This is a genomic window from Micromonospora taraxaci (assembly GCF_007830095.1).
GTDB classification, from domain to species: Bacteria; Actinomycetota; Actinomycetes; order Mycobacteriales; family Micromonosporaceae; genus Micromonospora; species Micromonospora taraxaci.
In genome coordinates this window covers 5,820,038-5,935,380 of the sequence record NZ_VIWZ01000001.1, presented here as the reverse complement: position 1 = coordinate 5,935,380, position 115,343 = coordinate 5,820,038, and the positions used below count along the sequence as shown (strand labels likewise).

Here is a 115,343-nt window from a genome sequence, read left to right as displayed (position 1 = left end):
TCGGTCTACTCCTACGCGAGCCAGTACGCCGACACCGGCCTGTTCGCCGTCTACGCCGGCTGCGCGCCGGGCAAGGTGGACGAGGTGCTGGCTCTGACCCGCGCCGAGCTGGCCCGGGTCGCCGCCGAAGGGTTGACCGAGGCCGAGGTGGCCCGAGGCAAGGGGATGAGCAAGGGCTCGTTCGTCCTCGGCCTGGAGGACACCGGTTCCCGCATGAGTCGGCTGGCCAAGGGTGAGCTGCTCTACGGCGACCTGATGCCGGTCGACGAGTTGCTCCGTCGGGTCGACGAGGTGACCGTGGAGGACGTGAACACCCTCGCCGCCGAGCTGCTCAGCCGACCGATGTCGCTTGCCGTCGTGGGCCCCTTCGGCGAGGGCGACTTCGCAGTCTGAGATCGCGGCGCGGCCTGGTCGTCCCGCCGCGGGCTTCGACACAGGCGCGCGCGGAGCCCTTTCGGCCTGGTCGTCCCGGGCGGTGGAGCGGACCCGATCCGGCCCGAGGGGCACGTCCCGATTGGGATAGGTTGTGCCCCGTGACTGACGAGCAGGAGAAGACCCCCGCCGGGCTGGTGCGGGTCGGCGTGTTTGGTGCCCGTGGCCGGATGGGCGTCGAGGTCTGCAAGGCGGTCGACGCCGCCGACGACCTGACCCTGGTGGCGTCGATCGACCAGGGCGACGACCGTTCCGCCGTCGCCACCGCCGAGGTGGTCGTCGACTTCACCACGCCGGACGTCGTCATGGGCAACCTGAAGTGGTGCATCGACCAGGGCATCAGCGCGGTGGTCGGCACCACCGGCTTCACCGAGCAGCGGCTGGAGCAGGTGCGCGGCTGGCTCGCCGACAAGCCCGAGCTGGGCGTGGTGATCGCCCCGAACTTCGGCATCGGCGCGGTGCTGATGATGCAGTTCGCCGCGCGGGCCGCCCGGCACTTCGAGTCCGTCGAGATCATCGAGCAGCACCACCCGCGCAAGTTGGACGCCCCGAGTGGCACCGCCACGCACACCGCCCGGCAGATCGCCCGGGCCCGCGCCGAGGCCGGCCTCGGACCGGTGCCGGACGCCACCAAGGACGAGGTTCCGGGTGCGCGCGGCGCCGACATCGACGGGGTACGCGTCCACGCCGTACGCGCCACCGGGCTCGTCGCCCATCAGGAGGTGCTGTTCGGCGGTACCGGCGAGACGCTGACCATCCGGCACGACTCGTACGACCGGGTGTCGTTCATGCCCGGTGTGCTGCTGGCCGTCCGCGCGGTGCGCAACCGTCCCGGCCTCACCGTCGGCCTGGACGCCCTGCTCGACTGAGCCCGCGCAGATCGTGGACAGCTTCCGTTCGCGCTGACGGAAAACTGTCCACGATTTCGGAGCGCCGGCCGGTAGCATCCGCCGGATGATCGATTCGGGACACCTTGACCGGAGCGGGCGGCGGGTCACGCTGCGGCCGGTCGACGACGACAACTGGCGGGCGGTGGCCGATGTCGCCCCGCGCGACGACCAACGCCGTTTCGTGGCCGCACTGGGCGCGCGTTACCTGCTGCTGAGCACCCGTTCCGAGGTGTGGAACTCCCTGGCCGTCTACGCCGACGAGACCGTCGTCGGGCACGTCATGTGGGGTGTGGACGACGACGGCTCGCACTGGATCGGCGGAATGCTGATCGACGCCGCCGAGCAGGGCCAAGGCGTCGGTCGGGCGACGGTGCAGACGCTGGCCCCCTGGCTGGCCACCCGGGAGGGCAACCCCCCGGTCCGTCTCTCCTACCACCCCGACAACACCCCAGCAGCAGCCCTCTACGAATCCCTGGGCTTCCACCCCACCGGCGCGGTAGACGACGAAGAGCTGATCACCGAACTCCGCCCCTAACTCCCCGACCCCACCCCGCCCACCCCTGAGCCCGTTGATCATGAAGTTATCGTCACGACACGCCGCGTCAGGTGACGACAACTTCATGATCGACGCGGTCCGGGAGGGCAGGGGGTCGGGGCAGGGGTTAGTGGAGGGCTGGGGTGGTGGGGCGGCGTTGGGTGGGGACGGTTGGGGTCAGCGGGGCGGGGAGGCCGGTGACTGTGGCTTCGCCGGTGTGGTCGACCGTGACGGTCACGGAGGCGTCGCCGACGCGCAGTCCGTCGACGTGCAACCCGCCCAGTTCGGGCCCGGCCAGAGGAGCCAACCGGACCGTGCCGCCGGGCACGTCCGGGTAGAGGCCGGTCGCCGCCTGGAGCAGCAGCACCGCGCCGGCAGCGGCCCACGCCTGTGGGCGGCACGAGGCCGGGTACGGCACCGGGCGGTGCAGCAGTGACCGGTCGTCGCCGCCGTACAGCTCCGGCAGCCGGTAGTCGAACGCCTCTGCCGCGCTGAGCAGCCCCTCGGCCAGGCCGAGCGCGGCCGTGCGGTGCCCGGCGCGAGCCAGACCGCCGAGCACGATAGCGGTGTCGTGGGTCCAGATCGAACCGCAGTGGTACGACAGCGGGCTGAAGCCGGCGTCGTCGGTGGCCATGGTCCGTAGCCCGAATCCCCCGGTGAGGGTGTCGGTGGTGAGCAGCCTGGCGATCTGGGCCTCTTCGTCGCGGTCGAGCAGACCGGTGCCGAGCAGGTGACCGATGTTGCTGGTCAACGAGTCGACGGGGCGCTTGTCCCGGTCGAGCGCGAGGGCGGGCTGAGGGCCGTACCGGCCGTCGACCCAGAAACTGTCCCGGAACCGGCGGACCAACCCGGCGGCGTGTTCGCGCCAGCGGTCGGCGCCCGGTCGGCCGAAGGCGTCCAGCAGGGCGGCGCCGTTCATCGCCGCCTCGTGTGCGTACCCCTGCACCTCGGCCAGCACGATCGGCGCGGTGGCCAGGGTGCCGTCGTGGAAGCGGACGGCGTCGCCGGAGTCCTTCCAGCCCTGGTTGGACAGTCCGTGCCCGGTGGTGTCGACGTACTCGACCAGGCCGTCACCGTCCGGGTCGGCGTGCTCGCCGAGCCAGCCCAGCGCCGCCTCCAGGTGCGGCAGCAGCGGCTCGATCTGCTCGGCGGGCAGACCCCAGCGCCACGCGTCGTGCAGCAGGTTGACCCAGAGCATTGTGGCGTCGACGGTGCCGTAGTACGCGGGTGGAAGGCGCAGGCCGTTGCCGGGCACCGTGAACTCGTGCCGGCGCAGCTCGTGCAGGATCTTGCCGGGGGCCTCGCCGGTCGCCGGGTCGACCCGGGTGCCCTGCCTGCGGGCGAGTACGCGCAGGGTGCCGGCGGCGAGGTCGGTGCCGAGCGGCAGCATCATCCGGGCGGCCCAGAGGCTGTCCCGGCCGAACAGGGTGAGGAACCAGGGCACCCCGGCGGCGAGGAACACGTCGGTCGGCGCGCCGGTCTCGGCCAGCCGTAGGCCGCGCAGGTCGTCCAGGCTGCGGTTCAGCAGTCGGACCAGGCGGCGGTCGTCGGCGGTCACCTCGGGCCGGGACCACTCGGGGTCGCCGGCCGGGCCGACGACGACGGCGCGCGGATCTTCGACGGTCAGCTTCCAGCTGAGCACGGTCTCGCCGCCGGGGGGCAGGTCGACCGGCCAGGCCAGCCGGGGCGCGGTGGCGCGTTCGGCGGTGGCCAGCACCTCCGCGCCCGGTGCGCTGACGGTGACGGTGATTCCGGCTGCCGACCAGGTGAGCAGGCCCGGCTGACCGGTCTTGGCTTCCAACGCGGTGGTGGTGCCACCGGACTTGACGGCCTCGATGGGTGCGAGGTCGCAGCCGAGGTCGACGGTGACGGTGGCCCGTACGCCGACAGTGGCGGTGGAGACGATCCGCAGCTCCTCGGTGAGACCGTTGCGGGTGGCCCGGCGGAGACGTTCGACGCGGACGGTCGGGTCGGGCGTGGGGTCGCCGAGCCAGCGGGCCAGGCCGACGAACCGTGCGCCGTGTGGGCCGTCGTCGCCGCGGGTCAGCCCTTCGAGTTCCCGCTCGTCGACGCGCAACTCGGCACGGGAGAGCACCCGGGCGTCGGCGTGGAAGACGCCCTGGACGCCGGTCGGGCGGATCTGCCCTGTCGCGTCCCCCAGCGCGCTGGTCGGGGCGAGGACCACCCCGGCCAACTCGTGCAGGAGGGGTTGCAGCTGGCGTTCGATCACGGTGTGGCTCCAGATCCTCGGGGTGCGGGGCGGACGTCTTGACATCGCGACCCGGGCCGTGCAAAGTGCGAAACATTCCAGAAACTTGAACGATCTAATCCTGCCTTATCCAAATTGGATCGTTCAAGATGGCGAGAGGGATTAAGTGGCCGAAAAGGTGACCATAGCGACGGTGGCCCGGCACGCCCGAGTCAGCCGGCAGACGGTGTCCAACGTCCTCAACAGCCCGCACATCGTGCGGCAGGAGACCCGTCAGCGGGTCCAGGACGCGATCAACGCGCTCGGCTATCGGGCCAACCAGGCCGCCCGACAGATGCGCACCGGCCGGTCCCGACTGATCGCCGCGCGGATCGAGCCGACCCGCGACGGAATCAACGGCTCGGTACTCGACCGCTTTCTGCACGGTCTCACCGAGACCGCCGACGCCGCCGGCTACCGGGTGCTTCTCTATACCGCCACCGACCACGACCGGGAGATCGCCACCTACGACGATCTGCTCGGCACGTACGAGCTGGACGCGTTCGTGCTGGTTGGCACCACGCACGGCGACCCGCGTACCGCCTGGCTCGCCGACCGGAACGTGCCGTTCGTGACCTTCGGCCGCCCGTGGGACGCGCTCGACGCGCATCCCTGGGTGGACGTGGACGGTGCCGCCGGCACCGCCCGGGCCACCCGGCACCTGCTGGACGCCGGCCACCGACGGATCGCCTTCCTCGGCTGGCCGGTCGGCTCCGGCGTCGGCGACGACCGGCGTGCCGGCTGGCAGGACACGCTGCGCGCGGCCGACGTCGACCCGACCGGACTGCACCGGGAGACCGAGGACGGCATCGCCGAGGGCGAACGACTGATGCGCGACCTGCTCGACGCCGTGGCACCGACCGCAGTGGTCTGCGCCAGCGACTCACTCGCCCTCGGCGCGCTCCAGGCGATCCGCGGCATCGACCCGCCGGTGTCGGTGATCGGCTTCGACGACACACCGGTCGCCGCAGCGGTCGGGCTGACCAGCGTCAGCCAACCGCTGGGCGAGGCCGCCGCCCGCTGCGTGGACCTGCTCACCGGGGTCCTCGACGACGACCACCAGACCCCCGCCCCCGTGCTGCTCCAGCCCGCGCTGGCACTGCGGCACACCGCGTAGTCCCACCCCCCACCAGGAGAAACCCATGGCACCTCGAACCATCACCCGGGCGGCGGTGGCCGGCCTCGCCGCCGTCGCGCTCCTCGGCTCCGCAGCCTGCGGCAGCGGCTTCGACGACTCATCCGGCGACACCGCCCAGTCCAGCGGCCCGGCCAGCCTGCAGATCCTGATCGGCTCGTCCGGTGACGCCGAGACCACTGCGGTGAAGGAGGCCGCGGCGAAGTGGGCCAGCGGTTCCGGCAGCACCGCGACGGTCACGCCGGCGCAGGACCTCACCCAGCAGCTCGGTCAGGCTCTGGCGGGCGGGACCCCGCCGGACGTCTTCTACGTGGACGCGGCCCAGTTCGCCGACTACGCCAGCGTCGGCGCCCTGGAACCGTACGGCGACAAGATCAGCAACTCCGGTGACTTCTACGAGAGCCTGCGCACCACCTTCACGTACGACGGCAAGCTCTACTGCGCGCCCAAGGACTTCTCCACGCTGGCCCTGCAGATCAACACCGACCTGTGGGCCAAGGCCGGGCTGACCGACGCCGACATGCCGACGACCTGGGACCAGTTCACCACGGTCGCCCAGAAGATCAAGGCGAAGGGGCAGGTGCCGCTCGCCCTCGGCGACACCCGGGACCGGATCGGCGCCTTCATGGTGCAGAACGGTGGCTGGCTGACGAGCAAGGACGGCAAGCAGCCCACGGCCGACACCCCGGAGAACCTGGCCGCCCTCCAGTACGTCAAGACCATGCTCACCACCGGCCTGGCGAAGTACCCGAAGCAGCTCGACGCCGGCTGGTCCGGTGAGGCGTTCGGCAAGGGCAAGGCCGTGATGACCATTGAGGGCAACTGGATCAAGGGTGCCCTGCAGAACGACTTCCCGAACGTGAAGTACAAGGTGGTGGCGCTGCCGGCCGGTCCCAAGGGGCAGGGCACCCTGTCCTTCACCCAGTGCTGGGGTGTCGCCGCCAAGAGCAAGTACAAGGATCAGGCGATCAAATTCGTCGAGGCGATGACCAGCGGCGAGCAGCAGATGGCCTTCGCGAAGGCGTTCGGCGTCATGCCGTCCCGGCAGTCCGCGGGCGAGCAGTACACCAGCGCCTTCCCGGCCGACAAGCCGTTCATCGACGGCGCCGCGTACGCCCAGGGCCCGGTGAACGCCCCGAAGATGGACAGCGTCCTCAAGGACCTCGACACCGGTCTGCAGGGGTTGGCCAATGGCGACCCGAAGACCGTCCTGCAGAACTTCGACAAGAACGCCAAGGCGGCGCTCGGCGGCAGCTGAGGTGTCGGCGGGGCCCGGGCGAACGCCTGGGCCCCGCCGCACGTCGGCCCGAGAAAGGGAGGGAGGAACGATGGCAACCGAGACACTGACCGCCGTGGCGACCACGCCGGGGTCGGAGCCCCGCCGACGCCGAGGCGGCATCCGGAGCAACGAGACAGTCGCCGGCTGGCTCTTCGTCGCACCGGTGATCGTCATTCTGGGGCTGTTCCTGCTGCTGCCGATCCTGATGGCGCTCTGGGTCAGCCTGACCGACTGGAACGGCCAGGGCAGTCCCTTCACCGGCGACGTCCCGTTCGTCGGCGCGGACAACTACACACGTCTGTTCGCCGAGGACGGGCTGGCCCGCCGCGACTTCATGACGAGCATCCGCAACAACATCTACTACGTGGCGATCGTGGTGCCGGCGCAGACAGTGCTCGCGCTCGGGCTGGCCCTGGTCGTCAACAACCGGATGCTGAAGGGCAAGAGCTTCTTCCGCAGCGCCTTCTACTTCCCCTCGGTCACCAGTTCGGTGGCGATCAGCGTGGTGTTCCTGTTCCTCTTCGCCAACTCCGGCGCGGTGAACGCGCTGCTCGGCTTCTTCGGGATCGACGGGCCGGAGTGGTTCGCCGACTCCCGGGGTGTGCTGCACCTGCTGTTCGGCGTCGTCGGCGTCGACTCGCCGCCGGCGGCACTCACCGACGGCGGCCCGTTCGGGTTGACCTGGTGGGACTGGTTGGCCGGCCCCAGCGTGGCGATGATCTCGATCATCACGTTGGTCGTCTGGACCACGTCCGGCACGTTCATGCTGATGTTCCTGGCCGGCCTGCAGAACGTGCCCGTCGCGTTGGACGAGGCCAGCACCCTCGACGGGGCGTCCCGGTGGCAGCGGTTCCGACACGTCACACTGCCGCTGATCCGGCCCACCACCTTCCTGGTGCTCACCCTCGGCATGATCGGCTCCTGGCAGGTCTTCGACCAGGTGTACGTGATGAGCCAGGGCGACCCGGCCAAGACCACGCTCACCCCGGCCTACCTGTCGTACCGGACCGCTTTCCGGGACTTCGACTACGGCTCCGGGGCGGCGATCTCCTTCGTCCTGTTCCTGATCATCATCGTGCTCACGCTGATCCAGCGCCGGGTGCTGGCCGAGCGGGACACCGACCGGCCGCGACGTGGCTGGCGGCGTCGACGCGTACCGGAGAGGTCCTGAGATGGCCGTGCTCACCGACCGCCCGGCGGCGTCCGCGCGGCCCGACCACCGCGCGGCCCGCACCCTGGCCACCCGCTTCCTGGGGTACGCGACGCTGGTCTTCTTCGGGCTGGTGTTCCTCTACCCGTTCGTCATCCAGATCGGCAACGCTCTCAAGACCGAGCCCGACGCGGCGGCGAACCCACTGTCGCCGTTCCCGGACCCGCTCACCCTCGCCGGCTTCGAACGGATCTTCGCCGGCACCAACTTCCCGCTCTGGCTGGGCAACTCGCTGCTGGTGACGGTGCTGGTCACCGTCGGTCGGGTGTTCTTCGACTCGCTCGCCGGGTACGCGCTCGCCCGACTGCGGTTCCGGGGTCGCGGCGGGCTGTTCGCCGCCGTCATCGCGGTCATGGCGGTGCCCGGGGTGGTGCTGCTGATCCCGAAGTTCCTGGTGCTCAACCAGCTCGGCATCTACAACAGCTACGCCGGGCTGGTGGTGCCGTTGCTGGCCGACGCGGCGGGCGTGTTCATCATGAAGCAGTTCTTCGAGTCGATCCCGGTCAGCGTCGAGGAGGCCGCCCGCATCGACGGGGCGAGCATCTTCCGCACCTTCTGGTCGGTGGTGCTGCCGATGGCGAAACCGGCGCTGATAACCCTGACCATCCTGTCGTTCCAGGGCTCCTGGAACGAGTTCCCGCACAGCCTCGTGTCGGTGCAGGACCCGGACCTGTTCACCCTGCCGCGCGGGTTGGCCGACCTGGTCAGCGGCTCGCTCGGCAAGGGCACCCAGTACCCGCTGAAACTGGGCGCGGCGTTGCTGGCCACCATCCCGGTGGCGATCATCTTCGTGGTGTTCCAGCGATACTTCGTCCGCGACGCCAACGACGGCTCGGACAAGGGCTGACCCGGCCGGGTCACTCGCCGGGGCGGTCCTCGGCGAGTGGCTCGGTCGGCACCGCCACGTGCAGGCGCACCTGCGGCACCAGCATGTCGTCGACGTCCAGCGCGCGGGCCGCGCCGTCGGGCTCCCAGCCGGTGCTGGTGAGGAACTTCCGGGTCGCCTCGTCACCGTCGAACGCCCAGGCCACCGCCCGACTCAACCCGTCCTCCCGCCACAGGTCGACGGTCGCGGAGAGCAGCCTGCTGCCGTGCCCACGCCGACCCCACCGCGGCTCGACCAGCAGATCGGTCACCGCCGCCACGTCCGGGCCGAGCGAGTCGGCCGGCTCACCCGGGGCCAGGGCCTCGCTGTCGGCCGGGCCGGAGGCGGCGAACCCCACCAGATACGATTGCTCGGCCTGTTCGACGGCGACCAGCACCCGGTGCGCGCCGGAGGGCGGCTCCAGCACCGCAGCGCTCCACCGCCGGGCGAGGAACGCCTCGTCCAGGTTGTCGAGCACGTGCCGAGGCAGGATCCGGCGGTACGCGACCCGCCAGGTCGCGAGCTGGATGCGTGCGATCTCGCCGGCGTCCTCGGGACGCGCCGGGCGGACGTACCCGAGAGCCATGGGACGGAAGCCTACGCAGGGCGAGGGAGGCGACGGTGGCGCAGGGTGCCAAACGGACGACCGCGCAGGTCGTCGGGGTGGTGGTGCTCGCGGCGGCGGTCACCGCGTTCCTCGCCGTCGCGGCCGTACGACACGGCTTCTTCGATCTGAAGGTCTACTACGGCGCGTTGACCTGGTGGGTGCACGACGGCGGGGAGATCTACGACTACCTCAAGCCGAACACCCAGTACGGCTTCACGTACCCGCCGTTCGCCGCACTGGTCATGCTGCCGATGGCGTACCTGCCGTGGACGGCCGCGATCGTGGTGAGCGTGCTCGCCAGCGTGGTCACCACGACGGTGCTGATCTGGTGGCTGGTCGACCCGATCGCCCGCCGCGCCGGTTGGACCCGGTGGTTCGCGCTCGCGGTGGCGCTCTGCCTGGCCGCCGCGTTCGAACCGATGCGTGAGACGGTCAACTTCGGCCAGGTCAACACACTGCTGCTCTTCCTGGTGGCGGTGGACCTGCTGCGGCTGCTGCCGACCGGCAACCGGTGGGCCGGGGTGGGCATCGGGCTCGCGGCCGCGATCAAACTGACCCCTGGTGTCTTCATCGTCTATCTGTTGGTGACCGGTCGTTGGCGGGCGGCTCTCACCGCCTCCGGCACCGCCGCCGGGGTGTCGCTGCTGGCGGGTGCGCTCTTCCCCGACGCGTCCCGGGAGTTCTGGACCGAGTCGCTGTGGAACACCGGTCGGGTGGGTGAGCTGGCCTTCGTCTCCAACCAGTCGCTGCGCGGGGTGGTCGCCCGGCTCGACCCGCAGCACCCGAGCACAGTGCTCTGGCTGCTGCTGGCGCTCGGCACCCTGGCGCTCTGGGCCTGGCGGTCCCGGGCCGCCGTCGCGGTCGGCGACGAGGCGACCGGCCTGGCGCTGACCGGCGCGGTGATGTGCCTGGTCAGCCCGGTCACCTGGGTGCACCACCTGGTGTGGCTGCTGCCCGCGCTGATCCTGCTCGTCGACAACGCGATGGCCGCGCCGGCCGGCCGCCGACGGCGGGTCCTGCTGGTCGCCGCGATCATCGGGTACGCGCTGCTGATCAGCCGCACCGTGTGGTTCTGGGAGAAGGACTTCACCGGGTTGGACGGCTTCGTGGGCAGCAACGCCTACGTGTGGATCAGTCTGGCGCTGCTGGCCTTCCTGCCGATCCGCCGCTGGCTGGCCCCGGACGGGTCAGCTGTCGAGGCGTCCGGCGTACCGCAGCTCGACCAGCCCGACCGGCGGGACCCCGCCGGCCAGCGGCACCTGGTAGGTCGACCGCTCACCGTCCGGTGACAGGCCGGCGCGCTCGCAGAACCGGCGGGCTCGCCGGTTGTCCGCCAGCACCCACGCCCGGTAGCCGGACCAGCCCTGCTCGCTGAGACCGGCCCGGGCGGCGGCCAGCAGCGCGGCGGCGGTCCCGTCACCCCAGCAGGCCGGCTCCACGTAGATCGCCACCACCTCGCCGACCGTCGGGTCCAGGTCGTCCCGGTCCTGGTTGCGGCGGTACGGCCCGAAGGTGGTGAAGCCGACGACCAACCCGTCCACCTCGCCGAGGAGGGTGGTGAACGGGTGCTCGGGGTCGGCGGTGCCGACGTCGCGTCGGCGTTGCGCCCAGGCGGCCACGTTCAGCCGCCGAAGCACCTCGTCGGGCATGAAGCCGGCGTAGCCCGCCTGCCAGCCGTGTACGTGCACCCGGGCGACAGCGTCGGCGTCGTCCGGCTCCTCCCGGCGGATGGTCAGCATTGCACCGTTCTATGCCCCGTTGGTCGTCACGTCCAGCTTCCCGCACCGACGTCGTACCGATGAATTAGGGTCGCCGACGATGACCGCACCGGAATCACTCTCGCTGGCCCAGGCCCGCCGCGTGGCTCTCGCCGCCCAGGGCTTCGCCGACCCGGCGCCGACCGGCGCGCCCAGCCGTCGGCACCTGCGGCGGGTGCTGGGGCGGGTCGGGCTGATCCAGATGGACTCGGTCAACGTGCTGCAACGTGCGCACTACCTGCCGCTCTACAGTCGGCTCGGGCCCTACCCGACCGCGTTGCTCGACCAGGCCGCCTACCGCGGCCCGCGCGAGTTGTTCGAATACTGGGGCCACGAGGCGTCGCTGGTCCCAGTGGAGTTGCACCCGATGCTGCGTTGGCGGATGGCCCGCGCGCACAGCGAATCCTGGGGTGGCATGCGGCGGATCGCCGAGGAGCAGCCGGAGCTGGTCGCCTGGGTTCGTGACGAGGTGGCAGCCCGAGGGCCGTTGACGGCCGCCGAGATCGAGCACGACGCGCCCCGGGAGACCGGCAACTGGGGGTGGAACTGGTCGGCGGTGAAGCGTGCGTTGGAGTTCCTCTTCTGGGCCGGCGAGGTGGTCGCCGCGGAGCGCACCACCTCCTTCGCCCGCCGCTACGACCTGCCCGAGCGGGTGCTGCCCGCAGCGGTGCTGGCCGCGCCCACCCCGACCGACGCCGAGGCGTACCGCACGCTGGTGGCCCTCGCCGCGCGGTCGCTCGGGGTGGCCGCCGAGCCGGAGCTGCGCGACTACTTCCGACTGCCGCTGGCCGGTGCCCGACAGGCCGTCGCAGAGCTGGCCGAGGCCGGTGAGCTGGTGCCGGTCACCGTGCCAGGCTGGCGTCAGCCGGCCTGGCTGCACTCGTCCGCCCGCCTGCCCCGTTGGATCCGGGGCAACACGCTGGTCAGCCCGTTCGACCCGCTGATCTGGGAACGGGCCCGCACCGAGCGGCTGTTCGACTTCACCTACCGGATCGAGATCTACGTTCCGGCGCCGCAGCGGGTCTACGGCTACTACGTGCTGCCGTTCCTGCAGGGCGACCGGTTCACCGCAAGGGTCGACCTGAAGGCCGACCGCAAGGCGGGGGGGCTGCTGGTGCCGGCCGCCTGGGTCGAGCCCGGCGTCGATCCGGGGGAGACCGCCGTGGCGCTCGCCGCCGAGCTGTACCGGCTCGCCGGCTGGCTCGGCCTGGACGCGGTGGCCCCGCCCGTGGCCGGCGACCTCGCCGGCCCGTTGACCGCCGCACTGGCCGGCGTGTCCGGTGTACCGTGAGCGCGTGACGAGCCCTTCCGGACCGGTCCACGAGCCGCAACCCGCCCCCGGGGCTGTGCACACGGTGCCGGCCGACACCACCGCCGCGGGCCCGACCGGCGCGGTTTCGGCTGATGCGGGCCCGGCCGGTTGGCCGCCGCCCCCGCCGGGTGGCTACCCGGCCCCTGAGCCGGACCGGCTCACCCGGTTCGTGCTGCGGCTCTACGAGCGCTCGCCGCGTTGGGTCGTGCCGCTGGCCGCGGTCGGCTGTGTCGGCATCGGGATGGGCTACGCGTTGCTCAGCAATCCGACCCACGCCGCCCCGGACGCCGCACCCACCTGTCTGCTCAAGTTGACCACCGGGCTGGACTGCCCGGGCTGTGGCGGCACCCGCGCGCTCTGGTACGTGCTGCACGCCGACCTGCCGGCCGCCGCCCGGCACCACTTCCTGTTCGTCTTCGCGCTGCCGTTCCTGGCGTACCTCTTCGTGGCCTGGGCGGGAAACCAGGCGTTCGGTTGGCGGCTGCCCGAGCTGCGGATCAGCTCGAAGGTCATCGGTGGGTTCCTGGGCGTGTGGCTGGCGTTCTCGGTGCTGCGCAACCTGCCCTGGGCGCCGTTCACCTCGCTCTACGTCTGAGCGCGCCGCCGTCCGACGTCTGCCGCTCCGCGAATGCGGCGCTCGACCGGCAGGCGCTGGTCTGGCGTCCTGTGGAGCTGAACCGTTCACGACATCACGTGCCGCCTCCTCCGCCGTCATTCCATGATCGACTCGTTTTCAGGAGACCGGGCGATCCACTCGCGGCGGTTTCAGGCGGCGGGCGCCCCGCATTCGCGCCCTCGGCGCGCGTTGCACGGCGCACGCGGCCCCAAGATCGTGCTCGATCCTTGATGTAGTGGTCTCGGCCGCGCCGGATACCACTACATCCACGATCTTGCGCGATCTTGCGCATGGAAGCGGCTGACAGACCACCTGGGCGCTCGGGCGGCGCCCGTCGGCTCGGGCGGCCCATCTGCGGGGCTGATGTCGTAAACGGTTCAGCTCCAAAGGACGCCGATGGAACCGTCCGCCCCGGCCTCGACGACGATGCGCGGACCCGGCCCACACCTCGGACGTCGGAGGCCCCACCGCTGCCCGAGTGATCGAGATTGCACGGGGCGCGCCTGAGTTGGGCCGGGGGCTGCCGCGCCACTACAGTCCCAGGAATGCCGGAGATGGTGCAGCCCCAGGTCAAGTTGATCGCGTGGACCCAGTTCGCGGCCCCGGACGATGTGCCGTGGTCGACCGACGCCGAGGGTGGTCAGGCGCTCGCCGAGTTCGCCGGACGGGCCTGCTACCAGTCCTGGAAGAAGCCGAACCCGGCCACCGCCACGAACGCCGGCTACCTGGCGCACATCCTGGAGGTCGGGCATCTTTCGGTGCTGGAGCACGGGTCGGTCACCTTCTACTTCACCGGGGTGTCGCGCTCCTTCACCCACGAGCTGATCCGGCACCGGCACTTCTCGTACTCCCAGTTGTCCCAGCGGTACGTTCCCGAGCGCGACGCGGCCATGGTCGAGCCGGCGGTCATCGCCGACGACCCGGAGCTGCACAAGAAGTTCACCGAGGCCGCCGAGGCGAGCGTCCGGGCGTACACCGAGTTGTTGGAGGGCCTGGAACAGCGCTTCTCCGACGAGCCGAACCCGACGCTGCGCCGCAAGCAGGCCCGGCAGGCGGCTCGGGCGGTGCTGCCCAACGCCACCGAGACGCGGATCGTGGTCACCGGCAACTACCGGGCGTGGCGGCACTTCGTGGCGATGCGGGCCACCGAGCACGCCGACGTGGAGATCCGTGAGCTGGCCGTCGAGTGCCTGCGCCAGTTGCAGGGTGTCGCCCCCAACGTGTTCGCCGACTTCGTGATCTCCACGCTGCCGGACGGCACCGAGGTGGCGGCCAGCCCGCACGAGGCGTCCTGAGCCCTTCCCCGGCGGGCCCCGGCTGGTCGTCCGCTAGGTTGGGGGGTATGACGCACGACCACCTCGATGCCGCGGCCCGACCGGCGTCCCGCCCCTTCGGCCGGCTGATCACAGCCATGGTGACCCCGTTCACCCCCGACGGTTCCCTCGACCTCGACGGCGTCGCCCAGCTGGCGAGCCACCTGGTTGACGAGCAGGGCAACGACGCGCTGGTGGTCAACGGCACCACCGGTGAGTCGCCGACCACCACCGACGCGGAGAAGGAACAGCTGATCCGGGCCGTGGTGGAGGCTGTCGGTGACCGCGCCAAGGTGGTGGCGGGCGTCGGCACCAACGACACCCGGCACACCATCGAGCTGGCCGCAGCCGCCGAGAAGGCGGGTGCGCACGGCCTGCTGGTGGTCACCCCGTACTACAACAAGCCGCCGCAGGCGGGGTTGGTCCGGCACTTCACGGCCGTCGCCGACGCCACCGGCCTGCCGGTGATGCTGTACGACATCCCGCACCGTTCCGGTGTGCCGATCGAGACCGAGACGTTGGTCCGGCTCGCCGAGCACGGCCGGATCGTCGCGGTCAAGGACGCCAAGGGCGACCTGACCGCCACCAGCTGGGTGACCAGCCGGAGCGCCCTCGCGTTCTACAGTGGCGAGGACGCCCTCACCTTGCCGGCGCTGGCCGTCGGTTCGGTGGGCGTGGTCGGCACCTCCACGCACTTCACCGGGGCGCTGACCGCACAACTGATCGATGCGTACGACGCGGGGGACATGCCGACCGCGCTGGCGCTGCACCGGCGGCTGCTGCCGCTGTTCACCGGCATCTTCCGCACCCAGGGCACGATCCTGGTGAAGGCGGGCCTGGCAGCGCTGGACCTGCCGGCCGGCCCGGTGCGACCCCCGCTGGTGGACGCCACCAACGACGAGATCGCCCAGCTGCGCGCGGACTTCGCGGCAGCGGGCCTGGAGCTGCCCGAATGATCAAACGACACGACGGACGCCGAGTGACGGCGTCGCAGATTGAGGTGGACGCGTGACCGAGGCGCACATCGAGGCGGAGCTACCCCCGCCACTGCCGGAAGGCGGCCTGCGGATCATTCCGCTCGGCGGGCTCGGCGCCATCGGTCGGAACATGACCGTCTTCGAGTACGACGGCAAGTTGCTGATCGTCGACTGCGGGGTCCTGTTCCCCGACGTCGAACAGCCGGGTGTGGACCTGATCCTGCCCGACTTCGGCCCGATCCTGGACCGGCTGGCCGACGTCCAGGCGATCGTGCTGACGCACGGCCACGAGGACCACATCGGCGCGGTGCCCTACCTGCTCGCCCACAAGCCCGATATCCCGCTGGTCGGCTCCCAGTTCACCCTCGCCCTGGTCGAGGCGAAGCTGGCCGAGCGGCGGATCCAGCCGTACACGCTGACCGTTCGGGAGGGCGGCCGCGAGCGGCTCGGCCCGTTCGAGTGTGAGTTCTTCGCTGTCAACCACTCGATCCCGGACGCCCTCGCGGTGGCCATCCGCACCCCCGCCGGCCTGGTGCTGCACACCGGCGACTTCAAGATGGACCAGCTTCCACTGGACGGCCGGATCACCGACCTGGCCGGCTTCGCCCGGCTCGGGGCGGAGGGTGTGGACCTGCTGCTCTCCGACTCCACCAACGCGGAGATCCCCGGCTTCGTCACCCCGGAGCGGGAGATCGGGCCGGTGCTCGACTCGATCTTCGCGAAGGCCAAGGGCCGCATCATCGTGGCCTCGTTCGCCTCGCACGTGCACCGGGTGCAGCAGGTCTTCGACTCCGCCGCGGAGCACGGCCGCAAGGTCGCGCTGATCGGCCGGTCCATGGTGCGCAACATGGGCATCGCCCGGGACCTCGGCCTGCTCAACATCCCGGCCGGGCTGGTCATCAGCATCGACGAGGCGACCACGCTGCCGCCGGACCAGATCGTGCTGATGTCCACCGGTTCCCAGGGTGAGCCGATGAGCGCGCTGGGCCGGATGGCCAGCGGCGACCACCGGCACATCACCATCGCCCCCGGCGACACCGTCGTGCTGGCCTCCTCGCTGGTGCCCGGCAACGAGACCTCGGTCTACCGGGTGATCAACCGGCTCGCCCGGGCCGGTGCGGTGGTCGTGCACAAGGACGTCGCGAAGGTACACGTCTCCGGGCACGCCCCCGCCGGGGAACTGCTCTACCTGCTCAACGTGGTCCGGCCGAGCAACCTGATGCCCGTCCACGGCGAGTGGCGTCACCTGCGTGCCCACGCCCGGCTCGGCATCGAGTCCGGGGTCGCCGCCGACCGGGTGGTGATCTGCGAGGACGGCGACGTGGTCGACCTGGTCGAGGGCCGCGCCACCCTGGTCGGGCACGTGAAGAGCCGGTACGTCTACGTGGACGGCCTCGCCGTCGGTGACGTCAGCGAGTCGTTGCTCACCGAACGGCGGATCCTTGGTGACGGCGGCTTCATCGCCACCACCGTCGTCGTGGACTCGGTCACCGGCAAGGTGGTCGCCGGTCCGACGCTGTCCGCGAAGGGCTTCTCCGAGGACCCGGATGCGTTCAACCCGGTGGTCCCGCTGGTCACCGAGGCGCTCAACCGGGCTGCTGCGGACGGCATCACCGACCCGCACCAGCTCCAGCAGATCGTCCGGCGGACGGTGGGGCGGTGGGTCAACGACAAGTACCGTCGTCGCCCGATGATCGTGCCGACAGTGGTCGAGGTCTGACAGATGTGAGCGGGCCGGCCGCCGACATCCCCCGTGGATGTCGGTGACCGGCCCGCAGTCTGGTGCGGGCGCTTCGACTCAGCCCCGCGACAACCGGCGGCGCAGCACGAGCAGCCCGGCCCCGAGGGCCAGCATCACCGCGCCGACGAGGGCGTACGTGCTGCCGGAGACGCCGGTTCGAGGCAGTTGCGCCGCGTCCGGGGTGGACGAGGTCACGGTGGCGGTCGGGCTCGCGGTGGCGGTCGGGCTCGGCGTGACCGTCGGACCGGCGGGCGGCGGCGTGGTGGCGTCACCGGCACCCGATCCGCCCGAACCGTTCAGGCGTAGCGTCAGCGCGGTGTCCTTGTTCGTGTAGCGGTTGGTGGGGGCGAGCGACACCTGCACGGTCTTCGTGCCCCCGGTGACCGTCAGTCGTACGTCGAAGCTGTCGGTGACGCCGTCGCCGAGCACGTTCGGCCGCAGGATCTCGCAGCCGACGCCGACCATCCGGCCGCGGTCCGCGCACGTCGGCGAGGCCACCCGCACCCCCGCCGGGGTGGTGACGGTGAACGAGTAACCGCCGATGTCGAAGGTGCCGGTATTGGTGACCTTCACCCGCACCGTCGTCGTCCCGTTGACGACCGGGTCGGCGGTGGCCCGCAACCGCAACGAGGTGCGGTCCGGCCAGTTGATCCTGAAGTCGGAGAACTCGTCGGTGACCCCGGCGGCGTCCCGGCCGGCGACGGCGCCCCACGCCTGCACCCCGAAGACCGGCTCCGGAGCCGACGAGCCGACTGTCAGCCGGTACACCCGCTCAGCCCCGGCCGGCAGTTCCGCACCGCCGCAGAGCCAGGTACGCGGCGTGCCCCGGACCATCCGGCAGTCCTCGCCCAGGAGCAGGTCGGCGTCGACCGGGAGGCGCAGCACGAAGAAGCCATTCGCGGCGGTGCTGCCGGGGTTCCTGACAGTGACCTCCAGCGGGCCGGAGGGCGACCACGGGTCCCCGCCGAGGAAGACGATGTCGCCCCGAGCGGTGATCGTGGGTGCGGCTTCCGCACTCGGCGTGGCGATGGCGGGCGCGGCGAGGGCCGGCGCGGCGAGGGCGGGTACGAAGAGCAGTGCGGCGGCGAGGAGACCGGAGCTGAGCAGGCGGTTCATAACGACTCCCGGGGGTTTCGCGGTCGGTGATGGCCGTAGCACATCTACGCGGCGCGTCCGGTTGCGTGCTGTCGGATGTCGCACAGCCGCGCCCCGGCCTGCAACCAACTGCCCCGTCCGCGACTCAGGGGAGCGCGGCGACCGCCTCGGCATAGGCGACGCCGGTGGCGATGGCGGCGTCTACCAGCACGGTGAGCTGCGCCGGAGCGACCCCGTGGGTGAGGTCGGTGGCCACGTCACCGGCCAGCACCAACTCCTCACCGAGGTCGTGCGCGTACGCCTTGGGCAGCAGCCGGTCGTGGTTCCACGCGTTGCAGAAGGCGTACGCCTCGGCGCGGCGGGTCGCCGGCAGCCGCCGGGCGGCCATGGACCGGGCGTGCAGGACCTCGCCACGTTCGCCGGCCCGCCGGAACTGGATCACCACGGAACCCCACCGGCCGACCACAGTGTCGCCCGACTCCACCAGGTACTGGTCGCCGCGCTCGTCCAGCACCCCGATGATCATGTCGAGGGTCAGCGCCATCAGCTCGTCGGGCCGGGTCTCCTCGTCGGACCCGCCGGTGTCCGGCTCGTCGTACCCGCCCGGCTCGTCGTCGGGAGGCAGCGGGACCGGTGCCGCGAGCGGGCGCTCGGCGAGCCAGGCGGCCATCCGGCCGGAGTGGTGACCGGTGCCGTTGCGGGCGTCGAAGCTGCCGGCCAGGTCACTGGCCACCCCGACCAGCAGGGCGCCGAGTGTGGACACGTCCGGCTCGGTGGCGGGTCGTTCGCCGTACGCCCGGCGGGGCATGGTCCGTCGACCCAGACCGGCCTCCTCGGCCAGCGCGCAGACCAGTGCGCCAGCGGCGGCGAACTCCATCGCGGCGAGGTCGTCGGTGGGCCGGTCCAACCGGGGCAACTGCTCGGTCAGGATGGTCAGCCCGCGTTCCAGGTGCCCGCCGAGCGCACAGAACCGTAGGTGCGCGGCGAGGTGGGGGAACGCGGCACGTTCGCGCCGATGGCGGCGGTACGCCCGCACGTGTGCCGCCGCGGCCTGCTCCGGCTCACCCCCGTGCAGCGCGGGCAGCAGGACGGCGACCAGGTCCCGTTCGGGTTGGTCGGTGCAGGCCGCCGGGTCACCGTCGGAATCCCGTAGCTCGTCGAGCGCGGCTCGCCACTCGCCCCAGCCGGTCAGCAGCTCCGCGCGTCGGGCGGAGGCGCAGCCCGGGCAGCCGCCGGACGGACCGGGCCGTTTGCCGGACCACCGCTCGTACCAGTGGCGGGCGGTGGGCTCGTCGCCCAGGTGGTCGGCGATTCGGCAGTGCAGTTCCGCGACGGTAGGCGTGTCCGGACCGTCCACACCGACCCGGTGGGCGAGGTCGTGCAGCAGGGACCGGGTCTGGTCCAACCCGACCCGGGGGGTGCCGAGCACCGCCTCGACCGCGTACCGCTGGTAGCGCAGCAACAGCCCGGTCTCGACGTCGGTGAGCAGCCCGGGCCGGTGGTCGGCCGCGGCCCGGCACCGTCGGACCGGCTCGACCAGCCGCCACCGCTCCCCGTCGAGCAGGTACGCCTCGATCAGCGCGAACCGGGCGTCCACACCGGAGCGGACGTCCCCGGCGGCGTCGGCCCGCTCGGCGAGCCGTTCCAGGGCCACCTGCCGGGGTGGACCGTCGGGCAGGTCCCGGGCGTCGGCGAGCGCGGCCTCCAACGCCGGTAGACGACCTGGCGCGGGGCGGTCGTCCGCACCGGTGGGCGGCGTGCCGGTGCGGTTGCCGGTGAACTCGTCCCGGCCGGTCACGACGGCACCGCACCGGGCAGTCGGCGGACCGCCACGGCGAGCTGGCAGCCGGTGGTGATGCCACAGTCGAGCAGGTGGTCGAGCTGGTGCGGCGTCACCCCGCGTTCCAGGTCGGTGATCACCTCGCCGTAGACGCGGGCCCGACCGTCGTCGTCGACGTGCGTGAACGCCTTGGGCCACAGCCGGTCGTGGTTCCACGAGTTGCAGAAGGCGTACAGGGCGGGCACCTGCTCGATCCCGAACGTGGTGGTGACCATGGTGCGGACCTGGAGCAGCTCCCCGTCATCGCCGAGCAGGAGGAACCAGATCAGGTTGTCGTCGAAGCGGCCCACCAACTCGCCGTCCGCGCTCAGGCCGACGGACCGGCCGCGGGCGGCGAGCACCGCGGCGACCAGTTCGCCGCTCAGTGGACGCAGCGCACCAGGGTGCCCGGCCAGCGGATCGTCCGGATCGCTCGCGATTTCCGGCGACGCCATGAGGGCATCCCTTCTGAGTCGGATATCACGACCGGCGGTGGGGCCCGTGTTGCGACGCGCGGACACGACCCGGAAAAGCGGGGATCTGCCCGGCCTCACCGTTACCGTGACTCTATGGCGGGCCGTACCTCTCAGGCGAGCCGGCGACGCGGCGCGTCGCCGCGCGGTGGCACCAACAGTCGTGCCCGTCAACCGGCCAAGAAGACCCGGGCGCCGGTCCGGCGTCGTACCACGCCGGCCCGGCCCGGCCCGGCCGTCTACGTGGGCCGCGCGGTCGGCGCACTGTGGATGGGTCTCGCACACGGCATGGGTTGGGCGGTTCGGGCCGCCGGTCGACAGGCCGCCTCGGCCCGTGACCTCGACCCGGAGCACCGCCGCGACGGCGCCGGGCTGCTGCTGTTCGGTCTCGCCCTGCTCTCCGCCGTGGCGCTCTGGTTCTCCGGAGCCGGCCCGGTGGGCGCACGGTTGGCCGACTCGATCCGGCTGTTCCTGGGCGCGATCTCGGTGGTCGTGCCGGTGCTGCTGATGATCGGCGCGTGGCGGCTGATGCGTCAGCCGGCCGACCCGGAGCACCGGGGTCGCGGGCTGATCGGGTGGGGTTCGCTGCTGGTGTCGACCGCCGCGCTGCTCCAGATCGGTCAGGACCCGGTGGACACCGTGCAGCGGGACTACGCCGGAGGCCTGGTCGGCGCCGGTGTGGGCGGGTTGCTGGAACGGGCGGTCACCGCCTGGGTCGCCGTACCGCTGCTGGTCCTGCTGTTGCTCTTCGGCCTGCTCGTGGTCACCGCGACGCCGATCAACAAGATCCCGGAGCGGCTGGGTCTGCTCGCCGGAGGGCTGGTCGCATCCCCGGAGGCCGCCGAGGAGGCCGACGAGGAGGCGGCGCGGCCCGCGCGCAGGCGGCCGGCCAAGCGGATGCCCCCGCCGATCGACCCGGACGACTTCGAGGACCTGGACGGCGCGGACCTCCAGGAGACCATGGTGCTGCCGCGCAAGTCGCCGGCGAAGGTGCCGGCGAGCCGCAAGCCGCCGGTCGAGCCGCCGGAGCACTCGCCCGCGCCGACCCGCGCCGAGCAGCTCGCGTTGACCGGGCTGGCCGGGGACTACACCCTGCCGCCGGCCAACATGCTCAGCGCCGGCGCCGCCGCGAAGACCCGCAGCAAGGCCAACGACGAGGTGATCGCCGCGCTGACCGGCGTGTTCGACCAGTTCGACGTGGACGCCGCCGTCACCGGCTTCACCCGGGGCCCGACCGTCACCCGCTACGAGGTGGAGTTGGGTCACGGCGTCAAGGTCGAACGCATCACGCAGCTGTCCCGCAACATCGCGTACGCGGTGAAGTCGCCGGACGTGCGGATCCTCAGCCCGATCCCGGGCAAGAGCGCCGTCGGCGTGGAGATCCCGAACACCGACCCGGAGAACGTCGCCCTCGGTGACGTGCTGCGCTCCCGGGCGGCGACCAGCGACCACCACCCGATGGTGGTGGCGCTCGGCAAGGACATCGAGGGCGGCTACGTGGTGGCCAACCTCGCCAAGATGCCGCACATCCTCATCGCCGGCGCCACCGGCGCGGGCAAGTCGAGCTGCCTCAACACCCTGCTGGTGTCGATCCTCACCCGAGCCACCCCGGACGAGGTGCGGCTGCTGCTGATCGACCCGAAGCGTGTCGAGATGACCGGCTACGAGGGGATCCCACACCTGGTCACCCCGATCGTGACCAACGCGAAGAAGGCAGCCGACTCGCTGGACTGGGTGGTCCGCGAGATGGACATGCGCTACGACGACCTCGCCGCCAACGGGGTCCGGCACATCGACGACTTCAACCGGAAGGTCCGCAACGGCGAGATCAAGGCTCCGCCGGGCAGCGAACGGGAGATGCGCCCGTACCCGTACCTGCTGGTGATCGTGGACGAGCTGGCCGACCTGATGATGGTGGCCCCGCGCGACGTGGAGGACTCGGTCGTCCGGATCACCCAGCTGGCCCGGGCCGCCGGCATCCACCTGGTCCTGGCCACCCAGCGCCCCTCGGTCGACGTGGTGACCGGTCTGATCAAGGCGAACGTGCCGTCCCGGTTGGCGTTCGCCACCTCCTCGCTCGCGGACTCGCGGGTCATCCTCGACCAGCCGGGCGCGGAGAAGCTGCTCGGCCGTGGTGACGGGCTCTTCCTGCCGATGGGGGCCTCGAAGCCGGTCCGCATCCAGGGCGCCTGGGTCACCGAGCGCGAGATCGCCGACGTGGTGAAGTTCTGCAAGGACCAGCGCGAGCCGGAGTTCCGCAAGGACGTGCTGGCACCGGCACAGGACAACAAGAAGAAGATCGACGAGGACATCGGCGACGACCTCGACCTGCTGGTGCAGGCGGTGGAGCTGGTGGTCACCTCGCAGTTCGGCTCGACCTCGATGCTTCAGCGCAAGCTGCGGGTCGGTTTCGCGAAGGCCGGCCGCCTGATGGACCTGATGGAGACCCGCGGCGTGGTCGGGCCGTCCGAGGGGTCGAAGGCACGGGACGTGCTGGTCAAGCCGGACGAGCTCGACGAGGTGCTGGTCGGTCTACGCGGCGACGGGGACTGATCGGGAATCGACCCCACACGTACGACGGGCCCGCCGGTATCCGGCGGGCCCGTGACGTGGGAGGGCGATCAATTGCTGATCAGCGCGGCGAAGACCACCAGACCGAGGATCGCGGCGACGACGCTGGCCGCGGCGGCGTACCAGCCCAGCGGCTTGTCGCCGAGCACCGCGCCGACGACGCCCGCGATGACGCCGAGCACGCCGAAGATGATCGGGTTGAGCAGCAGGGCGAGGACTGCGAAGACGAAGCCCACGATGGTGAGGATGCGGGCGGCGTTGCTGCGGGGGCGGGCGGTGCTCGGCATGTCGGTCATGTCGTCCTCCAAATGAGAGCCTGTCGTGACGGATCGATCACTACCCACTGTGGGTGTTCGCCACGCATGCCGACGGCGTGCCTCAGTGGAAGATCTTCAGACCGATCACGCCCGCGACCACCAACACGAGGCAGAGGATCCGGGGCAGACTCGCCGACTCGCCGAGCGCCAGCATCCCGACCAGGGCGGTGCCGACCGCGCCGATGCCGACCCAGACCGCGTAGCCGGTGCCGACCGGGATCTCCCGGAGCGCGTACGCCAGCCCGGCCATGCTCAGGACCAGGGTCACCACGAAGATCGCGGACGGAACCAACCGGCTGAGGCCGGCGCTGCGGTCCAGGGCGACCGCCCAGGCCGTCTCCAGCATCCCCGAGATCACGAGTACGAGCCAGGCCATCGTTCACCTCACGGTAGGCGCCCGGGGCTGCCGCGCCGGGACGAGTCGAGTCTGCATCTCACGCGGGGCGTCTTGGCCTGACCGGGTACGCCCACCACTCGTCCGGAGCGGCCACGAGCATCCGGGGCCACCGCTGCCGACGCTAGCACCGGCGTCCGGGGCGGGGTGGTGACGACCACCACCACCCGTTGACCTGCACCTGACTTCAACTTGCAGGATGGCAACCATGACCCTGCTCTACGCCGACCCCGAGGTCGCCGCCGCGCTGGACGCCGCCACCACGGTCGACGCCATGCGCGCCGCCCTCCTGGCCGCGTACGAGGGACGTCTGATCGCCCCGCCCCGGACCGCCGCCGCGCTGGACGGCGGCCGGATGGTGCTCACCGCCGGGCACCTGGTCGGCGAGTGGTACGGCTTCCGCTCGTACGACACCTTCGGCCACCCGGAGGGGGAGCAGTTGGTGGTGCTGCACGACGGCCGAACCGGGGCGGTCCGGGCGGTGGCGGTGGGCGAGGAGCTGGGTTCCCGTCGTACCGGGGGGTTGGGAGGTGTCGCGATCGACGCGCTGGCCCGCCCGGACGCGGCCAGCCTCGGGGTGATCGGCTCCGGCCGGCAGGCCTGGACACAGGTGTGGGCCGCCGCCGCGGTCCGCCCGTTGCGGGAGGTGGTCGTGCACAGCCGCTCCGCCGCCCGGCGAGACGCCTTCGCCGCCCGGGTCCGCGCCGAGCTGGGTGTGTCAGCCCGCGCGGTGACCACCCCGGGATCAGCCGTGGCCGGGCGGGACGTCGTGGTGCTCGCGACCACCAGCCCGACCCCGGTGCTCCGCGCCGCCGACCTCAGCCCCGGCACGCACGTCAACGCGGTCGGCTTCAAGCAGCTCGACCGCAGCGAGTTCGGCACCGACCTGCTGGACGTCGCGGACCTGCTGGTCACCGACTCGCCGACCCAGGCGGCGGACTACCAGCCGCCGATGCTCGCGGCCACGCCCCCGTACGCCGGGCGGTTGGGTGACCTGGGCGGCATCCTGGCCGGCGTGGCCCCCGGCCGGACCACCGCGGACCAGATCTCCGTCTTCTGCTCCACCGGCCTGGCCGGGACCGAGGTCTTCCTGCTCGACGCGCTGACCCGGGTGGGCGCCACAGCACGCTGACGGCCGACCGACACCGCTGGAGGCGACCGGCAGACCTGCCCAGTGACTGAGCACACCGAAGTGGGTTGAGGCCCGGCCGCCCGCGTGCGTGGGCCACCCCGGCTGGCCCGGTACCCTCGGATGGTGTCTGCCACCGCTCCTTCTCCTTCCGACAACGCCGAGGGCCGCCGCGTCGCCCTGCTGACCCTCGGCTGTGCCCGCAACGAGGTCGACTCGGAGGAGCTGGCCGCCCGGCTGCACGCCGACGGCTGGCAGGTGAGCACCGACGGCGAGGGCGCCGACGTGGTGGTCGTCAACACCTGCGGTTTCGTGGAGAAGGCCAAGCAGGATTCCATCCAGACCCTGCTCGCCGCCGCCGGCACCGGCGCCAAGGTCGTCGCGGCCGGCTGCATGGCCGAGCGGTACGGCCGGGAGCTCGCCGACAGCCTGCCCGAGGCCCAGGCGGTGTTGAGCTTCGACGACTACCCGGACATCGCCGCCCGGCTGAACGCTGTCGTCGCCGGTGAGCAGGTCACCGCACACACCCCCCGGGACCGGCGTGAGCTGCTGCCGTTGACCCCGGTGAAGCGGCGCGACAGCGCGGTGTCGCTGCCCGGGCACGGCACCGTCACCCGCACCGCTGTCGACACCGACGAGCACACCCCGGCGCACCTGCGGCAGGTGCTGCGCCGCCGGCTGGACACCGGCCCGGTGGCCTCGCTGAAGCTCGCCAGCGGCTGCGACCGCCGGTGCGCCTTCTGTGCCATCCCGGCCTTCCGTGGGGCGTTCGTGTCGCGTACGCCGGACGAGCTGCTCGCCGAGGCGGAGTGGCTGGCCAAGACCGGCGTACGCGAGCTGGTGCTGGTCAGCGAGAACTCCACCTCGTACGGCAAGGACCTGGGTGACCCCCGCGCGCTGGAGAAGCTGCTGCCGCAGCTCGCCGCGGTGAGTGGCATCGTCCGGGTGCGGGCGAGTTACCTCCAGCCGGCCGAGACCCGCCCCGGGCTGGTCGAGGCGATCGCCAACACCCCGGGTGTGGCCGCGTACTTCGACCTGTCGTTCCAGCACTCCAGCGAGCCGGTGCTGCGCCGGATGCGGCGTTTCGGCTCCACCGACCGGTTCCTGGAGCTGTTGGCGGGTGCGCGTGCGCTGGCCCCGGACGCGGGTGCCCGGAGCAACTTCATCGTCGGCTTCCCCGGCGAGACCCGCGCCGACGTCGACGAGCTGGTGCGGTTCCTGACCGAGGCGCGGCTCGACGCGATCGGCATGTTCGACTACAGCGACGAGGACGGCACCGAGGCCGCCGGGCTGCCCGGCAAGGTCTCCGCCGCGACGATCAAGCGGCGGTACGACCGGCTCAGCGCGCTCGCCGACGAGCTGTGCTCGCAGCGGGCCGAGGACCGGCTCGGCTCGACCGTCGAGGTGCTCGTCGACTCGATCACGGACGGCGTGGTGGAGGGGCGGGCGGCGCACCAGGCGCCGGAGGTCGACGGCTCGACCACCCTGGTCGCGCCGGCCGACGGCGGGGTCGACCTGGCCGCGCTGCGTCCCGGTGATCTGGTGCGCGCAACGGTGACCGGCACCGAAGGGGTGGACCTGCTGGCCGTGCCGGATGAGATGATCTCGGCGGCGCCCGGCGCGGCACGGTGACGGCGGGCCCGAGCGGAGCGGGGGAGCCACGTGGTGCGGTGCCGGGAACGCCGCGGCAGCCCGAGCGGAGTGCCGCGGTGACCGGGGCGACGGAGTCGACGCCCGGCCCGGCGGTGGCGGCCGTGGTGCCCGTCCTCAACGCGGCCAACGCGCTGACCGCCCTGCGGCTGGTCCTCGTGCCGGTCTTCGCCGCCTCGGTGATCGTGTCCGGGATGACCCACGCGGGCTGGCGGATGGCGGCCTGCCTGATCTTCGCGGTGGCCTCGGCGACGGACCTGGTGGACGGCTGGATCGCCCGCCGCTTCGGGCTGGTCACCTCGGTCGGCAAGGTGGCCGATCCGATCGCCGACAAGGCGCTCACCGGAGCGGCCCTGGTGCTGCTCTCCTGGTACGACCAGCTGCCCTGGTGGGTGACCGCGGTGATCCTGGTCCGTGAGCTGGGCATCACGGGGCTGCGGTTCTGGGTGATCCGGCACGGCGTGATCGCCGCCAGCCGAGGCGGCAAGGTCAAGACGGCGCTCCAGATCCTCGCCATCGCCTGGTACCTCTGGCCGATGCCGGCCGCCCTCGCCGCCGTCGGCCCGTGGATCATGGCCGCCGCCGTCCTGGTCACTGTCGCCACCGGCTTCGACTACATAGCCCAGGCCCTCCGCCTCCGCCGCCCTCGCTGACCCCCGCCCCCCGTGCTCTCCGGGCCGGGCGTCCCACCCCGCCCTCTTCATTGATCATGAAGTTGTTGCCATCCGCGGCGGCGTGTCGTGGCGACAACTTCATGATCGACGCGATCGGGGCGGCAGGGTTGGGGGCCGTTGGGTGGGGAAGGACGGATTCATGCAGCGCGAGGCGAGTGGTTCGGGGCGGGCGGGGGATGGTGCGGTGGCGGACGAGGCCGCGGCGGGCAGCGCGGCGGCGGCTGTGGTGCACCGGCTGGCACAGCGGCGCGAGACCTTCGCGACTGTCGAATCGCTCACCGGCGGGTCGCTGGCCGCATCGATCGTCGACATCGCCGGGGTCAGCGGGATCTACCGGGGTGGCCTCGTGGTCTACGCCACCGAATTGAAGGGCACCCTGGCGGGCGTCCCCACCGACCTGCTGTCCGAGCGGGGCCCGGTGGACCCGGAGGTGGCGGCGGCCCTCGCCGAGGGCGGTCGCCAGCGCTGCGGCGCGGACTGGGGGGTGGCGACCACCGGTGTCGCCGGCCCCGAACCGCAGGACGGCAAGCCCGTCGGCCTGGTCTACGTCGCGGTCGCCGGCCCGAACGGTGGGGAGGTCCGCCAGCTCGACCTGGACGGCGGGCGGGACCACGTCCGAGCGGCGGCGGTGGTCGAGGCTCTGCGGCTACTCGCCGAGCGGATCCACAGCGCCGACGTCCAGGACCCCGACGCCCAGAATTCTGGCCCCGCGACCGATCACCCCGAGGCCCCAGAAGTCGACGGCCCGGAAGATGCCGCCGAGACCGCCGGGGGCACCCGGGGCAGGGCGGGGACGGCCGGTGCCGGCCACCGGTGAGCCCCGCGCCGACGAACCGACGGGCGGGGCGGGATGTCGCCCGGGCTCGCAACGGGTACGGTTGCGGGAAGGCTCCGACGTTCGGGGTCGGCGCGGTTCCACCGCGACCGGCTGCCAGCGGCGAGCGCGAGGTATCCCTCAGGGGGAGGTGCGATGATCCTGCTACGCCGGGTGATCGGTGACGCACTGCGAGCGCGCCGTCAGGGGCAGCAGCGCACGCTGCGTGAGGTCTCCACCGCCGCCAACGTCAGCCTCGGCTACCTCTCCGAGATCGAGCGGGGGCACAAGGAGCCGTCCAGCGAACTGCTCGCCGCGATCTGCGACGCCCTCGGCGCCCGCCTGTCCGAGCTGCTGCGCGAGGTGAGCGACACCGTCGCGCTCGCCGAGCAGATGCCGGGCGTGCTGGTCTCGATGCAGGAGGAGCCGGCCGACGGCGCAACGGCCGCCAAGAGCACCAGCCGGGGCGTTCGCCAGGTCACCTCCGATGGCAAGGTCGCCGTGTCGGTCCGTCAGGATTCGCCGCTCAAGGCCACGCTGCGCAGCGCGCGCGTACGCCCTACCGAGCGCGACCGGGACGTGGTCTGCGCCGCCTGACCCCATCCTTCCGGTTTGACCGTGGGCGGGTTGGCCCCAGCCGCGTAGGGTGGCCGGCAGGAGCTGCCGGTGCAGTCGACCAACGGTAAGGGTGCCTTCGCTGGCGTTCGACTGGGACGATGGAGACCGGCCGGTCGTGGTCGGCCTGGCCGACCCGACCGTGGTGGAGCGACGCGACTGAGGGGATACCGCGGAGATGGCGAACCCGTTCGTCAAGGGTTGGAACTATCTGATGGCGCTCTTCGGTGCCAAGATCGACGAGCACGCCGACCCCAAGGTGCAGATCCAGCAGGCCATCGAGGATGCCCAGCGGCAGCACCAGGCGCTGGTCCAGCAGGCCGCCGCGGTGATCGGCAACCAGCGTCAGCTGGAGATGAAGCTCTCCCGGCAGATGTCCGAGGTCGAGCGGCTGCAGGGCAACGCCCGACAGGCCCTGGTGCTGTCCGACCAGGCCCGGGCCAAGGGTGACGAGGCCGAGGCGACACGGTTCGAGCAGTCGGCGCAGACCCTGGCCACTCAGCTGGTCTCCGCCGAGCAGGCCACCGAGGACCTGAAGACCCTGCACGACCAGGCGTTGGGTGCCGCAGCCCAGGCCCGTCGGGCGGTCGAGAACAACTCGATGATCCTCCAGCAGAAGCTCGCCGAGCGCACCAAGCTGCTCAGCCAGCTGGAGCAGGCCAAGATGCAGGAGTCGGTGGCCCGTTCGCTGGAGTCGATGTCGTCGCTGACGGCGCCCACCAACACCCCGTCGCTGGACGAGGTGCGCGACCGCATCGAGCGGCGCTACGCCAACGCGATGGGTCGCGCCGAGCTGGCCGGCAACTCTGTCGAAGGCCGGATGTTGGAGATCCAGAAGGCCACCATCGATTCTGCGGGTTCCGCAAGACTGGAGCAGATCCGGTCCAGCATGGCGGGGGAGCAGCTCGGCGGCGCGTCGCAGCGACAGGCCGTGCCGCAGGCCGAGAAGGCCGGCCCGGCCAACGATCCGGCGGCCGCCGCCCGGCTGGACGAGCTGCGCGCCAGCATGGCTCGTGAGCGGGGCACCGGCGACCCGACCGCCGCCGGCTGATCGAGCGGACCGAGGGGGTCAGGGTGGCAGACGAGCGGACGCGATACTTCCGGAGGCTGGGTCGGCTGCGCCGGTCCGCCCGACGGTGGAGTGTGCTGGCCGGCGGGCTCGGCGGCGCCGCTGCGGTGCTGACCCCGTACGCCGGCCTCGGTCTGCCCGACGCGGCCTGGGCCGGCGCCGCGGGCAGTGCGGTAGCGCTCGCCGCTTGGCGTTGGATCGACGTGCGTGCCCTGGCCGCCCAGCCGGCACCCCCCGCGCTCGACCCGGCCGAGGCCGCGGCCCGGTCGCGGGCCCGGTTGGTCGCCGCCGTCGAGCGGCTGCCGGTCGGCCCTGGCGTCCTGGCCGAGGTCCGCCGGGTCCGCTCCCGGATCGCCCTGCGCGGCACCAGCGCGGGCGAGCAGTGGGCCCGCCTGGACCGGGCGGCCCTCACCCTGGCCGGGATGGCCCCCCGGCTCACCGGGCTGGCCGAGCCCGCGGTGCAGGAGGCCGCCGCCGCTGACGGTTCGTTGCGCGACCTGGCGTCGCGGGTGGCCAGTGTCGAACGAGCGCTGCGGCTGGCCCCGGCCGACGCGCGGGCACCGCTGGCCGAGGCGCACGCCGTGCTGACCGCCCAACTGGAGGGCGGGGTCGCCGCCTACGAACGGTTGGTGGTCGCCGCCGCCGGTTACCTGGCCGAGGATGCCCGCCCGGAGACCGCCCACCCGGCCGCCGACCGGCTCACCGAGGCGACCGACCTGCTGCACGGGGTTGCCGGCGCGCTCGCCGAGCTGCGCGCCGTCGGCACACCACTGCGCGCGCCCACCCGCTGAGCCGGGCCACGACCGGCGGGTCACGGTGGGGTCGTGATCAGGACCGGGCCGGTGTACGGCGAGCTGCCCACGACGTTGAACGACCGGATGCGGTAGTGGTAGGTCACGCCCCGGGCCAGCCCGGTGTTGGTGAAACCTCTACCGGTCACCGTGAAGGTGGCGACCTCCCGGTCGAACGCCGGGTCGAGGGCCCGCTGCACGATGAACCCGGACCCCTGCCCGGTGGGTGTGCTCGCCGCCCAGGCGAGGATCACCGTCGCGGTGTCCGGGCCGGGCGCGCTGGCGGTGGCGCTCACCCCGGTGGGGGTGCTTGGCGCGGGCGGTGAGGTAACCGTGGCGACCGTCGACCAGGCCGACGCGGCGCCCAGGTAGGTGGTCCGCACCCGGTAGTAGTACGTGGTGTCCGGTGCCACGGTGACGTCCAGGTGGTTGTCGGCGACCCTGATCGCCGTGGTGCCCGGGCCGCTGGTGAACGTGGGGTTCGTTGCCCGCTGCACGTCGATCCCGGTGGCGAACGAGCGGTTCGACCAGCGCAGCGCCACCCGCAGCGGCGCGGCCGGCGGAAGCGCCGCGACCAGGCCGCTCGGCGCGGCCAGGTGCACCGAGGCGGGCACCCCGTTCGACCAGGACGAGTAGCCGACGGCGTTCTCCGCCCGGATCCGGTAGTGGTACGTCACGCCGGGGGTGACAGTCGCGTCGGTGTACCGGGTGGCGGTGGCCGCGACGGTGATCGTGGTGACCTCGCCGCCGAAGGTCGCGTCGGTGGCCCGTTGCAGGAGGTGGCTGGTAGCCGGTGGACGTCCGCCGTTGCCGGTCCAGGCCAGGGCGATCGCGGGTAGCGCGGTGGCCGAGCCGGACACCGGCGTGGCCGTCAGCCCGGTCGGTGCCTTCGGCGCCACCCGCAGCACCAGTGGCCGGGTCATCCCCGCGTCGCGGTGGCCGGCGAGCTGGCTGTGCCAGCGGTACTCCCAACCCAGGTTGACCAGTTGGTTGACCACCATGGCGGGTCGCCCGTCCGCCGGGCTGACCGGGGTCGACCCGGTACGGGCCCCGGCCGGGCGACAGTGGTCGAGCAGTCGGACGCTGTCGCCCAGCTTGAACGGCAGCACCGGGGCGACCGGACGCAACGCCACCACGACGTCCTCCCGGGGGTTGACCCGGACGGTGTCCTTCCAGCCCAGCTCGTTGCCGTGCGGTGGCCGCACCGTGCCGTCCCAGCCGACCCGGTTGACCACCTGCACGTCGCAGCCACCGAAGTGCAGCGGCTCGGTCTGCCGGACGTTGCCACTGATCCGCCAGAGTTGGGTGCCGTCGCCCGGCGCGCCCACCGGCACGGCGGGGTCGGTGGCGAAGAGCACCTCGGTGACCGGGTCGGTGGGGCCCAGCGGCAGCGTCGTCGGGTTGAGCGGCCCGGCGTGCGGGTGCCCGACGCCGAGCCGGCCGGCCAGCCGGCCATGGTCCGGCTCGAACACCTGCTGCGCGGCCTTGACCGTGATCGGCAGTGTGACCGGGCCGGCGCTGCCCGTCGGGGTGAACGTCACGGTGCTGGCGTGCACCGGCACCGTCGTCTCCGACCCGGTACGCGTGCCGAACGCCGCGTCGTAGGCCGGCTGCGGCACGATCGGCGGGCGCTGGCTGGCCGCGTACGCCACTGGCAGCCGCTCGCGCAGCCGTTCCAGGTCGTACGGCTGCACCGGCGCCCCGCTCACCCGGAACTGGAGCAGGGTGCGGGTGTTCGGGCCGTACCCCGGCTCGGTGGGAGGCGGGCCACCCTCGGCGGTGCGGTCCGGCGCGTCGGTGTGCTGGTCGTAGCGGGGGTCGTAGCCGGGCAGCGGCGCCGGTGCGTCGTTGTACAGGATCAGGGTGCTGCCCGGCGGTACGGCGGAGAAGTCGACGAGCACGTCGGCCCGCTCGCCCGGGGCGAGCAGCAGGGTGTGCCCGTCGACGTTCAGCACTGTCGGGTCGAGCCGGTCGTACCGGTAACCGATCGGTCGGTTCGGGAGCACCACAGGTGCGGGCAGCAGCCCGGCCTCGTTGCCGATCTGGACGAACTCGGGCCCGGCCGCACGCGGGTCCGGCACCCCGCCGTCGCGTCCGTCGGTCGGCCAGCCGGGTGGCCGGTCCGCCGCCCGCACGGCGGGCACCATCGGCACCTCACCGGCGTCCGCGTCGGCGAGCGCGCCGTCGGCCGTCCACATCGCCTCGTCGGAGCGGGCGCGGTAGAGCTGGAGGTTCAGGTTGCGGTCCAGGCAGGCGTTGAGGATCCGGAACCGGTACGCGCGCGGTTGCACCTCCAGGTACGGGTAGGCGACGCCGTTGACGAGCGGGGTGTCGCCGTACGCCTCGGGGACCGCCGACGGGTGCGGCAGGTCGGGGCTCAGCGGTGGTTCGTCCGGCGCGTCGACCGGGTCGTGGTGGGGGTTCGGGGCCCAGCCGTCGGTGTGGACGCCGTCCGGGGTGGGCTTGTGCGACCAGGGGCCGTAGTCCCACCGGCCGGTCGGGTTGCGTCCGCCGGACCGGTACGGGTTCTGCCGGGGCTGGTACACGTGTGGGTGCCAGAGGCTGCCCCGGGCGCCCCAGCGTTCCCGGTCCCAGGTCGGGTCCTCGGCGGCGAGCTGGGTGTCGTCCGGCACGAACGTCTTGTCCTCGATCACCAGGGGGAGCTGGTCGGCCGGGAGCACCCCGTCGGCGACGAGCTGGTCCTCGGCCGGGTCGGTGAGCAGGTAGAGGGCGAGCTGCCCACCGTAGACGGTGAGCCGGGCCAGACCGGCGGTGTTGTCGTGCCACCACAGCAGCCGGCCGCTCTGGTCGTTCGGGTAGTAGAGCGTGGTGGCACCCGCGCCCGGTGCCGGCATGTCCGGCACGTGGGTCACGCCCACCCCGGTGGGGTACGGGGTGATCTCCCCGGCCGGGGTGATCCACTGCCCGGGGTTGCCGGCGCTGGTCCAGCCGGTCTGCGCTCCGGCCAGGTGCAGCACCGCCCGGTTCTGCGGATACGGCGCCGGTCCGTCCAGCGGGCCGAGACCGGCACCCGCGATCGTGTCGTCCACCGGCAGGAACAGCTCGCCGGCCCGGCCGGTGGGGAGCTGGTTGATGAACTTCACCCGGACCGGTCGGCCCCGGCGGGCGAGGATCATCGGGCCGAGGTGCCACGGCCGGTCGGGGGGCGCCACGGTGTTGTGGCCCGTCGTGTCGGTGCCCAGGTTGAGCTGCCGGTAGCCGCGCAGCCGGGTGGCCGGCAGGTCCCGGTGCAGCCGCTGCGCGTACTCCTGTAGGCCGATCTCGTAGTAGTCGCAGCCCGGATAGCTGATCGTGTCCGGCGCTGCCACCGGCAGGTGGCTGCCGAGGTCGGTGCGGCAGTGCTGGCCCGGAGCGGGTAGGGGGTCGACGAACTTGCGCAGCCCGGTGCCGGGCACCACCCGCCCGCCGGGATCACGCCTCGGGCGAGGGCTGTGGGCGAAGTTGGGCACCGGGCCGAAGTATCGCGGCACCACGGCCGGGTCCAGGCTCGGGGCCGGGGCGGTCTCCTCGGCGGTACGCGCGGCGGGCACGGACGCCGTCCGTCCGCTGGCGGTGTCGCCCGTGTCGCGGGTCGTCCGCTCGAAGAAGGTGGAGCGGAGTCTGCGGAACATCGCCATGACTCTCCCCGGGGTCGGGGCACGACGTCCGCCACCCCGACGTGGCGAACCTCGGCACTCTGCTGACGGTCGGTGAGGGTTCAACCGCAGCATGCGACTTCGGCGGCCGGATAGGAATTACCCAATCGTCCGTTTCTGGGGGAACGTCGCGCTGGTCAGCCCGGTGCGGGTGGGCCGGGGCGTTCGGGCTGGCACACCGGGCACCAGTAGGTGACCCGTTCACCCAGCTCCTCCTTGCGGATCGCGGTGCCGCAGCGGCGGCAGGGCTGGGCGCGGCGACCGTACACGTAGCTGGTCTGCCCCCGGTGCAGGGAGCCGGTGCTGCTCTGCGTCCACCGGCCACGGTTGGCGGCGAGCAGCCGCTGCGCCAGGGTCACCATGCCGGGCAGGTCCGGTACCGCGTCGACCGGCGTCCACGGCGACACGCCCCGCAGGAACAGCACCTCGCACTTGTAGAGATTGCCCACCCCGGCCAGGTTGCGCTGGTCGAGCAGCGCCTCGCCGATGGTCTGCTCCGGGTGGTCGCCGAGCCGGCGGACGGCCTCGGCCGCATCCCAGTCCGGGCCGAGCAGATCGGGGCCGAGGTGACCGACCAGCCGGTCCTCCTCGGTCGTCGGCACCAGGGCCATCTCGTGCAGGTGGTAGCCGACCGCGACGGCACCGGGGCTGCGCAGCACCACCCGGATCAGGTGTGCGGGCCGTCCGTTCCAGCGTTCCCCCGGTGCGTACGCCCGCCAGGCGCCGTCCATCCTCAGGTGCGAGTGCAGGGTCCAGGGAGCCTCGTCGGGGGCGCTGAGGCGCAGCAGCAGGTGCTTGCCCCGGCTGGCCGACTCGCGCACGGTCCAGCCGGTGAGGTCGGTGGTCGCGAGCTGCGGCACACGAAAGTCACTGCTGGTGATCCGCGCGCCGGCGAGCGCGCGGTGCAGCACGCGCGCGGTGTTCCAGACGGTGTCTCCTTCGGGCACCCTGCCATCCTCCCTCTTTCGAGCAGAATTCGCATGTGTCGCTATTTGTACTCAGGTTCCTCATGATCTCCCGACATGCGAGGGTCAAGGGGTTCTGAGGAGAATGCCCATGACGCGACCGCGTTGTCGTATCCCGTCCGTCGCCCTCGTCGCCACGTCCTCCTTCCTGCTCACCGCCGCGCTCCTACCCACCGTCGGCGGCGTTGCCGACGCCGCGACAGGCAGTCCGCTCGTCCTCGCCGCTGCCGCCCCGAGCGGCGAACGGTGGGACGCCGACCTCTCCGTCGTGGACCGCGACGACGTCAACGTCCGACGTACCGCCGCCGGGCTGCGGCTGCGCGAGACCCGGGCGACCGGACACCGTGCGCGAAGCCCGCACAGCGCCGTCGCCGAAGGGATGCTGCTGACCACCTCCCGCACCCTCGCCCGACCGGCCACCCGGGTCCGCGCCGAGATCGACGCGTCGGTCCCCGGCGGCGCGACAGTGGAGGCGCAGGTCCGCGGCTGGCGCACCCTCGGCTGGACGGAGTGGCAGGCCGCCACCGCCGGCGCGGTCTTCGACAGGTCGGTCACCCGGGTGCAGACCCGGGTGGTGCTCACCGCGACCAACGGCGGTGCCACCGCGACCGTACGCGGCGTGCGGCTCACCGCCGACGCGACAGCCGCCGTGTCCGCCGCCACACCCGGCCGCACCTACCGGGTGTACGCCACCCGCATCGGGCTGGTCGGCGAGGTGACCGCCAACGGCCGTACCGTGCAACCCCGGGACCACTTCGTGGCGCTGCCGTCGCGGCGCGGCCTGTCCCCGCTCAACACCGGCGACTACACAGTGCGGGTCTGCACGACCAACGGCGCCCGCTGCGAGTACGCGCCGGTCTGGGACGTCGGGCCCTGGAACACCCGCGACGACTACTGGAACCCGTCATCGGTACGGGAGAACTGGAAGAACCTGCCGCAGGGCCGGCCCGAGGCGCAGGCCGCGTACCAGTCCGGTTACAACGGTGGGCGGGACCAGTTCGGGCGTACCGTGCTCAACCCGGCCGGCATCGACCTCGCCGACGGCACCTTCTGGGATGGCCTCCAGCTGACCACCAACGCCTGGGTGGACGTCGCCTACCTGTGGACCGGTGGCGGACCACGGGGCGTGGTCGGTGACGGCCCGCTCAACATCCGCTCCGGGGCCGGCACCTCGTACGCCGTGCGGGGCCTCGCCGCCCGACTTGCCCACGTGCCGATCCAGTGCTACGTCACCGGACAGTCGGTGGCCGGCCCGTACCGCACCACCACCCGCTGGAACCGCCTGGCGACCGGGCAGTACGTCAGCCACGCCTACATCTCCAGCGTGTACGGCGGCAGCGTGCCGGTCTGCTGACCCGTGCCCGCCCCGTCGAGTGCTGCGTCAGGGGCGCTCGTCGGGGCGGGCCTGCCGCACCATGTCCTGGTAGCGCGGGTGGCTGGCACCGTAGACGGCGTAGTTGAGTCGGGCGTGCGACAGGCTCAGGTCGCCGTTCGGGCCACCCCGGACCGCATCGGCGTCGGCGTCGGTCTGGCCGTCGTCGGTCCAGAAACAGACCGGGCAGGTCCCCCCGCCGGTCCGTGAGGCGCAGCAGGGACAACCCACGGGAACCACTTGTTCACCCACCGGGGCAGCATTCCACAGTCGAATATCAGCGGGAAACCCGCAGGACGTCACCCGGGTCCACCCGGAGGAGGTCCACCGCCCGCCCGCCGTTGACAGCGACCGCCACCAGATCGGCCGAGTCGACGTACACCACCAGACCGTCGGCCGGGGCGTCGGCGAAGGTCCGGCCCCGCACGGCCGGTCGGGTCGGCTCCGAACCGGGCGACCCGACCCGCAGCGCCGCCGGAAGCGGGTCGAGCAGGCGCGCTGGTGCGGCCAACTGGACGTTGCCGAAATGGTCCACTGTCACCACCTCGGCGGTGAAGCCCTCGTCGTCCACTGTCAGCGTCGGCGTCGGCAGCCGGACCAGGTCCGCCGGATCGACCGGCGGCCCCGCCTCGGCCAGCGGAGCGCCGAGGGCCAGCCGGGCCGCCGCCGGTGCGAAGACGTCCCGTCCGTGGAACGTGCTGGACACCCGCCCGGCCAGCCAGCGCGGCTCGACCAGCTGCACCGCAGCGGTCACCCCGCCGAGAGCGGCGGCGGCGTCCGGCAGCAGCCCGTTGTCCGGGCCGACCAGCAACCCACCGGGGGTGGCCAGCGCGACTCCCCGGCGGGCGGTACCCACCCCCGGGTCGACCACCGCCACGTGCACACCAACGGGCAGGTGCGGCACCGTCTGCGCCAGCACCGCCGCGCCCCGACGCACGTCCGCCGGTGGCACCAGGTGGGTCACGTCGATGACCCGGACGGCCGGCGCGAGCCGGGCGATCACCCCGTGGCAGGCGGCCACGAAGCCGTCGGTGAGGCCGTAGTCGGTGGTCAGGGAGATCCAGGGCGTGGCGGACATGCCCGCAGGCTAACCCTCGACGGCGGTACGTCGTTCCAGGACCAACTCGTCGTGCAGCGGAATGCCGTCCTCGCCCACGAGGGGGATCTCCGGCTTGAGGTGGCGGGCGCGGTCCACCGCTCCCCGGTCCACGTGGACCAGTCGCATGCCGCGTCGCTGGTAGAAGCGCAGCGCCCGCAGGTTGTCGTTCGAGGTGATCAGCCACACCCGGGCGAGGCCCGCCTCGGCGGCGATCGATGTCGCCGCCGCCAGCAGGGCCGTACCGGCACCGGTGCCCGGCACGGCCGCGACGAGGCTGACGACCTCCAAGCCGTCCCCGTCGACGTGGTAAGTCAACGCACCGGCCACCACCGTGTCGCCGTCGACCGCGACCAGAGTCGGCAGCGTACGCACGTCGTGCCGGGTGTCGTGGGCGACCACGTACGGGCCACCCCACTCGCGTTCGTGCAGCGCGTCGACCGCCGCCCGCTCGGTGGGTCGCGCCGGCCGCACCTCCAACCCGTCCACGACCCGACCGCCTTCCGTCCGCGTCTGCCCGCCGGCCCTGCAGCGTACCGGCCGACGGTGGTCGACCGGTGGCTGGCGGAAACGGGACAGCGCGGCGACCGGCCGGCCCCTCGCGCCGTCCGGCGCGGTTGTGCAGACTGCGATGGTGACACTTCGGAGCGTGCCCGCCGTCGGAGCCCTGCTGGTCGTCGTCGCCGTCACCGCTGGTTGCGGCGGTGCCGACGACGCGGGCCCGTCGAGCGCGGCCCCCAGCGTCTCGTCCTTCTCCGCCCCGGCGGCCACCGGACTCCCGAGTGCGCCGACTCCCTCGGCTGCCCCGCCCAGCACCGACGGGGTCGCACCGCCGCCGACCCCAGGATCCGGCGCGCCGTCCGTCCCGCCGCAGGGGCCCACGCAGCGCCGGAAAGCCAGCCCGCCGCCGGTGGTGCTGCCGCAGCGGCCGGCCGGGGCTCCGGGCGCCACGCAGGTGGTCACCGCCTTCAAGGCAGCGGGTCTGAAGGTGCCGCACCCGAAGGACCGCTCGGTCGACTGTGGGCCGGACGGGCTGGGCCTGGGCTGTTCCGAGGTCGTCGCCACCGACGCCGTCACGGTGTACGTGTTCCCCGACGAGACCAGCGCCAGCGACATCGCGGAGACCTGGGGTGGTCAGTCGTACCGGCGTGGAGCGGTGGTGCTCAACTACCTGGCGGCGAAGACCCCGGCCGCCGACCGTCCCCGCTACGAGAAGGTCCTCGACAGCCTCGGCTGAGCGCGGTCAGCCGCGCAGGCGCAGGCCACGGGGGGTGGCCCGGAAACCGGCGGAGGTCAGCGCGTCGCGCAGCGGTGAGGAGTGCACCGCCTCGCCGTCGGCCCGCTCCACCGACATCGCACCCAATGCGCCCGAATGGACGGCGTCGGCGAGCGCCTTGCCGGCCGCGGCGAGGGCGTCCGCGTCGTCGCTGAAGGAGAGCAGCGTCCGGCCGCCGCGTTCCACGTAGAGGACGAGGTCACCGCCGACCTGCACCACCAGCGCACCGGCCTTGCGGCCGGCCCGGTGCCCGGTCGCCGGGGCGGCCCCGTCACCGGAGTCGAGCACCCGGTCCGGCCAGGGCAGCGCCGCGCCGTACGGGTTGGCGGGGTCGGTGGCGGCGAGCACGGTGGCCGGTGTGCCCCGGCCCCGCGCGCCGTCGGTGGAGTCGGCCAACGCGCGGAGCCGGTCCACCGCGCCCGGTACCGCGAACTGCGCCGCGCCCAGCCCTTCGACGAAGTAACCCCGGCGGGCCGCGCCGCGCTCCTCCAGGGCCGACAGCACCGGGTAGACCGCCGAGAAACCGCCGACCACCTGCTCGGCCATCACCGCGCCGCGGGTGACCACCCCGTGCCGTTCCAGCAGGACGTCGGCGAGCGCCGCCGCCCGTCGGGTCGGGTCGACGTCCCGCTCCGGCAGGCGCGACCACCGACCGGCGACGGTCGGCGGGCCACTCCGGGTGGGCAGTGCCACCCGACCCGGACGCCGGTAACGGGTGCGGGGCGCGGACGGCCGCGAGCGGTGTGCACCGCCGGCACCGAGCACCGCGCGCAGCGGAGCGAGGGTGTCGTTGGTGAGGTGCCCGGCCCAGACCAGGTCCCAGATCACTGTGGTCAGCGCGGCGTCGTCGGTCGAGCCGACCCGGTCGGCCAAGGCCCGGAAGAACAGCGCCTGCCCGTCGTCGAGCGCGTCGAGCACCGCGTCGTGCAGCGGGGTACGGGTCAACGCCTCGTCCGGCGGCGGAAGCAGCAGTGGAGCGACGTCCGCGTACGCGAGGGTCACCCAGCCGTCGCCCCCGGAGATCGCACCCGACCCCGCCCACAGCACCTCCCCGCTGGCGCACAGCTCGTCGAGCTGGGCGGGGGAGTAGTCGGCGACCCGACCGGGCAGCACCAGCCGCTCCAGGGCGGACGCCGGCACCGCCGCGCCCTGCAACTGCTCCACCGTCGCGGCGAGCGCCTCCACACCTCGGGCGGAGGAGCCGACCTGCTGCCAGCGGGGCAGGAACGTGGCGAGCGCCCGGGGCGGCACCGGCTCGATCTCCCGGCGCAGCGCCGCGAGTGAACGGCGGCGCAGCATCCGCAGCACCTCGGCGTCGCACCACTGCGCGCCGGCCGAGTCCGGGGTGAACTCCCCGGAGACCACCCGTCCGGTCGCGCCGAGCCGGCGCAACGCCTGCTCGACGACGAACACGCCGAGCCCGAAGCGGGCGGCACAGCTGGCCGCCGCGAACGGCCCATGGGTGCGGGCGTAGCGGGCCACCAGGTCGCCGAGCGGATCGGCCACCGGGGCGAGGTACGCCTCGGCCACCCCGACCGGCAACGCCACGCCGAGAGCGTCGCGCAGCCGGGCGGCGTCCTCGACGCCCACCCAGCGTTGCTCCCCGGCGATCCGGACCCGCAGCACCCGGCGGGTGGCCTCCAGCTCGGTCAGCCAGGCCTCGGGCACCCCCCGCTCGGTCAACTCGGCGTCGCTCAGGTCACCGAGAACCCGCAGCAGCTCGACGACGTCCTCGGCGTCGCGGGGGCGGCGTTGCTCGGTCAGCCACCGCAGCTGCCGATCCGTCTCGGTGAGCACCGCCGGGTCGAGCAGCTCGCGCAGGTCGACCCGACCGAGCAGCTCGCCGAGGAGCGTGGAGTCCAGGGCGAGCGCGGCGGCGCGACGCTCGGCGAGCGGCGCGTCGCCCTCGTAGAGGAACGCGCCGACGTAACCGAAGAGCAGCGAACGGGCGAACGGGGACGGCGCGCTGGTCTCGACCTCGACCAACCGCACCTTGCGGGTGGCCAGGTCACGCATCAGCCCGGCCAGTGCGGGCTGGTCGAAGACGTCCTGGAGGCACTCCCGGGCTGCCTCCAGAGTGACCGGGAAGTCGGCGTACTCGCGGGCGACGTCGAGCAGTTGAGCGGCCCGTTGCCGCTGCTGCCAGAGCGGTTGGCGGCGGCGCGGGTCGCGGCGGGGGAGCAGCAGCGACCGGGCGGCGCACTCCCGGAAACGGGCGGCGAAGAGCGCGGAGGTGCCGACCGACTCCTCCACGAGCTGGGCGATCTCGTCCGGCTCGAAGACCACGATGTCGGCGCCGGGCGGCTCGTCGGCGGTGTCCGGCAGTCGCACCACGATGCCGTCGTCGGAGGGCATCACCTGAGCGTCCACCCCGTACCGTTCAGCCAGCCGGCGGCCCACCGCCAGCGCCCAGGGCCCGTTGACCCGGGCACCGAGGACGCTGTGCACGGCGAGCCGCCAGTCACCCAGCTCGTCACGGAACCGCTCGACCACGATCGTCCGGTCGTCGGGCAGCGAGCGGGTGGCCTCGCGTTGATCACGGAGGTAGGCCATCAGGTTGCCGGCCGCCCACTCGTCCAGGCCGCCGTCGCGCAGCGCGGCCAGCGCCGCCTCGTCGCTCTGTCGCAGCAGGGTGCGCACCCGGGCGCCGATGGCCCGGCCCAGCTCCACCGGTCGGCCCAGCTGGTCGCCCTTCCAGAACGGCATCCGCGCCGCCTGACCGGGGGCGGGCGAGACCAGCACCCGGTCCGGGGTGATCTCCTCGATGCGCCAGGAGGAGGAGCCGAGCAGGAAGACGTCGCCGACCCGCGACTCGTAGACCATCTCCTCGTCCAGCTCACCGACGCGGGCGGCCCGCTCCGCGCCGGCCAGGAACACCCCGAACAGGCCGCGGTCGGGGATGGTGCCGCCGCTGGTCACCGCGAGTCGCTGTGCGCCGGGACGGCCGGTGAGCAGGTCGGTGGCCCGGTCCCACACCAGTCGGGGACGCAGCTCGGCGAACGCGGTGGACGGGTATCGGCCGGAGAGCATGTCCAGAACGGCGTGCAGCGCCGAGTCGGGCAGCTCGGCGAAGGGCGCGGCCCGGCGGACCAGCACGGCCAGGTCGCCGAGCTGCCACGGCTCCAGTGCCACCATCGCCACGATCTGCTGGGCCAGCACGTCCAGGGGATTGCGCGGGTAGTGCAGCTCCTCGATCGCGCCGTCGGTCATCCGCTCGGCGACCACTGCGCAGGACAGCAGGTCGCCGCGGTGCTTCGGGAAGACCACCCCACGGGAGACCGCGCCCACCTGGTGCCCGGCCCGGCCGACCCGTTGCAGACCAGCGGCCACGCTGGGTGGCGCCTCGATCTGCACCACCAGGTCGACAGCGCCCATGTCGATGCCCAGCTCCAGGCTGGAGGTGGCCACGACCGCCGGCAGCTGGCCGGACTTGAGCGCCTCCTCGATGTGCTTGCGCTCCTCCCGGGACACGCTGCCGTGGTGGGCGCGGGCGATCACCGGCGTCGCGCCGGTGGCCGCGCCGGACTGGGCCATTACCTCGGCTGGTGGCCGGTTGCGCACCGGGCCGGCGGGTCCACCCCACCGCTGCGCCCCGGACGCCGGGTCGCGGTCGCCCGCCAGGTCGTCGTCGGCCGACAACCCTTCCGGTACGCCGATAGCGCTCTCGGTCGCCTCTTCGGCGGCGAGCTCGTTGAGCCGGGCGCAGAGGCGTTCGGCGCTGCGGCGGGAGTTGGTGAAGACGATCGTCGACCGATGCTGGCCGATGAGTGTGAAGACCCGTTCCTCGACGGCCGGCCAGATCGAGGCACGTCGTGGCCCGGGGCCGCCGAGGTCGTCCTCCGGTGGCTGCTCCTGCTCGTCGAGGCGGGTCATGTCCTCCACCGGGACCTGAACGCTGACCTCGATGGTCTTCGGGGTGGCCGGCTGCACCACGTCGACCGGACGGGCGCCGCCGAGGAACTGCGCGCAGGCGTCGATCGGCCGGACGGTGGCGGAGAGGCCGATGCGTTGCGCCGGGGCGGGCAGCAGCTCGTCGAGGCGTTCGAGGGAGAGGGCGAGGTGGGCGCCACGCTTGCTGCCGGCCACCGCGTGCACCTCGTCGACGATCACCGTCTGAACGCCCCGCAGCGAGTCGCGAGCTGCGGACGTGAGCAGCAGGAACAGCGACTCGGGTGTGGTGATGAGGATGTCCGGTGGGGTGCGGGCGAAGGCTCGTCGCTCGTCCGCCGGCGTGTCGCCGGTGCGCATGCCAACGGTGATGTCGGGTGGTGCGATGCCCAGCCGGGTCGCCGCCTGCCGGATCCCGGCGAGGGGGGCGCGCAGGTTGCGTTCCACGTCGACGGCCAGCGCCTTGAGCGGGCTGACGTAGAGCACGCGGCACCGCTGGCGGGCCTCGGCCGGTGCCGGCTCGCGGGACAGCCGGTCCAGTGACCAGAGGAAGGCCGCGAGCGTCTTGCCCGAGCCGGTGGGCGCCACCACGAGGGCGTTGCGCCCGGCGGCGACGGACCGCCAGGCGCCGGTCTGGGCGGCAGTGGGCGCGGCGAAGGCCGCGTCGAACCAGGCACGGGTGGCCGGACCGAACCCGGCGAGCACCGTGCCGGCGTCTGCGTCTGCCCCGGTCACCGGTCCATCGTGCCCCGCCGGTACGACATCCACGAGCGACCCGACGCGGAATGTGCCCGACTAAGGTAAAAAGCGTGGAACGTGCGCTTAATACGTTAAGTCTCACTTAACTGCTTGCTTCTAAGGAGCAACATAAAGTAACTTCACTCGCAACGCGAACCGGGGTGAGGGGATTTGATGGCCGGCGAGCAGCGCACCGTCGAACCGGGCACCGACGTGCTGATTCGCAAGGTTGACAGCCATCTTGCCGCGCTCCGTGGCGGTCTGCACGGCCCCGAGCTGGAGCTCGCCGAACGCCTCGCCCGCTGCCTACGGGAGCTGGTCCGCTGCACCGCCCAGGCGAGCGCCGCCGATCGCGGCCAGGTCCGCGTCGCCGTCCACTACTTCGTGCTGCGTCGGGAGAGCCGTGGTCGATTGCTCTCGGTGCGGTCGCTGGCCGCGGCGGAGCGGGTCGTCGACCGGGTCGCCCGCCAACTCGGCCGCCTGGACCTGCTGGCCGAGCTTCACCGCGACTGCCCCGCCCCGGACGACACCAAGCCGCTCAACAACGCCCTCCTGTACTGACCCCCGACCCCTCCCACCGTCGGGTCGATCATGGAGTTGTGGTGGGTGACAAAGCCTCTCTTTCTCCATCGAAACGGGCACCACGGCTCCATGATCGACGCGGAGCGGGGTGGGTGGACTGCGGACGAATTCCGGCAAAACCGCCCGAAGGGCGAGGAACTGTCGTCTGATCGCTGCTAGGCGCCACCGCTGCACGGGCGTCGGCCACCTCGATCGGGAGCGCAGGTGCTGGTACTGCTCGTCCTCCACCTCGCGGCGGCTCTCGCCGCACCGCTGCTCGTCCGGTGGTGGGGTTCCAGCGCGTGCTATCCGCTGGCGCTGGCGCCGGCCGCCGCGTTCTGCTGGGCGGTGGCCCGCACCCCGGATGTCGCCGACGGCGGGGCGGTGGTCGAGACGTACCCGTGGATCCAGCAGTTGGGTCTGGACATCGCGCTACGTCTCACCACGCTGTCCTGGCTGATGACACTGCTGATCGGCGGCGTCGGCGCGCTGGTCCTGGTCTACAGCGCCCGCTACTTCAGCGCGGGCTCCGCCGGGATGGCGCAGTTCGCCGGCGTCCTGGTGGCCTTCGCCGGCGCGATGCTCGTCCTGGTCTTCGCCGACGACCTGCTGCTGCTCTACGTCGGTTGGGAGCTGACCACGATCTTCTCGTACCTGCTGATCGGGCACAGCACCGAACGGCGGTCCAGCCGGTGGGCGGCTGCGCAGGCGTTGACGGTCACCACGCTGGGTGGGCTCGCCATGCTGGTCGGGTTCATCATGCTGGGCGAGCACGCCGGCACCTACCGGTGGTCGGAGATCACCTCCCACGCACTGCCCGGCGGCGGGTACCTGGTCGGGGCCGTGCTGCTGATCCTGACCGGCGCGCTGTCCAAGTCGGCGGTACTGCCGTTCAACTCCTGGCTACCGGTCGCGATGGCGGCCCCCACGCCGGTCAGCGCGTACCTGCACGCCGCCGCGATGGTCAAGGGCGGTGTCTACCTGGTCGGGCTGCTCGCGCCGGTGCTCGCCACGGTCGGCCCGTGGCGGCCGGTGGTGCAGGTCGCTGGCGTGGCGACAATGCTCGTCGGCGGTTGGGCGGCGCTGCGGCAGACCGATCTGAAGCTGCTGCTGGCGTACGGGACGGTCAGCCAGCTCGGGCTGCTGATCGCGGTCACCGGGTCGGGCACCCCGGACGCGGCCCTGGCCGGCGCGGCGATGCTGCTGGCGCACGCGCTGTTCAAGGCGGCGCTGTTCCTGGTCGTCGGCATCATCGACCACGGCGCCGGCACCCGTGACCTGCGCGAGTTGACCGGGCTGCGACGCTGGTCCCGGCCGCTGTTCGTGGTAGCGGTGCTGGCTGCGGCGTCGATGGCCGGTGTGCCGCCGCTGGTCGGCTTCGTGTCCAAGGAGGCGGTGTTCGCGGCGTTCACCGATCAGCCGGTGCTCCTCACCGGTCTGGTCGCCGGGACGGTGCTCACCGTCGCGTACAGCGCACGCTTCCTCTGGGGCGCGTTCGCCGACCGGCCGGGCGTGGAGCCGGTCCGACCGGGACCGGTCGCCGCGTCGATGCTGGTCCCGCCGGCGGTGCTCGCCGGGGTGGGTCTGCTCGCCGGTCCGGCCGCGAGCGTGCTGGACGACCTGCTGCGTCCCTACGCCGATCTGCTCGGTGGGGTGGACGCGCACCTGGCGCTCTGGTCCGGGCCGACGCCGGCGCTCGGTCTGTCAGTGGTGGCGCTCGTCGGTGGTGGCCTGCTCTTCGCCCTGCGCGGGCCGTTCGCCCCCGTGCTGGCCCGGCTGCGCGCGCCGGTCAGCGGCAACCAGGGGTACGAGTGGACCGTGGGCCGGTTCGACCGGCTGGCCATCGAGGTCACCGGCGCGACCCAGCGTGGCTCCCTGCCGCAGTATCTGGGCATCATCCTGGTCGCCCTGGTGCTGGTGCCCGGTACGGCGATGCTCTCCGCCGGCCCGTGGCGGGCGCGGATCCCGCTCTGGGACAGCCCGCTGCAACCGGTGGTGGTCGTGGTGATCGCGGTCGCCGCGGTGCTGGCGGTGGGGGCCCGTCGCCGCCTGACCGCGATGCTGCTGGTGGGGATGACCGGCTACGGCACCGCGATGCTGTTCGTCCTGCACGGGGCGCCCGACCTGGCGCTCACCCAGTTCCTGGTGGAGACCGCGACGATCGCGGTCTTCGTGCTGGTGCTGCGTCGGCTGCCGGAGCGGTTCTCGGCCCGCCCGTTGCGCCGCACCCGCTGGATCCGTCGGGTGATCGGGGTGGCGGTGGGTGTGGTGGCCGCCGGGCTGGCCCTCACCGCCGCCGGTGCCCGCCGGGCACCGGACATCTCCGCTGCCTTCCCGGACCTGGCGGTGGTCCAGGGGTACGGCCGCAACGTGGTCAACGTGACCCTTGTCGACATTCGGGCCTGGGACACCATGGGGGAGTTGGCGGTGCTGGTGGTGGCCGCGACCGGGGTGGCCAGCCTGATTTTCGAGCGGTCCCGCACCGGGCCGCGACCGCGCCGCCCGGAGTCGGACCAGCGGCTGAGCGAGTCCGGCCGATCGGTGTGGCTGCGCGGTGGCCCCACCCTCTACGAGGAGCGCCGCTCGATCGTGCTGGAGGTGGTCATCCGGCTGATCTTCCACACCGTTGTGCTGTTCTCCCTCTTCCTGCTCTTCTCCGGGCACAACGCGCCGGGCGGTGGTTTCGCCGGCGGTCTGGTGGCGGGTCTCGCCCTGGTGGTGCGCTATCTGGCCGGTGGCCGGTACGAGCTGACCGAGGCTGCTCCGATCGGCGCCGGCCCGATCCTCGGTTTCGGGCTGGCCGTGTCGGCCGGCAGTGGGGTGGTGGCGTTGCTGGCCGGTGGCGCGGTGCTGGAGAGCGCCAAGCTCGACCAGGCCCTGCCGCTGATCGGCGACACCCACCTGGTGACGTCGCTCTTCTTCGACATCGGCGTGTACCTGGTCGTGATCGGGTTGGTGCTGGACATCCTGCGCAGCCTCGGCGCGGAGGTGGACCGGCACATCGAGGCCACCGGGGAGGCACCCGGTGGCCTGGCCGTCGACAAGGGGGACCGGCCGTGAGCGCGAGGAGTGAGCCGGTGTTGCGAGCCCCGCAGTCGCGAACAAAGGTGGCACGGTGAGCGCGAGGAGTGAGCCGGTGTTGCGAGCCCCGCAGTCGCGAACAGGGGTGGCACGGTGAGCGCGAGGAGTGAGCCGGTGTTGCGAGCCCCGCAGTCGCGAACAAAGGTGGCACGGCCATGACCGCGAGCGACGCTGGGCCGACGTTGGTGCTGGTGCTGGCCGTCGCGGTGCTGTTCGGGTGCGGGGTGATCCTGTTGTTGGAGCGCAGCCTGACCCGGATCCTGCTGGGTGTGATCCTGCTCGGCAACGGGGTGAACCTGTTGATCCTGCTGGGTGGGCGGTCGGGCGGGGCGCCGATCGTCGGCACCGGGCCGGTGGATCGGATGAGCGATCCGCTGCCGCAGGCGATGGTGTTGACCTCCATCGTGATCACCTTCGGGTTCACCGCGTTCCTGCTCGCTGTGGCGTACCGGAGTTGGTATCTCTCCGGTGACGACGAGGTGCCCGACGACCTGGAGGATCGGCAGATCATTCGCCGGGCCGGGCGCAACGAGGTGGGTGCCGTCGACCACGGCGGCGAGGGGCCGAACGGTGACCCGGAGCAGGTCGATCCGGAGCCTGCCCGTCGTCGGCTGCGGCGCGGGGACGAGGCGTGATGGGCGCGTTGGTGCCGTTGCCGGTGGTGGTGCCGCTGTTCGGTGCGGCGTTGACACTGCTGCTGGCCGGGTGGCCCCGAATTCAGCGCGCGATCAGTGTGCTCTGCCTCGGCGGCACGCTCGTGGTGGCGTTGTTGTTGCTGATCCAGGCGTACCGGCACGGGCCGGTGGTGGTGGCGGTTGGCGGTTGGCCGGCACCGGTCGGCATCGTGCTGGTCGCCGACCAGTTGGCAGCGCTGATGGTGGTGGTGTCGTCGGCGGTGACCCTCTGCGTGCTGCTGTACTCGATCGGTCAGGGTCGCAGTGAGACGAGCGAGTCCACGCCGGTGTCGATCTTCCACCCGACGTACCTGGTGCTCACCGCGGGCGTGACCAACGCGTTCCTGGCCGGTGACCTGTTCAACCTCTTCGTCGGCTTCGAGATCCTGCTGGCCGCGAGCTTCGTGCTGATCACGTTGGGCGGCACCGAGACCCGGATCCGGACCGGGTCGACGTACGTGGTGGTCAGCATCCTCTCCTCGATGATGTTCCTGACGGCGGTGGGCCTGGTGTACGCGGCCACCGGCACGCTCAACCTCGCCCAGCTCGCCCACCGCCTCGACGACCTGCCCGACGGGGTCCGGCTGGCCCTGGAGTTGACGTTGCTGCTGGCCTTCGCGATCAAGGCAGCGGTCTTCCCGTTGTCGGCCTGGCTGCCGGACAGCTACCCCACCGCGCCGGCCCCGGTCACCGCCGTCTTCGCGGGTCTGCTCACCAAGGTGGGCGTGTACGCGATCATCCGCACCGAGACGTTGCTGTTCCCCGGTGGGCAGGCGGACACGCTGCTGATGGTCGTCGCCGGGCTGACCATGGTGGTCGGCATCCTCGGTGCGGTGGCCCAGTCCGACCTGAAGCGGCTCTTCTCGTTCACCCTGGTCAGCCACATCGGTTACATGATCTTCGGGGTGGCGTTGAGCACCGCCGCCGGGCTCTCCGGCGCGATCTTCTACGTGGTGCACCACATCACCATCCAGACCACGCTGTTCCTGGTCGCCGGTCTGGTCGAGGAGCGCGCCGGCAGCACCGACCTGCGCCGGATCGGCGGGCTGGCCCGGGTGGCTCCGCTGCTCGGTGTGCTGTTCTTCGTCCCCGCCATGAACCTCGCCGGGGTGCCGCCGTTCTCCGGGTTCCTCGGCAAGCTCGGTCTGCTCCAGGCCGGGGTGGCGGCCGGTGGGCCGCTGCCCGGGGTGCTGGTGGCCGCCGGCACCGTGACCAGCCTGCTCACCCTCTACGTGGCGTCCCGGGTGTGGAACATCGCCTTTTGGCGCGCGCCCCGGCTGGCCACCGGTGAGCCCGTCGTCCAGCTGCCGAAGCTGATGGTCGGGGCCACCGTGGCCCTGGTCGCCCTCGGGCTGGCGTTGACAGTGCTGGCCGGTCCGCTCTTCGACGTCACCGCCGACGCGGCGGCCGACCTGCGCCTGCGTACCCCGTACGTGCGTGCCGTGCTCCCCGGCGGTGAGCCGTGACCGGCTCCACCGGGGCCGGCCCGGACGCCTCTGGCCCGAGGGTGTCCGGACGCGGCCGGCTCGGGCGCTGGCGGGACCAGGTGGTGGCGCTCGGGTGGTTGGTGCTGGTCTGGAACCTGCTCTGGGGGGACGTCAACTGGGCGAACCTGGTCGGCGGCCTGCTGGTGGGCGGCGCGGTGCTGGTCTTCTACCCGCTGCCGGCGGTGAGCTTCGGTGGCCGGCTGCGGCCGGGCGCGCTGCTGGTGTTCGCCGGCCGGTTCGTCGTCGAGCTGGTCACCGCGAGCCTGCACGTCGCCCGGATCGCCGTGCAGCCCGGCTACCGGCCGCGTGGGGCGATCATCGGGGTCCGGTTGCGGGTGTCCAGCGACCTGAACCTGGCGCTCACCGCGGAGGCGGTCTCGCTGGTGCCGGGCACGCTGATCCTCGAAGTGGACCGGGACGCCGGCACGCTCTACCTGCACGTGCTGGACACCCACCGGCCGGCGGACCTGGACGTGGCCCGGGAACGCACCCTCACCATCGAACGACGGATCATCCGCGCGGTGGGCTCCGCCGCCGAACTGCGCCTCGTCGAGACCGGTTCATCCGAGAAGGGAACCCGCCCGTGACCACGTTCCTGGCCGTCGTCCTCACCGCTCTGTTGTCGGTGACGGCGGTGCTCGCGCTGCTTCGCCTCTACCGCGGCCCGTCCCTGGTGGACCGGGTGATCGCCGCGGACATGCTGCTGGCCACGATGGTCGGCGCGGTGGGCGCCGAGGCGGCGGTCAACCGGCACGCCACCACACTGCCGGTGCTCGTCGTGCTCTCCCTGCTCGGTTTCGTGGGCTCGGTGTCGCTGGTCCGCTTCGCGGTCCGGGAGCAGCGGTGATCGCGACGATCGCGGACTGGCTCGGCGCGTTCTGCCTGGTGGCCGGCGCGTTGCTCGGCCTGGCCGCCGCGATCGGTGTGCTGCGCTTCCCGGACGCGCTGTCCCGGATGCACGCGGCCACCAAGCCGCAGGTGCTCGGGGTGCTCCTGTTGCTGCTGGGCATCGGGTTGCGGCTGCGGTCACCGGCGGATCTGGGCATGATCCTGCTGGTGGCGGTCTTCCAGTTGGCGACCGCGCCGGTGGCGGCCCAGATGATCGGGCGTGCCGCGTACCGGTCGGGGCGGCTCGACCGCAGTCTCCTCGACGCCGACGAGCTGGCCGACCGGTGACCTGACCCGGCCGCCCGGACCCAGCCGGCGGTGTGGTCACCAGGCCGACCGTGCCCTGGGATTAGCACACACTCCTGTTCCATCTCTAGATGTACACGTATCTATCGCATCGCCCGAACGTCTCTTGCTGCTTCGAATCGACCGCTGTGACGATGTGCGCCTCACAACGGGAGACACAAATGAAGAGACATACGCGGGCCCGGACCCGTGTCGCTGTCGCACTCGTCGGTGCGGTGACCCTCGGCCTGCTGGTCGGCGTGCCCCCCGGGCCCGCCGACGCCGCCCTGCCCGCGGGCGGGATGACGGCCGCCGCACTCAACACCGAATTCAACTCGTACGGCGACACCGGCGGCAAGTGGACGAGTGGAGACAGCACCGTCTCGATCCCGCTGCCGGACGGCCGTAACGCCTGGCTCTTCTCGGACAGCCTGATCGGCACCGTCAACGCGGACCACACTCTGCCGAAGAACACCCCGATGGTGAACAACTCCATCGTGGTGCAGGACGGATCCGACCTGGTCCAGACACTGCACGGCGGCACGGCCGCCGCACCCGCCTCGCTCGTCCGCCCGACCGACGGCAGCGCCGACAAGTACTGGGTCGGCGACGGCACTGTCGAGAGTGGCGTGCTGCGGGTGGTCTACCAGCGGATGAAGACGACGGGCACCGGTCCGCTGGACTTCGCCCAACTGGACAGCGCCGTGGTCACCTTCGACCTGCCGGCGCTCACCGTGCGGAGCATCGTGGACCGGGGCTACGGCAACAGGATCGCCTGGGGTTCAGCGGTGCTCGAGGACGGCGCGTACACCTACATCTACGGGGCCGAATCCGTCGGCCAGATGCGCTTCGCCCACGTCGCCCGGGTGCCGGCCGGCGGACTCTCCGGTGCCTGGCAGTTCTGGACCGGCAGCGGATGGTCCACGGCCCAGGGCGATTCCGCTCGGGTGCTGTCCGGCGTTGGCGCCGGTTTCGGCATGCAGAAGGTGGGCAGCAACTACGTACTGGTCACCCAGGAGAACAACCTGACCTTCTCGGCCGACTTCGTGGCCTACACCGCCAGCTCGCCCACCGGGCCCTTCGCCGGCCCGGTGCCGTTGTTCACCGCCCCGGAACCGGCCACCATCCCGGGCAGCATCGTGTACGACTCCCGTGTGCACCCGGAGTTGGCACGCGCCGGGAAGCTGTTGGTGTCGTACAACGTCAACAGTCTCGTCGCGGACGCCGTCTACGGCGACGTGAGCACCTACCGGCCCCGGTTCGTCGAGGTCGACTGGCCCCGGCCCACGCCCGATCCGGCCGCGGTGCCCGCCGCGCCCACCGCCCTGACGGCGCAGGCCGACAGTAGCGGCGCCGTCAGCCTGCGCTGGCAGGCACCCGCCGGCACGGGCCTGACGTACGAGGTCCACCAGCGGGACGTGACGGCGGGGCAGACCCACTTCGCGCGGGTCTCCACCGGGATCACCGGGAACTCCACCGAGCTGAGTGTGTTCTACGAGACCGGCCACACCTACGAGTTCCGGGTCGCGGCCCGCAACACCGCCGGGGCCGGACCGCTCTCCGCCGCCGCCACGGTGACCGTCACCATCGGAGTGCCAACGGCGCCGACCGGTCTGGTGGCGGCCGCCGCCGACGGCGGTGTCATCACGCTCAACTGGAACACCGTTCCGCACGTCTGGCGCTACGAGGTCTACCGGCGTGACGTCACCGCCGGCGAGACCGAGGCCAGCCGGCAGTGGGACTCCTCCCCGCAGGACACCACCCTCTCGATGAACGGCCTGGAGAACGGCCATCAGTACGCGTTCCAGGTGGTGGCCGTGCACGGCGGCGGCGAGTCGCCACGGTCGGTCGAGGTGACCGCGACAGCGTTCCACAGCAGACCGCCGACGCCCACCGGGCTGACCGCCGCCACCCAGACCACCGGCGACATCAAACTCCAGTGGACGCACGCCAACAGCACCGACTGGTTCTACGTCTACCAACGCGACGTGACCGCCGGCGAGACGGACTTCACCAGGCTGGAGTGGCCGGTCGACACCTGCTGCACGATGACCGCAGGCGGCCTGGCGAACGGGCACACCTACGAGTACAAGGTCACCGCCCTCGGCAAGGGCGGCGAGTCGGTGCAGTCCAACGTGGCGACGGCGACGGCGCAGCGACCCCTTCCGGCCACTCCCACCGCCCTGGCCGCGGCCGCGCAGCCGGACGGCAGCATCAAGCTCACCTGGCAGCAGTCGCAGCCGGATGTCTGGTTCCAGGTGTACCAGCGCGACGCGACCGCCGGCGAGGCGGACTTCACCAGGCTGGAGTGGCCGGTGACCGCCTGCTGCACGATGACCGCCGGCGGTCTGGTCGACGGGCACACCTACGAGTACAAGGTCAGCGCGCTCGGTGCCGCCGGTGAGTCACCGGCGTCCGCCGTCGCCTCCGCGACCGCGGACGTCGCGGCGCCCGCCGCTCCGACCAACCTGCGGGCCACGGCCGGAGACGGCCAGGCGGTGCTGACCTGGGACGGTGCTGCCGACAACTGGCACCTGGTGTACCTGCGGGACGTGACCGCCGGCGAGACGGAGTTCAGCCAGCTCGAGTTCCCGGTCACCACCTGTTGCACGATGACGGCCGGCTATCTCACCAACGGCCATCGCTACGAGTTCAAGGTGAGCGCCAACGGGTCGGGTGGGGAGAGCACAGCGAGCAACGTCGTCGCGGTGACGCCGACGGCTCCGCTGCCAGCGGCCCCCAGCGGACTGACCGCGACGGCCCAGGCCGACGGCACCATCAAGCTGGCCTGGACGGCTCCCGCCCCGGATCTGTGGTACCAGGTCTACCAGCGGGACGTGACCGCCGGGGACGCCGCTTTCACCAAGCTCGCCACCCCGGTCACCAGCTGCTGCACGATGACCGCCGGCTACCTCACCAACGGCCACTCGTACGAGTACAAGATCGCCGCGATCAACTCCGGTGGTGAGGGCCCGACCGGAAACGTGGTGTCCGCGACGAGCAGCCAGCCCCGTCCGGCCGCGCCGACCAACCTGCGCGGTCAACCGGCCGGGTCCGGCACCATCGAGTTGAACTGGGACGCCCCGGCGCCCGGCCTTCTGTACTGGGTCTACCAGCGCGATGTCACCGCTGGGCAGGCCACCTTCACCAAGTCCTCCCTGCCCAGCAGCACGACCTCGGCGACCCGGGGTTACCTGGCCGACGGCCATGTCTACGAGTTCAAGGTGACCGGTGAGAGTCAGGGCGGGGAGGGAGTCGCCTCGGCGACCGTCCGGGTCACCGCCGTGGGCGGGGTGCCGCAGGCGCCGAGTGGGCTGACGGCCACCGCCGGCGACGGCAAGGTGACCCTCAACTGGACAGCCAGCCCGACCGGCGGTTCCTGGTACCAGGTCTATCTGCGCAACGCGAGCGCCGGTCAGTCCTGGCAGAAGGTGGCCAGTCCGGTCACCACCTGCTGCACCATGACCGCCGGTTACCTCACCAACGGCGATGTCTACGAGTTCAAGGTCACCACCATCAACGGCGCCGGGGAGTCCACGCCGACGTCGGTGGCCAGCGCCAAGCCCCTGCCGCCGGTACCGGCCGCACCGTCCGGCCTCACCGCCACCTCGGGGGACGGAAAGGTCGTCTTGAACTGGACGGCGAGCCCGACCGGCGGCGTCTACTACGACGTCTACCTCCGCGACACGACCGCGGGACAGTCCTGGCAGAAGGTCGCACTGCCGGCGACCTGCTGCACGATGACCGCGGGCTACCTCACCAACGGCCACCGCTACGAGTTCAAGGTCGCGGCCAGCAACATGGCCGGTCAGTCGGCGACAAGTAACGTCGCGGCGGCGACCCCTCTCCCGCCGTTCCCCCAGGCGCCGTCCGGCCTGACCGCCAGTGCCGGCGACGGCAAGGTGACGCTGCGATGGACGGCCAGCTCCACGGCGAAGGTGTACTACCTCGTGGAGTACCGGGTCTCCGGCGCGGCGAACTGGACCCGGCTCAAGTTGCCGGTCACCCAGTGCTGCACCTTCGTGGCCGGGTACCTCGGCAACGGCACGACCTACGACTTCCGGGTACGTGCCACCAACCAGGCGGGGGACAGTTCTCCGAGCAACACCGCGTCGGCCCGGCCCATGCCGCCGTTCCCGCAGGCACCGTCCGGGCTGAGTGCGGCGGCCGGGAACGGCAAGGTGACGTTGACGTGGACCAGGAGTCCGACGCCGAACGTCTACTACCTGGTCGAATACAAGACGAGCACCTCGTCGACCTGGACCAGGGTCAAGGTGCCGATCACGTCGTGCTGCACCTTCGTCGCCGGCTACCTGGGCAACGGCACCACGTACAACTTCCGGGTGCGGGCGACGAACATGTCCGGTGACAGCACGCCGAGCAACGTCGCCTCGGCCAAACCCATGCCGCCCGTGCCCACGCGCGTGTCGTCGCTCTCCGCCAGCTCCAACGGGGTCAGCCAGGTGAACCTGAGCTGGACCAGGAGTAGCACCCCCGGTGTGTACTACTGGATGGAATACCGGACTGCCGGGGATTGGCACTGGATTCGTCTGCCACTGCCTGCCACGGGCACCTCCGCCTCCCTGAGGTACGGATTCTCGGACGGCGAGTTGCATGAGTTCCGGGTGGTCGCCTTCAACATGTCCGGGGAGAGCGCCGACTCCCCGATCGCCGAGGCGATCGTCGACCGGTCCGAGTACGCGAGGACCCGCGGCGGAAACGACCTCAACGGCAGTAACCTCGTCGCCACCCGGGTATTGGGGGGCGGAAGCTGGTGTGACCCGGGCTTCGGCTCGCGGGTGTGCTACGGCACCTCCCCGGCAGGAGATCAACCGGCAACCGTCGGAGACTACTTCTTCTACGGTGGAAGCGAGAGTTCGTACCGGGCCCGCCTGCGGTGTGAGGCGTACAAGCGGGCGAACATCCGCTTCGGCTACGGACGGACCTCTGCCGACATCAGGGGCCCGGATCTCCCACGGCACGAGGTGATCCATTCCGACGCGTACGCGCGATACCTGTCCGCGGCGAACTTCCTGGCGGACTACGGAATTCAGTCGGCCTACTCGAGACTGACGACCGGGAACCCCTACGAGGCGAACAGGTTCGAGAAAGAGGCCAATCTCTACTGGGGCGGATACTTCGTCTTCGATACGGGGCGTCGCTACGGCGGTACCTCCGAGTGCAACTGGTTGTACTGACCCCGCACCGACCAGGCAGCCGGCCCCGGACTCCGTCCGGGGCCGGCTGCCCGCATCGCGACCATCTCCCAGCGGTCCTTCAGCCGGGGCGGATAAAATGGCGGCATGATCGACTCTTCTGCCCAGGAGGGCAGCAGTAGCCAGCCGGGTCGTGCCCGGCATATTCCCGTACCGACGACCCCGGGAGCCCTGAGCGACCCGTGTTGATCGTCGTTGGTCTCCTCTTGATCGTTGTTCTCACTGCCGCCACCGGTTACTTCGTGGCGCAGGAATTCGGCTACGTCGCCGTGGACCGGGGCAAGCTGCGTCAGCTCGCCGATGACGGCGACCAGGCCGCCGCCCGGGCCCTGACCGTCACCAGCCGGCTCTCCTTCATGCTCTCCGGCGCTCAACTCGGCATCACCGTCACCGCCCTGCTGGTCGGTTACGTCGCCGAGCCGTACCTGGGTGGTGGCCTCGCCGACCTGCTCGGCGTTGCCGGCGTCAGCGAGGCGGTCAGCCTGCCGCTGTCGGTGGCGTTGGCCCTGGTCATCGCCACCATCGTGCAGATGGTGCTCGGTGAGCTGGCGCCGAAGAACCTGGCCATCGCACGGGCCGAGCAGTTGGCCCGGGCGCTGAGCCGCTCCACCCTCATCTACCTGGCCGTGGCCGGGCCGCTGATCCGGCTCTTCGACCGGGCCTCGGTCCGGCTGCTGCGCCGCATCGGCATCGAACCCATCGAGGAGCTGCCCAGTGGCGCCACCCCGGCCGACCTGGAGCAGATCATCGCCGAGTCCCGCGAGGAGGGCAGCCTGGACGCCGAGATGTCCACGCTGCTCGACCGAGGTCTGGACTTCCGCGAGCTGACCGCCGGCGAGGCCATGGTGCCCCGGGTCGACGTACACACCGTACGGGCGCACGAGCCGGTCAGCCGGGTGGTCGAGCTGCTGGACACCGGCCACTCCCGCTTCCCGGTACGCGGTGCGGAGGGCGTCGACGACCTGATCGGCGTCGTCGGCATCGCCGACGTGCTCGGCGTACCCCCGGGGGAGCGGGCGACCACCCCGGTGAGCGCGGTGGCGGGGCCGCCGCTGCTCGTACCGGAGACGTTGCCCCTGCCCACGGTGCTGGACCGCCTGCGGTCCGGTCACCGGCAGATGGCCTGCGTCGTTGACGAGTACGGCGGCTTCGCCGGCGTCATCACCCTGGAGGACATCGCCGAGGAGTTGGTCGGCCCGATCCGCGACGAGGACGACCCACCGGAGCGGGCACCCGCCCGACAGGACGACGGGTCCTGGGTGGTGCCGGCGCGCTGGCGGATCGACGAGGTCGCCGACAGCACCGGAATCGCCCTGCCCGAGGCGCCGGAGTACGACACCCTGTCCGGGTTGGTGATGCGGGAGTTGGGCCGGGTACCGGAGGTCGGTGACCGGTTGGAGATCAGCCTGCTGCCGGAGGGCGCGGACGGCGAGGTCAACGACGCGGAGCCCCGCGCGCTGGTCGAGGTGCTGGCCGTGGACCGGCACGTGGCCGACTCGGTGCGGTTGCAGCTGAGCAAACCCGAGGTGACCGCATGAGCCCCGGGATCGCGTTGTTCAGTTCGGTGATCCTGCTGGCGCTGAACGGGTTCTTCGTGGCCGCCGAGTTCGCCCTGGTGGCCAGCAAGCGGTACCGCCTGGAGCAGGCGGCGGCGAACGGCGGTCGGGCGGCACGCGCCGCGCTGGACGGCGTCCGCGAGCTGTCGCTGATGTTGGCCGGTGCGCAGCTCGGCATCACGCTGTGCACCCTGGGTCTCGGTGCGCTGGCCGAGCCGGCGATCGAGCACCTGCTCAGCCCACTGCTGCACGCTGTGGGCCTGCCGGACGCGGCCAGCCACCTGATCGCCCTGGTCTTCGCCCTCGGAGTGGTGACCTTCCTGCACCTGGTGGTGGGGGAGATGGCCCCGAAGTCGTGGGCGATCACCGACGCGGAGCGCTCGGCGACGCTGCTCGCGTTGCCGTTCCGGGCCTTCGCCCGGGTGTCGCGGCCGGTGCTGTCCGCGCTCAACGCCCTGGCCAACGCGATCCTGCGGCTGTTCGGGGTCAACCAGCAGGATCAGCTCGCCCAGGTGCACGGCCCGGACGAGCTGCGGATCCTGCTGGAGCAGTCCCGCGAGCACGGGCTGCTCGGCGCGGAGCAGCACCAGTTGCTGACCAGCATGCTGGAGTTGCAGGGCACGTCGGTGGCGCAGGTGATGGAGCCGTTCGCCACCATGGTCACCGTCCGTCGGAACGATCCGGCCGGCCGGATCGAGGAGGTCAGCCGGGACAGCGGCCGATCCCGCCTGGCGGTGCTGGACGAGCAGGGCGACGTCTGTGGCCTGGTGCACGTCCGGGAGGCGGTACGGGTGGTCACCACCGGCCGCGCCGCGACCGCCGGGGAGTTGATGACCCCCGCTTTCACCCTGCCCGCGACGTCCTCGGTCACCGAGGCCGTGGCGGCGATGCGGGCCCGGCAGTCGCAGCTCGCGTTGGTGCGCAACGGCGGCGGCCCGGCGCGACCGATCGGGTTCGTCGCCCTGGAGGACCTCCTGGAGGAGGTCATCGGGGAGTTCGACGACGAGACCGACACGGTCCCGCGCGGACGCCGCCTGCGCTGACCTGCCGACCCGGCCGCGCCGATGTGTGCGGCCGGGTCGGCGCTGCGGGCTTGAGATCACGCCGACCGGGTAGGCGCGCCGGGTGGGGCCGACGGGGCCCCTGCCGGGAGGGGCGTGCGGTGCGGCTGACGGGAGTGTCCCGGGAGTCCGGTTGGACCGGCCTGTCCGTGCAGACCACGCTCCCCAACCCGAGCACCCGGCCGGGCCTGCGCCTGCCGGGGCGGGTGACTGTCGCGGCCGGGCCGGAGGACGTGCTGGTCCGGCACATCCGGCTCGGTCTGGTCACCACAGTCGAGCCGGACGACCCGTCCGCCGCCCGACGACTCGTGCAGTTCCACCAGGTGCCGATCGCCGGTCGGTTCGTCGTGCCGGCCGGGCGGCGGAGAGCTGTCGACTTCGCCATGCCGTTGCCCTGGGAGACCCCGGTGACGACCTTCGGTGGGGTGCCGCTGCTGAGTCTGCGGATGGGTCTGCGGACCGAGGTGTCCGTCGACCCCGACCTCGACCAGGGGGCGATGGTGCCTGTCTTCGTGCACCCGCTACCCACCCAGCAGCACGTGTTCGCGGCGTTGGACACGCTCGGTTTCTCGATCCGCCAGGCGGGGTTGCAGCAGGGTGAGCTGCCCGGGGTGGAGCAGACCCTGCCTCTGCACCAGCGGTGGGGTTTCTGGGTCGGCCCGCTCTACGCCGGCCCGATCACCGAGCTGGAGGTGATCTTCGTGACGAACTCGGCCGGCCTGGAGGCGATCCTCTGGATGGATCGCCGGCTGGCGCTGGCCGGCATCACCCACCAGAGCATCAGCAGGTTCCGGATCTGGCACGAGGACGCCGGCCGGCGGGACTGGGTCGCCACCGTGGACGGCTGGCTCCGCCAGGCGATCAACCGGCACGCCGCAGCTGCCGCCCACGCCGACTGGTCCGCGCAGATCGGCGGGTCCGCCCACGTCAGCCGGCACCCCGACGAGCCGATCCGCCCGGGCTTCGGGCTGGGCGGCACCGCTGGCGGTGCAGGCGTCGGTGGTGGCGGGTCCGGCGGCGGCGACGGCACCTGACAGCCCCGCCCCGCCCTCGCCCACCCCCCCCGCCAACCCCGTCGATCATGCAGTTGTGGTGGGAGGAAAATCCTGCTTCACCCCCTTTGGGGGCACCACAAGTCCATGATCGACGCGAGGGTCAGCGCCAGCGCCGACGGGTCAGCCGGCGGTCGCGGTGGCCAGCTTGAGGCTGAAGGCCAGGAACAGGGCGGCCACGGCGGTGGTGCCGCCGGCGGCCAGGCGGCGACGTTGCCGGAACTGGGCGGCCAGGAAGGTGCCCGCGAAGATCAACGCGGTCAGGTAGAGCGCGCTGGTGACCTGCGCGATCAGGCCGAGAAGCAGGAACGACAGCGCCGGCCAGGCATAGCCGGGGTCGACGAACTGGATGAAGAACGAGATGAAGAACAGGATCGCCTTCGGGTTCAGCAGGCTGATCACCAGCGCCTTGCGGAACGGGCTGCGCATCGCCGCCGGCTCCGCGGCGTCGATGAGCCGCGGCGTGCTCGGGTCGTTGCGGTCGCGCCAGCGCCGCACGGCGCCGAGCAGCATGGTCACCCCGACATAACCGAGGTACGCGGCGCCGGCGTACTTGATCACCAGGAACAGCGGCGGGTACGCCTTGAGCAACGACGCCACCCCGGCAGCGGAGAGGAACATCAGCACCCCGTCGCCGACGAACACGCCACCGGCGGCCCGGTAGCCGACCGCGACGCCTCGTTTGGCCGCGGTGGAGAGCACGAAGAGTGAGTTCGGCCCGGGCAGCAGGATGATGGCCACGGTGCCCAGCACGTACGTCCAGATGTCGGTGATCCCCAGCACGCCCGCCATCATCACGCCACCGGTGCCGTGCGGCGAAGTCTTTCTCGCAGCCTGGCCTGTGCGTTCGGCCACTCGTCGACGGTCATCGCGTACTGGACGGTGTCCCGCCAGGAGCCGTCCGGGCGTTGCCGGTGCATCCGCAGGACGCCTTCCCGGGTCGCGCCGAGCCGTTCGATGGCCGCCTGGGAGCGGACGTTGCGGATGTCGGTGTGCCAGGCCACCCGCACCGCGCCCAGGTCGTCGAAGGCCCGGCCGAGCAGCAGCAGCTTCGCCTCGGTGTTGATCCCGGTACGCCACCAGGGCCGACCGAGGAAGGTGTGCCCGATCGCCACCGCCCTCCGCTCCGGGTCGATGTCGTAGTAGGACGTGCTGCCGACCACCGCCCCGGTGGCCGCGCACCGCTGCACCCAGGCCACCCGCTCACCGCGGTGCTGGGCGGCCAGGGCGGTGCCGATCACCGCGGCGGTCCCATCGGGCGCGGTAGGTGCCGCCACGCTGAGGTGCCGCCACACCTCCGCGTCCTCGGTGGCGGCGTGCAGCTCCTCGGTGTGGGCCAGGTCCAGCGGCTCCAGCCGGACGTGTTCGCCGTGCAGCGACACCGGGTCGTGCCACTGCGTGCGGGCCGTACGCAGGAACGCCGGCAGCGGTGCGGTGACGCCGGCGTCCGGCTCGGGTTGTCCGGGGGTCAACCGCAGCGGCAGCACGCCGGCCCAGTGCGGCAGGTGCAGGTCGTCCTCGTCCTCGCGGACCCCACCGCTGCGGGACCGGACGGAGACCTCGCGCAGGGGTAGCGCCAGCACGGCCGTCTCGGCCAGCTCCCGTCGGCTGGGCGGACGGGTGTCGGTGCTGCGTCCCGAGCCGACCTTCTCCACCAGCGCGGTGAGCATGGCGAGCTTCTCCCGCTCGTCGGTGACCAGTCGCGCGGTGCCGTGCGCGACGACCGAGCGGTAGTTGGCGCTGTGGTGGAACTGGGACCGGGCGTAGACCAGCCCGTCGAGCAGTGTCACCGCGACGCAGACCGGCAGCCCGTCGCCCCGGGCGGCGAGCAGTGGCCGGCTTCCGGTGGAGCCGTGCAGGTAGAGGGTGTCGCCGATGCGTACGTGCAGGGTGGGCAGCACCCGTGGCTGGCCGTCGACGGTGAACCCGAGCGCGCAGTCGTACGCCTCGTCGAGCACGGCGTGGGCGGCGGCCTCGTCGTAGCTCATCTTGTCGCGGGAGCGGTGGGGTGTGGTCCGGGCGGTGGGTGGATACATGCGCGCGCCCCTTTGTTCTAGTACAATCTCCTGTTTGTGTCAGCACGCTATCAGCTCAGTGGTACGACGGCCGTCGAGATTTCGGCCGGCATCGAGTCGGGCATCCGTACCGGCGCGCTGTCTCCGGGGGCCCCGCTGCCACCGGTTCGGGCGCTCGCCGCCGACCTGGGTGTCAGCCCCGCCACCGTCGCCCGCGCCTACCAGGAGCTGCGCCAACGTGGCCTGCTCGTCACCGCCGGACGGCACGGCACCCGGGTCCGCCCCCGCCCCCCGGTGGCCGCCCGCCGCTCCGCGCTACGCCCGCCACCACTGCCCGGGGCCCGGGACCTGTCCCGGGGTGAACCCGACCGCCGGCTGCTCCCTCCACTCGGCCCGCACCTGGCGGCGCTCGCCGCCGACAGCGGCCCGTCGGTCAGCTACTCCGACGCCGGAGTGCTGCCCGAGCTGGCCGAGGCCGCCCGCGCCCGACTGGACGCCGACGGCGTGCCCGCCGGGGAGCTGACCATCACCGGCGGCGCGCTGGACGGCATCGAGCGGCTGCTCGGCGCCCACCTGCGCCCCGGCGACGCGGTCGCGATGGAGGACCCGGGCTGGGCCAACCTGCTCGACCTGGTGGCCGCGCTGGGGCTGCGCCCGATCGGCGTACCCGTGGACGACGAGGGGCCGATGGTGGCCGGGGTGGCCGCCGCGCTCGCCGCCGGAGCGCGGGCGCTGGTGGTCACCAGCCGGGCCCAGAACCCGACCGGCTCGGCCATCTCCGCGGAGCGCGCCGAGGCGCTGCGCGCGCTGCTCGCCGGCCGGCGGGACCTGCTGCTGATCGAGGACGACCACGCCGCCGAGCTGGCCCGCGTACCCCTGCATCCGCTGGCCGGGGCGACGGCGAGCTGGGCCTTCCTGCGGTCGGTGAGCAAACCTTTCGGCCCGGACCTGCGGCTCGCGGTGCTGGCCGGCGACGAGACAACTGTGGCCCGGGTGGCCGGCCGGACGCGGGTCGGCGCCGGCTGGGTCTCCACGGTGCTGCAACGGCTGGTCCTCGCCCTCTGGAGCGATCCGGCGGTCGACGAGCTGGTGCGGCGGGCGGCGCAGAGCTACGAGCAGCGACGCGACGGGCTGCTGACCGCGCTGGCCGAGCACGGCCTGCGGGCGCACGGCCGCAGCGGCATCAACGTCTGGCTGCCGGTGGCGGACGAGACGAGCGCGGTCACCGCGTTGCGCGACGCCGGCTGGGCGGTGGCCCCCGGCGCCCTCTACCGGATCGCCGCCGCGCCCGCCGTGCGCATCACGGTCAGTTCGCTGCACACCGACGACCTCGCCCCCCTCGCCGCCGCCCTGGCCCACGCCGCCAACCCCACCCCACCCCCGGGGTTCCCCACCTGACCGGCCGCGCTCCGCCACCGTGCGCCCGGTGTCGGCGGGACCGATGGTTCGCGCAGAAAGTACGAGGTTGCGAGGATTCGGGGTGAACGGGACGGGTATGCGGGCCGCCGGAGGTGGGGACCATGGCTTCTCCCGGAGCACGCAAGGGAATCTGGATCGTGGTGGCGCTGGTGATCATCATCATCGTCATCGTGTTGATCGCTATCGCTTCCGGTGGTGACGGCGGCGGAAACGGCTACTGACGCGGTGCGACCGGCGGGCGTACCCGGCACCGGGCATCGAACGGGTATATAACAGTCGGCATGGCCGAGCAGACCGGGAACGCCCCGGGCGCCCAGCGGTTCATCCCGCCCGACGCCGACACCATCGACGCCCTGCGGACCGCCGCCGGCGGCTGTCGGGGCTGCGAGCTGTACCGGGACGCCTCACAGACGGTCTTCGGCCGAGGCGACGAGAGCGCCCGGGTGGTGCTGGTCGGCGAGCAGCCGGGCGACATGGAGGACCAGAAGGGGCTGCCCTTCGTGGGCCCCGCCGGTCGGCTGCTGCGTCGCGCCGTCGACGACGCCGGGCTGGACCCGCGTCACCTCTACCTGACGAACGCCGTGAAGCACTTCCGTTTCGAGCTGCGCGGCAAGCGGCGGATCCACCAGACCCCCGACCAGGTGCACATCACAGCCTGCCGACCCTGGCTGGTAGCCGAGTTCGCCCGGTTGCGCCCGGAGATCGTGGTGGTGCTCGGCGCGACCGCCGCCAAGGCGCTGCTCGGGCCGTCCTTCCGGGTCACCCGGCAGCGGGGCGAGTTGCTCCCCTGGCCCGCCTCGGCCCAGCACCCGGAGGACTTCCAACGGGTGCCGGTGGACAACGCCAGCGAGCGCGCCGACGCGCCGCAGGCTCGCCTGCTGGCCACCATCCACCCGTCCGCGGTGCTGCGCGCCGACGACCAGGACAAGGCGTACGAGGGTTTGGTCGCCGACCTCACCGTCGTCACCCGCGCCCTGCCCGAGTAGCCCGGCGCGAGGCTGCGGGGGCTCAGCCGTCCGTCGTGATCTTGCTGAACACGTCCTTTGCGGCGATCAGGCCGTCTCGGACCAGGTAGAGATCCACTCCGCGCAGCACGGTGCCGTCCTCCGCCTGCGGCCAGCTCCACTCGCACAGGACCCGGTCGCCGGCCGCCCGCACCGCACCGAGGGTCGGGCCGTTGCCGAGCTGGTCGGCGAAGGCGCGGCACACCGCGTCCCGCCCTCGCAGGGTTCGGGCCGGCCCGTCCCAGGCGCTCGGACTGTAGAGCACGTCCTCGGCAAGGCAGGCGGCCACCGTGGTCAGGTCGCCCCGATGCCACGCGTCGTTGAAGCGTTCGACCAACCGCGTCCCGGCATCGCCCATTGCGGCACCATAGGCGCGGTCCACGCCGGAAGCGACTCCGTTCCCGCCGCCGACGTGCTCGGCAGCGGCGGGCGAGCCGATACCTACCGGAAACGGCACTGCGCGATCCACGAAACAGCCTCTCTGCAGACTCATGCGAGTCGATCTTGTAGGGGAGGCGCGATGAGCGGTCAGACACAGTCGACGGTGAGCCGGCGTGGGTTCCTGCGGGCGGTGGGAGCCAGTGGTGGTGCCGGTGCGATGCTCGCCACGATGGGCGCGATGGGCCTCGCTCCCAGCGCGGAAGCGGCGGTCACCCCGGCATTCCGGCCGCCGGAGCGGTCCGACTTCACGCTGACCGGGCGGCCGGGTGCCAGCGTGGTCATCCTCGGGGGCGGCATCGCCGGTCTCACCGCCGCCTACGAGTTGGGCAAGGCGGGTTACCGCTGCACGATTCTCGAGGCGCGGCACCGCGTCGGCGGGCGGAACCTGACCATCCGCGGCGGCGATGTCGAAACCGACCTCGATGGACGGACGCAACGTGCGGGCTTCTCCGACGGGGTCTACTTCAACGCCGGGCCGGGCCGGATCGCGCAGTGGATGGTGACCATGGACTACTGCCGGGAACTCGGAGTGCCCGTCGAGGTCTTCACCAACCAGAACGCCGACGCCTGGATCTACAACGAGTCCGCCGGTATGACCGAGCCGGTCCGGTACCGCACTGCCAAGGCCGACGTGTACGGCTACGTCTCGGAGCTGCTGGCGAAGGCCACCGACCAGGGCGCGTTGGACGCCCAGCTCACCGCCGAGGACCGGACCCGGCTCCTGGCGTTCCTGCAGAGCTTCGGTGCGATCGGCGGACGCACCAACGGATGGGCGTACACCGGGACCAGCCGTCGGGGCTTCGCCGCCTATCCGGGCGCGGGCAACGACGTGGGCAGCCCTCTCGGTGCGCCCCCGGCGCTCTCCGACGTCTTCGCCAGCAACGTCGGCCGGTACTTCTCCTTCGAGTTCGGCTACGACCAGGCCATGCTGATGTTCCAGCCGGTCGGCGGCATGGACCAGATTCCCCGGGCCCTGGCAAAGGCGGTGGGCACGCACCGGATCCGGCTCGACGCCGAGGTGACCGGGGTGACCGACCGGGGCGGTGCCGTGGAGGTGACCTATCGGCAGGGTTCCCGGCAGGCGCAGCTCACCGCCGACTACTGCGTGGCCACGCTGCCACCGCACCTGATGGCCCGCGTACCCCACAATCTCGGCACGGCGGTGACCGCCGCCCTGGCCGACTTCCCGGTCACCGCCGCCGGCAAGATCGGTCTGGAGTACCGCAGCCGCTGGTGGGAGACCGACCAGCGGATCTACGGCGGCATCACCGAGACCGACCTGGACCTGTCGCACATCTGGTACCCGTCGCACGGCTTCCACGGCAAGCGCGGCCTGGTCGTCGGCTACTACAACACCGGTGCGAACGCCAGGGCGTACAGCGGGCTCACACCCGAGCAGCGCAGGGAGCGCGCGGTCGCCCAGGGTGTGAAGATCCATGGTGACAAGTACCGCAGCGAGCTGGTCACCTCGTACTCCCACGCCTGGGACCGGACGCGCTACATCGAGGGCGCCTGGACCTCACCTCGCTACGGCACGGCCGGTTACAACCTGTTGCTCCAGCCGGCCGGGCGGGTCTACTTCGCCGGGGACTGGCTGAGCCACGAGGTGGCCTGGCAGCACGGCGCGTTCGTGGCGGCCCGCTCGGCGGTGTCGTCGCTGCACCAGCGCGTGATGGCCGGCTGACCGACCAGGCCGACCGGGCGTATCCGTCCCGGTCCGCGCGCCCGGATCATTGGGCGGGGCGCGCGGCGGGGCGGCGGGCGGCGGGTTGGGTGCGCGAGGATGGGGCCACCCTCTTCGTAAGGAGCGCCGATGGCCACCGACCTGACCGCGTCGGGCACCGCCGCTCGCCCCGACATCGCGTCGATCCAACGCCGTACCCTGCGGCTGCTCTCCACCACCCAGATCGTCGGCGGCGTCGGCGTCACCATCGGCATCGCGGTCGGCGCGCTGCTCGCCGCGCGGATCGCCGGCACCGCGGTGGCCGGTGTGGCACAGAGCGCCGGGGTGGTCGGCGCGGCGTTGCTCGCCGTCCCGGTCACCCGGATCATGGCGCGGCACGGGCGGCGACCAGGGCTGGTGGTGGCGTACGCGGTCGGTGCCGTCGGCGGCGTGCTCGTGGTGCTGTCCGCGGTGACCCACTGGATCCCGCTGCTCTTCCTCGGCATGTTGCTCTTCGGTGGGGGCACCGCCGCGAACCTCCAGGCCCGCTACACGGCCGTGGACCTCGCCGAGCCGGCCCGACGGGGGCGGCAGCTCTCCCTGATCGTCTGGGCGACCACCATCGGTGCGGTGGCCGCACCGAACTTCGCCGCCCTGGCCGACCGGGTCACCACCGGCTGGGGGCTGCCCCCACTCGCCGGCCCGTTCGCGTTCAGCTCGGCCGCGTTCGTGCTGGCTGCCGTCGTACTCCTCGGGTTGCTCCGGCCCGACCCGCTGCTCACCGCGCGGCGGCTCGCGGCGGCCGACACGCCCGTCGTGCCGCCGACCGACGCCGCGGCGACGGCCGCAGTGGCGGAGGCGCCGGCCGCCGCGCCGGTCACGGTGCGCGCGCCGCGCGGCGCAGGGCTGCGGGCGGCCTGGTCGGTGGTACGCGCGCGACCCGCCGCCCGGCTCGGCGTCGCTGCCGTGGCGGTCGGTCACCTGGTCATGGTGGCGGTGATGGCGATGACCCCGGTCCGGCTCGGCGAGTCGCACGCCGACGCCGACGTGCTGCGCCTGGTCGGCATCGTGCTGAGCCTGCACATCGCGGGCATGTACGCGTTCTCCCCGGTGGTGGGTTGGCTCACCGACCGGCTCGGCCGGCGGGCCGTGATCCTCGGCGGGGTGGGGTTTCTGCTGGCCGCCTGCGCGGTCGCCGGCACCGCCGGACACCACACACCCCGGCTCTCGGTGGGTCTCGTCCTGCTCGGGCTGGGCTGGTCGGGGACGATGGTGGCCGGCTCGACGCTGCTGTCCGAGTCGGTGCCGGCCGGAGTGCGGCCGAGCGTCCAGGGGTTCTGCGACCTGGTCATGGGGTTGGCCGGGGCCGCTGCCGCCGTGGTCAGCGGGTTTGTCATGCAGTTCGCCGGTTATCCCGTGCTCACCCTGCTCGCGGCGGTCGCGGCGGCGCCCCTGGTGGCGCTAGCGTTGCGCCCGGTGCCGACCGGGGCACCGGACGAGGAGGGCTGATCACGTGCGGCTGACCGACTTCTGGGCGCGCTTGGAGGAGGCGTTCGGGCCCGGCTACGCGGCGAGCATCGCCCGCGACCAGGTGCTGTCCCAGCTCGACGGACGGACCATCGAGCAGGCGTTGGCGTCGGGTGAGCGGACGAACGTGGTGTGGCGGGCGGTCTGTGCCGCGTACCCCGACCGAGTGCCCGCCCGACTACGCTGAGCAGCCTTTTCATCACTTCCGCGTGTCGCTTGTCGAGTCGTACACCTGTTCGGCTATTGTCCACAGCGGGGTGCTCGTCCACAGCTCGCGGCCCGTCGGCTGGTTTTCTGTCGGACCTAGCGCCTAGCGTGTCCGCGTGACGCGAAGCTCAGCAAAGACGCCGGCGAAGGCAGGGGTGGCAACCATGGCAGCAGGGCCTGACCGGGAGAAGGCACTCGACCTTGCTCTCGCTCAGATCGACAAGCAATTCGGCAAGGGCTCGGTGATGCGGCTGGGGGAGCGGCCGGTCATCCAGACCGCCGTGATCCCGACCGGCTCCATCGCGCTCGACGTGGCGCTCGGCGTGGGCGGTCTGCCGCGTGGCCGGGTGGTCGAGGTCTACGGTCCCGAGTCCAGCGGTAAGACCACGGTGGCACTGCACGCGGTGGCCAACGCCCAGCGGGCCGGGGGCATCGCCGCCTTCATCGACGCCGAGCACGCGCTCGACCCGGAGTACGCGAAGGCCCTCGGTGTCGACACCGACGCGATGCTGGTCTCCCAGCCGGACACCGGCGAGCAGGCGCTGGAGATCGCGGACATGCTGATCCGCTCCGGCGCACTGGACATCATCGTGATCGACTCGGTGGCGGCCCTGGTGCCGCGCGCCGAGATCGAGGGCGAGATGGGCGACAGCCACGTGGGCCTCCAGGCCCGGCTGATGAGCCAGGCGCTCCGGAAGATCACCGGTGTGCTCAGCAACACCGGCACCACGGCGATCTTCATCAACCAGCTGCGGGAAAAGATCGGCGTCATGTTCGGCAGCCCGGAGACCACCACCGGTGGTCGGGCGCTGAAGTTCTACGCCTCGGTCCGGCTCGACGTGCGACGCATCGAGAGCCTCAAGGACGGCACCGACGTGGTCGGCAACCGCACCCGGGTCAAGGTCGTGAAGAACAAGGTGGCCGCGCCGTTCAAGCAGGCCGAGTTCGACATCATGTACGGCAAGGGCATCTCGCGTGAGGGCTCGCTGATCGACGTCGGCGTGGAGCAGGCGATCATCCGCAAGTCCGGAGCGTGGTACACGTACGACGGCGACCAGCTCGGTCAGGGCAAGGAGAAGGCCCGGGAGTTCCTGAAGGAAAACCCGGACGTGGCCGCCGAGATCGAGAAGAAGATCCTGGAGAAGCTCGGCGTCGGTGTCGGCGCGGGTGACGCCGCCGGTGGCCCGGAGCTGCCGCCGGTCGACTTCTGACCGGTCGCTGACCCATGGCAGGACGACGCGCCCGTACAGGGCGGGGCTGGGATGCCAGTCCGCCCCGTGCGGGCGACGCCGCTGACCCACCGCGTCCCCGCCGGGGGCGTCGGGCCGAGTCGTCGGCGGATGAACCGGCGCCCCCACCGCGCGACGAGTCCGAGGTGGCGCGGGAGATCTGCCTGCGCCAACTCGCCGTCCGGCCACGCACCCGGGCCGAGCTGGCCGGGGCGTTGGCCAAGCGGGGCATCTCGGAGCAGGTGTCGGCAGAGGTGCTCGACCGGTACGACGAGGTCGGCATCATCGATGACGCCGCGTTCGCCCGAGCGTGGGTGTCCAGTCGGCACACCGGTCGCGGGCTGGCTCGCCGTGCCCTCGCCAACGAGCTGCGCCGAAAGGGCGTCGACGGTGACGTCGCCACCGAGGCGTTGGGTGAGTTGGACGAGGAGACCGAGGCGGACACCGCCCGCGGTCTCGTGGAGCGCAAGCTGCGCACGGCTCGAGGCGAGCCCGACGCGGTCTTCCGCCGGCTGGTGGGCATGCTGGCCCGCAAGGGCTACCCGCCGGGGGTCGCGATCAGGGCGGTGAAGGATGCGCTGGCCGCGCAGAGCGCCGAGGCGGCCGAGTTCGCCGAGCAGATCGACGCCGACGCGCTCGCCGACGCCGAGGGCGACCTGGACCGCGACACCCGCGCGGTGGAGTGACCGGCCCGCGGGGCTGTCGGGCTCGACGGTGACGGCGGGCGGCGGCTCGGTGTCGACGTCATGGTTGTCACAAAGTCGGCTCTGCCCACTGTGTCGTCGTCCCTGAACAGGTACGACATGTCAATCGAGCCTGCCAGGTCGCGGTTTTTGTCACCCTGTGTCCGCAACGACATCAGCTTTGGGTGACGATTCAACTTCTCTCCGTTCGGGGGGTTTGATCATGAGTCCTTGACCAGAGCACCCCCGGAGACCTAGCCTCGCCATACAGGCTCACATTGCCCGACCATTGCAGGCTAAGCGCACAACATAGATCGCGTAACAAGACAGCATCACTTTGGCCGACTCCGCGGCCTTTGGCGGCAGCTCCGGACTGGCCGGTCCGGGACGCCGCGACAACTGCACCCGGTCGCCGACGTTGCCCGCGGGCACCGCCGGCGGAGAGAGCTACCCACGGCCAGCCGCTCCGGTCGGGCGTCCACAGCCGCAGGAGTGTGCCCCGGCACGGTCGCTGCGGTCTCGACGTTAGGGGAGGCGGCCATGGCGGGGCGGCGGCACAGGTTCACCGGTAGACCCGACGGGGTCCCGGCATGAACGCCTTCGATGTCGTGCTCCTCGCGGCCGTCCTCGTCCTCGCGGTGGTGGTGATCGGGGCCGTGCTGGTGGGCATCCGGACGATGCGCCGGATGGGTGCCGGGCCGGCTCCGGAGGATCCCGCCTTCATCGCCGAGAAGGATCGTCAGGAGCAGTCGCTCGCTGCCCTGCGGACGGCGGCCGACGAGGCGAACAGCACGATCGACGTGGCGAAGTCCGCCGCAGCGGCAGCCCGTACCGAGGCGGCGGCGGCGAAGGCGGAGGCGAAGGCGGCCCGCGCCGAGGCGCGTCGGGTGCTCGACGACGCCCGCGCCGAGGCGGACACCGTCCTGGAGCGCGCCCACAAGCAGGCCGAGGCGGATGCCGAGCAGCTGCGGACGGCAGCGCGGCGCAGCGGCGAGCGGGAGGTCGCGGTGCTGGCCGCCACCACCCGGGAGCAGGCCGCCGAGGTGGAACGCCGGGCCGCCCGGATGGACGAGCGGGAGCGGATGCACACCGAGGAGGTGGAGCGGTTCGCCGAGCGGGAGCGGCAGCTGACCGCCGCGAAGGCCGACCTCGCCGCCCGGGAGTCAGCGCTCGCCCAGCGGGACGTCGAGCTGACCGAGTCGGAGGAACTGCGCCGTCGGGAGTTGGAGCGGGTCGCCGGGCTCACCGCCGAGTCGGCCCGACTGGAGCTGGTCGAGGCGATCGAGACGTCCGCCAAGCGGGAGGCGGCACTGCTCGTACGGGACATCGAGTCCGACGCGCGCAACACCGCCGAGCAGCGGGCCCGACACATCGTGGTGGACGCGATCCAGCGGGTCGCCAGCGAGCAGACCGCGGAGAGCGTGGTCAGCGTCCTGCACCTGCCCGGTGACGAGATGAAGGGGCGGATCATCGGTCGGGAGGGGCGCAACATCCGCGCCTTCGAGTCGGTGACCGGCGTCAACCTGATCATCGACGACACCCCCGAGGCGGTGTTGCTCTCCTGCTTCGACCCGGTCCGGCGGGAGGTGGGCCGGCTGACGCTGGAGAAGCTGGTGCTCGACGGGCGGATCCACCCGCACCGGATCGAGGAGGTCTACGACCTGGCCCGGCAGGAGGTGGAGGAGCTCTGCCTCCGCGCCGCCGAGGACGCCCTGGTCGAGGTCGGCATCACCGAGATCCACCCGGAGCTGGTGACCCTGCTCGGCCGCCTGCGCTACCGCACCTCGTACGGGCAGAACGTGCTCAAGCACCTGGTCGAGACCGCCCACATCGCCGGCATCATGGCCGCCGAGCTGCGGTTGGACGTGCCCATCATCAAGCGGTCGGCGTTCCTGCACGACATCGGCAAGGCGCTCACGCACGAGGTGGAGGGCAGCCACGCCATCATCGGCGCTGATCTGGCCCGTAAGTACGGCGAGCACGAGGACGTGGTGCACGCCATCGAGGCGCACCACAACGAGGTGCCGCCGCAGACCATCGAGGCCGTCCTCACCCAGGCGTCCGACGCCTGCTCCGGCGGTCGGCCGGGCGCGCGTCGGGAGAGCCTGGAGGCGTACGTCAAGCGCCTGGAGCGGATCGAGGAGATCGCGGCCGGCAAGCTCGGCGTGGACAAGGTCTTCGCCATGCAGGCCGGCCGGGAGATCCGGGTGATGGTCAAGCCGGACGACGTCGACGACATCGGAGCGGCCGTGTTGGCCCGCGACGTGGCCAAGCAGATCGAGGAGGAGCTGACCTACCCGGGTCAGATCCGGGTCACAGTGGTCCGCGAGTCCCGGGTCACCGAGATCGCCCGCTGAGAGATAGAGATATCGGGGTGTCCCTGACGAAGGACACCCCGATATCAACGCACTCGTTTCGATCACCCGCCAGGCGACCCGGCGGCCCGTCCGGTCAGATCATCCGGGCAGAGTCCTCGCCGACGCTCTGGGCGGGCAGCACCTTTGCCGCCGTCCGTGGGGTGCGGCTCATTCGCTTCTGCAACCACCAGGCCAGGACCGACAGCGCACCGCAGATGGCGATGTAGATCGCCGCCACGATCAGGTACGTCGGCACGTACGGCAGCCCGAACGGCAACCGGCCGCCGATCTGCTTACCCACGAAGAGCAGTTCGGGGTACGTGATGATGAAGCCCAGCGCGGTGTCCTTGAGCAGCACGACGAGCTGACTGACGATCGCCGGGAGCATCGACCGCACCGCCTGCGGCAGCAGGATCAGCCGCAGCACCTGGTTCTTGCGCATGCCGACCGCGTAGGCGCCCTCGGTCTGCCCGTACGGGACGGCGTTGATGCCGGCCCGGAAGATCTCCGCGAGCACCGAGCCGTTGTAGAGCATGAGGCCGATGACCAGCGCCCACAGCTTGTCGATCGACCAGCCGTACTGCAGCGGCACGTAATAGCCGAAGAAGATCAGGATGAGCAGGGGGATCGCCCGGAACAGCTCCACGACGAAGGTCGCCGGGCTACGCAGATACCACTTGTCGCTCAGTCGGGCACTGGCGAAGAAGGCACCGAAGATCAGCGCCAGGACCGCGGCGATGCCGGCCGCCTTGAGCGTTGCCCCCAGGCCCGCGAGCAGTTCGCGTTGCACAGAGGCGTACTGGAACTGTTCCCACTTGCGTGCCTCGAACTGACCTGTGTCGGCGAACTTGTAGCCGATGAAGGCGATGAGAGCGATGATGCCGACCGTGGAGGCGACGCCCAGGATCGCGTTACGCCGCTTGGCGCGTGGCCCGGGCAGGTCGTAGAGGATCGACGCCTGGCTCAACTCGGCCACCTTCCGCTCGCGATGACCCGGCTCGTCAACTCACTCATCGGGCCACCCTCCACTTGCGCTCCAGGAACCGCTGCAACGCCACCAGCGGCAGAATCAGGATCAGGAAGCCGATGGTGATCCAGAGCAGGACGGCGAACTGTGGCTCGCCTCGCTCAGCCATGTACGCGGGGATCGCGCCGGCCTCCAGCACCGAGAAACCGGCGGCGATGGTGGTGTTCTTCAGCATCGCGATGAACACGCTCACCATCGGCGGGACCATCGCCCGCAACGCCTGCGGCAGCACGATGAGCGTGAGCACCTGACCGAAGGTCATGCCGAGCGCGCGGGCTGCCTCGGCCTGACCGGCGGCGACCGTGTTCACACCGGAGCGGATCACCTCGCACACGAAGGCGGAGGTGTAGACGGTCAGCGCGATGGTGGCGCTGGCGAAGTAGTCGATGTTGACGTCCAGCTTCGGCACCGCGAACACGAGGAACGCGAAGACCAGCGTCAGAGGGGTGTTGCGCACCAGGTTGACGTACGTGGCGCCGAACGCGCGCAGCGCCGGCACGGGGGAGACCCGCATCGCGCCGAGCAGCATGCCGAGGACGAGGCTGCCGACCGCGGCGATCAGGAAAAGTTTGACGGTGTTGGTGAACCCGTCAACGAACAGTTGCCCGTTGTCCGTCAGTACGCGGAAGAACTCGCCCATGCCTCGCTCTCAGTCCTCGGACGGACGCCGGACGGGGGCGAGCCCCGTCCGGCGTCACCACTCGTGTCGAGCCGGTTGATCAGTACCGCTCGAGGGTGGGCGGGGTGCCGGCCGACCCGGACAGGCCGAGCGTGCCGTCGTAGATCTTCTGCCAGGTGCCGTTGCCGAACGACGCCTCGATCTGGTTGTTGACGTAGTCGCGCAGCGCCTTGTCGTCCTTCGGCAGGCCGATGCCGTACTTCTCGGTGCTGAACGGCTGGCCGACCACCTTCAGCTCGCTCGGGCTCTGCGCCGCGTAGCCCTTGAGGATGGCGTCGTCGGTGGTGACGGCGTCGACCTTCTTGTCGAGCAGCTGCGAGACGCACTCCGAGTAGGTCTTGAACTCGACGATGTTGTTCGGCTCGGTCAGACCCTCGTCGCGGACCTTCTGGATCGGGGTCGAGCCGGTGGCCGAGCAGACCTTCTTGCCCTTGAGGGTGTCCTTGCCGGTGATCGACGACTCGTCCTTGCGGACCAGCAGGTCCTGGCCAGCAACGAAGTACGGGCCGGCGAAGGAGATGTCGTTCTTGCGCTTGTCGGTGATCGAGTAGGTGCCGACGTAGTAGTCGACCTCACCACCCTTGATCGCGGTCTCCCGGTTGGCCGACGCGATCTCCTTGTACTCGATCTTCGCCGGGTCGATGCCCAGCGTGCTCGCCACGTACTGGGCGATCTCGATGTCGAAGCCGCACCGCTTGCCCTGGGCGTCCTTGTAGCCGAGGTTCGGCTGGTCGAACTTGACCCCGACGGAGACCTTGCCGGCGGTCTTGATCTTCTCGAAGGTCGGGCTGCCGGCGATGGCTGCGTCGGTCTTCGGGGTGAAGGTCGCGCCGGAGCTCTTGCAGGTGTCCGACTGGGCGGCACCGGAGGCGCTGCCGCCCGCGCTCGGGGTCGGCTCACCCTCCTTGCCACACGCGGCGGCCGACAGGGCGAGGGAGGCCATCATGGCGACCGCCGCCACGCGCTTCATACGCATACTCTTCTCCTTCTTCAACGGAGCCCACCGAGGTGCGGCGCGCTCCACTACGGACGCCTAGTGCGTGAGGATTTTGGAGAGGAAGTCCTTCGCCCGGTCGCTGCGCGGGTTCTCGAAGAACTCCGCCGGGGAGGCGTCCTCGACGAGCTTGCCGTCAGCCATGAAGATGACCCGGTTGGCGGCGTGCCGCGCGAAGCCCATCTCGTGCGTGACCACGACCATCGTCATGCCGTCGCTGGCCAGTGAGGTCATCACGTCCAGCACCTCGCCGACCATCTCCGGGTCCAGGGCGCTGGTGGGCTCGTCGAAGAGCATCGCCTTGGGCTGCATGGCCAGCGCCCGGGCGATGGCCGCCCGCTGCTGCTGCCCGCCGGAGAGTTGGGCTGGGAACTTGTCCGCCTGGTTGGCGATGCCGACCCGGTCGAGCAGGGCCAGGCCGCGCTCACGGGCGGCGGCCGGCTTCTCCTTGCGGACCTTGATCGGGCCGAGGGTGACGTTCTCCAGGATGGTCTTGTGCGCGAAGAGGTTGAAGGACTGGAAGACCATCCCCACCTCGCTGCGCAGCTTCGCGAGGGGCTTGCCCTCGGCCGGCAGCGGCTGGCCGTCGAAGGTGATGGTGCCGGAGGTGATCGGCTCCAGTCGGTTGATGGTGCGGCACAGCGTCGACTTGCCGGAGCCGGACGGGCCGATCACCACGACCACCTCGCCCCGACCCACCGACAGCGAGACGTCGTCCAGCACGTGCAGCGGCCCGAACCACTTGTTGACCGCGTCCAGCACGATGAGCGGTTCGCCCGTCGTCACGTCGTCCACCGTCCCCTGTCGTCTCCCGGATCGGGGTCGGTTGACCCCCGGTGCGGCCACTGTAGGCGGCCTGATGTGGCGGAATGCAACTCAGCGGGTCACGGAGCGGTAACACCGGTCACGATCGTCGTCGCGGGTCCGATTTCGGTCACCGTCTGGGTGGCAGCGGTAGCGATCGTGGCGCGTTGTCGAGATCATGAGGGAATGACCGAACCGGTACGGCTGACTCGTTACGCCCGCGGCGGTGGTTGCGCCTGCAAGATTCCTCCGGGCGAGTTGGAGATCATGGTGGCCGGTCTCGGCCCGGCGACCGGCACCGCCGAGTTGCTGGTCGGGCTGGACCACGGCGACGACGCGGCGGTGGTACGCCTGGACGAGCGGACCGGTCTGGTCAGCACCGCCGACTTCTTCACTCCGGTGGTCGACGACGCGTACGACTGGGGTCGGATCGCCGCGGCCAACGCGCTCTCCGACGTGTACGCGATGGGCGGCACCCCGCTGGTGGCGCTCAACCTGCTCTGCTGGCCGCGCGACGTACTGCCGATGGAGTTGGCGGGCGAGGTCCTGCGCGGTGGGCAGGACGTGGCGCGGGAGGCCGGCTGCCACCTGGCGGGTGGGCACAGCGTGGACGACGACGGCCCGAAGTACGGGCTGGCGGTCACCGGCACGGTCCGGCCCGAAGAGCTGATCACCCTGGACGCCGGGCGTGCCGGCGTGCCGTTGTCGCTGACGAAGCCGCTCGGGGTGGGTGTGTTGAACACCCGGCACAAGAACACCGGTGAAAGCTTCCCGCAGGCGGTGGCGTCGATGAGTGCGCTCAACCGGGACGCCGCCCGCGCGGCGGTCGCCGCCGGCATCCGGTGCGGCACCGACGTGACCGGGTTCGGTCTGCTCGGGCACGCCTCGAAGCTGGCGCGGGCCAGTCAGCTCACGGTGGCCATCGACACGGCCCGGGTGCCGTACCTGGAGGGCGCCCGGGAGGCGTTGCGCGACGGCTACGTCAGCGGCGGCAGCCAGCGCAACCTGGCGTGGGTGACGCCGTGGACCGATTTCGGCTCTGTCGGGGCGGACGAGCGGTTGCTGCTGGCCGACGCGCAGACCTCCGGCGGCCTGCTGGTGGCCGGCGAGGTGCCCGGCGCCCCGGTGGTGGGCGAGTTGCTGCCGCGTGGCGAGCACCTGGTCGTCCTGCGCTGACCGATCCGTCACACCCCGGCAGGCGTCGGCGAGGAACGTGAGGACACGCGGCGGCGGTGGTGCGGCTGGCGCACCGTACCCGATAAACTGTCACCTTCCCGCTACTCCGAGCAATGCCGCTCAGGGAAATTTTGCCCGGAATGGTCACAGACCGGTAACTTGCGCCCGGCTGGGGTCAAATGCCCTCCACCATCGTCAGTAAGGCCCGATCCGGAGGCCGGTGGGGACGAACGCAGCGAGGAGGCGAAATGACCGAGCTGTGGAACTGGAGAATCGACGGGGCTCAACCCGTCCAGGTCTACCCGGCGCTGGCCGAGGCCATTGGTCGGGTGGTGATGCCGTTGGCGGTGGCCGATCCGGCCCGGCTGCCGGCGTACGCGGTGGTGTGCGACGTCTGGGAGGCGCCGGGCGAGTTTGCGACGGTGGTGGACATCTACGGGGTGCCCGAGCGGCTCCCCGAGCACGCCAGCATCGCCGCGCTCGCTCGACTGCTGGGCCGCAACTGCCTGTTGCGCGACGACACGCTCGACGCGGGCCGGCACCTGCTCGTGGCACCGGACGGCACGGTGCGCCCGGTGCACTTCGACGTGCGGGACACCGACGACGGTGAGGTGCTCACCCGCAAGCGGCTCTGCACGCTGGGCGACCCGGGTTGCCGGGGATGGTCGCAGTGCCACCGCTCGCGCTGGGCGCCCGACACGATCGCCCCGGCGCTCGCCGCGGCCTGACCTCGTAAGAGGTCGGGCCGGGCGATCCGGCGGTCAGTGGGACGCGGCGGCCCGCCGGTCCGGGGTGCCCGAGCCGGCACCCCGCACCACCAGCTGGTCGAGCAGGGTGCGCGTCGCCTCGGCCACGGCGGCCACCGCGGCGTCGAACGCGGCGGCGTTGTGCGCGGCGGGCGCCCGGAAGCCAGAGATCTTCCGGACGTACTGCAACGCCGCCGCCTCGACGTCCGCGTCCGTCACCTGCGGGGTGAACGGCTCACGCAGCGTCTTGATGCTCCGGCACATGTGCGCTCCTCCTCTGTCGGGTCCGGCGGTCTGCCACCCGTGGTGCCGACGACTGTACCGACGGTGACACTTGGTCGATATTTGTCTATCCTGGGCACGGACCAGAGCCTTTCGAGCCATTGTCGTCGCTCGCGCTCCCCGCGCCCCGGGCCCCCGGAGACTCATTGTGGACCACGCCCCCACCCGCTCACCCCGTCCCGACCTGGATGACCTCACCCGCAGCCTGCACACCCCGCTGGAGCGGATCGCCGTCGAGCACGCCGATCTGGTCGAGGCGGTCCGCAGACGCGTCGTCGCGGGCCAGTCCGAGGCGTCCGGCAGTGTTGCCGTCGCCGCCTTCAACTCGTCCATCTGACAGATGACCTGCCGGTGCGGTGCACCCGGAGCGGATGGATCCTGCCGGCGGATCAGCCAGTTCGTGCTGAAGGTGCACAGCCGGTGCGACCTCAGCTGCGACCACTGCTACGTCTACCAGCACGCCGACCAGACCTGGCGGGGCCGACCGGTGCGGATGGCACCGGCCACGGCCCGTTCCGCCGCACGGCGCATCGCCGAGCACGCCCGCGAGCACGGGTTGCCGACCGTGCACGTGGTGCTGCACGGGGGTGAACCGCTGCTGCTCGGTGCCGCCGGGCTGCGCGAGGTGCTGGCCGAGCTGCGCACGGCGATCAGCCCGTGGACGCGACTCGACCTGCGCATGCAGACCAACGGCGTACTGCTCGACGAGGACCTGTGCCGGCTGCTCGTCGAGTACGGCGTACGGGTCGGCGTGTCGTTCGACGGCGATCGTACGGCGAACGACAGGCACCGGGTCTTCGCCCACGGCGGCAGCAGCCACGACCACGTTCGGCGGGCCCTGGCCCTGCTCCGGCAACCGGAGTTCCGCGGCAGCTACGCCGGCATCCTGTGCACCGTCGACGTCCGCAACGACCCCGACCGGGTGTACGAGGCGTTGGTGGCCGAGAGTCCGCCCCGGGTCGACCTGCTGCTGCCACACGCCACCTGGGACGACCCGCCGCAGCGGCCCGGTGGTGCCACCCCGTACGCGGACTGGCTTCTCCGGATCCACAGCAGGTGGGTGGACGACGGGCGCCCCGGGTCTTTCCGGCTGTTCGAGGCGCTGCGGCCGGGTGGCGGCGGCACCGAGGCGTTCGGCCTCGCGCCGGCCGACGTGCTGGTCGTCGAGGCGGACGGCAGTTGGGAGCAGGTCGACTCGTTGAAGACGGCGTACCACGGCGCTGCCGACACCGGGTTCGACGTGTTCGTTCACTCGGTGGACGAGGCCGCCCGGCACCCCGGTGTCGCCATCCGCCAGGAGGGCATGGAGGGGCTTTGTGCGACGTGCCGGGCCTGCCCGGTGGTCGACCGGTGCGGTAGCGGTCTGTACGCCCACCGCTGGCGCACCGGCGCCGGCTTCGACAACCCCTCGGTCTACTGCGCCGACCTGCTCCGCCTGATCGAGGGCGTGGACGCGTATACGGAGCCCTCCCACGAGTCGCCCGTCCCCACGCCGCTCGACGACCTGTTGGACGACCTGGCGACCGGGCACGGGTCGCCGCAGACCGTCAGACGGCTCGCCGACGACCAGGTGGCCATCACCCGGATGTTGGTGACCGCCTGCCGGGAGATGTTCGGCCCCACGGCCGCCTGGGAGGTGCTCGCCGACCTCGAGGTGACGGCGCCGACGGCGGTCCGAGCGGTCCTGGAACACCCGTTCGTCCGTCCGCGGTTGGTGCGTCGTCTCGACCCGTCGACCCGATCCGGTGCCCGCGAGGCAGTCGACCCGCTGCCGGCCCTCGCCGTCGCCGCAGCCGTCCGGGCGGGCGTACCCGTCACATTGGACGTTCCGGTGCGGCCCGACGTGATCACGGTGCCCACGCTCGGCAGTCTGGTGCTGCCCGGCCTGGGGGAGAGCGCCGAGGTGACAGTCCAGCCCGGGGGTTTCCGGGTCCGGGGTGGTTCGGCGGACGGGACGGTTCACCTCGACTCGCGTGAGCCGTCAGCCGGTTGGCGACCGACACGCGACGTGCTGGTGCCCGGCGGGCGGCTGCTCATCGAGGACGACGACCCGTACCGCGACTGCTACGGCCAGTCGGTCGCGCCTGGCCTCACGGCCCCGGCGGTGCGGGCGTTGGGCCGTACCCTCGCCGAGGCCTGGAAGGTCGTGCACCGCGACGTGCCGGCACACGGCGCGGCGCTCGACGGCGGCCTGCGGGCCGTCGTGCCGCTGATGCCCGATCCGGAGCGACCCCTGCGGAGCGCGACCGCCCGGCACGCGTTCGGCGCGGTCGCCGTCACCCCACACCCCGACGCGGAGACGGTGGCGGTGTTGCTCGTGCACGAGTGGCAGCACGCGAAGCTTGGCGCGGTGCTCGACCGGTACGACCTGGTCGCGCCGGGTCAGGGCACTCTGATCCGGGTGCCGTGGCGTCCCGATCCGCGGCCACCCGAGGGCGTCCTCCAGGGGGTGTACGCCCACCTGGCCGTCACCCAGGTGTGGCGGTCGCGGGCGGAGACCGAGGGCGGGGACGCGTCGGAGCACACCGCCCGCTACCTCGCGTGGACCCGGGCCGGCGTCGACGCTCTCCTGGCCAGCCGATCGCTCACCGGCGCTGGTGAGCGGTTCGTCGAGCGGATGCGCCACGCGCTGGAGGAGACCCGTGTCGGGTCCCGATGAGCGGCCCTGGCCCACTCTGGGGCGGCCCCGCCTGGCCGACGACCTGCGGGCGCTGGGGGTCCGCCCGGGTGTGTGCCTGGTGGTGCACTGCGGCCTGCGGCAGGTGGGCCCGCTGGAGCACGGCCCGGCGACCCTCGCCGGGGCCCTGCGGGACGTCCTCGGCCCCGCTGGCACGCTGCTGGTGCCCACCCAGACCGACGGCAACTCGACGACCTCCCGGGCCCACCTGGCGGCCGTCGCCGGCATGGACGGGGCGCAGCGTGACCGCTACGAGGCGGCGCTGCCGGGCTGGGACCGCCGAACCACCCCCTCGCAGCGGATGGGCGCCCTCGCCGAGTACGTCCGCTGCGCGCCAGGCGCGGTGCGCAGCGACCACCCGCAGACCTCGTTCGCCGCGCTCGGCCCTCGGGCGCGTCAGCTCACCGACGGCCACGACCTCACCTGCCACCTGGGGGAACGGTCACCGGTGGGCAACCTGTACGCGGCCGACGGGCAGATCCTGCTGCTCGGCGCGGGCTACGAGGCGTGCAGCGCCCTGCACCTGGCCGAGTACCGGCTGCCGGTGCCGCCGCCCGAACGCGACTACCACTGCTTCCGGCTCGTCGACGGGCGTCGGGTCCGTCTCGACTTCCACGCGCTCGACCTGGACGACACCGACTTCCCCCAGGTCGGCGCCGCACTCGACGACACGCCCTTCGTCCAGCGCGGTCGGGTCGGCCGGGCCGAGGCTCGCCTGCTGCCGGCACGAGCCGCAGTGGACTTCGCCGTCGGCTGGTTCGCCGCGAACCGCCTGGCGGTGCGGCGTTGACGCGGGGACTACGCTGATGGTCCGGCCGCGTGGGGAGGGCGGAGGGGCTGCGGTGAGCACAGTGGACGCACCCTCCAGGACGCGCGCGCCACTCTTCTTCATCAGCTACTCGCGGGCGCCCATCGGCCGGGCCACCGGCAAACCCGCCGAGTACGTCTCCCGGTTCTTCGAGGACGTCTCCGTCCACGTCAGTGAGCTGGTCGGCCCGGTGACCGGTGTGGACGCCGGCTTCCTGGACACCTCCATCGCCGGTGGTGAACGCTGGAGTCCGGAGCTGCTCCAGGCCGCCGGCACCTGCCAGGTCTTCGTCCCGCTGGTGTCCAGCGCGCTGCTCGGCAGCGAGTGGTGTGGTCGCGAGTGGGACGCGTTCTCCCGCCGACGGATCGTCCCCCGGCACAGCTCCGCCTCGCCGCACGAGACGGCGATCGTGCCGGTCACCTGGTCGCCGACGAACGGCACGGCACTGCCCCGGGTGCTGCGCGACATCCAACGATTCACCCCGACCGCCATGCCGGATCCCGACATCGCGGTGCACTACCAGCGGGATGGGGTCTACGGCTTGCTGACCATGCAGTGGGAGAACGCGTACCGGGCGGTGGTCTGGCGGCTCGCACAGCGGATCGTGGCCATCCACCGGTCGTACCTGGTGGAGCCCTGGGTGCCGACGAGCGTGGACGAGCTGTGCAACCGGTTCGCCGAGGAGCGGGGATGAGCCCGCCGGCGGACCGGCGTCGACAGGCGTCGCGAGGAACGTACTTCTTCCTCAGCTACGCGCATTCGGCACCACCGCCGGGTGCCCGCGCCGACGCCGACGTCTGGGTCGGCAAGTTCTTCGCCGACCTGACCGACGAGGTGCGTCGGCAGGCGCGACCGGTGGCGGGGATGAGGATCGGTTTCTTCGACCAGCAGATCCCGCTGGGGGCAGACTGGAAGGCAGCTCTCGCCGAGGCGCTCGGCGACGCCGAGGTCTTCGTCCCGCTCTACTCGCCCGGCTACTTCAGCCGCCCCTGGGCGTTGGGGGAGCAGGAGTCCTTCCGGGCCCGGCTGGCCGCCGCCGGGTCGGCCCGGGTCGCCACCGGCCACCTCGTTCCGGTGCTGTGGATCCCGTTCCCCCCGTGGGAGGCCCATCCGGAGCTCGACGGCGCCCTGGACCTGGGCCGCGACGTCCCGGAGTACGCCGATGACGGCCTGCGCGCGTTCTGCATGCTGGCCCCGTACCGGGAGCAGTACGAGCTTCTGCTGAGTCGCCTGGCCAGCCGGATCGTGCACACCGCCGAACGGCGGCCGCTGGGCCCGTCCCGCGCCCCGGGCCTCGACGAGGTCGTCCGCCCGGGGACGACCGACCCGGACTTCGTCGTCGCCGTGCTGGCACCGACCCGGGACCATCTGCCGACCGATCGCGACCCCACCGGCTACGCGGCCAGCGGCCGACTCTGGCGGCCGTACGGGCGTCGCCAGGAGCTGCCCGCCGCCGAGTACGCAGCCAGCACCGCCGAGCGACTCGGGCTGTCGGCCCGTACGGCCGACTTCGCGCAGGCCGCCGGGCTGCTCGGTCGCCGGCCCGCCGTGCTGCTGGTCGACCCGTGGATCGCTGCGGCGCCGGACGCGGCCGAAGTCCTTGCCCGCATGCTGCACGGCCTGCGGGAGTGGGTCGTTCCGCTGGTGGTCACTGACGACGACGACACCCAGGACGCCAGCCGGTGGGCGACCGAGGTCACGCAACTGCTGCACGACGCCGGTCTGCCCCAGGTCAAGCGCGCGTGCACGGTGCCGGAGTTCGTCGACCTGATGCCGGCGCTGGTCACCGAGGCCCGCCGACAGTTCCTCAAGTACGGCCCGGTGGTCCCCTTCGAACCACCGCCGGAGCCGGTGCCGAGCCTGCGTGACGGCCTGTCCGCCGCCGGCCCGGCCGCTCCCACCGACCCCGCGTCCCCGCCTGATGACCCGGCCCCATTGCGTCCCCACGGAGATAACCGATGAACAACGATCGCGAAGGCCAGGTCGTCACCTTCTACTCGTTCAAGGGTGGGACGGGCCGGACGATGGCGCTGGCCAACGTGGCCTGGATCCTGGCGGCCAGCGGCCGGCGGGTGCTGGTGGCCGACTGGGACCTCGAGTCGCCCGGACTGCACCGCTTCTTCCACCCGTTCCTCGACGCCGAGGCGATCCAGGGCACCAGCGGTGTGATCGACATGATCCGCGACTACGAGTGGGAGACCACCCGGGTCGACGACCGACCGGACCGCTGGATGGAGCAGTTCGCCCGGGTCGGCCGACACGCGTTCTCGCTGCGCTGGAACTTCCCGAACGGCGGTGGCCTCGACTTCCTCTCCGCGGGCCGGCAGAACAGTGACTACGCGGTCTCGGTGAGCGGACTGGACTGGGACAACTTCTACAACCGGCTGGGCGGCGCGCAGTTCTTCGAGGCGCTGCGCGCGGACATGAAGCGTCAGTACGACTTCACCCTGATCGACAGCCGGACGGGGTTGAGCGACGTCGCCGACATCTGCACCCTGCACCTGCCGGACACCCTGGTCGACTGCTTCACGCTCAGTGACCAGGGCATCGACGGCGCGGCGAGGGTGGCGCACTCGGTACGGGACCGCTACCGGCGGCGCGACATCCGGGTCCTGCCGGTCCCGATGCGGGTCGACCAGGCCGAGAAGGAGCGGGCCGAGGCGGGACGCCTGCTGGCCATGCGCCGGTTCGCCGGGTTGCCGGCCGGCATGACCGAGGCCGAGCGGCGGCGGTACTGGGCGGCGGTCGAGGTCCCGTACCGGCCGTTCTACGCGTACGAGGAGACCCTTGCCACGTTCGGTGACCCGCCCGGCTCGCCGACGTCACTGCTGGCCGCGTTCGAGACGTTGACCGGGATCCTCACCGACGGCGCGGTGACCGCGCTGCCGGTGATGGACGAGTCGGTACGGGAGCGGGGCAAGGCCCGTTTCCGCCGGCGCACCGAGGCGATCGACGACCAGATCGTGCTTCGCTGTGCCCCGGAGGACGCCATCTGGGCCGAGTGGCTGGAACGGGTGCTCAGCTCGGCCGGGCTGCGGGTGGTGGATCCCACGACCGCCGTCGGGTCGGCCGGCACGCCGGCGCCACGAACGTTGACTGTGGTGTCACCGGCCTACGTGGCGACGCCGTCCGGCGGTCTGCCCGATCGCGACACGAGCACCGGTTCCACGGCGCTCGCGGTGTACGTCGCCGACCTGCGTCCGCTGACGGAATTCCCCTCCCAGAGTTCCACCAACCTGGTCAACGTGAGCGCGGCGACTGCCGTGGAGCGGGTGCTGCGGCTGGTCGGTCGACCGGTGCCGTCGTCGGCGGACGGGCCGGCGGGTGGAAGCGCCCGGTTCCCCGGCGCCGAGCCGCTGATCTTCAACGCCCCGAACCGGAACGCCCGGTTCACCGGCCGGGAGGACGACCTGGCCCGGTTGCGCTCGCAACTGCAGAGCGGGGGGAGCGCGGTGGTGCTGCCGGTCGCCCTGCAGGGGATGGGCGGCGTCGGCAAGACGCAGGTGGCGTTGGAATACGTGCACCGGTTCAAGGCCGCGTACGACGTGGTCTGGTGGATCGTGGCGGACCCGCCGCAATTCGTCGACACTGCCCTCGCCGACCTCGCGAGTCGCCTCGGCATCCTCGCCGGGCCCACCCTGCCCGACACGGTCCGGTCCGTGCTGCAGGTGCTCGGCCGGGGCGAACCGTACGAGCGGTGGCTGGTCGTGCTCGACAACGCCGAGGAACTCGACCAGATTGAGCCCTTCCTGCCGCAGGGCCCCGGGCACGTCCTGCTGACCTCCCGCAACCGCGCCTGGGGTGACCGGGCGAATCCGATCCAGGTGGACGTCTTCGACCGCACCGAGAGCGTCGCGCACCTCGCCCAGCGGGTGCCCACGATCAGCGCCGAGGAGGCCGACCGGGTGGCCGAGGCGCTCGGCGACCTGCCGATCGCGGTGGCCGCGGCGGGTGCCTGGCTCGCCGACACCGGCACGTCGGTCGGCGACTACCTGCGGCAGATCGAGCGGCACGGCCCGAGCGCCCTCTCCGTCGAGGCCACCTGGGACCTGTCGCTGAACCGGCTGCTCGACCAGGCGCCTGCCGCGTACCGGCTGTTGCAGCTCTGCTCGGTGCTGGCACCGGAAATCTCGCTGGAACTCATCTACAGCGACGAGATGGCGGCGGCCCTCGTGCCGTTCGACCCGTCGGTGTCGGAGCGGCTCGTGCGCGGTGCCCTGGTCCAGCAGATCAACCGGCTGGCGCTGCTCAAACTCGACGTCCAGGGCGGCCGGGTCCAGGTGCACCGGTTGTTGCAGGCGGTGGTCCGCGACCGGATGACCGAGGACGAGATCGACGCCGCCCGGCACCAGGTGCACCTGGTGCTCGCCGCGTCCCGGCCTCGCGGCGACGTGGACGACCCGACCACCTGGGCCCGGCTGCGCATGCTCTGGCCGCACCTGGAGGTGTCCGAGGCGCTGACCTGCCCGGACGAATCGGTCGGCCAACTTCTGATCGATCGGGTTCGCTATCTGTGGCTGCGGGGCGGTCTGGACCAGGCCCTCGGGTTCAGCGGGGAGGTCAACGAGATCTGGGCCGCGCGGCTCGGCGACATTCGGGACGAGACAGAGCCGACGGTGCTGGGTCGGCACCTGCTGCACCTGCGGTTCAACCGGGCGAACATCCTGCGCAGCCTGGGCCGGTTCGAGGAGGCCCGGGATCTGGACGAGGTGGTGTTGGCCCAGCAACGCCGGTTGTTGGGCGCGACGCACCCGCACACGCTGATGACCGCCGGCAGCCTCGGCGGTGACCTGCGCGCGCTCGGCCGCTACGCCGAGGCGCTGGAACAGGACCGGTCCACCTACGCCTCCTGGCTCCAGAGGTTCGGCGAGGACTACCCCCGGACGTTGAGCGCCGCCAACAACCTCGCCGTCTCGTACCGCCTCGTCGGTGACTACCGGGCGGCCCGCCGGTGGGACGAGGAGGCGCACCAGCGGCGCCGGCTGGTGCTCGGTCCCACCCATCCCAACACCCTGGTGTCCGCCGTGCGCCTGGGCAGTGACCTGCGGGAGGCCGGCGAGTACGAGAGGTCGGCGACCCTGCTGCGGACCGTGTACGAGACGTACTGCGAGGTACTCGGGCCGGACGACGGCCAGAGTCTGGCCGCCCAGGTCAACCTGGCGGTGTCACTGCGCAGCGCGGGCCGGGGTGCCGAGGCCGCGCCGATGTTCGAGACCGCCTACCGGGAGCTCGACGAACGTTTCGGCCCGGACAACCCGGACACTGTGGCGTGCCGGTCGAGCCGTGCGGCGAACCTGCTGGCCGTCGGCGACGGCGCCCGGGCGCTGACCGAGATGACCGCTGTCCGGCAGTCCTACGAGGAGCAACTGCACCTCGGTTCGGAGCACCCGCACACCTTGGCGACGCTGAGCAACATCTCCGCCGCCGAGCGCGCGGTCGGGCGCAGGTCGGATGCGCGCGCGTCGGCCGCCCAGGCGTCCGGCGAGTTGCGGAAGGTCCTCGGCCCCGACCACCCGCACACCCTCGCGGCGGAGGTGAACCACGCGGTGTGCCTCGCCGAGGAGGGGGAGTGGGAGTTGGCCCGGGACCGCCTGCGGGAGACCGCCGGTCGTCTGGCCGCGGTGATCGGCGCGGAGCACCCGGACACACTCCGTTGCCTCGGTGATCTCGCCCTGGTGTCGCGGCGGGTCGGTGGCGAGGCGGCGGGCGAGGACGTCGGCGACGTGGCGGACCGGCTGGCCGAGGTGATCGGCCTGGAGCACCCGACCGTGCAGACCCTGCGGGAGCGGCGGTTCGTGGTCCGGGTGATCGACCCGCACACGATCTGACCGGGCTGGTCCGGTGGCCGGGTCGGGTTGCCGGCCCGGCCTGCCGGTCAGAGCCGCGGGCTGGTCGCCAGGTCCGGTCGGGCCAACCAGCTCAGGGTCTGCGGAAGGATCTCCACCGCCCCGAAGTGCGCGGCTCCGGGCTGCACCTGGACTTCGGCGCGGGAGATCCGCGAGGCGAGCCAGTGGGAGTGCTCCACGGGGGAGAAGCGGTCCTGCTCGCCGTGCCAGAGCCGGACCTCCGCACGGATGGCTCCCAGGTCGAACCCCCAGCCACGGCGGATCGCCAGTACGTCGTCGATCCAGCCCTCGGGGCCGTGCCGCAGCGCCTCGGCGTACATGTCGGTCAGGAGCCGGCGGATCGCGACATCGTCGACGACCCGGATGTCCTCGTCCGGCAACTGGGGGCGGAGGAACTCCAGCAGCGTCATCGGGTCCCGCCGGGCCTCCTCGGCGCGCACCTTCAGGTTGAGGGTCAGCTCGGCCAGGTCCTCGTCGGCCTGCCCGTAGTCCTCCACGTTCGATTCCGCCATGCCGGCGTACCAGTCCAGGTCGGGTGCGCCGGCCGGGGCGAGCCCCACCAGCACGGCGGCCCGGGTGACCCGGTCGGGCAGCAGCGCCGCGCAGGCCAGGGCATGTGGGCCGCCACCGGATCGACCCACGACCGCGAACCGTTCGATGCCGAGGTGGTCGGCGATCGCCGCCACGTCGGCCGCCGCGTCGGCCACCCGCCGACCCTCGTGCCGGTCGGAGTCGCCGTAACCGGGCCGGTCGTAGCAGACGAGGTGCACGCCGAGGCGGTAGACGACGATGCCCCGCGGACGGGGGCCACTGCGGCTGCCCGGGGTGCCGTGCAGCAGGAAGACCGCGGGCCCGTCCGGGGAGCCGGAGGTCTCCACCGCGAGGTGCCGCCCGTCCGGGGTGGTGACGGTGCGCTGTGCCGCATCTTGTCGCGTCACGGTTGGCCTCCCGCGGGTCGTCATGTGCTCCCCCGTGAACGGAGCCGCGCATCGTCGGCGCCGAGTGCAAAGCCCCCGAAATCGCCCAGAACACATTCTTGTTGTGCAGCGTACTGCCCGTCGTGGATGCCCGCTATGGGCCGCCGGGTCAATGCCGGTGGGTAGGGGCCGCCGAACGGGCCGCTACCCTGGTAGCCCGAGGGGAAGGGGCACCAAGAGGGTGGCTAGGACCTACAACGTCGTGACGTACGGCTGCCAGATGAACGTGCACGATTCTGAGCGCATCTCCGGGCTGCTCGAACAGGCCGGCTACGTGCGCGCGGTGCCCACCGACGACACCCCGGACATCGTCGTGTTCAACACCTGCGCGGTGCGGGAGAACGCGGACAACCGGCTCTACGGCAACCTCGGTCGCCTACGCCCGGTGAAGGACAAGCACCCCGGGATGCAGATCGCGGTCGGCGGCTGCCTGGCCCAGAAGGACCGGGGCGAGATCGTCCGCAAGGCGCCCTGGGTCGACGTGGTCTTCGGCACCCACAACATCGGCGCGCTCCCGGTGCTGCTGGAGCGGGCCCGGCACAACGCCGCCGCCGAGGTGGAAATCCTCGAATCCCTCGACGTCTTCCCCTCCACGCTGCCCACCCGCCGCGAGTCCACGTACGCCGGTTGGGTGTCGATCTCGGTGGGGTGCAACAACACCTGCACCTTCTGCATCGTGCCGGCGCTGCGCGGCAAGGAGAAGGACCGGCGGCCCGGCGACATCCTCTCCGAGGTGCGCGCTCTGGTCGACGAGGGTGTGCTGGAGGTGACGCTGCTCGGCCAGAACGTCAATTCCTACGGCGTCGAGTTCGGCGACCGGTACGCGTTCGGCAAGTTGCTGCGTGCCTGTGGCGACATCGACGGGCTGGAGCGGGTGCGGTTCACCAGCCCCCACCCGAAGGACTTCACCGACGACGTGATCGCCGCGATGGCCGAGACGCCGAACGTCTGCCACTCGCTGCACATGCCGTTGCAGTCCGGCTCGGACGACGTGCTGAAGGCGATGCGCCGGTCCTACCGCTCCGAGCGTTACCTGGGGATCATCGAGAAGGTGCGGGCGGCGATGCCGGACGCGGCGATCACCACCGACATCATCGTTGGCTTCCCCGGCGAGACCGAGGCCGACTTCCAGCGCACCCTGGACGTGGTCCGCGAGGCGCGGTTCTCCTCGGCCTTCACCTTCCAGTACTCGAAGCGGCCCGGCACCCCCGCCGCGACGATGGACGACCAGTTGCCCAAGCAGGTCGTGCAGGAGCGCTACGAGCGACTGGTCGCGACCGTCGAGGAGATCACCTGGGCGGAGAACAAGCGCCTGGTGGGCGAGACCGTCGAGGTGCTGGTCGCGGTCGGCGAGGGCCGCAAGGACGAGCGCACCGGCCGGATGTCCGGTCGGGCCCGCGACGGGCGGCTGGTGCACTTCGCGACCGAGGGCCCCGGCGGGGAAGCGCTCGCCGGCCAGATCCGCCCGGGCGACATCGTGCACACCACCGTCACGTACGCGGCACCGCACCACCTGAACGCCGACGGGACGCTGGTGGCACACCGCCGTACCCGGGCCGGCGACGCGGCCGAGGCGGGGCGCTCCCCGCGTACCCCCGGTGTGTTGCTCGGTCTGCCGACGATCGGCGCACCGCCGGTCGCGCCCGCGCCCACCGCCGGCTGCGCCACCCACTGACCGCACGGAAGGGCCCCTCGTCGAGGGGCCCTTCCTCGGTCAGACGGTGATCCGGCCGGCGCCCGCGCCAGCCGTCACGATGGACTTGACGTTGCTCGCGGTGTCCAGCTGGTAGGAGTACGGGATGGTGGCCACGCTGCCGCCGGCCTGGCCGGTGGGCGAGTTGACGAAGTGGTTGTTGCGGGCGACCAGGCTGCCGGGCCCGGAGTCGCCCTCACCACGGTGGTACGGGTCGTCGACGTTCTCGAAGTAGTTGCCCTCGACGAGCACACCCGCGTTCTCGGTGGACGCGACGCCGTAGCCGCCGTTGGCCCGGTAGTAGTTGTTGTACACGTGCACCGGGTTGCCGAAGCGCACCCGGGGGTTGCGCTGGTTGCTGCCGTCGAACCAGTTGTGGTGGTAGCTCACCCGCAGATGGCCGACGTCCTGGCTGGCGTTGTCGTCGCTGTGGCCGAGCAGCATGGTCTTGTCGTGGCTGAAGACCCGGTTCCACGAGACGGTGATGAAGTCCGATCCGCGCTTGATGTCGACGGCGCCGTCGTACCCGTTGCTGAAGCTGTTGTGGTCGATCCAGATGTTGGTGGCCGACTCCTGGACGTTGATCGCGTCGTCGTCCCAGTTGCGGAAGGTCAGGTTGCGGATGATCACGTTGCGGTCACCGTTGATGTTGAAGCCGCAGCCGACGATGGTCGCCCCGTAGTTGCCGATGATGGTCTTGTTGGACCGGACCCGCAGCATCCCCGAGCAGGTGATGGTCCCGGTCACCCGGATCACCGCGGCGCCTGTCGCGTTGAGTGCGCTGGTCAGGCCCGAGGCGTTGCTGACGGTGGTGGTGCCGGCGTTGCCTCCGCCGGTGGTGCCGCCGTTCTGGGTGGCCCAGCCGACCAGGTTCGACGGCTGCTGGCCGGGCGGGGGAGTGCTCGATGGTGGCGGGGTGGTCGGCGGTGGGGTGCTGGGCGGCGGAGTGGTCGGCGTGGTGCTGCCGGTGCAGGCGACGTTGTTCAGGGTGAAGCTGGTCGGAGCCGGGTTGCTGGAGTTGTTCCAGCTCGCGTTGAAGCCGAACGAGGCGGTGCCGTTGGTCGCCAGGTTGCCGTTGTAGTCGACGTTCGTCGCGGAGACCTGGCTGCCGCTCTGTGAGACGGTAGCGCCCCACGCCTGGCTGGTCTGCTGCCCGGCCCCGTACGACCAGCGCAGCGTCCACCCGGAGACCGGGTCGCCGAGGTTGGTGACTGTGACGTTGCCGGTGAACCCGCCCGGCCACTGGCTGGCGACCGTGTAGGCCACCTGGCATCCGGCGGCCGCCTGGGCGGACACGGAGGTCAGCAGACCGGCGGTGACCAGGGTCGCGGTGGCTGCGGCGGTGGTGGCGATCAGCGTCGTTCGACGCCGTCCTGTGCGCATGCTGCTCCCTTTCGATGAGGCGGACGGACCGTCGCGTCGCCCATGCCCGTGGGCGGCGAGGTCGGCCGGGACCGGTGGTCCTCGGGCCCGCCAGTGCAGGTTCGTGAAGGAAAGCGGCTCCCGCGCTTGCGCCCGCCGACAGTGAGGCAAGCGCTTTCCCGATGAAAGCATAGAAGGCCATGCATGTAAATGGTCGGGACGGCCGATGCGTCGCGCACCGGCCGTCCCGACAGCTCAGCAGCTCGCGCCGCCGAGTTTCACAGTGCCCGGTGCGCTGGCCGTGCCGTTGGCGGTGAAGCCGACGGTGACCGACCCGCCCGCCGGCAGGGACGGCGCGTGACTCGGAGCGGCGGCGGTGACCGTCGTTCCGGACTGCGTGACGGTGGCGTTCCAACCACTGCCCAGCGTCACCCCGGACGGCCACGTCCAGGTGACCGACCACGGGTTCACCGCGGCCGATCCCGTGTTCTTCACTGTCACCTCGCCCTGGAAGCCACCCTGCCAGGCGTTGACCTGCCGATAGGTGGCCGTGCAGGCACCGGGCGGCGGGTTCGTCGGCCCGCCGGTCGTCGGTGGGGTGCCGCCGCCGGTCGGCGGGATCAGGTACGGCTGGAGGATCGCCTGCTTGGTGGTGTTGACGTTCGTCCAGTCGTCCAACGCGATCCCACCGGTGTCACCCGAGTTCGGGTTCCACGACCAGTAGGTGAAGGACATCCCGGTCACCCCGGTGCCGGTGTACGCCATCAGCCTCTCCAGCCACACCCGGTCCTTCGGGTCGGCCAGGGTGCTGCCGAACTCGCCCATCATGATCGGCGCGATGTTCTGCTTGTACAGGTAACCCCAGTACTTGTCCCAGATGGCCGGCATGTTCGCCGGGTAGTCCGGGGCGTCGAACCAGGTCTGCCGGTACACCGAGGTGGCGTACTCGTGCGGCGAGTAGACCAGCCGGTTCGGCACACTCAGTCGGACCGGGAACTGGCCGGCCTTCGACAGGTTGCCACCCCACCAACCGCAGTCCTCGTCGTTACTGGTGTCGCCGTCCCAGACGTTGGAGAGGCCGCCGCTCGGGCAGCTCACCCCCTCCACGAAGATCAACCAGTTGGGCTGGACACCGAGGATGGCGTTACCGGCCCGCTCGGCGGCGAGCCGCCAGTCCCGGGTGGTGTCACCACACCCCCAGCACGCGCCGGTGGCCGCCGGGTTGGTGCCCTCGGCGTGCGGCTCGTTGTGCAGGTCCGCGCCGATCACCGTGGGGTTGCCCGCATACCGCTGGGCGAGCATCTTCCAGTCGTTGATCCAGGTCGCCTCGGAGACCGTCGACGTGTACCACAACGGCGACTGCCCGGCCGACGTCGGCCGGTGCCGGTCCAGGATGATCCGCATACCCTTGCTGCCGGCGTAGTCGATCACCTTGTCCAGGATCTGCAACGGCGACAGCCCGACCAGATCCGGGTTGACGAAGTCGTTGACCCCGCTGGCGGTCGCGCCGGCCTTCAGCGCGTCGTTCGAGTACGGCACCCGCAACGTGTTGTAACCCAACCGCGCCATCGTGTCGAGCTGCCCCCGCCACGGGTTGTTCGACCACAGCCCGTGGAAGGTCTTGTTGTCGGTCTCCATACCGAACCAGTTGATACCGGTCAACCGGACCGTGGCACCGGTGCTGTCCACGATCTGGTTACCGTTGGTGTGCAGGTAACCGGTGCCGGTGCCAGCGGCCACGGCCGGACTGCTGTTGACGGCGGCGGCGAGGAACACGCCGGCCGCGACGGTGGCGAGCGCGGTGACCGCACCGCCGAAAGCCTGAGGACGGAACATTCGAGCTCCAATTCGGAGGCCGAGCGTCACCGGTCTGGGACGCCCGGCGGGCGGCCGTCCGCACGTCACGCTCCCTCAGGGGTACGCGGACAGTGCGCGACGGCCCATGTCACGCGGACGTGTCACTCGCGGAAGCTCACCGGCGACCCACGACAGCGGTTGTTCCGCCCTCGTCGCCCTCGTCCCGGTGGCCCTACCTGGTTCCGTGGCTCATTCTGATCACCCCACGTCAATGCGTCAACCAGCCCCGCCAGCCCACACCAACGCCCGTCGCACCGCCGCCCACCCCGCCTCCGAGCGCCCACCCCCATGATCGCGCTCGATCCTTGATGTAGTGGCCTGAGAAGCGTCCGGAAGCCACTACATCCAGGATCGAGCGCGACCTTGGTTTGACGCAGGCGCCTGAAACCCCTCCCGGCCGGTCCAGGACGCTCGTCGTCGCCAAGATCCGCGCAACATCAGGGATGTTGCTGCCTGCCGCGCCTCGGAGGCAGCAACATCCGGGAAGTTGTGCGGATCTTGGGCGCGGCGCGGCGCGGCGCGGCGCGGCGGCGCGGGGCGGCGCGGGGCGGGGCGAACGGGGACGGCCTGGATACGTGGGAGCCCCCGGTCCCCGTGAGGGGGCCGGGGGCTCCGGAAGACGTCAGCTCAGCCAGCCTGCTCGGCGAGTTGGAGGAACTGCCGCTTGGAGGCGAGCGCCTGCTCGGCTTCCTTGATCCGGCGTGCGTCCCCGGCGCTCTGCGCCCGAGCCAGCCGGTCCTCGGCTTCCGCCACCTGTGCCCGCATCTGGGCGAGCAGCGGGTTGTCCTCCTTGGTGGTGCGGCGCCACGCCGAGTCCATCACGTCGCGGACCTTGTCGTCGATGACGCGCAGTCGGCGCTCCAGCCCGGCCGCCGCCTCGCGGGGGACCCGGCCGGCTTCGTGCCACTGCGCCTGGATCTCGCGCAGCTTGGCCTGGGCGCCCTTCGGGTCGGCGTCGATGTCCAACGCCTCGGCCTCGGCGAGCAGGGCCTGCTTGCGCTCCAGGTTGCCGCGCTGCTCGTTGTCCCGGGCGGAGAAGACCTCACTGCGCCGGCTGAAGAAGGCGTCCTGCGCACCCCGGAATCGTTCCCAGAGCTTCTGCTCGGCCTCCTTGGAGGCGCGCGGCGCGGCCTTCCACTGGGTCATCAGGTCCTTGAGCTGGTTGGCGGTGGCGGCCCAGTCGGTGGATTCCTGGAGCTTCTCCGCCTGGGCGACCAGCTCCTCCTTGGCGGTCTGCGCCTGCTTGCGCTGCGAGTCCAGAGAGGCGAAGTGGGCGCCACGACGTCGGGTGAAGCCGTCCCGGGCGGCGGCGAACCGCTTCCATAGCTCACCGTCGGCCTTCTTGTCGACCCCACGGATGGTCTTCCACTCGTCGAGGATCTCCTTGAGCCGGTCGCCGGCGGTCTTCCAGCCGGTGGACTCGGCGGCGAGCTTCTCGGCCTCCTCGACCAGCGCGGTCTTGCGGGCCAGGGCTTCGCCGCGAGCGGCGTCCCGGGCGGCGCGCGCCTCGCCGGCCTTCTCCTCGGCGAGGGTCGCCAGCTTGTCCAGACGAGCGGTCAGGGCGTCGATGTCGCCGACCACGTTGGCCTCGGGCAGCGTGGTGCGGATCCGCCGGATCGTGGTCAGCGAGTGCCCGGCATCCGCCGCACCCGACTTGAGCCGTGCTTCGGTCAGGTCCACCTCGGTGACCAGATCGGCGAAGCGGCGCGCGAAGTGTGCCAGGCCTTCCTCCGGCGCACCCGCCTGCCAGGATCCGACCACCCGCTCGCCCTCGGTGGTCTTGACGTACACGGTGCCGTCCGCGTCCACCCGTCCGAAGGCAGTCCAGTCGCTCATGTGCCCATCCTCGTTCTCCCGGCGTCGAGGGAACGAACCCCCGTCGCCGCCACGGCGCAGCCAAGTTGCTTCCGGCATTGTCACAGGTCTCACCCGGTCCGCGTCGAGCGCCTATCGCCGACCGTGACCATACGGTGTCCTAGGGGCCGAATGACCGGATCGGCGCGGAGACGCACCGGGGATTCCCGCTACGGTGAACGGGTGCCACTGGTCGCCGCCGCTGTCTGTCCGCATCCGCCCCTGCTCGTGCCCGAGGTGGCCGGCTCCGCGGCCCCCGAGTTGGACGACCTTCGGGCGGCCTGCGACACCGCCGTACGCCGGTTGCTGGCCGCCGGTCCGGACAGCGTGGTGCTGCTCGGGACCGGGCCGGTGACCGGTCCGATCCGCACTCCGGCCACCGGTTCTCTACAGCCCTGGGGTGTCGACCTGGACGTGCCGTTGGCTCCCGGTCAGCCCGACCGGGGTGCGGTGCTGCCGTTGAGCCTGACCATCGGCGCGTGGCTGCTGACCCGCCACGAGACGCCGCCGCCAGCCAGCACAGTGCCGACCAGCACGCCGCCGGTCGGCACACCGTCGGCGAGCGCAACCTCGAGCAGCGCACCGCCGGTCGGCGCACCGCCGACCAGCACGCCGACGGTCACCGCAGTGCAGGTGGCCGCCGACGCGGGCCCGGCCGAGCTGGCGGTGCTCGCCGACGAGGTCGCCGCCACCGGTGAACGGGTGGCGTTGCTGGTACTCGGGGACGGGTCGGCGTGCCGGGGAGTGACGTCACCCGGGTACGACGACCCACGCGCCCTCCCGTACGACCAGGGGGTTGCGGCGGCGCTGGCCGACGCGGACCTGGACGTCCTGCTCGACCTGGACCCGGTGGTGTCCGCGGAGCTGAAGGCCGCCGGTCGTGCGCCCTGGCAGGTGCTGGCTGGCGCGGCCCGGGCGGCTGGCGGCGGGTGGCGCGGTGAGCTGTTGCACCATGCGGCTCCCTATGGGGTCGCCTACTTCGTGGCGTCCTGGGAGCGGGTGTGACCAGCGGTACGGTCGTCGCGGTGGTTGGCCCGACCGCGGCGGGTAAGTCGGCGTTGAGCATCGCGTTGGCGCACGCCCTGGGCGGGGAGGTGGTGAACGCCGACTCGATGCAGCTCTACCGGGGCATGGACATCGGCACCGCCAAGCTGACAGTCGCCGAGCGGGACGGGGTGCCGCATCACCTCCTGGACATCTGGGAGGTCACCGAGCCGGCGAGTGTCGCGGAGTACCAGCGGTTGGCCCGCGCGGCGGTCGACGACATCCTGGCCCGGGGGCGGGTGCCGCTGCTGGTCGGTGGGTCGGGGCTGTACGTGCGGGCGGTGCTGGAGCGGTTCGAGTTCCCCGGCACCGACGCGGTGCTGCGGGAGCGGCTGGAACGAGAGTTGGCGGAGGTCGGCCCGGCGCCGCTGTACGCGCGGCTGCGTGCCGCCGACCCGGCCGCCGCCGAGGGCATCCTGCCCGGCAACGGCCGGCGGATCGTGCGGGCCCTGGAGGTGATCGAGCTCACCGGAGCGCCGTTCACGGCCTCGCTGCCGCAGCCCACGCCGTACTACCCGTCGGTGCAGCTCGGCGTCGACCTGGACACCGGGCTGTTGGACGAGCGGATCGCGCTGCGGGTCGACCGGATGTGGGCCGACGGCCTGGTGCCGGAGACCCGTGAGCTGGTCGGGCGCGGGTTGCCGGAGGGGCGGACGGCGAGTCGGGCGCTCGGCTACCAGCAGGTGTTGCGGATGCTCGCCGGTGAGCTGACCGAGTCGCAGGCGCACGACGAGACGGTTCGGGCGACCCGGCGCTTCGTCCGCCGGCAGCGGTCCTGGTTCCGGCGGGATCCGCGGATCCACTGGTTGGACTCGGCGACGCCGGACCTGATCGGGGCCGCCCTGCGCCTGGTGCCGGCCGCTGCGCGATGATGGGTGCGTGGAGTTCACCAAGGGCCACGGCACCGGCAACGACTTCGTCCTCCTTCCCGACCCGGACGGTCAGCTCGACCTGACCCCGGAGCTGGTCGCGGCGCTCTGTGACCGGCGGAGGGGCATCGGCGCGGACGGCGTGCTGCGGGTGGTCCGCGCGGCCAAACACCCGGACGGTGCCGGGTTGGCCGGCGAGGCCGAGTGGTTCATGGACTACTGGAACGCCGACGGTTCGTTCGCCGAGATGTGCGGCAACGGCGCCCGGGTCTTCGTGCGGTACCTGCTGGACACCGGCTTGGCGACGCCCGCCGGCGCGGCGTTGCCGGTGGCGACCCGGGCCGGCGTCGTGCGCGCGCTGGTCGAGGGCGACGCCGTGTCCGTCGAGATGCGCCGCCCCCGGGTGTACGACGAGTCGACCGCCACCCTCGGCGAACTGACCCTGACCGGCACTGCCGTGGACATCGGTAACCCGCACCTGGTCTGTGTCCTGCCCGCCGGTGTGGAGTTGTCCGCGCTGGATCTGACGAAGGCTCCCGGGTACGACCCGGAGGTCTTCCCGAGCGGGGTGAACGTGGAGTTCATCGTGGCGGGCGACCCGGTCGACGCCACCGACGGGCACACGCTGATGCGGGTGTACGAGCGAGGCAGCGCCGAGACCCTGTCCTGCGGCACCGGCGCCTGCGCGGTGGGCGCGGTGGCCCTGCGCGACGCCGGCCGGGACACCGGTGTGGTGGCGGTGGACGTCCCCGGCGGCCGCCTGACGGTCACCGTGACGGCCGACTCCTGCTGGCTCTCCGGACCCGCCGTCCTGGTAGCGACCGGCGAGATCGACCCCTCCACCCTCCGCCCCTGAGGGGCCGCCCGCGTCGATCATGAAGTTATTGCCAGCCAGCTCGGCGTGTCGTGGCAATAACTTCATGATCGACGGAGGGGGTGGGGCCTACGGGGTCGCGCTGGCGGTGGCGGCGATCTCCGGGAGGTCTGCCGGGCCCGGGTCGGCGGCCGGCAGCGGGCTGGGGTTGTGCGCGGCGGCGCGGACGGCGGCGGCGACGGCCGGTGCGACCCGGGAGTCGAAGACGCTCGGCACGATCACCGTCGGGTTGATCTTTTCTTCGCCCACCACGTCGGCGATGGCCTGGGCGGCCGCGATCGCCATCTCCTCGGTGAACTCCTCGGCGTGCGCGTCCAGCATGCCGCGGAACACCCCGGGGAAGGCGAGCACGTTGTTGATCTGGTTCGGCTGGTCCGAACGGCCGGTGGCGACCACCGCGGCGTGCTTGCGCGCCTCCCGCGGGTCGACCTCCGGGTCCGGGTTGGCGAGGGCGAAGACGATCGAGTCCTTCGCCATCTGGGCGATGTCGTCGCCGGTGAGCAGGTTCGGCGCGCTCACACCGATGAACACGTCGGCACCCCGGATCGCACCCGGCAGGTCACCCGAGTAGTTCTCCTTGTTGGTGTTCTCCGCCAGCCACTGCCACGCCGAGTTGAGCCCGGTCAGCCCACGGTGCAGGGCGCCCTGCCGGTCGTACGCGATGATGTCGCCGACGCCCTGGCGCAGCAGCAGCTTCATGATCGCGGTGCCGGCGGCGCCGGCACCGGAGACGACCACCCGCACGTCCTTGAGCTCCTTGCCCACGACCCGCAGCGCGTTGGTCAGCGCGGCCAGCACGCAGATCGCGGTGCCGTGCTGGTCGTCATGGAAGACCGGGATGTCCAGCGCCTCGCGCAGCCGGGCCTCGATCTCGAAGCAGCGCGGCGCGGCGATGTCCTCCAGGTTGATCCCGCCGTAGGCCGGCGCGATCGCCTTGACGATCTGCACGATCTCGTCGGTGTCCTGGGTGTCCAGCACCACCGGCCAGGCGTCCACCCCGCCGAAGCGCTTGAACAGCGCCGCCTTGCCCTCCATCACCGGCAGCGACGCGGCCGGGCCCAGGTTGCCCAGACCCAACACCGCGGAACCGTCACTGACCACCGCGACGGTGTTCCGCTTGATGGTCAGCCGCCGGGCGTCCGCCGGGTTCTCGGCGATCGCCATGCAGACCCGGGCAACCCCCGGGGTGTACGCCCGGGACAGCTCGTCGCGGTTGCGCAGCGCGACCTTCGACGTCACCTCGATCTTGCCGCCCAGGTGCAGGAGGAACGTGCGGTCCGACACCTTGCGCACGTCAACGCCGTCCAGCGCGGTCAGCGCCTCGACGACCTGGTCGGCGTGACCGGCGTCGGCGGTGTCGCAGGTCAGGTCGACGATCACGTTGGTCGGGTCGGAGTCCACCACGTCCAGCGCCGTGACGATCGCCCCGGCCTCGCCGACGGAGGTGGTGAGCCGGCCGATCGAGGAGGCGTCCGCGGTTACGGCGATCCGGATGGTGATCGAAAATCCGGCGCTGGGCAGTCGGGTGATGGCCACGGGATCCCTCCGTCACGGCTGTGCGGCCGTTCGGCCGCCGCCCGCATTTCTACCGGGTTGTCGACCCCGACCAGCATTCGGCCCCACTTTTGGCGACCTTCACCATGGGCATATAGCAGGTGCGTTCGGCGTTGTGTCATGTCAGGATTACGTTCTACTTATCAAAACGGACAGGAGAACCGCTTGCGGAACCAGGAGAGCTTCGTCCCCGTCGAGGACGAGTTCGACGACGTCACCACCGGCGAGCTGGACCTGTCGGAGCGGCAGTCTCTCCGGCGCGTCCCAGGCCTCTCTACCGAGCTCAGCGACGTCACCGAGGTGGAATACCGCCAGCTGCGGCTGGAGCGGGTGGTCCTGGTGGGTGTCTGGACCGACGGCACGGTGACCGACGCAGAAAACTCCCTGACCGAGCTTGCCGCGCTGGCGGAGACCGCCGGTTCGCAGGTGCTCGAAGGGCTCATCCAGCGCCGCACCCGGCCCGACCCGGCCACCTACATCGGCCGCGGCAAGGTCGACGACCTCAGCGCGGTGGTGCTGGCCAGCGGCGCCGACACTGTCATCTGCGACGGTGAGCTGTCGCCGTCGCAGCTGCGCAACCTGGAGCAGCGCACCAAGGTCAAGGTTGTCGACCGGACGGCGCTGATCCTCGACATCTTCGCCCAGCACGCCAAGAGCAAGGAAGGTAAGGCGCAGGTCGAGCTGGCCCAGCTCGAATACCTGCTGCCCCGGCTGCGTGGTTGGGGTGAGACGCTCTCCCGGCAGACGGGTGGTTCCGGCCGGGGTGGCGGCGCCGGTGGCGGTGTGGGTGTGCGTGGTCCCGGTGAGACCAAGCTGGAGACCGACCGGCGGCGTATCCGCCACCGCATCTCCCGACTGCGGCGCGAGATCAAGAGCATGCGCACGGTACGCGTCACCAAGCGCGCCCGACGCACGCGCAACTCGGTCCCTGCCGTGGCCATCGCGGGTTACACGAACGCCGGCAAGTCCAGCCTGCTCAACCGGCTGACCGGTGCGGGTGTGCTGGTGGAGAACGCGCTGTTCGCGACGTTGGACCCGACCACCCGCAAGGCCACCGCCTCGGACGGGCGGCTCTACACCCTCTCCGACACCGTCGGCTTCGTCCGGCACCTGCCGCACCAGATCGTCGAGGCGTTCCGCTCGACGCTCGAGGAGGTCGCGGAGGCGGATCTGGTGGTGCACGTCGTCGACGGCACCCACCCGGATCCGGAGGAGCAGGTCCGGGCGGTTCACGCGGTGCTCGCCGAGGTCAGCGCCGACCGGCTCCCCGAGCTGTTGGTGGTCAACAAGACCGACGCGGCCGACGAGGACACCCTGCTGCGGCTCAAGCGGCTCTGGCCGGACGCGATCTTCGTGTCCGCGCACTCGGGTCGGGGCATCGACGGGCTGCGCGCGGCGATCGAGGAGCGGCTGCCCCGCCCGGCCGTGGAGGTCCGGGCCGTGCTTCCGTACGACCGGGGCGACCTGGTGGCACGGGTGCACCGCACGGGTGACGTGCTCAGCACGTCGCACCTGCCGGAGGGCACGCTGCTGCACGTCCGGGTCGGCGCGGAGCTGGCTGCGGAGCTGGCGCCCTTCGAGGTCCAGCGGGAGAGTCAGGTGGCCGGCGTCCGGTCCTGAGCGACCACGGCGTCATCCACCGGAAACGCGCGGCATGCGACACTGACCGAATGCGCCGCGTTGTTTCCTCGGTCACGGTTGCCCTCGGCCTGCTCGGGGCAACCGTGGCGCTCTCCGGAGTCGCAGTGGCGGCTCCCGCCCCCGGGTTGTCCGCTGCCGCTCCCGGGCAGAAGCGGTGCACGATCACCGACGAGCGCCTGCGGGAGCTGTCCGGGCTGGTCGCGACCAAGAGTGGCTACATCGTCGTCAACGACGGCACCGAGAACGTGGCACGTAAGCGGGTCTTCTTCCTCGACAGCAAGTGCAAGATCTCGAAGGAGCCGGTCCGCTACTCGGGGCAGGGCCCGGCCGACACCGAGGACCTCGCTCTCTCCAAGGACGGCAACACCCTCTGGATCGCCGACATCGGCGACAACGCGGACTCGAAGACCCGCCGCACACGCATCGCGCTCTGGTCGATGCCGGTCAGCGGCAACAAGCAACCGACGTTGCACCGGCTCGCCTATCCCGAGGCGAAACCGCACGACGCCGAGGCCCTGCTCATCGGCGACGACGGCAAGCCGCTGATCATCACGAAGGTGACCAGCGGCAAGGCCGAGATCTACACCCCCGCGACGGCTCTGAAGAGCGGCGACACCGAGCCGGTGCCGATGCGCAAGGCCGGCGAGATCACCCTGCCGAAGACGCAGACGGAGAACCCGCTCAACACGTTCGGCCGGATCGCCATCACCGGCGCGGCCCGGTCGCCGGACGGTTCCCGGGTGGTTCTGCGCACGTACGCGGACGCATTCGAGTTCGACGTGAGCGGCGGCGACATCGTCGGCGCGCTCAGCACCGGCAAGCCCCGGGTGACGGCGTTGGCCGACCCGTTCGGCGAGGCCATCAGCTACTCCCCGGACGGGAAGTCGTTCCTCACGGTCTCCGACGCCACCCGGTTCGGCGAAGACGAGCCCCTCGACATCCTCAGCTACACACCGTCCAGCTCGACAGCGGTGCCACAGGCACCGGGCGGCGGGGCTGCTGCCAAGCCGGCCGCCTCGAAGTCCTGGACGGACGGGCTGAGCTTCGACGACATCACGTACCTGGTCGGCGCGGTCGGGTTGCTCGGTCTTCTGCTGGTCGCCGCCGGCATCGTCGGCATCGTCCGGGCCCGTAACCGGCCGCCGGCTGACGACTCCGACTCGTCGGACCCGGATGGTGAGCCGCTCGACCCGCGCGGCGGCCGGTCCGCCGATGATCCCCGAGCATCTGCCGACCGTAAGGGCGGTGTCTACGGTGGTGGCGCAGCGGCGGGCGGTGCGGTCTACGGCGGTGCACCGGGTCGCGGCGGTGCCCCGGGTCGTGGCGGCCCGGCTCCGGCAGGCGGTGCCCCGGGTCGCGGCGGCCCGGCTCCGGCAGGTGGTGCGGTGTACGGAGGTGCCCGCCCGGCAGCGGCCGATGGTGGCTACGGCGGGGCGCGGTCAGGTGGCGGCAACGGCGTCTACGGCGGCGGACGGCCTCCGGCCGGTGGCGGCGGTCGACCGCAGGGCACCGGGGGCCGCCCTCAGGGCGCTGGTGGTGGCGGTCGTCCGCAGGGTGCCAGTGGAGGGGGTCGTCCGCAGGGCGCTGGTGGCGGCGGTCGCCCCCAGGGTGCCGGCGGTGGCGGTCGCGCACAGGGTGGCGGTGGTCGCCCGCAGGGCGGCGGCGGTCGGCCTAGCGGCGGGGTGTACGGCGACGGTGGCGGCCAGCCCGGCACCGGCCGTGCGGAGCCGCCCCGGCGTGGCGGCCAGGAGCCCGACCAGCGGGGTCAGCGGCCCGGCCGTCGGCGGGACGACGACGCGCCTGTCGATCCGTACGGGCCGTATCCCGGGGGCGGTCGCGGCTATCGGGGCGACCGCTACTGAAGGCTCAGCTGGTGCCCAACCGCCCCTGACCGACGAATGCGGGTGGGCACCACCACGTGCGCCCACCCGCCGGTGCGTCAGATCCGGCGGAGCACCGCCACGACCCGGCCCATGATGGTGGCGTCGTCACCGGGGATGGGGTCGAAAGCCGGGTTCTGCGGCATCAGCCAGACATGCCCGTCGCGTCGACGGTAGGTCTTCACTGTCGCCTCGCCGTCGAGCATGGCGGCCACGATCTCGCCGGAGTCGGCGGTCGGCTGTTGCCGGACGACGACCCAGTCGCCGTCGCAGATCGCCGCGTCGAGCATCGAGTCACCCTTGACCTGGAGCATGAAGACCTCGCCCTCGCCCACCAGCTCGCGCGGGAGCGGGAAGATGTCCTCCACGGCCTGCTCGGCGAGGATGGGGCCACCGGCGGCGATCCGGCCGAGCATCGGCACGTACGCCGGGGTCGGCCGCTGTGCCCGGGACAACTCGTCGTCGATCGCCTCGCTGGGAGCGCGAACGTCGACCGCGCGCGGCCGGTTGGGGTCGCGACGCAGGAAGCCCTTCTTCTCCAGCTCCTTGAGCTGGTAGGCGACGCTGGACGGCGACACCAGGCCGACGGCCTCGCCGATCTCACGGACGCTCGGCGGGTAGCCGTGCCGCTCGACCCAGGTGCGGATGAACTCCAGGATGCGACGCTGGCGTGCGGTCAGGTCGACAGTCGCCGGGTCGGGGAAGGCGCTGACCACCGGGGTGACCGGGCGCACGGCGGGCTGACCCGTCCGGCTGCGCGCGGCGCTGCGGCGTCGGGTGGCCGGCGGGCCCGCCTCGGTGATCTGCTGCGGGCTCTTCGGCCGGCTGGCCCGGTCCTCGGTCACGTCCGTCCTCCCTGGTCGGCGCTGGGTGCCTCGTCGGCTCGTGGTGCGTGCGGGGTGCCACGTTGTTCATGACCGTATAGGTGAGATCAGTCATTTTCAAACATCTGTACGACCTCTCACCGGCGTGTCGGGGTGAAAAACCACTCCGGTCGTACGGATGTTCTGATAAATGGTACGTCAGGTAGCACTGGTGTTCGATGCTCGGCCGTTTTCCCGGTGGGTCTGGCCTGCTGGCCGGTAACTCGGGAGAGCGCTCGGCGTTGGGTCTTCGGGCGCGCTGATGGTCGCGGATGACCGGATGGTCCGTGACGCGCCGGACACGCGGGTCAACTTGACCCGGCCTCCCCAGCGACATACGGTCGACCCCTAGATGTAGTAGTGACACGGGCGTAAGTTGCCCACAGGTTGGGTCCGACTACCGACCGCACTCCCGTAAGGTCGAGCACGGCGGGCGTCGTCCGAGGACGGCACCGTCGCGGCGAGCCGTGTCCGGGGGTGCCCGGTGTGGGCGCAGTTGATCATTTTTTGGAGGTGGGCGATGCGGTGTCCGTACTGCCGGCACGCTGACTCCCGAGTGGTCGACTCACGGGAGGCCGACGACGGCCAACTCATTCGACGGCGGCGGTCCTGCCCGGAGTGTGGCAAGCGGTTCACCACCGTCGAGGAGGCGGTCCTCGCGGTCGTCAAGCGCAGCGGGGTGACCGAGCCGTTCAGCCGCACGAAGATCATCGGCGGGGTGCGCAAGGCGTGCCAGGGCCGGCCGGTCGACGACGACTCGCTCGCGCTGCTCGCGCAGCGGGTGGAGGAGTCCGTCCGGGCCAAGGGGGCCGCCGAGATCCCCAGCCACGAGGTGGGCCTGGCGATCCTGGGCCCGTTGCGCGACCTGGACGAGATCGCCTACCTGCGGTTCGCCAGTGTCTACCGCTCCTTCGACTCGCTCGCCGACTTCGAGCGCGAGATCGAGACGTTGCGGGCCGCGGCGCGGGCCCGGGAGCAGGGCCGGGCCGACGCGGTCGAGGCCGCCGGCCGTACCAGCTGAATCTTCACTGTTTTTCGAGCGATTGGGACGCGCGGTGGGTGACCGCGCAGACGAGGGGGGCGACGGCGTGACAACTAGCCGTTCACGGAACAAGGCAGGCGCGGGGCTGAAGATCGAGCGGGTGTGGACGACCGAGGGGGTCCACCCGTACGACGAGGTCAGCTGGGAGCGCCGCGACGTCGTGATGACGAACTGGCGGGACGGCTCGATCAACTTCGAGCAGCGGGGGGTCGAGTTCCCGGAGTCGTGGAGCGTCAACGCGGCCAACATCGTCACCACCAAGTACTTCCGGGGAGCGGTGGGGACCCCGGAGCGGGAGTGGTCGCTCAAGCAGTTGATCGACCGGGTGGTCACCACCTACCGCACCGCGGGTGAGGAGTACGGCTACTTCGCGAGCCCGGCCGACGCCGAGATCTTCGCGCACGAGCTGACCTGGATGCTGCTGAACCAGGTGTTCAGCTTCAACTCGCCGGTCTGGTTCAACGTTGGTACGCCGTCGCCGCAGCAGGTCAGCGCCTGCTTCATCCTGGCCGTCGACGACTCGATGGACTCCATCCTCGACTGGTACAAGGAGGAGGGGCTGATCTTCAAGGGCGGCTCCGGCTCCGGCGTCAACCTGTCGCGGATCCGCTCGTCGAAGGAGCTGCTCTCCTCCGGTGGCACCGCCTCCGGCCCGGTCAGCTTCATGCGCGGCGCGGACGCCTCGGCCGGCACCATCAAGTCCGGTGGCGCGACCCGTCGGGCGGCCAAGATGGTCATCATCGACGTCGACCACCCGGACATTGAGGAGTTCGTGGTCACGAAGGCGCGCGAGGAGGACAAGATCCGCGCGCTGCGTGACGCCGGGTTCGACATGGACCTGGGCGGCTCCGACATCGTCAGCGTGCAGTACCAGAACGCCAACAACTCGGTCCGGGTCTCCGACGAGTTCATGTCGGCGGTCGAGAACGGCAAGGGCTTCGACCTGCGTGGCCGACTGGACGGCTCGGTGATCGACACCGTCGACGCCAAGAAGCTGTTCCGGACGATCTCGCAGGCCGCCTGGGAGTGCGCCGACCCGGGTCTGCAGTACGACGACACGATCAACGACTGGCACACCTGCCCGGAGACCGGGCGGATCACCGCGTCGAACCCGTGCTCGGAGTACCTGCACCTGGACAACTCCTCGTGCAACCTGGCCTCGCTCAACCTGATGAAGTTCCTCCGCGCCGACGGTGGCTTCGAGGTGGAGAAGTTCGTCAAGTCCGTCGAGTTCGTCATCACCGCGATGGACATCTCGATCTGCTTCGCGGACTTCCCGACCGAGAAGATCGGTGAGACGTCCCGCGCCTACCGGCAGCTCGGCATCGGCTACGCCAACCTGGGCGCCCTGCTGATGGCCTCCGGCCTGCCCTACGACTCGGAGCAGGGCCGCTCGGTCGCCGCCTCGATCACGTCCCTGATGACCGGCACCGCGTACCGCCGCTCGGCCGAGCTGGCCGGCGTCGTCGGCCCGTACGACGGCTACGCCCGCAACGCCGAGCCGCACAAGCGGGTCATGCGCAAGCACGCCGCGGCCAACGACGAGATCAAGCCGACCAGCCCGGTGGCCACCGCGATCGTCCGCGAGGCGACCAAGCAGTGGACCCAGGGCAACAAGATCGGTGACAAGTTCGGTTGGCGTAACGCGCAGGCGAGCGTCCTCGCCCCGACCGGCACCATCGGCTTCATGATGGACTGCGACACGACCGGCGTGGAGCCGGACCTGGCGCTCGTCAAGTTCAAGAAGCTGGTCGGCGGCGGTTCGATGCAGATCGTCAACCAGACGGTGCCGCGCGCCCTGCGCAGCCTCGGTTACCCCGAGGAGCAGGTCGAGGCGATCGTCGAGCACATCGCCGACCACGGCCACGTGGTGGACGCCCCCGGCCTCAAGCCGGAGCACTACCCGGTCTTCGACTGCGCGATGGGGGAGCGGACGATCGCTCCGATGGGTCACGTGCGGATGATGGCGGCCATCCAGCCGTTCGTCTCCGGCGCCATCTCCAAGACGGTCAACATGCCGGAGGCGGCCACCGTCGAGGATGTCGAGAAGATCTACTTCGAGGGCTGGAAGCTCGGCCTCAAGGCACTGGCGATCTACCGGGACAACTGCAAGGTCGGCCAGCCGCTCTCGGTGGCGAAGTCCAACAAGGCCACCGATTCGGCTGCCGCCACCGTGGCTGCCGAGCCGGCCTCCGTGGAGAAGGTCATCGAGTACCGGCCGGTGCGTAAGCGCCTGCCGAAGAAGCGCCCGTCCGAGACGGTCAGCTTCTCCGTCGGCGGTGCCGAGGGCTACCTCACCGCGTCGTCCTACCCGGACGACGGGCTCGGCGAGGTCTTCCTGAAGATGTCCAAGCAGGGCTCGACCCTGGCCGGCGTGATGGACGCCTTCTCGGTGGCCATCAGCATCGGCCTCCAGTACGGCGTCCCGCTGGAAACGTTCGTCAGCAAGTTCACCAACATGCGCTTCGAGCCGGCCGGTATGACCGACGACCCGGACGTGCGGATGGCCGCCTCGGTGATGGACTACATCTTCCGTCGCCTGGCACTGGACTTCCTGCCGTACGAGCGTCGCGCCGAGCTGGGCATCTTCACCGCTTCGGAGCGGGCCGCCCAGCTGCGGGCCGAGGCCGACGCGGAAGCCGCTGCGGCGGTGGGCGCGGAGCTCACCGTGATGGCGTCCTCGGCGCCCGTGGAGACCCCGGCCAAGCCGGAGGCCGTCGCGCAGCCGGCCCAGGAGATGGCCGACGTGGCCGCCGCCAAGCCGGCACCGAGCGTGGGTTCCAGCACCGAGTTGCTGGAGGCCGTTATCGGCAAGGCCGCCGACGCACCGCTCTGCTTCACCTGCGGTACGAAGATGCGCCCCGCCGGTAGCTGCTACGTCTGCGAGGGCTGCGGCTCCACCAGCGGCTGCAGCTGACGTACGCGCAACACGGCGCTGCCCCGGTCTCCCTCGTGGAGGTCGGGGCAGCGCCGTTTCCGGATAGCGGTCCTACCGGTGTTGCCATGATCAAGTGATGAGAAGTAGGTCAGAGATGGCCCTTCGACCTACTTTTCATCACTTGATCATGTAAGTCTGTCGGTGCTCGGCTCAGGCATGCGACCACGGCACGTCGCCGTAGGCGCGCTGCACGGCGACCGAGGACTGCTGCACCGGCGCTTCCTGGGCTGGGTCCGGTAAGTCTCATCCGGCGGGGCGAGAGCGGTTCCACTACAGCGACAACTCGCACAAGTGGATCGCGCCCGATCCGGACTACGACCAGGAAGCCTGGGACGAGATGGTTCGGCAGCACCAACGCCAGCACGTGGAGGAGATCTCCCGGCGCAGGGAGCCGCGCCAATGAACCGCGATGTCGCCGGGGCGGTGGAAGTCGTCGCAGCATCTGACGGAAACCGCCTTGCCCTTGAGTGGCTGGCCCCGCAGGATGTCGACATGATCAAAAGAATCGAACCCGCCGTCACCTGGTGACGCTCCCCGAAGCGTGGGTGCTGGGTGCCGGGCCTTTCCGTGAGATCGGTCAGCCCCGCGTCACCGCCACCTCTCCCAACGGTGATCTGATCGCGGTCGGTGGTGGTCTTGGCTCGGCGCAATGGCACGGCCGCACCGCCTCCCGCGGCTCCGGGTCGCATCCGCTGGCGGTGTACCGGACCGACGACCTCACCTGCATCCACCAGGTCACATCGCGCTGGCCGGCCCAGAGTGTCGCCTTCCATCCGACCCTGCCTCTGGTGGCGTTCGGCACAGGCTCGTACGACGGCGGGTGGTCCTACGAGGGCGAGTTGCTCCTGCTGGACCTGACAACTGGTAACGCCGTCTCGTTGCTGGAACATCCCCGCCAGGTACGACAGATCACATGGCGAAGCCCGGAGACGCTCGACCTGGTGCTGGCCATTCCGTGTGACGCGGACGAGCAGCGGTTCGGTACGACCTCCCTGGCGTGTTCCATCAGCCGCGATGACTGGGACCGAGCCGCCGTCGGCATGTTGCGGATGCCCTACGGGGAAAAAGCAGTCCCGGAGCAACCTCCGACCGATACGGCTGCGGCAGTCGCTGCCGTCTCGCACCTCTGCCGGCAGCGCGGCCAGGTGTGGGCAGCACGCCGGGGCGTGTGGGCGGTCGAAGGGCTCGCGGATGGCCGGATCCTCACCACGCTGGAGGGTGTCGGTCTTGAATGTTGGTCAGGGACAACTGGGCAGTTGCTCTGGCAGGTGCCGGTCGATGGCACGGGCTGTCAGATCCGGGTGCTGCCGGGCGGTCGAACAGCCCTGGTGTTGACGCAGGCGCCGCGCCGGTACCGGGAGGGGCGGTGGATCCGAGACCCGAGCGTTGTGCTGGAGATCGACCTGGACGACGGCGCAGTCCGGAAAACCCACAAATCGTCCTGTCCCGCAGTATTGGTCAGCAGGACCGATGGCTCATGGGCCCTTCGCGACACCGACCATGACAGGCGCAGCAGGACAGCCGGAGAAGTCACTTTCGGGCCGCCCGCTGACAGTGCGACCACCATCCAACTCGGCCGATACGATCTCTTCAATCACTTCTTCGACATCAGGTACGCACCGGAGCTGCTGTTTCTGCAGGGCCGGAGGGGTGAGCCCTGGCGCGGCAAATGGGTGGTCGCCGTCGACGCGCCGACGGGCCGGGTCCGGCGGCTCTTCCCGCTGGAATGGGACGCGCCGCGAGGCCGTCACCTGTTCGGCGGCAGCGGTGCGTACCTGGACGACACAGCCGGACCGGCGCTCGTTCACAGCGGCGCGGTTCACGACCGCGCGGGACTGCTGCCGGGAAACGCCTTCGTGCTCCGCCGCAGGTATCCGACCGGTGAGCCGCAATGGATCTTCACCGCCGATCGCGAGGCAACCGCCCTGGACGCCGACGACACCTTCGTCTACGTCGTGTTCAACTCAGGAGAGCTGATCGTCCTGAAGGCCGAGGACGGCGTTGTGCACGTCCGACAGGAGCTACGGATCGCAGGTCGCCCTGTCGTTCCGCTCTCGCTGGCCCGGGTAGGTGCCGGCCGCCTGGCGATCGGCACCCTCGATGGCCAGGTGCTTGTGGTTCCCGTCGATGCGCCGGCGTGAGCGGCCGTGCGGCAACGAGCGGAACATCACTGCTCAGCATCAAGTGATCTCGGCGATTGGGCTACTGCCTGGCGCGTTCGGCGGCGCGTACGGCGTTGCGGAACAGCATCGCGACGGTGGTCGGACCGACCCCGCCGACCCGGGGGATGATCGCGCCGGCGACCTCGGCGCACGCTTCGTCCACGTCCGGCAGGAGCCGCCATCCGTCGTAGCGGACGCCGGCGCCGATGACGACGGCGCCGGGCTTGACGTGCTCAGGCTGAACGATCCCGGGTACGCCGGCGGCGGCGACGAGGATGTCGGCGCGGCGGGTGTAGCGGGCCCAGTCGGGCACGACGGACTCAGTCGGTCGGCAGGAGCGGGCGCATGAACGTCCGCTCGTACCGCACGACACAACCCGAGTCGTCGCGGATGCGGTCAGCCGCGACGAACTCCGGGTCGGTGCCGAACCGTGCGCGGTAACGCTCGTAGGCTGCCAGGCTTTCGAAGCTGAACAGCGCCTCGGCCTTGTCGCTGGCACCCTCGGCGGGCAGGAAGTAGCCATGGTGCACCCCGCCGTGCCTGCCCACGAGCCGCATCCATGCGCGGGCGAAGTCTTCGAACGCCGCGATCTGCGCGGGATCGATCGTGTAGTGCACGACGCACGTGATCATGACCCCACCATACGGGCCGGTCGCACGGTCAGGGTTGGGTAAACAACGGCCCGTAGTTCGACCGGAACATCTGCTCGCCGAGGCGGCGCATCACCAGGTCGCGCAGCGCGGGCGGAAGCCCGGTGGCCTTGTCCCGACGGTGCGTCTGGCTGAGCACCCAGTTCGTCCGCGGGCGTCGCCGCGCCTCGTAACCCCGTAACGCCTCGGCGACGGAGTCGGCGGCGGTCAACGACGACGCGAGCACGACCGCGTCCTCCAGGGCCATGGCCGCGCCCTGGGCCATGTTCGGTGAGGTGGCGTGGGCGGCGTCGCCGATCAGCAGCACCGGCCCTCGGGACCAGGAGTCGAGCACGACCTCCTGGTTCGGGCCGGCGTGCAGGGTGCTGTCGTCGTGGTCGAGGGCCTTGAGCATGATGGTCGCCGGTTCGGTGAACGACGCGGCCACGTCGTCGCGCCAGCCCGGCCGGTCGGCCACCGGGCCGTCGTTGTAGTAGCAGTACGTCTGCTCGGCGCTGATCGGGATCGTCAGGAACTGCCGTCCGCGCCCCAACTGCACCGACCAGAACGGCTCGTCGTCGATCCGGGGAGCCACCCAGCGGTACGCGTACTGGCCCAGGTTGCGGGCCGCCTGACCGTCGAAGGCGAGCCGGCGCACCGTCGAGTTCACCCCGTCCGCGCCGATCACCAGGTCGTACCGTCCGGTGCTGCCGTCACTGAACTCGACGGCGACCCGGGCGCCCTCCTGGGAGAGGGCGATCGGGTGGTGTCCCCAGCGGATCGGGGCGTCTCCGACGCCGGCCAACAGGGCCCGGTGCAGCTGGGCCCGGGGCAGCGACACGCACGGGCCGACGCCCTGCCACAGCGCGGTCACGTCGATGTCGAAGAGGCGGCGCCCGCGCTGGTTCGCGCTGCGCTGCCGGGTGATCTCCACGGCGACGTCGGCGATCGGCTCCCGCAGACCGAGGACGTCGAGCATGCGGGTCGCGTTGCCGGTGAGGTAGATGCCGGTGCCGGAGTCGGTCGGCCCGGGCGCCCGCTCGGCCACGTCGACAGTGGCGCCCCACTCGCGCAACGCGGCGACAGTTGCCAGCCCGGCGATGCCCCCGCCGACGATGAGTACCCGGACATCGTTACCCCGCACGACACGTTCCTCCCCGTTGCTCAGGCCGGCTGAGCTGCTGCTCAACGGTCCGGCCGCCGGAGAACTCTACGAGGCGGGTGAGCCGGTGCACGGCACGGGGCGGGTTCAGGACGTAGCGGCCGGGAAACCCTCGGCCAGGGCGGTGACGGTGTGCTCGATCCGTGCGTGCGCCTCCGCATCGATTCCGTCGATGAGGGCGACGCGGTGCAGCACGCCTACGACGGCCAGAGCCAGTGCCTCGGTGTCGACGCCCGCAGGCAGTCGTCCGAGCCGTCGTTCGGCGTCCAGGTAGTCGACGGCGGCGCGTTCGAGGCTCTGCAGCGCGGCGCTGCCGGTGCCCAACACCGCCTCGACGTCCGCAGCCAACGCGGGCCGGCAGGCCATCAGCCGGGTGACGCCCCGCAGGGTGATCAGCGGGGTCGCGAGCATCGTCTCGCTGAGGTTTTCGGCGATTGTGCCGGTGCCGGCGCGGGCGGAAAGGCCAGCCGCGGTACCGGCGATCTGGAAGCTCCGATCGACGGCGTAACCCACCAGGAAGTCGTCGAAGTTCGCGAAGTGGGCGAAGAGCAGCCCGGTGGCGACGCCGGCCTCGCCGGTCACGGCTCGGCTGGTGAGTTGGCCGGGGCCTGCGGTGGCGATCAAGCGCTCGGCGGCGGCGAAGAGGTGCTGCCGGGGTTCAGCGATGGGAACTCCGCGTGGCATGCCACGAGTCTAGGCGGGTTGTGCAGGGATGAGCACATGCTCATAATGTTTGAGCAAATGCTCATTCTGGTTCTTGGGGGTTCGGATGAAACGAGCGGTGATCGTCGGCGCGGGCATAGCCGGTCTCGCCACGGCCCTACGGCTGGCCAGGGACGGGTGGCACCCACTCGTCGTCGAGCGGTCTCCGACCCGGCGCAGCGGTGGTTACCTGGTCAACCTGCTCGCGACCGGCTACGACGCGGCCGAAGGGCTCGGGCTGGTTCCGGCGCTGTCCGACCGCGCGTTGGGTCCGTTCACCACAGTGCTGGTCAGAGCGGACGGTCGGCCGAAACTCACGGTGCCCGCCGCCGTCGCCGAGGCCGCGCTGGGTCCCCGGACCATGACGGTGTTCCGCGGTGACCTTGAAACCGCACTCTACGAAGCGGTACGCGATCGGGTCGAGATCCGCTTCGGCACTACCGTGTCCACTATCGATTCCACCGACGACCGGGTGCGGATCAGCCTCAGCGACGGCACCACCGAGGATGCCGACCTGCTCGTCGGCGCCGACGGCGTCCACTCCGCGACCCGGACGGCGACTGTAGGCCCCGACCACCGGGTCGACCTGCCGTACGTGGTGGCGGCGTTCCCGCTGGCGCATCCGGTGACGGGCGTGCCCGAATCGTCGGCGACGACCTTCATCGGCCCCGGTCGCACCGCGGCGATCGTCAACCTCGGGCCCGGCCGATCGTCGGCCTTCTTCACCTACCGATGCGCGGACCCGGCCCGCGAGCTGGAACGCGGACCGGTGGACGCCCTCCGCGCGACGTTCGGAGACCTGGCTGGGGGAGCGCCCGAGGCGATCCGCCACCTCCAGACCGATCCGGCCGGCGCGTACTTCGACCGGGTCAGCCAGGTAGACAGTCCACGGTGGAGCGCCGGTCGCACCGTACTGCTCGGCGACGCGGCCTGGTGTGTCACCCTCTTCGCCGGACACGGCGCGGCGTTGGCGCTCGCCGGCGCCGACCAGCTCGGCACCGCCCTGCGACGGCACGGCGACGATGTCCCGTCCGCTCTGGCGGACTGGGAGACCGGCCTACGCCCGGAGGTGGTCAAGCGGCAGGCACTCGCCCGCCGCGGCATGTACCAGTACGCGCCACCGAGCCGGTTCCACGTCTGGATGAACGACCTCACGATTCGAGCAGTCACCCTCCCCGGCGTCCGAGGTGTCGTCCGGCGCGGCATCGAACGGCAGAACCGTTGACCAGCAAGCGAATCGGGCGGCAGGCTCAGCCGGTCGGGAGCTGCCATCATTGAGCCGTGACGATCAGCGAGCAGTACGTCGACTTCGCCGTGCGGGAGGCGCGCGGTACGTCGCCTGTGTACGAACGACTGTCGCAGGCTGTTGCCCACGACGAGTCCCTGCTCGATCTGCTGGACGGGCTTCCGCCGGCCAAGCGGCAGCCGAACCTGTTGTTCAGCGTCGTCCGCTGGCTCGGCGGCCCGGTCGGCGACCCAGCCGCGTTCCACGACTACGTGCTGACGCACTGGCCCGCCGTCAAGGCGGAGCTGCTCACCCGGGCCACCCAGACGAACGAGACCGGCCGGTGCGCGGTGCTGCTACCGGTGCTCGCCGCGCTGCCACAGCCCCTTGCCCTGCTGGAGGTCGGCGCGTCCGCCGGGCTCTGCCTCTACCCCGACAGGTACGCGTACCGCTACGGGGAGCACCAGGTCGGTGCCGGTGAGCCGGTCCTGGAGTGCGCGGCCAGCGGGTTGGTGCCGCCGGCAGGCGTACCCCGGGTGGTGTGGCGGGCCGGCCTCGACCTGAACCCGCTCGACGTGACCGACCCCGACGACGTGTCGTGGCTCGATGCGTTGATCTGGCCGGAGCACGCGCACCGGCGGGCCCGGCTGCGCGCCGCGGCGGCGGTAGCCGCGGCCGATCCGCCGCTGCTGGTCCGTGGTGATCTGGTGGACGACCTGCCGGCGCTGGCGGCCCGCGCGCCGGCCGACGCGACGCTCGTGGTCTTCCACACATCAGTGCTGTACCAGGTGCCGCCACCGCGGCGGGACGCGTTCGTCCGGCTGGTCGGTGAGCTGCCCGGCCACTGGATCGCGAGCGAGGCGCCGGAGGTGCTGCGGTACGACGGGTTGCCCGACCCGCCGACCGACGCGCTGCACAACGTCCTCGCCCTGGACGGCCGGCCGTTGGCCTGGACCAGAGGCCATGGCCAGGCGATGACCTGGTTCGGCTGAGGTCACCGAGCCGCTGATTCGACGGTCAGCTCAACGAGCCGGCTCAGGCGTCCGGTGGCGCAGGGCCCGGATGAACCAGTCCACCGCCGGCGCCGTCGCATCGCCTGTCGACCAGCCGTTGAGCACCGCCAACAGGTCGAGGTAGCGGTCCCGGCGGGGATCATTGGCCAAAACCAGCCGGTCGAGCAACCGCCGACGCAGGTCTGCCTCATCGGAGTGATCGTGCAGGCTCGCGTACCGGCTGGTGACCGTCGCTACCACCGGATCGGCATCCGGGCTGGTCGGGTCGAGACCCGCCGCGAGGGCGGGGGCCACCGCGTCCCGGACCACCGCGACGGCGTCCGGGCGGGGCAGCCCAGGAACGTCGTGGTCGGCGGCGTGCTGCCGAACCAGCCGCCGCATCCGGGCCCGGAACTCCGGTTCCCGGCACAGCTCGGCCAACTCCAGCCACGCCTCGACCTGCTCGGTGCTGGGGTCGTCGGGCAGTTCCGGCGTCATCGAGACGATCACACCCGGGTACCCGGGCACGTCGTCCAGGTCGGCGAAGACGCTGCCCAGGAAGTCGTCCACCAGTCGCCCCCGTTCACGCGTGGTGAGCTTGGCCAACCGGTGCAGGTCATCAACCTCGGACGGGCCCGACCCGCGCCTCGCCGCGACGGTGAGCACCGCCTGGCGCAGCCGCAGCACCCTGATCTGCACTGCCAACGCCTCGGCGTGCGCGGCGGCCACCTCGTGCAGGGGCACCTCGTGGTCCACCACCCGCCTGATGGTGGCCAGGTCCAAGCCCAGGTCACGCAGCGTCCGGACCAGCTCGAGCCGAGCAACCGCCTCGGCGTCGAACAGGCGGTAGCCAGCCGGGCTCCGGCCAGTCGGCGGGACGATCCCGCTGTCGGCGTAGTACCTGATGGTCTTGACGCTCAGGCCGGTCCGCCGGGCCAGGTCGCCGATCGTGTACCGCGTCTCCCCGCTCATGCCCCCACCCTGCTGTCTCCCTCCGCTGGAGACTCAACCCCACCCCAGCGGCAGGTGGACATCGAAGGTGGGTCGCGCAACCGGTTCCGGACAGGGCATAGTGGCCCGCGGCGTCATCGAACGGTGTTGCCTGCGCTTGCCGAAGGTGGTGGGAAGTGACGACGCGCTCACATGCCCGGTGGACCCGAGCGGCCGCATCGATCACGCTGACCGTGGGGACGATCGCTGTGTCGGCGGCACCCGCGGCGGCCGCACCGGAGACTGTCCGCATCCTGAGCGTGTCGGCG

General features: G+C 71.6%; 95 protein-coding genes, 1 pseudogene and 1 riboswitch (2 of these 97 running past the window's edge). Of the genes and pseudogenes, 63 read left to right on the top strand and 33 right to left on the bottom strand.

Features of this window, described 5'->3' with window-relative positions:
• The 3 genes from FHU34_RS26845 to FHU34_RS26835 form a co-directional block, all read left to right on the top strand.
• Nucleotides 1-393 carry the final stretch of a M16 family metallopeptidase gene (locus FHU34_RS26845; protein ID WP_145785000.1) on the top strand. Its footprint begins 1,005 nt before the window's first position, so the window shows 393 of its 1,398 coding nt (coding positions 1,006-1,398); its start codon lies off the left edge, out of view; its stop codon occupies nucleotides 391-393.
• A 140-nt stretch (nucleotides 394-533) separates the two neighbouring features.
• Nucleotides 534-1,301, top strand: coding sequence for a 4-hydroxy-tetrahydrodipicolinate reductase (gene dapB, locus FHU34_RS26840; RefSeq protein WP_145784999.1), 768 nt, complete (start codon nucleotides 534-536; stop codon nucleotides 1,299-1,301).
• A gap of 85 nt (nucleotides 1,302-1,386) precedes the next feature.
• Nucleotides 1,387-1,857 (top strand): GNAT family N-acetyltransferase, encoded by a 471-nt coding sequence (locus tag FHU34_RS26835; protein ID WP_145784998.1) that lies wholly within the window; start codon nucleotides 1,387-1,389, stop codon nucleotides 1,855-1,857.
• A 127-nt stretch (nucleotides 1,858-1,984) separates the two neighbouring features.
• Here FHU34_RS26835 and FHU34_RS26830 read toward each other — a convergent pair whose 3' ends face one another.
• Nucleotides 1,985-4,087 (bottom strand): amylo-alpha-1,6-glucosidase, encoded by a 2,103-nt coding sequence (locus FHU34_RS26830; protein WP_145784997.1) that lies wholly within the window; start codon nucleotides 4,085-4,087, stop codon nucleotides 1,985-1,987.
• A 157-nt stretch (nucleotides 4,088-4,244) separates the two neighbouring features.
• Here FHU34_RS26830 and FHU34_RS26825 point away from each other — a divergent pair, with 157 nt between their 5' ends.
• The 4 genes from FHU34_RS26825 (at nucleotide 4,245) to FHU34_RS26810 (ending at nucleotide 8,576) form a co-directional block, all read left to right on the top strand.
• Nucleotides 4,245-5,222 carry a LacI family DNA-binding transcriptional regulator gene (locus FHU34_RS26825; RefSeq protein ID WP_244311847.1) on the top strand — a complete coding sequence of 326 codons (978 nt, stop codon included), beginning with the start codon at nucleotides 4,245-4,247 and terminating at the stop codon, nucleotides 5,220-5,222.
• Nucleotides 5,223-5,247: 25 nt separating this feature from the next.
• A complete protein-coding gene (locus tag FHU34_RS26820) occupies nucleotides 5,248-6,498 on the top strand; it encodes a sugar ABC transporter substrate-binding protein (protein WP_145784995.1) in 1,251 nt (416 codons plus the stop codon).
• A gap of 70 nt (nucleotides 6,499-6,568) precedes the next feature.
• Nucleotides 6,569-7,690 (top strand): carbohydrate ABC transporter permease, encoded by a 1,122-nt coding sequence (locus FHU34_RS26815; RefSeq protein ID WP_145784994.1) that lies wholly within the window; start codon nucleotides 6,569-6,571, stop codon nucleotides 7,688-7,690.
• A gap of 1 nt (nucleotide 7,691) precedes the next feature.
• Complete coding sequence (locus tag FHU34_RS26810; RefSeq protein WP_145784993.1) at nucleotides 7,692-8,576, top strand: carbohydrate ABC transporter permease; 885 nt, start codon at nucleotides 7,692-7,694, stop codon at nucleotides 8,574-8,576.
• Between the two features lie 10 nt (nucleotides 8,577-8,586).
• On the opposite strand, the gene FHU34_RS26805 is transcribed toward FHU34_RS26810, so the two are convergent.
• Nucleotides 8,587-9,180: a GNAT family N-acetyltransferase gene (locus FHU34_RS26805; protein ID WP_145784992.1), complete on the bottom strand. Its 594-nt coding sequence runs from the start codon at nucleotides 9,178-9,180 to the stop codon at nucleotides 8,587-8,589.
• 35 nt (nucleotides 9,181-9,215) lie between these two features.
• On the opposite strand from FHU34_RS26805, the gene FHU34_RS26800 reads away from it, so the two are divergent.
• Nucleotides 9,216-10,490, top strand: a complete 1,275-nt coding sequence (locus FHU34_RS26800; protein ID WP_145784991.1) for a glycosyltransferase family 87 protein — start codon at nucleotides 9,216-9,218, stop codon at nucleotides 10,488-10,490.
• Here FHU34_RS26800 and FHU34_RS26795 read toward each other — a convergent pair.
• Nucleotides 10,389-10,940: a GNAT family N-acetyltransferase gene (locus FHU34_RS26795; RefSeq protein ID WP_145784990.1), complete on the bottom strand. Its 552-nt coding sequence runs from the start codon at nucleotides 10,938-10,940 to the stop codon at nucleotides 10,389-10,391. The genes FHU34_RS26800 and FHU34_RS26795 overlap by 102 nt on opposite strands.
• A gap of 79 nt (nucleotides 10,941-11,019) precedes the next feature.
• On the opposite strand from FHU34_RS26795, the gene FHU34_RS26790 reads away from it, so the two are divergent.
• From FHU34_RS26790 to FHU34_RS26770, 5 genes are all read left to right on the top strand, one after another.
• On the top strand, nucleotides 11,020-12,249 hold the full coding sequence (locus FHU34_RS26790; RefSeq protein WP_145784989.1) for a winged helix-turn-helix domain-containing protein: 1,230 nt from the start codon (nucleotides 11,020-11,022) through the stop codon (nucleotides 12,247-12,249).
• Between the two features lie 55 nt (nucleotides 12,250-12,304).
• Entirely contained in the window at nucleotides 12,305-12,865 is a 561-nt protein-coding gene (locus FHU34_RS26785; protein ID WP_425280587.1) for a DUF2752 domain-containing protein, read from the top strand.
• Nucleotides 12,866-13,440: 575 nt separating this feature from the next.
• On the top strand, nucleotides 13,441-14,181 hold the full coding sequence (gene thyX / locus FHU34_RS26780; RefSeq protein ID WP_145785820.1) for an FAD-dependent thymidylate synthase: 741 nt from the start codon (nucleotides 13,441-13,443) through the stop codon (nucleotides 14,179-14,181).
• Nucleotides 14,182-14,228: 47 nt separating this feature from the next.
• On the top strand, nucleotides 14,229-15,155 hold the full coding sequence (gene dapA / locus FHU34_RS26775) for a 4-hydroxy-tetrahydrodipicolinate synthase (RefSeq protein WP_145784988.1): 927 nt from the start codon (nucleotides 14,229-14,231) through the stop codon (nucleotides 15,153-15,155).
• A gap of 52 nt (nucleotides 15,156-15,207) precedes the next feature.
• On the top strand, nucleotides 15,208-16,896 hold the full coding sequence (locus FHU34_RS26770) for a ribonuclease J (RefSeq protein ID WP_145784987.1): 1,689 nt from the start codon (nucleotides 15,208-15,210) through the stop codon (nucleotides 16,894-16,896).
• Nucleotides 16,897-16,974: 78 nt separating this feature from the next.
• Here the strand turns inward: FHU34_RS26770 and FHU34_RS26765 are convergent, their stop codons facing one another.
• The 3 genes from FHU34_RS26765 to FHU34_RS26755 form a co-directional block, all read right to left on the bottom strand.
• Nucleotides 16,975-18,033 (bottom strand): LPXTG cell wall anchor domain-containing protein, encoded by a 1,059-nt coding sequence (locus tag FHU34_RS26765; protein ID WP_167524911.1) that lies wholly within the window; start codon nucleotides 18,031-18,033, stop codon nucleotides 16,975-16,977.
• A 124-nt stretch (nucleotides 18,034-18,157) separates the two neighbouring features.
• Nucleotides 18,158-19,810, bottom strand: a complete 1,653-nt coding sequence (locus FHU34_RS26760; RefSeq protein WP_145784985.1) for a type III secretion system chaperone family protein — start codon at nucleotides 19,808-19,810, stop codon at nucleotides 18,158-18,160.
• Nucleotides 19,807-20,286 carry a type III secretion system chaperone family protein gene (locus FHU34_RS26755; protein WP_145784984.1) on the bottom strand — a complete coding sequence of 160 codons (480 nt, stop codon included), beginning with the start codon at nucleotides 20,284-20,286 and terminating at the stop codon, nucleotides 19,807-19,809. The genes FHU34_RS26760 and FHU34_RS26755 overlap by 4 nt, the downstream gene beginning before the upstream one ends.
• Nucleotides 20,287-20,400: 114 nt before the next feature.
• On the opposite strand from FHU34_RS26755, the gene FHU34_RS26750 reads away from it, so the two are divergent.
• On the top strand, nucleotides 20,401-22,857 hold the full coding sequence (locus FHU34_RS26750; protein WP_145784983.1) for a DNA translocase FtsK: 2,457 nt from the start codon (nucleotides 20,401-20,403) through the stop codon (nucleotides 22,855-22,857).
• A gap of 68 nt (nucleotides 22,858-22,925) precedes the next feature.
• Here the strand turns inward: FHU34_RS26750 and FHU34_RS26745 are convergent, their stop codons facing one another.
• Together FHU34_RS26745 and FHU34_RS26740 are read right to left on the bottom strand one after the other, a co-directional pair.
• Nucleotides 22,926-23,171: a hypothetical protein gene (locus FHU34_RS26745; RefSeq protein ID WP_145784982.1), complete on the bottom strand. Its 246-nt coding sequence runs from the start codon at nucleotides 23,169-23,171 to the stop codon at nucleotides 22,926-22,928.
• Nucleotides 23,172-23,253: 82 nt separating this feature from the next.
• A complete protein-coding gene (locus tag FHU34_RS26740; RefSeq protein WP_145784981.1) occupies nucleotides 23,254-23,568 on the bottom strand; it encodes a DMT family transporter in 315 nt (104 codons plus the stop codon).
• A gap of 61 nt (nucleotides 23,569-23,629) precedes the next feature.
• A riboswitch (guanidine-III (ykkC-III) riboswitch) is annotated at nucleotides 23,630-23,702 on the bottom strand.
• Nucleotides 23,703-23,794: 92 nt separating this feature from the next.
• Here FHU34_RS26740 and FHU34_RS26735 point away from each other — a divergent pair.
• From FHU34_RS26735 to pspM, 7 genes are all read left to right on the top strand, one after another.
• A complete protein-coding gene (locus FHU34_RS26735; protein WP_145785819.1) occupies nucleotides 23,795-24,718 on the top strand; it encodes an ornithine cyclodeaminase family protein in 924 nt (307 codons plus the stop codon).
• A 120-nt stretch (nucleotides 24,719-24,838) separates the two neighbouring features.
• Nucleotides 24,839-26,347 (top strand): 30S ribosomal protein S12 methylthiotransferase RimO, encoded by a 1,509-nt coding sequence (gene rimO, locus FHU34_RS26730; RefSeq protein ID WP_145784980.1) that lies wholly within the window; start codon nucleotides 24,839-24,841, stop codon nucleotides 26,345-26,347.
• Nucleotides 26,348-26,424: 77 nt separating this feature from the next.
• Nucleotides 26,425-27,018: a CDP-diacylglycerol--glycerol-3-phosphate 3-phosphatidyltransferase gene (gene pgsA, locus FHU34_RS26725; RefSeq protein WP_145784979.1), complete on the top strand. Its 594-nt coding sequence runs from the start codon at nucleotides 26,425-26,427 to the stop codon at nucleotides 27,016-27,018.
• A gap of 160 nt (nucleotides 27,019-27,178) precedes the next feature.
• Nucleotides 27,179-27,856 carry a CinA family protein gene (locus FHU34_RS26720; protein ID WP_145784978.1) on the top strand — a complete coding sequence of 226 codons (678 nt, stop codon included), beginning with the start codon at nucleotides 27,179-27,181 and terminating at the stop codon, nucleotides 27,854-27,856.
• Nucleotides 27,857-28,009: 153 nt separating this feature from the next.
• A complete protein-coding gene (locus FHU34_RS26715) occupies nucleotides 28,010-28,450 on the top strand; it encodes a helix-turn-helix domain-containing protein (protein ID WP_145784977.1) in 441 nt (146 codons plus the stop codon).
• Between the two features lie 196 nt (nucleotides 28,451-28,646).
• A complete protein-coding gene (locus FHU34_RS26710; protein WP_145784976.1) occupies nucleotides 28,647-29,519 on the top strand; it encodes a PspA/IM30 family protein in 873 nt (290 codons plus the stop codon).
• Between the two features lie 23 nt (nucleotides 29,520-29,542).
• Entirely contained in the window at nucleotides 29,543-30,328 is a 786-nt protein-coding gene (pspM, locus tag FHU34_RS26705; RefSeq protein ID WP_145784975.1) for a phage shock envelope stress response protein PspM, read from the top strand.
• Between the two features lie 20 nt (nucleotides 30,329-30,348).
• Here pspM and FHU34_RS26700 read toward each other — a convergent pair whose 3' ends face one another.
• Both FHU34_RS26700 and FHU34_RS26695 read right to left on the bottom strand, forming a co-directional pair.
• A complete protein-coding gene (locus FHU34_RS26700; RefSeq protein WP_145784974.1) occupies nucleotides 30,349-33,966 on the bottom strand; it encodes a hypothetical protein in 3,618 nt (1,205 codons plus the stop codon).
• 155 nt (nucleotides 33,967-34,121) lie between these two features.
• Nucleotides 34,122-34,931 carry a DNA-formamidopyrimidine glycosylase family protein gene (locus tag FHU34_RS26695; RefSeq protein WP_145784973.1) on the bottom strand — a complete coding sequence of 270 codons (810 nt, stop codon included), beginning with the start codon at nucleotides 34,929-34,931 and terminating at the stop codon, nucleotides 34,122-34,124.
• Between the two features lie 109 nt (nucleotides 34,932-35,040).
• On the opposite strand from FHU34_RS26695, the gene FHU34_RS26690 reads away from it, so the two are divergent.
• On the top strand, nucleotides 35,041-36,303 hold the full coding sequence (locus tag FHU34_RS26690) for a hypothetical protein (RefSeq protein WP_145784972.1): 1,263 nt from the start codon (nucleotides 35,041-35,043) through the stop codon (nucleotides 36,301-36,303).
• A 27-nt stretch (nucleotides 36,304-36,330) separates the two neighbouring features.
• On the opposite strand, the gene FHU34_RS26685 is transcribed toward FHU34_RS26690, so the two are convergent.
• Genes FHU34_RS26685 through FHU34_RS33435 form a run of 3 tightly spaced genes read right to left on the bottom strand, consistent with a single transcriptional unit; the run spans nucleotide 36,331 to nucleotide 37,906 of the window.
• Nucleotides 36,331-36,573, bottom strand: a complete 243-nt coding sequence (locus FHU34_RS26685; RefSeq protein ID WP_088946738.1) for a CPCC family cysteine-rich protein — start codon at nucleotides 36,571-36,573, stop codon at nucleotides 36,331-36,333.
• Nucleotides 36,574-36,598: 25 nt separating this feature from the next.
• Nucleotides 36,599-37,399: an SAM hydrolase/SAM-dependent halogenase family protein gene (locus FHU34_RS26680; protein WP_145784971.1), complete on the bottom strand. Its 801-nt coding sequence runs from the start codon at nucleotides 37,397-37,399 to the stop codon at nucleotides 36,599-36,601.
• A gap of 9 nt (nucleotides 37,400-37,408) precedes the next feature.
• On the bottom strand, nucleotides 37,409-37,906 hold the full coding sequence (locus FHU34_RS33435; RefSeq protein ID WP_208745083.1) for a GNAT family N-acetyltransferase: 498 nt from the start codon (nucleotides 37,904-37,906) through the stop codon (nucleotides 37,409-37,411).
• Between the two features lie 160 nt (nucleotides 37,907-38,066).
• On the opposite strand from FHU34_RS33435, the gene FHU34_RS33430 reads away from it, so the two are divergent.
• Nucleotides 38,067-38,654, top strand: coding sequence for a hypothetical protein (locus FHU34_RS33430; RefSeq protein WP_208745082.1), 588 nt, complete (start codon nucleotides 38,067-38,069; stop codon nucleotides 38,652-38,654).
• 6 nt (nucleotides 38,655-38,660) lie between these two features.
• On the opposite strand, the gene FHU34_RS26670 is transcribed toward FHU34_RS33430, so the two are convergent.
• Nucleotides 38,661-43,316 (bottom strand): ATP-dependent helicase, encoded by a 4,656-nt coding sequence (locus tag FHU34_RS26670; RefSeq protein WP_145784969.1) that lies wholly within the window; start codon nucleotides 43,314-43,316, stop codon nucleotides 38,661-38,663.
• A gap of 177 nt (nucleotides 43,317-43,493) precedes the next feature.
• Between FHU34_RS26670 and FHU34_RS26665 the strand changes: the two genes are divergently transcribed.
• The 11 genes from FHU34_RS26665 to FHU34_RS26615 all read left to right on the top strand — a co-directional run bounded on the left by FHU34_RS26665 (nucleotide 43,494) and on the right by FHU34_RS26615 (nucleotide 59,162).
• Nucleotides 43,494-43,880 carry a hypothetical protein gene (locus tag FHU34_RS26665; RefSeq protein WP_145784968.1) on the top strand — a complete coding sequence of 129 codons (387 nt, stop codon included), beginning with the start codon at nucleotides 43,494-43,496 and terminating at the stop codon, nucleotides 43,878-43,880.
• 225 nt (nucleotides 43,881-44,105) lie between these two features.
• The gene (locus FHU34_RS26660; RefSeq protein WP_145784967.1) at nucleotides 44,106-46,940 is read left to right on the top strand and encodes a Na+/H+ antiporter subunit A; all 2,835 of its coding nucleotides are present in this window, start codon (nucleotides 44,106-44,108) and stop codon (nucleotides 46,938-46,940) included.
• A gap of 176 nt (nucleotides 46,941-47,116) precedes the next feature.
• On the top strand, nucleotides 47,117-47,596 hold the full coding sequence (locus FHU34_RS26655; RefSeq protein ID WP_145784966.1) for a Na(+)/H(+) antiporter subunit C: 480 nt from the start codon (nucleotides 47,117-47,119) through the stop codon (nucleotides 47,594-47,596).
• The gene (locus tag FHU34_RS26650; RefSeq protein ID WP_145784965.1) at nucleotides 47,596-49,101 is read left to right on the top strand and encodes a Na+/H+ antiporter subunit D; all 1,506 of its coding nucleotides are present in this window, start codon (nucleotides 47,596-47,598) and stop codon (nucleotides 49,099-49,101) included. The genes FHU34_RS26655 and FHU34_RS26650 overlap by 1 nt, the downstream gene beginning before the upstream one ends.
• Nucleotides 49,098-49,709 carry a Na+/H+ antiporter subunit E gene (locus FHU34_RS26645; protein WP_145784964.1) on the top strand — a complete coding sequence of 204 codons (612 nt, stop codon included), beginning with the start codon at nucleotides 49,098-49,100 and terminating at the stop codon, nucleotides 49,707-49,709. The genes FHU34_RS26650 and FHU34_RS26645 overlap by 4 nt, the downstream gene beginning before the upstream one ends.
• Nucleotides 49,706-49,969, top strand: coding sequence for an MrpF/PhaF family protein (locus tag FHU34_RS26640; RefSeq protein WP_145784963.1), 264 nt, complete (start codon nucleotides 49,706-49,708; stop codon nucleotides 49,967-49,969). The genes FHU34_RS26645 and FHU34_RS26640 overlap by 4 nt, the downstream gene beginning before the upstream one ends.
• Entirely contained in the window at nucleotides 49,969-50,298 is a 330-nt protein-coding gene (mnhG, locus tag FHU34_RS26635; protein ID WP_088991858.1) for a monovalent cation/H(+) antiporter subunit G, read from the top strand. Before FHU34_RS26640 ends, mnhG begins: the two co-directional genes overlap by 1 nt.
• Nucleotides 50,299-50,477: 179 nt before the next feature.
• Entirely contained in the window at nucleotides 50,478-55,493 is a 5,016-nt protein-coding gene (locus tag FHU34_RS26630) for a fibronectin type III domain-containing protein (protein WP_167524909.1), read from the top strand.
• Between the two features lie 200 nt (nucleotides 55,494-55,693).
• Entirely contained in the window at nucleotides 55,694-57,049 is a 1,356-nt protein-coding gene (locus tag FHU34_RS26625; RefSeq protein ID WP_145784961.1) for a hemolysin family protein, read from the top strand.
• Nucleotides 57,046-58,110, top strand: coding sequence for a hemolysin family protein (locus FHU34_RS26620; protein ID WP_145784960.1), 1,065 nt, complete (start codon nucleotides 57,046-57,048; stop codon nucleotides 58,108-58,110). Before FHU34_RS26625 ends, FHU34_RS26620 begins: the two co-directional genes overlap by 4 nt.
• Nucleotides 58,111-58,229: 119 nt before the next feature.
• Complete coding sequence (locus FHU34_RS26615) at nucleotides 58,230-59,162, top strand: sporulation protein (protein WP_145784959.1); 933 nt, start codon at nucleotides 58,230-58,232, stop codon at nucleotides 59,160-59,162.
• Nucleotides 59,163-59,303: 141 nt separating this feature from the next.
• On the opposite strand, the gene leuE is transcribed toward FHU34_RS26615, so the two are convergent.
• Entirely contained in the window at nucleotides 59,304-59,975 is a 672-nt protein-coding gene (gene leuE, locus FHU34_RS26610; protein ID WP_130399689.1) for a leucine efflux protein LeuE, read from the bottom strand.
• The gene (locus FHU34_RS26605) at nucleotides 59,975-61,216 is read right to left on the bottom strand and encodes a bifunctional pyridoxamine 5'-phosphate oxidase family protein/GNAT family N-acetyltransferase (protein ID WP_145784958.1); all 1,242 of its coding nucleotides are present in this window, start codon (nucleotides 61,214-61,216) and stop codon (nucleotides 59,975-59,977) included. The genes leuE and FHU34_RS26605 overlap by 1 nt, the downstream gene beginning before the upstream one ends.
• Before the next feature lie 36 nt (nucleotides 61,217-61,252).
• Between FHU34_RS26605 and FHU34_RS26600 the strand changes: the two genes are divergently transcribed.
• Together FHU34_RS26600 and FHU34_RS26595 are read left to right on the top strand one after the other, a co-directional pair.
• Complete coding sequence (locus tag FHU34_RS26600) at nucleotides 61,253-62,593, top strand: aminotransferase class I/II-fold pyridoxal phosphate-dependent enzyme (protein ID WP_145784957.1); 1,341 nt, start codon at nucleotides 61,253-61,255, stop codon at nucleotides 62,591-62,593.
• Between the two features lie 302 nt (nucleotides 62,594-62,895).
• Entirely contained in the window at nucleotides 62,896-63,600 is a 705-nt protein-coding gene (locus tag FHU34_RS26595; RefSeq protein ID WP_145784956.1) for a UdgX family uracil-DNA binding protein, read from the top strand.
• A 22-nt stretch (nucleotides 63,601-63,622) separates the two neighbouring features.
• On the opposite strand, the gene FHU34_RS26590 is transcribed toward FHU34_RS26595, so the two are convergent.
• Nucleotides 63,623-63,976 carry a nuclear transport factor 2 family protein gene (locus FHU34_RS26590; RefSeq protein WP_145784955.1) on the bottom strand — a complete coding sequence of 118 codons (354 nt, stop codon included), beginning with the start codon at nucleotides 63,974-63,976 and terminating at the stop codon, nucleotides 63,623-63,625.
• A gap of 162 nt (nucleotides 63,977-64,138) precedes the next feature.
• On the opposite strand from FHU34_RS26590, the gene FHU34_RS26585 reads away from it, so the two are divergent.
• The 6 genes from FHU34_RS26585 to rny all read left to right on the top strand — a co-directional run bounded on the left by FHU34_RS26585 (nucleotide 64,139) and on the right by rny (nucleotide 71,725).
• Nucleotides 64,139-65,743: a flavin monoamine oxidase family protein gene (locus tag FHU34_RS26585; RefSeq protein ID WP_145784954.1), complete on the top strand. Its 1,605-nt coding sequence runs from the start codon at nucleotides 64,139-64,141 to the stop codon at nucleotides 65,741-65,743.
• 129 nt (nucleotides 65,744-65,872) lie between these two features.
• Nucleotides 65,873-67,231: an MFS transporter gene (locus FHU34_RS26580; protein ID WP_145784953.1), complete on the top strand. Its 1,359-nt coding sequence runs from the start codon at nucleotides 65,873-65,875 to the stop codon at nucleotides 67,229-67,231.
• 4 nt (nucleotides 67,232-67,235) lie between these two features.
• Nucleotides 67,236-67,436 carry a DUF3046 domain-containing protein gene (locus FHU34_RS26575; RefSeq protein ID WP_145784952.1) on the top strand — a complete coding sequence of 67 codons (201 nt, stop codon included), beginning with the start codon at nucleotides 67,236-67,238 and terminating at the stop codon, nucleotides 67,434-67,436.
• Between the two features lie 184 nt (nucleotides 67,437-67,620).
• Complete coding sequence (recA, locus tag FHU34_RS26570; RefSeq protein ID WP_145784951.1) at nucleotides 67,621-68,667, top strand: recombinase RecA; 1,047 nt, start codon at nucleotides 67,621-67,623, stop codon at nucleotides 68,665-68,667.
• Between the two features lie 14 nt (nucleotides 68,668-68,681).
• The gene (locus FHU34_RS26565) at nucleotides 68,682-69,371 is read left to right on the top strand and encodes a regulatory protein RecX (RefSeq protein WP_145784950.1); all 690 of its coding nucleotides are present in this window, start codon (nucleotides 68,682-68,684) and stop codon (nucleotides 69,369-69,371) included.
• A 587-nt stretch (nucleotides 69,372-69,958) separates the two neighbouring features.
• Complete coding sequence (gene rny / locus FHU34_RS26560; RefSeq protein ID WP_145784949.1) at nucleotides 69,959-71,725, top strand: ribonuclease Y; 1,767 nt, start codon at nucleotides 69,959-69,961, stop codon at nucleotides 71,723-71,725.
• 94 nt (nucleotides 71,726-71,819) lie between these two features.
• Here rny and FHU34_RS26555 read toward each other — a convergent pair whose 3' ends face one another.
• The 4 genes from FHU34_RS26555 to FHU34_RS26540 form a co-directional block, all read right to left on the bottom strand.
• The gene (locus FHU34_RS26555) at nucleotides 71,820-72,692 is read right to left on the bottom strand and encodes an amino acid ABC transporter permease (protein WP_145784948.1); all 873 of its coding nucleotides are present in this window, start codon (nucleotides 72,690-72,692) and stop codon (nucleotides 71,820-71,822) included.
• Between the two features lie 43 nt (nucleotides 72,693-72,735).
• Nucleotides 72,736-73,392 carry an amino acid ABC transporter permease gene (locus FHU34_RS26550; RefSeq protein WP_145784947.1) on the bottom strand — a complete coding sequence of 219 codons (657 nt, stop codon included), beginning with the start codon at nucleotides 73,390-73,392 and terminating at the stop codon, nucleotides 72,736-72,738.
• A 79-nt stretch (nucleotides 73,393-73,471) separates the two neighbouring features.
• Nucleotides 73,472-74,407, bottom strand: coding sequence for a glutamate ABC transporter substrate-binding protein (locus FHU34_RS26545; protein WP_145784946.1), 936 nt, complete (start codon nucleotides 74,405-74,407; stop codon nucleotides 73,472-73,474).
• 57 nt (nucleotides 74,408-74,464) lie between these two features.
• Entirely contained in the window at nucleotides 74,465-75,220 is a 756-nt protein-coding gene (locus tag FHU34_RS26540; RefSeq protein WP_145784945.1) for an amino acid ABC transporter ATP-binding protein, read from the bottom strand.
• A 195-nt stretch (nucleotides 75,221-75,415) separates the two neighbouring features.
• Here FHU34_RS26540 and selD point away from each other — a divergent pair, with 195 nt between their 5' ends.
• Both selD and FHU34_RS26530 read left to right on the top strand, forming a co-directional pair.
• Nucleotides 75,416-76,405, top strand: coding sequence for a selenide, water dikinase SelD (selD, locus tag FHU34_RS26535; protein WP_145784944.1), 990 nt, complete (start codon nucleotides 75,416-75,418; stop codon nucleotides 76,403-76,405).
• A 248-nt stretch (nucleotides 76,406-76,653) separates the two neighbouring features.
• Entirely contained in the window at nucleotides 76,654-77,133 is a 480-nt protein-coding gene (locus FHU34_RS26530) for a hypothetical protein (protein WP_088990907.1), read from the top strand.
• Between the two features lie 33 nt (nucleotides 77,134-77,166).
• On the opposite strand, the gene FHU34_RS26525 is transcribed toward FHU34_RS26530, so the two are convergent.
• Nucleotides 77,167-77,415, bottom strand: a complete 249-nt coding sequence (locus FHU34_RS26525) for a DUF2277 family protein (RefSeq protein ID WP_145784943.1) — start codon at nucleotides 77,413-77,415, stop codon at nucleotides 77,167-77,169.
• 166 nt (nucleotides 77,416-77,581) lie between these two features.
• On the opposite strand from FHU34_RS26525, the gene FHU34_RS26520 reads away from it, so the two are divergent.
• The 6 genes from FHU34_RS26520 to fxsT all read left to right on the top strand — a co-directional run bounded on the left by FHU34_RS26520 (nucleotide 77,582) and on the right by fxsT (nucleotide 86,746).
• Nucleotides 77,582-77,770, top strand: coding sequence for a hypothetical protein (locus tag FHU34_RS26520; protein ID WP_145784942.1), 189 nt, complete (start codon nucleotides 77,582-77,584; stop codon nucleotides 77,768-77,770).
• A gap of 63 nt (nucleotides 77,771-77,833) precedes the next feature.
• The gene (locus tag FHU34_RS26515) at nucleotides 77,834-80,092 is read left to right on the top strand and encodes an FxsB family cyclophane-forming radical SAM/SPASM peptide maturase (RefSeq protein WP_244311844.1); all 2,259 of its coding nucleotides are present in this window, start codon (nucleotides 77,834-77,836) and stop codon (nucleotides 80,090-80,092) included.
• Nucleotides 80,076-80,900: an AAC(3) family N-acetyltransferase gene (locus FHU34_RS26510; RefSeq protein ID WP_244311843.1), complete on the top strand. Its 825-nt coding sequence runs from the start codon at nucleotides 80,076-80,078 to the stop codon at nucleotides 80,898-80,900. The genes FHU34_RS26515 and FHU34_RS26510 overlap by 17 nt, the downstream gene beginning before the upstream one ends.
• Nucleotides 80,901-80,952: 52 nt before the next feature.
• Nucleotides 80,953-81,612, top strand: a complete 660-nt coding sequence (locus FHU34_RS26505) for a TIR-like protein FxsC (protein ID WP_167524908.1) — start codon at nucleotides 80,953-80,955, stop codon at nucleotides 81,610-81,612.
• Entirely contained in the window at nucleotides 81,609-82,880 is a 1,272-nt protein-coding gene (locus FHU34_RS26500; protein WP_145784939.1) for a TIR-like protein FxsC, read from the top strand. Before FHU34_RS26505 ends, FHU34_RS26500 begins: the two co-directional genes overlap by 4 nt.
• Nucleotides 82,877-86,746 (top strand): FxSxx-COOH system tetratricopeptide repeat protein, encoded by a 3,870-nt coding sequence (gene fxsT, locus FHU34_RS26495; RefSeq protein WP_145784938.1) that lies wholly within the window; start codon nucleotides 82,877-82,879, stop codon nucleotides 86,744-86,746. Before FHU34_RS26500 ends, fxsT begins: the two co-directional genes overlap by 4 nt.
• Nucleotides 86,747-86,793: 47 nt before the next feature.
• Here fxsT and FHU34_RS26490 read toward each other — a convergent pair whose 3' ends face one another.
• Nucleotides 86,794-87,702 carry an alpha/beta fold hydrolase gene (locus FHU34_RS26490; protein ID WP_244311842.1) on the bottom strand — a complete coding sequence of 303 codons (909 nt, stop codon included), beginning with the start codon at nucleotides 87,700-87,702 and terminating at the stop codon, nucleotides 86,794-86,796.
• A 220-nt stretch (nucleotides 87,703-87,922) separates the two neighbouring features.
• Between FHU34_RS26490 and miaB the strand changes: the two genes are divergently transcribed.
• On the top strand, nucleotides 87,923-89,416 hold the full coding sequence (miaB, locus tag FHU34_RS26485) for a tRNA (N6-isopentenyl adenosine(37)-C2)-methylthiotransferase MiaB (RefSeq protein WP_145784936.1): 1,494 nt from the start codon (nucleotides 87,923-87,925) through the stop codon (nucleotides 89,414-89,416).
• Between the two features lie 39 nt (nucleotides 89,417-89,455).
• On the opposite strand, the gene FHU34_RS26480 is transcribed toward miaB, so the two are convergent.
• The 3 genes from FHU34_RS26480 to FHU34_RS26470 form a co-directional block, all read right to left on the bottom strand.
• Complete coding sequence (locus FHU34_RS26480; protein WP_145784935.1) at nucleotides 89,456-90,817, bottom strand: pectate lyase family protein; 1,362 nt, start codon at nucleotides 90,815-90,817, stop codon at nucleotides 89,456-89,458.
• Between the two features lie 234 nt (nucleotides 90,818-91,051).
• A complete protein-coding gene (locus tag FHU34_RS26475; protein ID WP_145784934.1) occupies nucleotides 91,052-92,632 on the bottom strand; it encodes a cellulase family glycosylhydrolase in 1,581 nt (526 codons plus the stop codon).
• 648 nt (nucleotides 92,633-93,280) lie between these two features.
• Complete coding sequence (locus FHU34_RS26470; RefSeq protein WP_145784933.1) at nucleotides 93,281-94,489, bottom strand: DUF349 domain-containing protein; 1,209 nt, start codon at nucleotides 94,487-94,489, stop codon at nucleotides 93,281-93,283.
• A 201-nt stretch (nucleotides 94,490-94,690) separates the two neighbouring features.
• On the opposite strand from FHU34_RS26470, the gene FHU34_RS26465 reads away from it, so the two are divergent.
• From FHU34_RS26465 to dapF, 3 genes are read left to right on the top strand one after another with little or no spacing between them, the layout of a single operon-like run.
• Nucleotides 94,691-95,512, top strand: a complete 822-nt coding sequence (locus FHU34_RS26465; protein WP_425280554.1) for a class III extradiol ring-cleavage dioxygenase family protein — start codon at nucleotides 94,691-94,693, stop codon at nucleotides 95,510-95,512.
• Nucleotides 95,497-96,423 carry a tRNA (adenosine(37)-N6)-dimethylallyltransferase MiaA gene (miaA, locus tag FHU34_RS26460; protein WP_423436939.1) on the top strand — a complete coding sequence of 309 codons (927 nt, stop codon included), beginning with the start codon at nucleotides 95,497-95,499 and terminating at the stop codon, nucleotides 96,421-96,423. Before FHU34_RS26465 ends, miaA begins: the two co-directional genes overlap by 16 nt.
• 7 nt (nucleotides 96,424-96,430) lie before the next feature.
• Nucleotides 96,431-97,276 carry a diaminopimelate epimerase gene (gene dapF, locus FHU34_RS26455; protein WP_145784930.1) on the top strand — a complete coding sequence of 282 codons (846 nt, stop codon included), beginning with the start codon at nucleotides 96,431-96,433 and terminating at the stop codon, nucleotides 97,274-97,276.
• Between the two features lie 87 nt (nucleotides 97,277-97,363).
• On the opposite strand, the gene FHU34_RS26450 is transcribed toward dapF, so the two are convergent.
• Nucleotides 97,364-98,830, bottom strand: coding sequence for an NAD-dependent malic enzyme (locus tag FHU34_RS26450; protein ID WP_145784929.1), 1,467 nt, complete (start codon nucleotides 98,828-98,830; stop codon nucleotides 97,364-97,366).
• Between the two features lie 183 nt (nucleotides 98,831-99,013).
• Between FHU34_RS26450 and hflX the strand changes: the two genes are divergently transcribed.
• Together hflX and FHU34_RS26440 are read left to right on the top strand one after the other, a co-directional pair.
• A complete protein-coding gene (hflX, locus tag FHU34_RS26445; RefSeq protein WP_145784928.1) occupies nucleotides 99,014-100,468 on the top strand; it encodes a GTPase HflX in 1,455 nt (484 codons plus the stop codon).
• A 50-nt stretch (nucleotides 100,469-100,518) separates the two neighbouring features.
• On the top strand, nucleotides 100,519-102,351 hold the full coding sequence (locus FHU34_RS26440) for a hypothetical protein (RefSeq protein ID WP_145784927.1): 1,833 nt from the start codon (nucleotides 100,519-100,521) through the stop codon (nucleotides 102,349-102,351).
• Nucleotides 102,352-102,428: 77 nt separating this feature from the next.
• Here the strand turns inward: FHU34_RS26440 and lexA are convergent, their stop codons facing one another.
• Nucleotides 102,429-103,214 (bottom strand): transcriptional repressor LexA, encoded by a 786-nt coding sequence (lexA, locus tag FHU34_RS26435; protein ID WP_091400540.1) that lies wholly within the window; start codon nucleotides 103,212-103,214, stop codon nucleotides 102,429-102,431.
• A gap of 538 nt (nucleotides 103,215-103,752) precedes the next feature.
• On the opposite strand from lexA, the gene nrdR reads away from it, so the two are divergent.
• The 4 genes from nrdR to FHU34_RS26420 all read left to right on the top strand — a co-directional run bounded on the left by nrdR (nucleotide 103,753) and on the right by FHU34_RS26420 (nucleotide 109,353).
• A complete protein-coding gene (gene nrdR, locus FHU34_RS26430; RefSeq protein WP_145784926.1) occupies nucleotides 103,753-104,253 on the top strand; it encodes a transcriptional regulator NrdR in 501 nt (166 codons plus the stop codon).
• Between the two features lie 34 nt (nucleotides 104,254-104,287).
• Nucleotides 104,288-107,191, top strand: coding sequence for a vitamin B12-dependent ribonucleotide reductase (locus tag FHU34_RS26425; protein ID WP_145784925.1), 2,904 nt, complete (start codon nucleotides 104,288-104,290; stop codon nucleotides 107,189-107,191).
• Between the two features lie 420 nt (nucleotides 107,192-107,611).
• Nucleotides 107,612-107,740 carry a hypothetical protein gene (locus tag FHU34_RS34090; RefSeq protein WP_280116498.1) on the top strand — a complete coding sequence of 43 codons (129 nt, stop codon included), beginning with the start codon at nucleotides 107,612-107,614 and terminating at the stop codon, nucleotides 107,738-107,740.
• A complete protein-coding gene (locus FHU34_RS26420; protein WP_145784924.1) occupies nucleotides 107,737-109,353 on the top strand; it encodes a hypothetical protein in 1,617 nt (538 codons plus the stop codon). Before FHU34_RS34090 ends, FHU34_RS26420 begins: the two co-directional genes overlap by 4 nt.
• Before the next feature lie 61 nt (nucleotides 109,354-109,414).
• Here FHU34_RS26420 and FHU34_RS26415 read toward each other — a convergent pair.
• The 4 genes and pseudogenes from FHU34_RS26415 to FHU34_RS26400 all read right to left on the bottom strand — a co-directional run.
• Nucleotides 109,415-109,786 (bottom strand): annotated as a pseudogene (locus FHU34_RS26415) (hypothetical protein); the annotation flags it as partial.
• Complete coding sequence (locus FHU34_RS26410) at nucleotides 109,695-109,991, bottom strand: NIPSNAP family protein (protein WP_244311841.1); 297 nt, start codon at nucleotides 109,989-109,991, stop codon at nucleotides 109,695-109,697. The pseudogene FHU34_RS26415 and the gene FHU34_RS26410, both read right to left, overlap by 92 nt.
• Before the next feature lie 43 nt (nucleotides 109,992-110,034).
• Nucleotides 110,035-111,147 (bottom strand): FAD-dependent monooxygenase, encoded by a 1,113-nt coding sequence (locus tag FHU34_RS26405; RefSeq protein ID WP_244311840.1) that lies wholly within the window; start codon nucleotides 111,145-111,147, stop codon nucleotides 110,035-110,037.
• Nucleotides 111,148-111,252: 105 nt separating this feature from the next.
• Nucleotides 111,253-111,849: a TetR/AcrR family transcriptional regulator gene (locus FHU34_RS26400; protein ID WP_145784922.1), complete on the bottom strand. Its 597-nt coding sequence runs from the start codon at nucleotides 111,847-111,849 to the stop codon at nucleotides 111,253-111,255.
• An 85-nt stretch (nucleotides 111,850-111,934) separates the two neighbouring features.
• Between FHU34_RS26400 and FHU34_RS26395 the strand changes: the two genes are divergently transcribed.
• Nucleotides 111,935-113,092 (top strand): FAD-dependent oxidoreductase, encoded by a 1,158-nt coding sequence (locus FHU34_RS26395; RefSeq protein ID WP_145784921.1) that lies wholly within the window; start codon nucleotides 111,935-111,937, stop codon nucleotides 113,090-113,092.
• 56 nt (nucleotides 113,093-113,148) lie between these two features.
• Nucleotides 113,149-114,084 carry a DUF2332 domain-containing protein gene (locus FHU34_RS26390; protein WP_145784920.1) on the top strand — a complete coding sequence of 312 codons (936 nt, stop codon included), beginning with the start codon at nucleotides 113,149-113,151 and terminating at the stop codon, nucleotides 114,082-114,084.
• Nucleotides 114,085-114,114: 30 nt separating this feature from the next.
• Here FHU34_RS26390 and FHU34_RS26385 read toward each other — a convergent pair whose 3' ends face one another.
• On the bottom strand, nucleotides 114,115-115,056 hold the full coding sequence (locus FHU34_RS26385) for a MerR family transcriptional regulator (protein ID WP_145784919.1): 942 nt from the start codon (nucleotides 115,054-115,056) through the stop codon (nucleotides 114,115-114,117).
• A gap of 212 nt (nucleotides 115,057-115,268) precedes the next feature.
• On the opposite strand from FHU34_RS26385, the gene FHU34_RS26380 reads away from it, so the two are divergent.
• Nucleotides 115,269-115,343 carry the 5' end (the start) of a carboxypeptidase-like regulatory domain-containing protein gene (locus tag FHU34_RS26380; RefSeq protein ID WP_244311839.1) on the top strand. It continues 972 nt past the right edge of the window, so only the first 75 of its 1,047 coding nucleotides appear in the window; the start codon lies at nucleotides 115,269-115,271; the stop codon falls past the right edge of the window.

Coding starts and splice junctions, on each gene's coding strand:
- FHU34_RS34090 (WP_280116498.1), top strand. CDS start 107,612: ATGAACCGCGATGTCGCCGGGGCGGTGGAAGTCGTCGCAGCATCTGAC.
- FHU34_RS26580 (WP_145784953.1), top strand. CDS start 65,873: ATGGCCACCGACCTGACCGCGTCGGGCACCGCCGCTCGCCCCGACATC.
- FHU34_RS26820 (WP_145784995.1), top strand. CDS start 5,248: ATGGCACCTCGAACCATCACCCGGGCGGCGGTGGCCGGCCTCGCCGCC.
- FHU34_RS26750 (WP_145784983.1), top strand. CDS start 20,401: ATGGCGGGCCGTACCTCTCAGGCGAGCCGGCGACGCGGCGCGTCGCCG.
- rny (WP_145784949.1), top strand. CDS start 69,959: ATGAACGCCTTCGATGTCGTGCTCCTCGCGGCCGTCCTCGTCCTCGCG.
- selD (WP_145784944.1), top strand. CDS start 75,416: ATGACCGAACCGGTACGGCTGACTCGTTACGCCCGCGGCGGTGGTTGC.
- FHU34_RS26810 (WP_145784993.1), top strand. CDS start 7,692: ATGGCCGTGCTCACCGACCGCCCGGCGGCGTCCGCGCGGCCCGACCAC.
- FHU34_RS26790 (WP_145784989.1), top strand. CDS start 11,020: ATGACCGCACCGGAATCACTCTCGCTGGCCCAGGCCCGCCGCGTGGCT.
- FHU34_RS26530 (WP_088990907.1), top strand. CDS start 76,654: ATGACCGAGCTGTGGAACTGGAGAATCGACGGGGCTCAACCCGTCCAG.
- FHU34_RS26700 (WP_145784974.1), bottom strand. CDS start 33,966: ATGGCGATGTTCCGCAGACTCCGCTCCACCTTCTTCGAGCGGACGACC.
- FHU34_RS26470 (WP_145784933.1), bottom strand. CDS start 94,489: ATGAGCGACTGGACTGCCTTCGGACGGGTGGACGCGGACGGCACCGTG.
- FHU34_RS26795 (WP_145784990.1), bottom strand. CDS start 10,940: ATGCTGACCATCCGCCGGGAGGAGCCGGACGACGCCGACGCTGTCGCC.
- FHU34_RS26710 (WP_145784976.1), top strand. CDS start 28,647: ATGGCGAACCCGTTCGTCAAGGGTTGGAACTATCTGATGGCGCTCTTC.
- FHU34_RS26480 (WP_145784935.1), bottom strand. CDS start 90,817: ATGCGCACAGGACGGCGTCGAACGACGCTGATCGCCACCACCGCCGCA.
- FHU34_RS26565 (WP_145784950.1), top strand. CDS start 68,682: ATGGCAGGACGACGCGCCCGTACAGGGCGGGGCTGGGATGCCAGTCCG.
- rimO (WP_145784980.1), top strand. CDS start 24,839: ATGGTGTCTGCCACCGCTCCTTCTCCTTCCGACAACGCCGAGGGCCGC.
- FHU34_RS26715 (WP_145784977.1), top strand. CDS start 28,010: ATGATCCTGCTACGCCGGGTGATCGGTGACGCACTGCGAGCGCGCCGT.
- FHU34_RS26835 (WP_145784998.1), top strand. CDS start 1,387: ATGATCGATTCGGGACACCTTGACCGGAGCGGGCGGCGGGTCACGCTG.
- nrdR (WP_145784926.1), top strand. CDS start 103,753: ATGCGGTGTCCGTACTGCCGGCACGCTGACTCCCGAGTGGTCGACTCA.
- recA (WP_145784951.1), top strand. CDS start 67,621: ATGGCAGCAGGGCCTGACCGGGAGAAGGCACTCGACCTTGCTCTCGCT.
- FHU34_RS26585 (WP_145784954.1), top strand. CDS start 64,139: ATGAGCGGTCAGACACAGTCGACGGTGAGCCGGCGTGGGTTCCTGCGG.
- FHU34_RS26720 (WP_145784978.1), top strand. CDS start 27,179: ATGCAGCGCGAGGCGAGTGGTTCGGGGCGGGCGGGGGATGGTGCGGTG.
- FHU34_RS26765 (WP_167524911.1), bottom strand. CDS start 18,033: ATGAACCGCCTGCTCAGCTCCGGTCTCCTCGCCGCCGCACTGCTCTTC.
- FHU34_RS26400 (WP_145784922.1), bottom strand. CDS start 111,849: ATGCCACGCGGAGTTCCCATCGCTGAACCCCGGCAGCACCTCTTCGCC.
- fxsT (WP_145784938.1), top strand. CDS start 82,877: ATGAACAACGATCGCGAAGGCCAGGTCGTCACCTTCTACTCGTTCAAG.
- FHU34_RS26385 (WP_145784919.1), bottom strand. CDS start 115,056: ATGAGCGGGGAGACGCGGTACACGATCGGCGACCTGGCCCGGCGGACC.
- FHU34_RS26650 (WP_145784965.1), top strand. CDS start 47,596: ATGGGCGCGTTGGTGCCGTTGCCGGTGGTGGTGCCGCTGTTCGGTGCG.
- FHU34_RS26680 (WP_145784971.1), bottom strand. CDS start 37,399: ATGTCCGCCACGCCCTGGATCTCCCTGACCACCGACTACGGCCTCACC.
- FHU34_RS26745 (WP_145784982.1), bottom strand. CDS start 23,171: ATGACCGACATGCCGAGCACCGCCCGCCCCCGCAGCAACGCCGCCCGC.
- FHU34_RS26550 (WP_145784947.1), bottom strand. CDS start 73,392: ATGGGCGAGTTCTTCCGCGTACTGACGGACAACGGGCAACTGTTCGTT.
- FHU34_RS26630 (WP_167524909.1), top strand. CDS start 50,478: ATGAAGAGACATACGCGGGCCCGGACCCGTGTCGCTGTCGCACTCGTC.
- FHU34_RS26740 (WP_145784981.1), bottom strand. CDS start 23,568: ATGGCCTGGCTCGTACTCGTGATCTCGGGGATGCTGGAGACGGCCTGG.
- FHU34_RS26525 (WP_145784943.1), bottom strand. CDS start 77,415: ATGTGCCGGAGCATCAAGACGCTGCGTGAGCCGTTCACCCCGCAGGTG.
- leuE (WP_130399689.1), bottom strand. CDS start 59,975: ATGATGGCGGGCGTGCTGGGGATCACCGACATCTGGACGTACGTGCTG.
- FHU34_RS26755 (WP_145784984.1), bottom strand. CDS start 20,286: ATGGCGTCGCCGGAAATCGCGAGCGATCCGGACGATCCGCTGGCCGGG.
- FHU34_RS26475 (WP_145784934.1), bottom strand. CDS start 92,632: ATGTTCCGTCCTCAGGCTTTCGGCGGTGCGGTCACCGCGCTCGCCACC.
- dapA (WP_145784988.1), top strand. CDS start 14,229: ATGACGCACGACCACCTCGATGCCGCGGCCCGACCGGCGTCCCGCCCC.
- FHU34_RS26545 (WP_145784946.1), bottom strand. CDS start 74,407: ATGCGTATGAAGCGCGTGGCGGCGGTCGCCATGATGGCCTCCCTCGCC.
- FHU34_RS26605 (WP_145784958.1), bottom strand. CDS start 61,216: ATGTATCCACCCACCGCCCGGACCACACCCCACCGCTCCCGCGACAAG.
- FHU34_RS26735 (WP_145785819.1), top strand. CDS start 23,795: ATGACCCTGCTCTACGCCGACCCCGAGGTCGCCGCCGCGCTGGACGCC.
- FHU34_RS26500 (WP_145784939.1), top strand. CDS start 81,609: ATGAGCCCGCCGGCGGACCGGCGTCGACAGGCGTCGCGAGGAACGTAC.
- FHU34_RS26815 (WP_145784994.1), top strand. CDS start 6,569: ATGGCAACCGAGACACTGACCGCCGTGGCGACCACGCCGGGGTCGGAG.
- FHU34_RS26440 (WP_145784927.1), top strand. CDS start 100,519: ATGCGCCGCGTTGTTTCCTCGGTCACGGTTGCCCTCGGCCTGCTCGGG.
- FHU34_RS26665 (WP_145784968.1), top strand. CDS start 43,494: ATGGCCGGCGAGCAGCGCACCGTCGAACCGGGCACCGACGTGCTGATT.
- FHU34_RS26590 (WP_145784955.1), bottom strand. CDS start 63,976: ATGGGCGATGCCGGGACGCGGTTGGTCGAACGCTTCAACGACGCGTGG.
- FHU34_RS26805 (WP_145784992.1), bottom strand. CDS start 9,180: ATGGCTCTCGGGTACGTCCGCCCGGCGCGTCCCGAGGACGCCGGCGAG.
- thyX (WP_145785820.1), top strand. CDS start 13,441: ATGGTGCAGCCCCAGGTCAAGTTGATCGCGTGGACCCAGTTCGCGGCC.
- FHU34_RS26395 (WP_145784921.1), top strand. CDS start 111,935: ATGAAACGAGCGGTGATCGTCGGCGCGGGCATAGCCGGTCTCGCCACG.
- FHU34_RS26690 (WP_145784972.1), top strand. CDS start 35,041: ATGACGCGACCGCGTTGTCGTATCCCGTCCGTCGCCCTCGTCGCCACG.
- FHU34_RS26655 (WP_145784966.1), top strand. CDS start 47,117: ATGACCGCGAGCGACGCTGGGCCGACGTTGGTGCTGGTGCTGGCCGTC.
- FHU34_RS26595 (WP_145784956.1), top strand. CDS start 62,896: ATGGCCGAGCAGACCGGGAACGCCCCGGGCGCCCAGCGGTTCATCCCG.
- FHU34_RS26620 (WP_145784960.1), top strand. CDS start 57,046: ATGAGCCCCGGGATCGCGTTGTTCAGTTCGGTGATCCTGCTGGCGCTG.